General features: G+C 63.2%; 102 protein-coding genes and 1 pseudogene (2 of these 103 running past the window's edge). 44 read left to right on the top strand and 59 right to left on the bottom strand.

Annotation, left to right across the window (positions count from 1 at the left end; all coding sequences use genetic code 11):
- The 4 genes in view from ACOKS3_RS05740 to ACOKS3_RS05725 are tightly spaced (at most 18 nt apart) and all read left to right on the top strand, a layout consistent with a single transcriptional unit that may run on beyond the window.
- Positions 1-751, top strand: partial view of an ABC transporter ATP-binding protein gene (locus ACOKS3_RS05740; protein WP_103445445.1) — the 3' portion only. The gene continues 290 nt to the left of window position 1, outside the view; only the last 751 of its 1041 coding nucleotides appear in the window; its start codon lies off the left edge, out of view; it ends in the stop codon at positions 749-751.
- A gap of 1 nt (position 752) precedes the next feature.
- Positions 753-1655 (top strand): ABC transporter permease, encoded by a 903-nt coding sequence (locus ACOKS3_RS05735; RefSeq protein ID WP_103445446.1) that lies wholly within the window; start codon positions 753-755, stop codon positions 1653-1655.
- Entirely contained in the window at positions 1645-2451 is an 807-nt protein-coding gene (locus tag ACOKS3_RS05730) for an ABC transporter permease (protein ID WP_103445447.1), read from the top strand. The genes ACOKS3_RS05735 and ACOKS3_RS05730 overlap by 11 nt, the downstream gene beginning before the upstream one ends.
- 18 nt (positions 2452-2469) lie before the next feature.
- Positions 2470-3894 carry a gamma-aminobutyraldehyde dehydrogenase gene (locus ACOKS3_RS05725; protein ID WP_103445448.1) on the top strand — a complete coding sequence of 475 codons (1425 nt, stop codon included), beginning with the start codon at positions 2470-2472 and terminating at the stop codon, positions 3892-3894.
- Between the two features lie 113 nt (positions 3895-4007).
- Here the strand turns inward: ACOKS3_RS05725 and ACOKS3_RS05720 are convergent, their stop codons facing one another.
- Positions 4008-5114 (bottom strand): NADH:flavin oxidoreductase/NADH oxidase, encoded by a 1107-nt coding sequence (locus ACOKS3_RS05720; RefSeq protein ID WP_103445449.1) that lies wholly within the window; start codon positions 5112-5114, stop codon positions 4008-4010.
- Positions 5115-5833: 719 nt separating this feature from the next.
- Here ACOKS3_RS05720 and ACOKS3_RS05715 point away from each other — a divergent pair.
- Complete coding sequence (locus tag ACOKS3_RS05715; RefSeq protein WP_422763484.1) at positions 5834-6376, top strand: hypothetical protein; 543 nt, start codon at positions 5834-5836, stop codon at positions 6374-6376.
- A gap of 92 nt (positions 6377-6468) precedes the next feature.
- Here ACOKS3_RS05715 and recJ read toward each other — a convergent pair whose 3' ends face one another.
- Complete coding sequence (recJ, locus tag ACOKS3_RS05710; protein WP_103445450.1) at positions 6469-8178, bottom strand: single-stranded-DNA-specific exonuclease RecJ; 1710 nt, start codon at positions 8176-8178, stop codon at positions 6469-6471.
- A gap of 8 nt (positions 8179-8186) precedes the next feature.
- Positions 8187-8729, bottom strand: coding sequence for a YaeQ family protein (locus ACOKS3_RS05705; RefSeq protein ID WP_103445451.1), 543 nt, complete (start codon positions 8727-8729; stop codon positions 8187-8189).
- Positions 8730-8862: 133 nt separating this feature from the next.
- On the opposite strand from ACOKS3_RS05705, the gene ACOKS3_RS05700 reads away from it, so the two are divergent.
- Both ACOKS3_RS05700 and ACOKS3_RS05695 read left to right on the top strand, forming a co-directional pair.
- Positions 8863-10062 carry a CaiB/BaiF CoA transferase family protein gene (locus ACOKS3_RS05700; RefSeq protein ID WP_422763485.1) on the top strand — a complete coding sequence of 400 codons (1200 nt, stop codon included), beginning with the start codon at positions 8863-8865 and terminating at the stop codon, positions 10060-10062.
- A gap of 11 nt (positions 10063-10073) precedes the next feature.
- On the top strand, positions 10074-10931 hold the full coding sequence (locus ACOKS3_RS05695; RefSeq protein WP_422763486.1) for a TIGR02285 family protein: 858 nt from the start codon (positions 10074-10076) through the stop codon (positions 10929-10931).
- A gap of 137 nt (positions 10932-11068) precedes the next feature.
- On the opposite strand, the gene ACOKS3_RS05690 is transcribed toward ACOKS3_RS05695, so the two are convergent.
- From ACOKS3_RS05690 to xerD, 6 genes are all read right to left on the bottom strand, one after another.
- On the bottom strand, positions 11069-11350 hold the full coding sequence (locus tag ACOKS3_RS05690) for a DUF3509 domain-containing protein (protein WP_103445454.1): 282 nt from the start codon (positions 11348-11350) through the stop codon (positions 11069-11071).
- A gap of 78 nt (positions 11351-11428) precedes the next feature.
- Positions 11429-11818, bottom strand: a complete 390-nt coding sequence (locus tag ACOKS3_RS05685; protein ID WP_422763487.1) for a histidine kinase — start codon at positions 11816-11818, stop codon at positions 11429-11431.
- A 130-nt stretch (positions 11819-11948) separates the two neighbouring features.
- The gene (gene thrC / locus ACOKS3_RS05680) at positions 11949-13358 is read right to left on the bottom strand and encodes a threonine synthase (protein ID WP_103445456.1); all 1410 of its coding nucleotides are present in this window, start codon (positions 13356-13358) and stop codon (positions 11949-11951) included.
- A 61-nt stretch (positions 13359-13419) separates the two neighbouring features.
- Positions 13420-14724: a homoserine dehydrogenase gene (locus ACOKS3_RS05675; protein ID WP_099815331.1), complete on the bottom strand. Its 1305-nt coding sequence runs from the start codon at positions 14722-14724 to the stop codon at positions 13420-13422.
- An 82-nt stretch (positions 14725-14806) separates the two neighbouring features.
- The gene (locus ACOKS3_RS05670) at positions 14807-15565 is read right to left on the bottom strand and encodes a thioredoxin fold domain-containing protein (RefSeq protein WP_103445457.1); all 759 of its coding nucleotides are present in this window, start codon (positions 15563-15565) and stop codon (positions 14807-14809) included.
- Between the two features lie 154 nt (positions 15566-15719).
- Complete coding sequence (xerD, locus tag ACOKS3_RS05665; protein WP_103445458.1) at positions 15720-16616, bottom strand: site-specific tyrosine recombinase XerD; 897 nt, start codon at positions 16614-16616, stop codon at positions 15720-15722.
- Between the two features lie 68 nt (positions 16617-16684).
- Here xerD and ACOKS3_RS05660 point away from each other — a divergent pair, with 68 nt between their 5' ends.
- Positions 16685-18520, top strand: a complete 1836-nt coding sequence (locus tag ACOKS3_RS05660; RefSeq protein WP_422763488.1) for a cation:proton antiporter — start codon at positions 16685-16687, stop codon at positions 18518-18520.
- A 3-nt stretch (positions 18521-18523) separates the two neighbouring features.
- On the opposite strand, the gene ACOKS3_RS05655 is transcribed toward ACOKS3_RS05660, so the two are convergent.
- The 6 genes from ACOKS3_RS05655 to ffh all read right to left on the bottom strand — a co-directional run bounded on the left by ACOKS3_RS05655 (position 18524) and on the right by ffh (position 22581).
- Entirely contained in the window at positions 18524-18931 is a 408-nt protein-coding gene (locus tag ACOKS3_RS05655) for an acyl-CoA thioesterase (RefSeq protein WP_103445460.1), read from the bottom strand.
- Between the two features lie 94 nt (positions 18932-19025).
- Positions 19026-19376: a 50S ribosomal protein L19 gene (gene rplS / locus ACOKS3_RS05650; protein WP_023629812.1), complete on the bottom strand. Its 351-nt coding sequence runs from the start codon at positions 19374-19376 to the stop codon at positions 19026-19028.
- A gap of 42 nt (positions 19377-19418) precedes the next feature.
- On the bottom strand, positions 19419-20171 hold the full coding sequence (trmD, locus tag ACOKS3_RS05645) for a tRNA (guanosine(37)-N1)-methyltransferase TrmD (protein WP_003252146.1): 753 nt from the start codon (positions 20169-20171) through the stop codon (positions 19419-19421).
- A gap of 3 nt (positions 20172-20174) precedes the next feature.
- The gene (rimM, locus tag ACOKS3_RS05640; RefSeq protein WP_294337780.1) at positions 20175-20711 is read right to left on the bottom strand and encodes a ribosome maturation factor RimM; all 537 of its coding nucleotides are present in this window, start codon (positions 20709-20711) and stop codon (positions 20175-20177) included.
- A 5-nt stretch (positions 20712-20716) separates the two neighbouring features.
- Entirely contained in the window at positions 20717-20968 is a 252-nt protein-coding gene (rpsP, locus tag ACOKS3_RS05635) for a 30S ribosomal protein S16 (RefSeq protein WP_027920106.1), read from the bottom strand.
- 236 nt (positions 20969-21204) lie between these two features.
- A complete protein-coding gene (ffh, locus tag ACOKS3_RS05630) occupies positions 21205-22581 on the bottom strand; it encodes a signal recognition particle protein (RefSeq protein ID WP_103445462.1) in 1377 nt (458 codons plus the stop codon).
- Positions 22582-22776: 195 nt separating this feature from the next.
- Between ffh and ACOKS3_RS05625 the strand changes: the two genes are divergently transcribed.
- The 3 genes from ACOKS3_RS05625 to ACOKS3_RS05615 all read left to right on the top strand — a co-directional run bounded on the left by ACOKS3_RS05625 (position 22777) and on the right by ACOKS3_RS05615 (position 26372).
- Entirely contained in the window at positions 22777-23586 is an 810-nt protein-coding gene (locus tag ACOKS3_RS05625) for a cytochrome C assembly family protein (protein ID WP_103445463.1), read from the top strand.
- A 9-nt stretch (positions 23587-23595) separates the two neighbouring features.
- The gene (locus ACOKS3_RS05620) at positions 23596-24801 is read left to right on the top strand and encodes a transporter associated domain-containing protein (RefSeq protein ID WP_422763489.1); all 1206 of its coding nucleotides are present in this window, start codon (positions 23596-23598) and stop codon (positions 24799-24801) included.
- 272 nt (positions 24802-25073) lie between these two features.
- Entirely contained in the window at positions 25074-26372 is a 1299-nt protein-coding gene (locus ACOKS3_RS05615) for an MFS transporter (RefSeq protein ID WP_103445465.1), read from the top strand.
- A 140-nt stretch (positions 26373-26512) separates the two neighbouring features.
- On the opposite strand, the gene purT is transcribed toward ACOKS3_RS05615, so the two are convergent.
- The 5 genes from purT to ACOKS3_RS05590 form a co-directional block, all read right to left on the bottom strand.
- Entirely contained in the window at positions 26513-27694 is a 1182-nt protein-coding gene (gene purT / locus ACOKS3_RS05610; RefSeq protein ID WP_103445466.1) for a formate-dependent phosphoribosylglycinamide formyltransferase, read from the bottom strand.
- A 76-nt stretch (positions 27695-27770) separates the two neighbouring features.
- Complete coding sequence (locus ACOKS3_RS05605) at positions 27771-28238, bottom strand: 7-cyano-7-deazaguanine/7-aminomethyl-7-deazaguanine transporter (RefSeq protein WP_103445467.1); 468 nt, start codon at positions 28236-28238, stop codon at positions 27771-27773.
- Positions 28239-28284: 46 nt separating this feature from the next.
- Positions 28285-28488: a DUF1289 domain-containing protein gene (locus ACOKS3_RS05600; RefSeq protein WP_103445468.1), complete on the bottom strand. Its 204-nt coding sequence runs from the start codon at positions 28486-28488 to the stop codon at positions 28285-28287.
- On the bottom strand, positions 28481-29005 hold the full coding sequence (locus tag ACOKS3_RS05595; protein ID WP_103445469.1) for a gamma carbonic anhydrase family protein: 525 nt from the start codon (positions 29003-29005) through the stop codon (positions 28481-28483). Before ACOKS3_RS05595 ends, ACOKS3_RS05600 begins: the two co-directional genes overlap by 8 nt.
- Positions 29006-29049: 44 nt before the next feature.
- Entirely contained in the window at positions 29050-29649 is a 600-nt protein-coding gene (locus tag ACOKS3_RS05590) for a CoA pyrophosphatase (protein ID WP_103445470.1), read from the bottom strand.
- 126 nt (positions 29650-29775) lie between these two features.
- Between ACOKS3_RS05590 and ACOKS3_RS05585 the strand changes: the two genes are divergently transcribed.
- From ACOKS3_RS05585 to ACOKS3_RS05570, 4 genes and pseudogenes are all read left to right on the top strand, one after another.
- Positions 29776-30327, top strand: coding sequence for an NUDIX hydrolase (locus ACOKS3_RS05585; protein WP_103445471.1), 552 nt, complete (start codon positions 29776-29778; stop codon positions 30325-30327).
- A gap of 153 nt (positions 30328-30480) precedes the next feature.
- Positions 30481-30900: pseudogene (locus ACOKS3_RS05580) on the top strand (L,D-transpeptidase family protein); the annotation flags it as partial.
- A 161-nt stretch (positions 30901-31061) separates the two neighbouring features.
- Complete coding sequence (locus ACOKS3_RS05575; protein WP_422763490.1) at positions 31062-32741, top strand: ShlB/FhaC/HecB family hemolysin secretion/activation protein; 1680 nt, start codon at positions 31062-31064, stop codon at positions 32739-32741.
- Between the two features lie 27 nt (positions 32742-32768).
- A complete protein-coding gene (locus ACOKS3_RS05570; protein ID WP_422763491.1) occupies positions 32769-37292 on the top strand; it encodes a hemagglutinin repeat-containing protein in 4524 nt (1507 codons plus the stop codon).
- Between the two features lie 133 nt (positions 37293-37425).
- On the opposite strand, the gene gspN is transcribed toward ACOKS3_RS05570, so the two are convergent.
- The 12 genes from gspN to ACOKS3_RS05510 are packed head-to-tail and all read right to left on the bottom strand — an operon-like array spanning position 37426 to position 48055.
- Positions 37426-38085, bottom strand: coding sequence for a type II secretion system protein N (gspN, locus tag ACOKS3_RS05565; protein ID WP_103445475.1), 660 nt, complete (start codon positions 38083-38085; stop codon positions 37426-37428).
- Positions 38082-38468, bottom strand: coding sequence for a type II secretion system protein GspM (gspM, locus tag ACOKS3_RS05560; protein ID WP_103445476.1), 387 nt, complete (start codon positions 38466-38468; stop codon positions 38082-38084). Before gspM ends, gspN begins: the two co-directional genes overlap by 4 nt.
- The gene (locus tag ACOKS3_RS05555; RefSeq protein WP_103445477.1) at positions 38465-39541 is read right to left on the bottom strand and encodes a GspL/Epsl periplasmic domain-containing protein; all 1077 of its coding nucleotides are present in this window, start codon (positions 39539-39541) and stop codon (positions 38465-38467) included. The genes gspM and ACOKS3_RS05555 overlap by 4 nt, the downstream gene beginning before the upstream one ends.
- Entirely contained in the window at positions 39538-40128 is a 591-nt protein-coding gene (locus ACOKS3_RS05550) for a PulJ/GspJ family protein (protein WP_103445478.1), read from the bottom strand. Before ACOKS3_RS05550 ends, ACOKS3_RS05555 begins: the two co-directional genes overlap by 4 nt.
- On the bottom strand, positions 40125-40493 hold the full coding sequence (locus ACOKS3_RS05545; protein WP_103445479.1) for a type II secretion system protein GspI: 369 nt from the start codon (positions 40491-40493) through the stop codon (positions 40125-40127). The genes ACOKS3_RS05550 and ACOKS3_RS05545 overlap by 4 nt, the downstream gene beginning before the upstream one ends.
- On the bottom strand, positions 40490-40927 hold the full coding sequence (gene gspH / locus ACOKS3_RS05540; protein WP_103445480.1) for a type II secretion system minor pseudopilin GspH: 438 nt from the start codon (positions 40925-40927) through the stop codon (positions 40490-40492). Before gspH ends, ACOKS3_RS05545 begins: the two co-directional genes overlap by 4 nt.
- 3 nt (positions 40928-40930) lie before the next feature.
- Entirely contained in the window at positions 40931-41365 is a 435-nt protein-coding gene (gspG, locus tag ACOKS3_RS05535) for a type II secretion system major pseudopilin GspG (protein ID WP_103445481.1), read from the bottom strand.
- Positions 41366-41382: 17 nt separating this feature from the next.
- Positions 41383-42585, bottom strand: coding sequence for a type II secretion system inner membrane protein GspF (gene gspF, locus ACOKS3_RS05530; RefSeq protein WP_422763492.1), 1203 nt, complete (start codon positions 42583-42585; stop codon positions 41383-41385).
- Positions 42586-42588: 3 nt separating this feature from the next.
- Positions 42589-44037 carry a GspE/PulE family protein gene (locus ACOKS3_RS05525; protein ID WP_103445483.1) on the bottom strand — a complete coding sequence of 483 codons (1449 nt, stop codon included), beginning with the start codon at positions 44035-44037 and terminating at the stop codon, positions 42589-42591.
- Complete coding sequence (gspD, locus tag ACOKS3_RS05520) at positions 44037-45971, bottom strand: type II secretion system secretin GspD (protein ID WP_374755343.1); 1935 nt, start codon at positions 45969-45971, stop codon at positions 44037-44039. Before gspD ends, ACOKS3_RS05525 begins: the two co-directional genes overlap by 1 nt.
- Before the next feature lie 21 nt (positions 45972-45992).
- Positions 45993-46418, bottom strand: a complete 426-nt coding sequence (locus ACOKS3_RS05515; protein ID WP_422763493.1) for a pilus assembly protein PilZ — start codon at positions 46416-46418, stop codon at positions 45993-45995.
- The gene (locus ACOKS3_RS05510; protein ID WP_422763494.1) at positions 46415-48055 is read right to left on the bottom strand and encodes a bifunctional UDP-sugar hydrolase/5'-nucleotidase; all 1641 of its coding nucleotides are present in this window, start codon (positions 48053-48055) and stop codon (positions 46415-46417) included. Before ACOKS3_RS05510 ends, ACOKS3_RS05515 begins: the two co-directional genes overlap by 4 nt.
- Before the next feature lie 224 nt (positions 48056-48279).
- Here ACOKS3_RS05510 and ACOKS3_RS05505 point away from each other — a divergent pair, with 224 nt between their 5' ends.
- Entirely contained in the window at positions 48280-50355 is a 2076-nt protein-coding gene (locus tag ACOKS3_RS05505; RefSeq protein ID WP_422763495.1) for a PhoX family protein, read from the top strand.
- Between the two features lie 58 nt (positions 50356-50413).
- Here ACOKS3_RS05505 and gspK read toward each other — a convergent pair whose 3' ends face one another.
- Positions 50414-51379 (bottom strand): type II secretion system minor pseudopilin GspK, encoded by a 966-nt coding sequence (gene gspK / locus ACOKS3_RS05500; protein ID WP_103445487.1) that lies wholly within the window; start codon positions 51377-51379, stop codon positions 50414-50416.
- A gap of 145 nt (positions 51380-51524) precedes the next feature.
- On the opposite strand from gspK, the gene tatA reads away from it, so the two are divergent.
- From tatA to ACOKS3_RS05480, 4 genes are all read left to right on the top strand, one after another.
- On the top strand, positions 51525-51758 hold the full coding sequence (gene tatA, locus ACOKS3_RS05495; protein ID WP_103445488.1) for a twin-arginine translocase TatA/TatE family subunit: 234 nt from the start codon (positions 51525-51527) through the stop codon (positions 51756-51758).
- The gene (gene tatB, locus ACOKS3_RS05490; RefSeq protein WP_422763496.1) at positions 51758-52048 is read left to right on the top strand and encodes a Sec-independent protein translocase protein TatB; all 291 of its coding nucleotides are present in this window, start codon (positions 51758-51760) and stop codon (positions 52046-52048) included. The genes tatA and tatB overlap by 1 nt, the downstream gene beginning before the upstream one ends.
- Complete coding sequence (tatC, locus tag ACOKS3_RS05485) at positions 52045-52782, top strand: twin-arginine translocase subunit TatC (RefSeq protein ID WP_422763497.1); 738 nt, start codon at positions 52045-52047, stop codon at positions 52780-52782. The genes tatB and tatC overlap by 4 nt, the downstream gene beginning before the upstream one ends.
- Positions 52783-52923: 141 nt before the next feature.
- Complete coding sequence (locus tag ACOKS3_RS05480) at positions 52924-54960, top strand: HET-C-related protein (protein ID WP_422763498.1); 2037 nt, start codon at positions 52924-52926, stop codon at positions 54958-54960.
- A gap of 41 nt (positions 54961-55001) precedes the next feature.
- On the opposite strand, the gene ACOKS3_RS05475 is transcribed toward ACOKS3_RS05480, so the two are convergent.
- Both ACOKS3_RS05475 and purL read right to left on the bottom strand, forming a co-directional pair.
- Positions 55002-55313, bottom strand: coding sequence for a YqfO family protein (locus ACOKS3_RS05475; RefSeq protein WP_103445492.1), 312 nt, complete (start codon positions 55311-55313; stop codon positions 55002-55004).
- Between the two features lie 3 nt (positions 55314-55316).
- Positions 55317-59213 carry a phosphoribosylformylglycinamidine synthase gene (gene purL, locus ACOKS3_RS05470; protein ID WP_103445493.1) on the bottom strand — a complete coding sequence of 1299 codons (3897 nt, stop codon included), beginning with the start codon at positions 59211-59213 and terminating at the stop codon, positions 55317-55319.
- Between the two features lie 324 nt (positions 59214-59537).
- Here purL and mltF point away from each other — a divergent pair, with 324 nt between their 5' ends.
- Positions 59538-60995, top strand: a complete 1458-nt coding sequence (mltF, locus tag ACOKS3_RS05465; protein WP_103445494.1) for a membrane-bound lytic murein transglycosylase MltF — start codon at positions 59538-59540, stop codon at positions 60993-60995.
- Between the two features lie 6 nt (positions 60996-61001).
- Here mltF and tadA read toward each other — a convergent pair whose 3' ends face one another.
- Both tadA and ACOKS3_RS05455 read right to left on the bottom strand, forming a co-directional pair.
- The gene (gene tadA, locus ACOKS3_RS05460; RefSeq protein ID WP_103445495.1) at positions 61002-61481 is read right to left on the bottom strand and encodes a tRNA adenosine(34) deaminase TadA; all 480 of its coding nucleotides are present in this window, start codon (positions 61479-61481) and stop codon (positions 61002-61004) included.
- Positions 61481-62863: a multicopper oxidase family protein gene (locus ACOKS3_RS05455; protein ID WP_103445496.1), complete on the bottom strand. Its 1383-nt coding sequence runs from the start codon at positions 62861-62863 to the stop codon at positions 61481-61483. Before ACOKS3_RS05455 ends, tadA begins: the two co-directional genes overlap by 1 nt.
- Positions 62864-63067: 204 nt before the next feature.
- Between ACOKS3_RS05455 and ACOKS3_RS05450 the strand changes: the two genes are divergently transcribed.
- Together ACOKS3_RS05450 and ACOKS3_RS05445 are read left to right on the top strand one after the other, a co-directional pair.
- On the top strand, positions 63068-64366 hold the full coding sequence (locus ACOKS3_RS05450; RefSeq protein ID WP_422763499.1) for a dermonecrotic toxin domain-containing protein: 1299 nt from the start codon (positions 63068-63070) through the stop codon (positions 64364-64366).
- Positions 64341-65726, top strand: coding sequence for a membrane-targeted effector domain-containing toxin (locus ACOKS3_RS05445; protein ID WP_463581469.1), 1386 nt, complete (start codon positions 64341-64343; stop codon positions 65724-65726). The genes ACOKS3_RS05450 and ACOKS3_RS05445 overlap by 26 nt, the downstream gene beginning before the upstream one ends.
- Positions 65727-65765: 39 nt before the next feature.
- On the opposite strand, the gene guaA is transcribed toward ACOKS3_RS05445, so the two are convergent.
- From guaA to ACOKS3_RS05425, 4 genes are all read right to left on the bottom strand, one after another.
- Positions 65766-67343, bottom strand: a complete 1578-nt coding sequence (gene guaA, locus ACOKS3_RS05440) for a glutamine-hydrolyzing GMP synthase (protein WP_079229545.1) — start codon at positions 67341-67343, stop codon at positions 65766-65768.
- A 78-nt stretch (positions 67344-67421) separates the two neighbouring features.
- Complete coding sequence (guaB, locus tag ACOKS3_RS05435) at positions 67422-68891, bottom strand: IMP dehydrogenase (protein WP_012270723.1); 1470 nt, start codon at positions 68889-68891, stop codon at positions 67422-67424.
- Between the two features lie 86 nt (positions 68892-68977).
- Positions 68978-69535, bottom strand: a complete 558-nt coding sequence (locus ACOKS3_RS05430; protein WP_103445500.1) for a sugar ABC transporter ATPase — start codon at positions 69533-69535, stop codon at positions 68978-68980.
- Between the two features lie 46 nt (positions 69536-69581).
- Positions 69582-70337, bottom strand: a complete 756-nt coding sequence (locus ACOKS3_RS05425) for a sulfite exporter TauE/SafE family protein (protein ID WP_103445501.1) — start codon at positions 70335-70337, stop codon at positions 69582-69584.
- A 97-nt stretch (positions 70338-70434) separates the two neighbouring features.
- Here ACOKS3_RS05425 and ACOKS3_RS05420 point away from each other — a divergent pair, with 97 nt between their 5' ends.
- From ACOKS3_RS05420 to leuA, 4 genes are all read left to right on the top strand, one after another.
- On the top strand, positions 70435-71313 hold the full coding sequence (locus ACOKS3_RS05420) for a LysR family transcriptional regulator (protein WP_103445502.1): 879 nt from the start codon (positions 70435-70437) through the stop codon (positions 71311-71313).
- Between the two features lie 114 nt (positions 71314-71427).
- Positions 71428-72807 (top strand): exodeoxyribonuclease VII large subunit, encoded by a 1380-nt coding sequence (gene xseA, locus ACOKS3_RS05415; protein ID WP_103445503.1) that lies wholly within the window; start codon positions 71428-71430, stop codon positions 72805-72807.
- Positions 72808-72810: 3 nt separating this feature from the next.
- The gene (locus ACOKS3_RS05410) at positions 72811-73638 is read left to right on the top strand and encodes a M23 family metallopeptidase (protein WP_103445504.1); all 828 of its coding nucleotides are present in this window, start codon (positions 72811-72813) and stop codon (positions 73636-73638) included.
- Positions 73639-74028: 390 nt separating this feature from the next.
- Entirely contained in the window at positions 74029-75702 is a 1674-nt protein-coding gene (leuA, locus tag ACOKS3_RS05405) for a 2-isopropylmalate synthase (RefSeq protein WP_103445505.1), read from the top strand.
- Between the two features lie 212 nt (positions 75703-75914).
- Here leuA and ACOKS3_RS05400 read toward each other — a convergent pair whose 3' ends face one another.
- Genes ACOKS3_RS05400 through zwf form a run of 3 tightly spaced genes read right to left on the bottom strand, consistent with a single transcriptional unit; the run spans position 75915 to position 78782 of the window.
- Positions 75915-76595, bottom strand: a complete 681-nt coding sequence (locus ACOKS3_RS05400) for a bifunctional 4-hydroxy-2-oxoglutarate aldolase/2-dehydro-3-deoxy-phosphogluconate aldolase (RefSeq protein WP_103445506.1) — start codon at positions 76593-76595, stop codon at positions 75915-75917.
- Positions 76596-76612: 17 nt separating this feature from the next.
- Positions 76613-77326 (bottom strand): 6-phosphogluconolactonase, encoded by a 714-nt coding sequence (pgl, locus tag ACOKS3_RS05395; RefSeq protein WP_103445507.1) that lies wholly within the window; start codon positions 77324-77326, stop codon positions 76613-76615.
- Entirely contained in the window at positions 77313-78782 is a 1470-nt protein-coding gene (zwf, locus tag ACOKS3_RS05390) for a glucose-6-phosphate dehydrogenase (protein WP_103445508.1), read from the bottom strand. Before zwf ends, pgl begins: the two co-directional genes overlap by 14 nt.
- Positions 78783-78993: 211 nt before the next feature.
- On the opposite strand from zwf, the gene hexR reads away from it, so the two are divergent.
- A complete protein-coding gene (gene hexR, locus ACOKS3_RS05385) occupies positions 78994-79857 on the top strand; it encodes a DNA-binding transcriptional regulator HexR (RefSeq protein ID WP_177326722.1) in 864 nt (287 codons plus the stop codon).
- Here hexR and ACOKS3_RS05380 read toward each other — a convergent pair.
- From ACOKS3_RS05380 to edd, 11 genes are all read right to left on the bottom strand, one after another.
- The gene (locus ACOKS3_RS05380; protein ID WP_103445509.1) at positions 79850-80704 is read right to left on the bottom strand and encodes a D-hexose-6-phosphate mutarotase; all 855 of its coding nucleotides are present in this window, start codon (positions 80702-80704) and stop codon (positions 79850-79852) included. The two genes, hexR and ACOKS3_RS05380, sit on opposite strands and share 8 nt — an antisense overlap.
- Before the next feature lie 117 nt (positions 80705-80821).
- A complete protein-coding gene (locus tag ACOKS3_RS05375) occupies positions 80822-82165 on the bottom strand; it encodes a carbohydrate porin (protein WP_103445510.1) in 1344 nt (447 codons plus the stop codon).
- A 41-nt stretch (positions 82166-82206) separates the two neighbouring features.
- Positions 82207-83361, bottom strand: a complete 1155-nt coding sequence (locus ACOKS3_RS05370) for an ABC transporter ATP-binding protein (protein ID WP_103445511.1) — start codon at positions 83359-83361, stop codon at positions 82207-82209.
- 3 nt (positions 83362-83364) lie between these two features.
- Entirely contained in the window at positions 83365-84210 is an 846-nt protein-coding gene (locus ACOKS3_RS05365; protein WP_103445512.1) for a carbohydrate ABC transporter permease, read from the bottom strand.
- Entirely contained in the window at positions 84203-85111 is a 909-nt protein-coding gene (locus ACOKS3_RS05360; RefSeq protein WP_103445513.1) for a carbohydrate ABC transporter permease, read from the bottom strand. Before ACOKS3_RS05360 ends, ACOKS3_RS05365 begins: the two co-directional genes overlap by 8 nt.
- A gap of 131 nt (positions 85112-85242) precedes the next feature.
- Entirely contained in the window at positions 85243-86529 is a 1287-nt protein-coding gene (locus ACOKS3_RS05355) for an ABC transporter substrate-binding protein (RefSeq protein WP_103445514.1), read from the bottom strand.
- A gap of 104 nt (positions 86530-86633) precedes the next feature.
- Positions 86634-87884: a D-mannose isomerase gene (locus ACOKS3_RS05350; protein ID WP_103445515.1), complete on the bottom strand. Its 1251-nt coding sequence runs from the start codon at positions 87882-87884 to the stop codon at positions 86634-86636.
- Positions 87885-87985: 101 nt separating this feature from the next.
- Positions 87986-89440, bottom strand: coding sequence for an ATP-binding protein (locus tag ACOKS3_RS05345; RefSeq protein WP_103445516.1), 1455 nt, complete (start codon positions 89438-89440; stop codon positions 87986-87988).
- Entirely contained in the window at positions 89421-90146 is a 726-nt protein-coding gene (gltR, locus tag ACOKS3_RS05340; protein WP_103445517.1) for a two-component system response regulator GltR, read from the bottom strand. The genes ACOKS3_RS05345 and gltR overlap by 20 nt, the downstream gene beginning before the upstream one ends.
- Before the next feature lie 67 nt (positions 90147-90213).
- The gene (locus ACOKS3_RS05335) at positions 90214-91173 is read right to left on the bottom strand and encodes a glucokinase (RefSeq protein ID WP_103445518.1); all 960 of its coding nucleotides are present in this window, start codon (positions 91171-91173) and stop codon (positions 90214-90216) included.
- Complete coding sequence (edd, locus tag ACOKS3_RS05330) at positions 91170-92996, bottom strand: phosphogluconate dehydratase (protein WP_103445519.1); 1827 nt, start codon at positions 92994-92996, stop codon at positions 91170-91172. Before edd ends, ACOKS3_RS05335 begins: the two co-directional genes overlap by 4 nt.
- A gap of 265 nt (positions 92997-93261) precedes the next feature.
- Here edd and gap point away from each other — a divergent pair, with 265 nt between their 5' ends.
- The 6 genes from gap (at position 93262) to ACOKS3_RS05300 (ending at position 99950) form a co-directional block, all read left to right on the top strand.
- Positions 93262-94263: a type I glyceraldehyde-3-phosphate dehydrogenase gene (gap, locus tag ACOKS3_RS05325; protein WP_103445520.1), complete on the top strand. Its 1002-nt coding sequence runs from the start codon at positions 93262-93264 to the stop codon at positions 94261-94263.
- Between the two features lie 197 nt (positions 94264-94460).
- The gene (locus tag ACOKS3_RS05320) at positions 94461-94973 is read left to right on the top strand and encodes an RNA polymerase sigma factor (protein ID WP_103445521.1); all 513 of its coding nucleotides are present in this window, start codon (positions 94461-94463) and stop codon (positions 94971-94973) included.
- Between the two features lie 90 nt (positions 94974-95063).
- Entirely contained in the window at positions 95064-96026 is a 963-nt protein-coding gene (locus ACOKS3_RS05315) for a FecR family protein (RefSeq protein ID WP_103446227.1), read from the top strand.
- 125 nt (positions 96027-96151) lie between these two features.
- Positions 96152-98737, top strand: a complete 2586-nt coding sequence (locus tag ACOKS3_RS05310) for a TonB-dependent receptor (RefSeq protein WP_103445522.1) — start codon at positions 96152-96154, stop codon at positions 98735-98737.
- Between the two features lie 152 nt (positions 98738-98889).
- Positions 98890-99483 carry a biliverdin-producing heme oxygenase gene (locus ACOKS3_RS05305; RefSeq protein ID WP_103445523.1) on the top strand — a complete coding sequence of 198 codons (594 nt, stop codon included), beginning with the start codon at positions 98890-98892 and terminating at the stop codon, positions 99481-99483.
- A 53-nt stretch (positions 99484-99536) separates the two neighbouring features.
- Positions 99537-99950 (top strand): YbaN family protein, encoded by a 414-nt coding sequence (locus ACOKS3_RS05300; RefSeq protein WP_103445524.1) that lies wholly within the window; start codon positions 99537-99539, stop codon positions 99948-99950.
- On the opposite strand, the gene arcD (ACOKS3_RS05295) is transcribed toward ACOKS3_RS05300, so the two are convergent.
- Entirely contained in the window at positions 99930-101357 is a 1428-nt protein-coding gene (gene arcD, locus ACOKS3_RS05295; RefSeq protein WP_103445525.1) for an arginine-ornithine antiporter, read from the bottom strand. The two genes, ACOKS3_RS05300 and arcD (ACOKS3_RS05295), sit on opposite strands and share 21 nt — an antisense overlap.
- A gap of 432 nt (positions 101358-101789) precedes the next feature.
- On the opposite strand from arcD (ACOKS3_RS05295), the gene arcD (ACOKS3_RS05290) reads away from it, so the two are divergent.
- From arcD (ACOKS3_RS05290) to gltS, 7 genes are all read left to right on the top strand, one after another.
- Positions 101790-103217: an arginine-ornithine antiporter gene (arcD, locus tag ACOKS3_RS05290; RefSeq protein WP_103445527.1), complete on the top strand. Its 1428-nt coding sequence runs from the start codon at positions 101790-101792 to the stop codon at positions 103215-103217.
- A gap of 33 nt (positions 103218-103250) precedes the next feature.
- Complete coding sequence (gene arcA / locus ACOKS3_RS05285; RefSeq protein WP_103445528.1) at positions 103251-104510, top strand: arginine deiminase; 1260 nt, start codon at positions 103251-103253, stop codon at positions 104508-104510.
- 68 nt (positions 104511-104578) lie between these two features.
- Positions 104579-105589 carry an ornithine carbamoyltransferase gene (locus tag ACOKS3_RS05280; RefSeq protein WP_079229571.1) on the top strand — a complete coding sequence of 337 codons (1011 nt, stop codon included), beginning with the start codon at positions 104579-104581 and terminating at the stop codon, positions 105587-105589.
- Between the two features lie 63 nt (positions 105590-105652).
- Positions 105653-106582, top strand: a complete 930-nt coding sequence (gene arcC, locus ACOKS3_RS05275; protein ID WP_103445529.1) for a carbamate kinase — start codon at positions 105653-105655, stop codon at positions 106580-106582.
- A gap of 55 nt (positions 106583-106637) precedes the next feature.
- Positions 106638-107006, top strand: coding sequence for a DUF5064 family protein (locus tag ACOKS3_RS05270; protein WP_103445530.1), 369 nt, complete (start codon positions 106638-106640; stop codon positions 107004-107006).
- An 82-nt stretch (positions 107007-107088) separates the two neighbouring features.
- Complete coding sequence (locus tag ACOKS3_RS05265) at positions 107089-108597, top strand: sigma-54-dependent transcriptional regulator (protein ID WP_103445531.1); 1509 nt, start codon at positions 107089-107091, stop codon at positions 108595-108597.
- A gap of 109 nt (positions 108598-108706) precedes the next feature.
- Positions 108707-109912, top strand: coding sequence for a sodium/glutamate symporter (gene gltS / locus ACOKS3_RS05260; protein WP_103445532.1), 1206 nt, complete (start codon positions 108707-108709; stop codon positions 109910-109912).
- 105 nt (positions 109913-110017) lie between these two features.
- Here the strand turns inward: gltS and ACOKS3_RS05255 are convergent, their stop codons facing one another.
- Both ACOKS3_RS05255 and ACOKS3_RS05250 read right to left on the bottom strand, forming a co-directional pair.
- On the bottom strand, positions 110018-110293 hold the full coding sequence (locus ACOKS3_RS05255; protein WP_103445533.1) for a bacteriocin immunity protein: 276 nt from the start codon (positions 110291-110293) through the stop codon (positions 110018-110020).
- Positions 110283-111677, bottom strand: a complete 1395-nt coding sequence (locus tag ACOKS3_RS05250; RefSeq protein WP_463581468.1) for an S-type pyocin domain-containing protein — start codon at positions 111675-111677, stop codon at positions 110283-110285. Before ACOKS3_RS05250 ends, ACOKS3_RS05255 begins: the two co-directional genes overlap by 11 nt.
- Before the next feature lie 131 nt (positions 111678-111808).
- On the opposite strand from ACOKS3_RS05250, the gene ACOKS3_RS05245 reads away from it, so the two are divergent.
- A protein-coding gene (locus ACOKS3_RS05245; protein ID WP_087535084.1) for an IS3 family transposase occupies positions 111809-112959 on the top strand; the annotation gives its coding sequence in 2 pieces (ribosomal slippage) (positions 111809-112043 and positions 112043-112959; 1152 coding nt in all).
- Here the strand turns inward: ACOKS3_RS05245 and ACOKS3_RS05240 are convergent.
- Complete coding sequence (locus ACOKS3_RS05240; protein WP_463581467.1) at positions 112898-113494, bottom strand: hypothetical protein; 597 nt, start codon at positions 113492-113494, stop codon at positions 112898-112900. The genes ACOKS3_RS05245 and ACOKS3_RS05240 overlap by 62 nt on opposite strands.
- Positions 113495-113983: 489 nt before the next feature.
- Here ACOKS3_RS05240 and gcvH point away from each other — a divergent pair, with 489 nt between their 5' ends.
- Together gcvH and gcvP are read left to right on the top strand one after the other, a co-directional pair.
- On the top strand, positions 113984-114367 hold the full coding sequence (gcvH, locus tag ACOKS3_RS05235; RefSeq protein WP_103445535.1) for a glycine cleavage system protein GcvH: 384 nt from the start codon (positions 113984-113986) through the stop codon (positions 114365-114367).
- A gap of 11 nt (positions 114368-114378) precedes the next feature.
- Positions 114379-114733, top strand: partial view of an aminomethyl-transferring glycine dehydrogenase gene (gcvP, locus tag ACOKS3_RS05230; RefSeq protein WP_103445536.1) — the 5' end (the start) only. It continues 2501 nt past the right edge of the window; only the first 355 of its 2856 coding nucleotides appear in the window; it begins with the start codon at positions 114379-114381; its stop codon lies beyond the right edge, outside the window.

The raw sequence follows: 114733 nt of genomic DNA, 5'->3' as shown, positions 1-114733 counted from the left end.
CGCCTACGGCCTCAAGGTCAAGGGCGTGGCCAAGGCCGAACGCCAGGCCCGCGCCGAAGAAGCGCTGGCCATGGTCGCCCTGGCCGGCTACGGCGAACGCAAACCGGCGCAACTCTCCGGCGGCCAGCGCCAGCGCGTGGCCCTGGCCCGCGCCCTGGTCAACCGGCCACGGGTGCTGCTGCTCGACGAGCCACTGGGTGCACTCGACCTGAAGCTGCGCGAACAGATGCAGGGCGAATTGAAAAAGCTGCAACGCCAGCTGGGCATCACCTTCATCTTCGTCACCCATGACCAGACCGAAGCACTGTCGATGTCGGACCGGGTGGCGGTGTTCAACCGTGGGCGCATCGAACAGGTGGACACGCCACGCAACTTGTACATGAAGCCCGCGACCACGTTCGTCGCCGAATTCGTGGGCACCTCCAACGTCATCCGCGGTGACCTCGCAGAACAGCTCAGCGGCAATCGCTCGCCTTTTTCCATCCGCCCCGAGCATATCCGCCTGGTGGATCAAGCCGGCCAGGCGCAAGACGTCCAGCTCAGCGGCCTGCTGCGTGACATCCAGTACCAGGGCAGCGCCACCCGCTATGAAGTCCAGTTGGCCAGCGGCCAGCTACTGGCTGTGAGCCACGCCAATGACCGCTGGCAGGAGCAGCCTCAACCCTGGCAAGCCGGCCAGCAGGTGCAGGTGCGCTGGCCACGCGAAGCGATGACCGCGCTGCAGGAAACCGTCCTGGCCGAGGCCCGCTGACATGCGCCGCGTATCCGACCTGCTGTACCGGCGCCCCAACCTCTACCTGGCACTGCTGCTGATCCCGCCGCTGACCTGGTTCGGCGCCATCTACCTGGGCTCGTTGCTCAGCTTGCTGTGGCAAGGTTTCTACACCTTCGACGACTTCACCATGGCGGTCACCCCGGATCTGACCCTGGGCAACTTTGCCGCGCTGTTCAACCCGTCCAACTTCGACATCATTCTGCGCACCCTGGCCATGGCCGTGGCGGTATCGCTGGCCAGCGCGGTGCTGGCCTTCCCGATCGCCTACTACATGGCGCGCTACACCAGCGGCAAGACCAAGGCGTTCTTCTACATCGCGGTGATGATGCCGATGTGGGCCAGCTACATCGTCAAGACCTACGCCTGGACCCTGCTGCTGGCCAAGGGCGGCGTGGCCCAGTGGTTCGTCCAGCAGCTGCACCTGGATGCCCTGCTGCAGGCCGTGCTGGCAGTGCCAGGGGTTGGCGGCAGCACGTTGTCGACCTCGCACCTGGGGCGCTTCATGGTGTTCGTGTACATCTGGCTGCCGTTCATGATCCTGCCGATCCAGGCCTCGCTGGAGCGCCTGCCGCCATCGTTGCTGCAGGCTTCGGCAGACCTGGGGGCCCGGCCTGGGCAAACGTTCCTGCAGGTGATCCTGCCGCTGTCGATCCCCGGCATTGCCGCCGGCTCGATCTTCACCTTCTCGCTGACTCTGGGCGACTTCATCGTGCCGCAACTGGTCGGCCCGCCGGGCTATTTCATCGGCAGCATGGTCTATGCCCAGCAAGGGGCGATCGGCAACATGCCGATGGCGGCGGCGTTCACGCTGGTACCGATCGTGCTGATCGCGGTGTACCTGTCCATCGTCAAGCGCCTGGGGGCTTTCGATGCACTCTGAAAAAGCGTCTGTCGGCCTGCGCCTGGCGGCCTGGGGCGGGTTGCTGTTCCTGCACTTCCCGATCCTGATCATCTTCCTGTACGCCTTCAATACCGAAGACGCAGCATTCAGCTTCCCGCCCAAGGGCTTCACCCTCAACTGGTTCGCCGTGGCCTTCGCCCGCCCCGACGTGCTCGAAGCCATCAAGCTGTCGCTGCAGGTGGCCTGCCTGGCCACGCTGATCGCACTGGTGCTCGGCACCCTGGCCTCGGCGGCGCTGTACCGGCGCAGTTTCTTCGGCAAGGAGAGCATCTCGCTGATGCTGATCCTGCCAATCGCCCTGCCCGGCATCATCACCGGCATCGCCCTGCTCTCGGCATTCAAGCGACTGGGGATAGAGCCCGGCGTGTTTACCATCGTGATAGGCCACGCCACGTTCTGCGTGGTGATCGTCTACAACAACGTGATCGCCCGCCTGCGGCGCACCTCGCAGAGCCTGATCGAGGCGTCCATGGACCTCGGTGCCGACGGCTGGCAGACCTTTCGCTTCATCATCCTGCCCAACCTCGGCTCGGCCCTGCTGGCGGGCGGCATGCTGGCGTTCGCCCTGTCGTTCGACGAGATCATCGTCACCACCTTCACCGCCGGCCACGAGCGCACCCTGCCGATCTGGCTGCTCAACCAACTCAGCCGCCCGCGCGACGTGCCGGTGACCAACGTGGTCGCCATGCTGGTGATGCTGGTGACCATGTTGCCGATTCTCGGCGCCTATTACCTGACCCGTGGCGGCGAAAGCGTTGCGGGCAGCGGCAAATGACCCTCAAGGAGTCCCTCCATGCAAACCCGAATGCTGATCAACGGTAAGTTGGTCGCGGGCGATGGCCCGACCTGGACTGTGCTCAACCCGGCCGAAGGCAGCGCCCTGGCGCAGATCAACGAAGCCACAGAGGCCCAGGTCGATACCGCCGTGCGTGCCGCCGACCAGGCCTTCGACAGTTGGTCCCAGACCAGCCCCAAGGAGCGCTCGCTGGCGCTGCTGGCCTTGGCCGATGTCATCGAAGCCCATGGCGATGAACTCGCCCGGCTGGAATCGCAGAACTGCGGCAAGCCGTTCGCCGCTGCCCTGAACGACGAAATCCCGGCCATCGCCGACGTGTTCCGTTACTTCGCCGGGGCCGCCCGCTGCCTCGGTGGTTCGGCGGCAGGTGAATACCTGCCGGGCCATACCTCGATGATCCGCCGCGACCCACTGGGCGTGGTGGCCTCGATCGCGCCGTGGAACTACCCGCTGATGATGCTGGCGTGGAAGGTCGCCCCCGCCTTGGCGGCCGGCAACACCGTGGTCATCAAGCCGTCCGAACTGACACCGCTGACCGCCCTGCGCCTGGGCGAGCTGGCCAAGGGCCTGTTGCCGCCCGGCGTGCTCAACATCCTGTTCGGCCGCGGGCAGACGGTGGGCAACCCACTGGTCACCCATCCCAAGGTACGCATGGTCTCGCTGACCGGCTCAATTCCCACCGGCGCGCACATCATCGGCGCCACCGCCAGCAGCGTGAAACGCATGCACATGGAACTGGGCGGCAAGGCGCCGGTACTGGTGTTCGATGACGCCGATATCGACGCGGCCATCGACGGCATCCGCACGTTCGGCTTCTACAACGCGGGCCAGGACTGCACTGCAGCCTGTCGCCTGTATGTGCAAGCGGGTATCTACGACCGCTTCGTCGAGCGCCTGGGCAAGGCCGTTTCCAGCCTCAAGGCCGGCCTGCAGGATGCCGAAGACACTGAGCTCGGCCCGCTGATCAGCGCCCAACACCGCGACAAGGTGGCCGGCCTGGTCCAGCGCGCCATCGCCCAGCCGCACATCCGCCTGGTAACGGGCGGCAAGGTGATTGCAGGGGATGGCTTCTTCTTCGAACCGACCGTGCTGGCCGATGCGTTGCAGGATGACGAGATCGTGCGCAACGAGGTGTTCGGCCCGGTGGTGTCCGTAACCCGCTTCAACACCGAAGAGCAGGCGCTGGAATGGGCCAACGATTCCGAATATGGCCTGGCATCATCGGTCTGGACCCGCGACACCGGCCGCGCCCACCGCCTCGCGGCGCGGTTGCAGTATGGCTGCACCTGGGTCAATACCCACTTCATGCTGGTCAGCGAAATGCCCCATGGCGGACAGAAGCATTCGGGGTATGGGAAAGATATGTCGATGTATGGGCTGGAGGACTACACCTGTGTGCGGCATGTGATGATCAAGCATTGAGGTGGGGCTGGTGGGTATGCCGATAGTTGTTCAGCGCCTGTGATATCGAGCGCCGCCCGCGCGGCGCTCGATCTCCGCCATACCGCACGGCTGTCGCCATGCCCTAAACTTTTCTAATCTCGCAGATCCGACTCATGAATCGGGTTGGCCCGGCTGGTCGCCCGTTGATACTGCGCAGGCCAAGTGGCTTTGTTACCACCCAGATCATCATCAGCATGCAACGGCCAGTAAGGATCGCGCAGCAGCTCCCGGGCCAGGAAGATCACATCAGCCTGCCCGGTGCGCAGAATATGCTCGGCCTGGGCAGGTTCGGTGATCATGCCGACGGTGCCAGTGGCGATCTCTGCTTCCTTGCGCACGCGCTCTGCAAAGCGAGTCTGGTAACCGGGGCCGGTGGGGATTTCGGCGTTGACCGAAGTGCCGCCGGAGGACACGTCGATAAGGTCAACACCCAACACCCGCAGCCGACGAGCCAGTTCGACGGTTTCATCAGGGTTCCAGCCGTCCTCGACCCAGTCGGTCGCCGATACCCGCACGAACAGCGGCAATTCGGCCGGCCAGACCTTGCGCACGGCCTCCACCACCTGCAGGGTCAGGCGAATACGGTTTTCGAAGCAACTGCCGTATTCGTCACGGCGCTGGTTGCTCAGCGGTGAAAGAAACTGGTGCAGCAGATAACCATGGGCGGCGTGGATCTCGACCACCTTGAAGCCGGCCTTGAGCGCCCGCTCGGTCGAAGCGACGAAGGCATTGATCACGTCCTGGATCTCCTCCTTGCTCAACTCGCGTGGCGGTGTATGCTGCGGGTCGAAGGCGATCTTCGACGGGCCCACTGGCTCCCAGCCGCCGTCTTCGAGCTTCACACTACCCTGCTTGCCCAGCCATGGCCGATAGGTACTGGCCTTGCGCCCGGCGTGGGCCAGCTGGATACCCGGCATGGCACCTTGCGCGGTAATGAAACGGGTGATGCGCTGTAACGGGACGATCTGGTCGTCGTTCCACAAGCCGAGGTCTTCGGCTGTGATGCGGCCATCGGCAGTCACCGCGACGGCTTCGCTGATGACCAGGCCAGCGCCACCCACGGCGCGGCTGCCCAAGTGAACAAGGTGCCAATCGTTGGCCAGGCCATCGATGGCGGAATACTGGCACATCGGCGAGACCGCGATGCGGTTGGGCAGCGTCAGCTGACGCAGGGTGTAAGGCTCGAGCAGCAGGCTCATGAGGGCACCTCCCAAGGACTCCAATGGTGATCCGGCCCGGACACTCAAGTGCACATCCCTGGCCCGGTGCCGGTCATTAATCAGACTAGACCAGATTGGTGGGGGGGAAGGTTCAGTGGGATGGCGAGGTGTTCGCCGAAAGGTTTGCAGCGCCTGTGAGATCGAGCGCCGCGCGGGCGGCGCTCGATTTCCGCAATCCTGCAAGATCCAAGGCAGGCACTTTATGGCCTCAGCGCGCTTCCAAATGCCCTCTTAGCGCCGTTCACTGGAATTTCTGACTGGTCCGACGCACGCGTCAGATGTTTCCTACACATATGAACTGGCGGTGCATAAATAAGGAAAATATCCTACAAGCCCTGTCGACACGCGTCTGATTGTTCCTGAATACGCTGCCACTTAGCCCCTCTGGGTCGCTGGCAGTTCAGCGATCGGGTGTGGAAACCCGCATAAAGCATTTCGGGTTTGTCGTTAATGGCGGCTGTACCCGGAAGGCCGCGTGCCTACCGAGTTTTCCTGAATGCACTCGGGTTTCCACTCCGTGTACAGCTGCCACCTTTCCTATAAGTATAGAAAGCATAGGCAGTGTAACCCCCGACTCAGCCAACAATCGCTGTACCTATACAAGGTAATCAAGACAACTATATATGTTGCAGCGACGCACAACAGGACCAGTATCACTAACCGATCTGAAAACCACCCCACAACGCAACGACCTCAACATGGATATTTGGCAATACTCGCTAAAGCTCATGCGAGAGCTTCCGCCTCGCAAACAAGCAAAAGCCTTGCTGCTTGGTGGGATTCTTAATCTCATCTTAAGTGCTAGCTTTTCACTTATGTGGCGCGAACACGAAAAAACCAGCGAAGAGTCATGGTTGCGAGTTCCGGCATCTCTCACTTCTAAACCTGAAACATTGGACAGTGACAGATCTCTCTATACGTTCAGCATCAAGTTTAAAACTTCAAATGGAAAGCACCACAACGCTCATCTTTATGCAAACAAAATATACTATGATGCAGCGAGTCTGGACCTAAATACGCCACTCTTGGTTGACATAGCAACCTCTAAAAGCGCTGCAACGGCTCAGCGTTTAATCGCTCCTAGCGGAATGTTTCTTTATGATTCTGCAATGGCGGCACATGTCACCAATGTAAGAAACCGGGAGACCACACTAGCAGTTATCATTTTCTCATTTAGCGGCATCAGCATCTTGATTGCGGCAGCGGTGATCTACTACCGCCCCAGAAAGGAGTGCAACTGAACCTGAGCAGCACCTGGGAGATCGAGCGCCGCGCGGCCGGCGCTCGAGTTGTGCCCCAGCGCAAAAACCAAGGCAGGCACCTGACGCTAAAGTCAGCGCGGCTCCATATGCGCAATCATCAACTGCACACTCTCATTCCCACGAAACTCATTCACATCCAGCTTGTACGCCAGCTCGACCCAACGCACCGTCGGGTTCGGCCACACCTCGCGGTCAATGCCAAAGGCAATGCCATCCAGCCGCACCGACCCGCACTCGCTCTTGAGCACAACCTTCAAGTGCCGCTCGCCGACCACACGCTGCTCCACCAGTTGGAACACCCCATGGAACAGCGGCTCGGGGAAGTGCTGCCCCCAAGGCCCGGCATTGCGCAGGGCCTTGGCCAGGTCGAGGTGGAATTCCTCCACGGCCAGGCTGCCGTCCGACAGCAGGCGACCGGTCAGGTCCTCTTCGCGCAGCTGGCGCCGGACTTCTTCATCGAAGGCTTCGGCAAAGGCCGGGAAATTGCTTTCGGGCAGAGACAGCCCCGCCGCCATGGCATGCCCGCCGAACTTGCTGATCAGCTGCGGATGGCGCGCCGCCACCGCATCCAGTGCATCGCGAATATGGAAGCCCGGCACCGAACGCGCCGAGCCCTTGAGCATGCCGTCGCCAGCATCGGCGAAGGCGATGGTCGGCCGGTGGTAACGCTCCTTCAGGCGCGAAGCAAGAATCCCGATCACGCCCTGGTGCCAATCGGCATCGAACAGGCACAGGCCATAAGGCATGGACTCGACCGGCAGGTCCTTGAGCTGGGCCAGGGCTTCGCGCTGCATGCCCTGCTCGATCGACTTGCGGTCCTGGTTCAGGTCATCCAGTTGCTGGGCCATGTCCTGGGCCAGTGCTTGGTCTTCGCACAGCAGGCATTCGATGCCCAGGCTCATGTCGTCCAGGCGCCCGGCAGCATTGAGCCGTGGGCCGAGGATGAAACCGAGGTCGGTGGAGGTGATGCGCCGATGGTCGCGCCGCGCCACTTCCAGAATGGCCTTAAGGCCTGGCCGCGCGCGGCCGGCGCGGATACGCTCCAGGCCTTGGTGTACGAGGATGCGGTTGTTGGCATCCAGTGGCACCACGTCGGCGACGCTGCCCAGGGCGACCAGGTCGAGCAGCTCGCCGATATTCGGCTGCGGCTGGGTTTCGTAGCGCCCCAGGCTGCGCAGGCGTGCACGCAGGGCCATGAGCACGTAGAAGATCACCCCGACGCCGGCCAGCGACTTGCTCGGGAAGTCGCAGCCAGGCTGGTTCGGGTTGACGATGGCGTCGGCATCCGGCAACTGCTGGCCCGGCAGGTGATGGTCGGTGACCAGCACCTTGAGCCCGGCCGACTTGGCCGCTGCCACACCTTCGACGCTGGAGATGCCGTTATCGACGGTCACCAGCAGGTCTGGCTGGCGCTCGAGCGCCACCTGGACGATCTCCGGGGTCAGGCCGTAGCCGTATTCGAAGCGGTTGGGCACCAGGTAATCGACATGGGCCGCACCCAGCAGGCGCAGGCCGAGCATGCCGACGGTGCTGGCGGTGGCGCCGTCGGCATCGAAATCGCCGACGATAAGGATGCGCTGGCGCTGGTCGAGGGCTTCGACCAGCAGGTCCACTGCCGCCTCGATGCCCTTGAGCTGCTGGTACGGCAGCAGGCGCGCCAGGCTCTTGTCCAGCTCGGCCTCGGATTGCACGCCGCGGGCGGCGTACAGGCGGGTCAGCAAGGGTGGCAGGTTACCCAGAAATGGCAGGGTCGGCGGCAGCGGGCGAGGTTCGATACGCATGGAGTGCTTCAGCCACGCTCACCGAGCAGCCACTGCAGCTGCACTTCGTGCTGGCCACGGTCATCGGTGACGAACACGGTGCCTTCGCTGATCATCACATCCCACTTGATGGTACGCGGCATGTCGGTGGCCAGGACTTCCAGCACCTCCTGCGGCACGGCGGCGATGCTCAAGTTCTTCAGGCCCTTGACCGCGCTCACCACCTTGCCTTCCCACACGCGCAGGCTGCCGTAGGCGAGCAGGCTGGTGCGCTCGGTGCGGCGCGAGCACCAGGTCAGGCGATCGGCATCCGGCTGGCCGACTTCGATCCAGTGCAGGATGCGGTCGTCCAGGCTCTTTTCCCACAGCGCCGCTTCATCCACATCGGACAGGCCACGGCCGAACGAAAGGTTCTCGTTGTACCACAGGGCATAGGCCAGCAGGCGCACGGCCATGCGCTCTTCGGTTTCCGAAGGGTGACGGGCAATGGTCTGGCGGACGTTTTCGTACACGCCACGATCAAGATCGGTCAGGTTCAGTTCGAATTTGTAGGTGGTGGACGGCTGGGCCATGGTCGAGTGGGCTTCGTGCGTAGAGAAAAGTCACCTAGTCTAACCGATCCCGCCTTTGCTTGCGCCGGAGCAGTATCGGCCGCCCCGCACGTATGCTAAAACCACGGCTCTGATCAGTTGCCACGGATGCCTCATGTCTACGCCCAGCAAACCCCTCGCCGGCCTGAAAGTCATCGAGCTCGGCACCCTGATCGCCGGGCCTTTCGCCTCGCGGATCTGCGCCGAATTCGGCGCCGAAGTGATCAAGGTCGAGTCGCCGGACGGCGGTGACCCGCTGCGCAAATGGCGCAAGTTGTACGAGGGCACGTCACTGTGGTGGTTCGTGCAGGCGCGCAACAAGCAGTCGCTGACGCTCAACCTCAAGCACCCCGAAGGCCGCGACGTGCTCAAGCGCCTGCTCGGCGAGGCCGACATCCTGATCGAGAACTTCCGCCCCGGCGTGCTGGAAAAACTCGGCCTGGGCTGGGACGTGCTGCATGCCCTCAACCCTCGCCTGGTCATGGTGCGCCTGTCCGGCTTCGGCCAGACCGGGCCGATGAAGGACCAGCCAGGCTTCGGTGCGGTCGGTGAATCGATGGGCGGGCTGCGCTACATCACCGGCTTCGACGACCGCCCGCCGGTACGCACCGGGATTTCCATCGGTGATTCGATCGCTGCGCTGTGGGGCGTGATTGGCGCGCTGATGGCACTGCGTCATCGCGAAGTCAATGGTGGCCAGGGCCAGGTGGTGGACGTGGCGCTGTACGAGGCGATCTTCGCCATGATGGAAAGCATGGTCCCGGAATTCGACGTGTTCGGCTTCATCCGCGAGCGTACCGGCAACATCATGCCGGGCATCACGCCCTCCTCCATCCACACCAGCGCCGACGGCAAGCATGTGCAGATCGGCGCCAACGGTGACGCCATCTTCAAGCGCTTCATGCAGGCCATCGGCCGCACCGACCTGGCCGACGACCCGAGCCTGGCCAGCAATGACGGCCGCGATGCCAGGCGCGACGAGTTGTACGGGGTGATCGACCGCTGGGCCAAAAGCCTGCCGCTGGACCAGTTGATGCAGGTGCTCACAGACGCCGAGGTGCCGGCCAGCCGTATCTACTCGGCCGAGGACATGTTCAGCGACCCGCAGTACCTGGCCCGTGAAATGTTCCTGCAGGCGCGCCTGCCGGACGGCAAGCCGTTCAAGATGCCGGGTATCGTGCCCAAGCTCTCGGAAACCCCTGGTTCTGCCGAATGGGTCGGCCCGGCGCTGGGTGAGCATACCGATACCGTGCTGGCTTCCCTGGGCTACGACCAGGCGGCGATTGCCAGCCTGCGCCAGGCAGGCACGGTCTGAGGCTGCTGCCGATGCGTTGGCTGGCCCTGTGCTGCGCGCTGCTGCTTGCCCTGCTGGTAGCGCCGGCGCAGGCCAAGGAACGCCTGCTGTGGCTGGTGCGCGACCTGCCGCCGTTCACCGTGTTCGAAGGCACGGATAAAGGCCAGGGGGTTATCGACCAGATGCTGCCGCTGCTGATCGAGCAGATGCCCGAGTACGACCACAGCATCGTCCGGGTCAACCGTGCACGCGGGATCCAGATGCTCCAGGACCCATCCAGCTTCACCTGCGACCCGACATTGCTGTGGACTGCGGAGCGGGCGAAGTTCGTGCACTTCTCACAACCGACGCTCGGCGTGCTGAGCAGCGGTGTGGTGGTGCGCAAGACCGAGCAGGCGCTACTGGCCTCCTATCTGGACGATCAGCAGGTCGACCTCAAAGGCTTGCTCGGTAATACCCGGCTGAAGCTGGGCATCGTCGCCCAACGCAGCTACAGCAGCCAGGTCGACGAGATCCTGCGCCAGCTGCCCGACTCGGCGTTCAGCCGCCATTACGGCAACGATGCCACCGCCAACCTGCTGCAGATGCAACAGCTCGGGCGACTGCAACTGGTATTGGGCTACTGGCCGGAAGTGCGCTACCTGATTCAGCAACATGGTGGCTCACCGGCGGACTATCAGTTCCATCCGATCCAGGGCGTGGACCGCTACCAGTTCCTGCACGTAGGCTGCTCGAACACGCCACTGGGGCGCGCCGCCATCAGCCACATCGACCAGTTGCTACCGGCCCTGCGCCTGAATACCCTGCCCGCCCTTTATGCACACTGGCTTGACCCCGAGCTGCGCATTACCTATCTGGAAGAGAGCAAGCACTTCTTCGAAGAGCGCTAGGCACCACGCAAAAGAAACCCCGGACGCTGGGGAAGACGCCCGGGGCCAATCGAAAGTCCTCATGGACTTCCCGTGACAACCTGCCAGCACCGGAGCTGTGCACTGGCCGGCTGCCCTTGAAGATTATGATAGCCCTCTCAGGCAAAGGTTCCCTGCGGCTGTTGGCGCTGTTGCAATGCCGCGATCACACAGGGCTGCAAGCGCCCTTCGACAATCTGCAGGTCACGGTGCAAGCCGTCTACCAGGTCGATCAACAGGCTTTGCTCCTGCAGCTGGCGTGGGCTGACCGTACGGCGCAAGGCTGTACCGCCGAGGCTGTCATATACGGTCAATTGACGGTTGCCGCTGGCATCCGTGGCACCTAGCTTGGCCTGGTAGGGGGTAAGGGCGTCGTTGAGCAGTCTGCAGATTCTTTCCATCCGGATCACTCGTTTGTAGTGGGACATGAAGGAACTGACCAGCAAACGCAGCGGAAAGTTCGCTGCGCCACGGCTGTGCTAGTGAGCATGCGTGGGCGACGTGACAGTTTGAATACGTTTCAGGGCTTGTTGCCAGCGCCCGACAGGCAGGGGCCAAGGAAGGTCTGCAAGGACCCACAGGCCTTGGCGCCGGGCTTCATGGGCAAGGTTCGGGCTGCCTGTGCTGGCATGGCCGACGAACAGCACGGCACGGGTGCAACAGGCCCGCTCGAGCAGGGCCAGGCCATCGCTCACGGCGTGGTCGAGAATCAGCAGGTCCGCCCGCGGTTGACGGGCCAGGCAGGTGTCGAGATCGGCCAGGTCATGGGCGACGCGCACGCTGAACAGGCCCTGTGCGTTGCAGGCCTGGTGCAGGAGGATCTGGTGGGATGGGCGTGCTTGGTAAATCACCACGTAAGGCTGTCGCATGTACCGCTCCTTGGGGGAAGGACCGGTCACTCTAGGCAAGGCTTCCTGAGCCTTACATAGGACAATTCCGCAAAAGCTTGAGGAAAGCCCTGAAATCTGGGGCTGCTTCGCAGCCCCGATGCCAATGCGATTACAAAGGCTTGCCGCGATTACCATGCTGGCTGACAAAGGCTTGAACAGCCTTCAGGTCGTTGGCCAGCACGGTGCAACGCTCTTCACGGCTGAACAGGTCGCTCAGGTGCGCTGGCAGCTCCAGCGCCTTGCCCACACCGGCCTTCTCCACCGCTTCCGGGAACTTGACCGGGTGCGCCGTACCCAGCACCACCATCGGCGTGTCCAGGCTGCGGCGGCACTCGCGGGCGGCCTTGACGCCGATCGCGGTGTGCGGGTCGAGCACTTCACCGGTGGCGGCAAACACCTCGGCGATGGTCTCGCAGGTCTGCTCGTCGCTGACTGCCAGCGAATCGAACAACTTGCGCGCTTCGTTCCAGCGGTCCTGCTCGACGCTGAAGCCACCGCCCTGCTTGAAGGTGGCCATCAGCTCGGCCAGCGCCGCGCCGTTGCGGCCGTGCAGGTCGAACAACAAGCGCTCGAAGTTGGACGAAACCATGATGTCCATGGACGGCGACAGGGTCGCGTGCAGGGTTTCCTTGACGTACTGGTTGCCGCTCATGAAGCGGTGCAGGATGTCGTTGCGGTTGGTGGCGACGATCAGCTGGCTGACCGGCAGGCCCATGTTGCGCGCCAGGTAACCGGCAAAGATGTCGCCGAAGTTGCCGGTCGGTACCGAGAACGCCACCGAACGGGCCGGGCCGCCCAGCTGCAGGGCCGCGTGGAAGTAGTAGACAATCTGGGCCATGATCCGCGCCCAGTTGATCGAGTTGACCGCAACCAGGCGGGTGCCCTTGAGGAACGACTGGTCGGCGAAGCTGGCCTTGACCATTTCCTGGCAGTCGTCGAAGTTGCCTTCGATGGCGATGTTGTGGACGTTGTCGCCAAACAGGGTGGTCATCTGGCGGCGCTGTACTTCCGACACACGCTGGTGCGGGTGGAGGATGAAGATGTCGACGTTCTCGCAGCTGCGGCAGCCTTCGATGGCGGCGGAGCCGGTGTCACCGCTGGTGGCGCCAATGATCACCACGCGCTCGTTGCGCTTGGCCAGCACGTGGTCGAGCAGGCGGCCGAGCAGTTGCAGGGCGAAGTCCTTGAACGCCAGGGTCGGGCCGTGGAACAGCTCCAGCACCCACTCGTTGCTGTTCAGTTGACGCAGCGGGGCGACCGCGGCGTGGGCGAACTCGCCGTAGGTTTCTTCGAGGATCTTCTTGAAGTCGGCGTCGGCGATGCTGCCTTCGACAAACGGGCGCATTACCCGGAAGGCCAGCTCGTGGTACGGCAGGCCGGCCCAGGAGGCGATTTCTTCCTGGGTGAAGCGAGGCAGGTTTTCAGGAACGTACAGGCCGCCGTCGCTGGCCAGGCCAGCCAGCAGCACGTCTTCGAAATTCAGGGCAGGAGCCTGGCCGCGGGTACTGATATAGCGCATGGGTGCAAACCTTCGATGCTGAGGCCCGGGCCGCGCTCGCGGCCCGACGGCACTAATTTTGTTAGTTGAGCTGTTCGACGCGGATGCGCACAACCTTGCCGACCACGTCCTGCAGGGCTTCCAGGGCGACGATGGCATCGTTGATGCGCTGCTCGACCACACCGTGGGTCAGCAGGATCATCGGCACCAGGCCGTCCTGCTCCTCGGCTTCCTTCTGCATGATCGACTCGATGTTGATGCCGCGCTCCGACAGGATGCTCGCCACCTGGGCCAGTACGCCAGGGTGGTCCTTGGCCTGGATGCGCAGGTAGTAGGCGCTTTCGCAGGCTTCGATCGGCAGGATCGGGTGGGCCGACAGCGAGTCTGGCTGGAAGGCCAGGTGCGGCACACGGTTTTCCGGGTCGGAAGTCATGGCACGGACCACGTCGACCAGGTCACCCACCACCGACGAAGCGGTCGGTTCCATGCCGGCGCCTGCGCCGTAGTACAGGGTGGAACCTGCGGCGTCGCCGTTGACCATGACCGCGTTCATCACGCCATTGACGTTGGCGATCAGGCGGTCGGCTGGGATCAGCGTCGGGTGCACGCGCAGCTCGATGCCTTCGGCGGTGCGGCGGGCCACACCCAGGTGCTTGATGCGGTAGCCCAGCGCTTCGGCGTAGTTCACGTCAGCGGTGGTCAGCTGGGTGATGCCTTCGGTGTAGGCCTTGTCGAACTGCAGCGGGATACCAAAGGCGATGGACGCCAGGATGGTCAGCTTGTGCGCGGCATCGATGCCTTCTACGTCGAAGGTCGGGTCGGCTTCGGCATAGCCCAGCGCCTGGGCTTCGGCCAGCACGTCAGGGAAGGCGCGGCCTTTCTCGCGCATTTCGGTGAGGATGAAGTTGCCGGTGCCGTTGATGATGCCGGCCAGCCAGTTGATGCGGTTGGCCGACAGGCCTTCGCGGATCGCCTTGATCACCGGGATGCCGCCAGCCACGGCGGCTTCGAAGGCAACGATGACGCCCTTCTCGCGCGCCTTGGCGAAGATCTCGTTACCGTGCACGGCGATCAGCGCCTTGTTGGCGGTCACCACGTGCTTGCCGTTTTCGATCGCCTTGAGCACCAGGTCACGCGCCACGGTGTAGCCACCGATCAACTCGATGACAATGTCGATTTCCGGGTTGCTCGCAACGTCGAACACATCAGCGGTAATGGGGGTACCGGTAATCTGGCAGTTCGGGTTCTGCGAGCGCATGGCAATCTGTGCCACTTCAATACCGCGCCCGGCACGGCGGGCAATCTCCTCGGCGTTGCGCTGAAGTACATTGAAGGTTCCGCCACCGACGGTCCCCAACCCACAGATGCCTACTTTGACCGGTTTCACTGTGAACTCCCCATTGAACGGCCGGCGCCTTCACCGACCGTGAAACATGCCGTCACCCCATGACGACGGCGTATTGAATTGATTACTTGGCAGCTTGCTGCTGGCCATCCAGGGCCAGCTTGGCCACTTGCGGTGCCGGCTGGTAGCCAGGGATCACATGGCCGTTCTCGAGCACGATGGCCGGCGTGCCGTTGACGCCGATCTGCTGGCCCAGCTGGAACTGCTTGCTGACCGGGTTGGTGCACTTGGCAGCCTTGATTTCCTTGCCTTCGACCATCTTGTCCATTGCCGCACGGCGGTCGCTGGAGCACCAGACGGCCTGCAGCTGCTCGTCACCTGGCGAACCGAGGCCCTGGCGCGGGAAGGCGACATAGCGCACTTCGATACCGCGGCGGTTGAGCTCGGGCACTTCGGCGTGCAGCTTGTGGCAGTACGGGCAGGTGGTGTCGGTGAAGACGGTGATGTGCGACTTGGTCTCGCCCTTGGCAGGGTAAACAACGGTCTCGGCGGCCGGAATGCCGTTGATGAGCTTGGCGACGCCCTGACGCTCGGTCTTTTCGGTCAGGTTGACCGGCTTGCCGTCCTGCAGCTGGTACAGGTAGCCCTGCATGACGTACTGGCCGTCGGCGCTGGCATACAGCACACGGCCGCCCTGCAGCTTGACTTCATAGAGGCCATTGAGCGGGCTGCTGCCGACGCTTTCAACCGGTACTTCGAGTTCGAGGTTCTGCAACGACTTGCGGATCGCCTGCTCGGCGCTGGCATTGCTGTCGGCCGCGGCAACGGCAAAGGTACTGGCCAGCGCCAACACGGCGGCGGCGAAAATCTGGGTCACGCGCATGGGGAACTCCTGGAGGCGGACAGGGGCCGGAGGGCGTCACCTGCAAAAAAATCGCGGCGACCGTACGGCCCTTGATGCAAACCGCCCAAGCCTACCACATCACGCTGCTGATGAAGGGGCCTGCAAGGACCAGTCGGCGGAACATGAAAAACATTCATCCACGTGGATGGTGCTGGGCGTGCAGTTGCTGCAGGCGCGCCTTGGCCACGTGGGTGTAGATCTGCGTGGTGGACAGGTCGCTATGGCCTAGCAGCATCTGCACCACGCGCAGGTCGGCGCCGTGGTTGAGCAGGTGCGTGGCGAAGGCGTGGCGCAGGGTATGCGGCGACAGGGGCTTGTCGATGCAGGCCACCCGCGCCTGGTGCTTGATGCGGTGCCAAAAGGTCTGCCGGGTCATCTGCTCGCCGCGCTGGCTGGGGAACAGTACATCGCTGGGGCGGCCGTTGAGCAGTTCGGCGCGGCCATCACGCAGGTAGCGCTCCAGCCACACCACCGCCTCCTCGCCCATCGGCACCAGGCGCTCCTTGCTGCCCTTGCCCATCACCCGCAGCACGCCCTGGCGCAGGTTGACCTGGTCGAGGGTCAGGCTGACCAGCTCGGTCACCCGCAAGCCACAGGCATAAAGCACTTCGAGCATGGCGCGGTCGCGCTGGCCGATGGCCTCGCCCAGGTCCGGCGCCTGCAGCAGGGCTTCGACGTCGGCTTCCGACAGCGATTTAGGCAATGGCCGACCCAGTTGCGGCATATCGACCTGCAGGGTCGGGTCGACGGTGACCAGCTTTTCCCGCAGCAGGTAGCGGAAAAAGCCGCGCAGGCCGGAAAGAAAGCGCGCCGTAGAGCGTGGCTTGTAGCCCTGGTCGAGACGCCAGGCCAGGTGATCCAGGATCAGTTCGCGACCAGCGTCCGGCAAACTCACCGAATGCTCCTGCAACCAGCCATTGAACAGCGCCAGGTCACTACGATAGGAGACACGGGTATTGTCGGACAGGCCTTTTTCAAGCCACAGGGCGTCGAGGAACTGGTCGATCAGGGGGTGGTCGAGGGCAGGCATGAAAACTCGGTGGCAAACGACGAAATGGCGCTTAGTCTTTCATAACAGCGCTGGCATAGGGAGCCCATATGAACGAACAGCAGATTCTTCTGAGTGTGGGCGGCATAGGCGCGGCTGCGCTTGCCTGCCAGTGGCTGGCGTGGCGCCTGAAACTGCCCGCCATCCTGTTCCTGTTGCTGTGCGGGATCGTCGCTGGCCCCGTGCTGGGCTGGCTGTCGCCTGAAGCGCTGTTCGGCCCGCTGCTGATGCCCCTGGTGTCGCTGGCCGTGGCACTGATCCTGTTCGAAGGTAGCCTGACCCTGCATGTCTCGCAGTGGCGGGAGATCGGCAGCGTGGTGCATCGCCTGGTCACGATCGGGGCGCTGACCACCTGGCTGGTGATCGCCCTGGCCACCCACTGGCTGCTGGCGTTCGAATGGCCTCTGGCAATCCTGTTCGGCGCCCTGACCCTGGTGACCGGGCCCACGGTGATCGTGCCCATGCTGCGCGTGGTACGGCCGAACGCGACGATCGCCAACATCCTGCGCTGGGAAGGCATCGTCATCGACCCGATCGGCGCACTGCTGGCCGTGGTGGTCTACAGCTTCATCATCGCCAGCGGCGACGGCCTGAGCCAGAGCCTGATCACCTTCGCCGCGGTGATCCTGTGCGGCTGCGCACTGGGTGCAGCCGGTGGCTGGCTGTTGGGGCAGGTGATGCGCGAGCAGTGGCTCCCGGAATACCTGCACAACCTGGCGTCCCTGGCTGCGGTGCTGGGCATCTTCATAGCTGCCAACCTGATCGTCCACGAGTCCGGGCTGCTGGCGGTGACTGTGATGGGCATGTGGCTGGCGAACATGCGCGGGGTCGATGTGCGGCAGATCCTGCACTTCAAGGAAAACCTCAGCGTCCTGCTGATTTCCGGGCTGTTCATCCTGCTCGCCGCCCGCCTCGACCTGCAGGCCCTGTTGTCCCTGGGCCCGGCGGTGCTCGCCTTGCTATTGGTGATTCAGTTGCTGGCTAGGCCGCTGAACGTGCTGGTGTCCACTGCCGGGTCGGCGCTGAACTGGCGCGAACGCGCCCTGCTGGCCTGGATAGCACCGCGCGGCATCGTCGCCGCTGCGGTTTCGGCCGTGTTTGCCATCCGCCTGGACCAGCAAGGCCACGCCTCGGCCTTGTTGCTGGTGCCGCTGACCTTCGCCGTGATCATCGGTACGGTCGTCTTGCAGAGCGCTACTGCCCGCCCATTGGCGCGGCTGCTCAAGGTTGCAGAGCCCGCGCCCAGCGGCTTTCTGCTGGTGGGCGCCAACCCGCCAGCGCGCACGCTGGCCAAAGCCTTGCAACAGCTCGGCTGCCGCGTCCTGCTGACCGATTCAAGCTGGGAAAACATACGGGCCGCGCGCATGGATGGCCTGCCAACCTACTTTGGCAACCCCGCCTCGCAGCACGCCGACGCGCATCTGGACCTGGTGGGCCTCGGCCATCTGCTGGGGCTGTCGCCGGCTGGCGAACTCAACGCACTGGCGTGCGCACGGTTTCGCCATGATTTCGGCCACAAGCGGCTGTTCGCGCTGGCCAGCGGGCTGGAGAACCGGCGCAGTGACAAGCATCGGGCCAGCGAAGAACACCGGGGGCAGTTGCTCGGTTCAAGCCCCATGACCTATCTGCAACTGGCCAACCGCCTGCTCGCGGGGGGCGAACTGTTCAGCACCACGCTCACCGAAGCCTTCGGCTGGCAGCAGTATTTGGCGCTGCATGGCGACCGTGCGACCTTGCTGTTCGCCCGCGCCCCCCACGGCTGGGTGCATGTCGCCTGCCCGGACGCCCCGCTCACCCCTCAGGCAGGCTGGACGCTGGTGTCGCTGATCGACCCGGAACCGCAAACGCCCCAGTCAGCAACCGACAAGGCGCTGGCTGACCCATGAGGCTCAGTTGCCGGGCAGTACCGGCACCGGGCGCTTGTCCTCGTCGATGGCGACAAAGCTGAATACCCCGTGGATTGCCCGCTCGCGGCCATCCAGGTACATGTTTTCGACGAACACATCCACCTGCACCTGTAGGCTGGTGTTACCGACTTTGACCACCGTACCCACCAGTTCGACGATCGAGCCCGCCGGGATCGGGTGCTTGAAGTCGATACGATCGGTGGACACGGTCACCAGCGGCAGCCGGCAAAAGCGCGTGGCGGCAATGAACGACACTTCGTCCATCCAGGCCAGCGCGGTGCCGCCGAACAGGGTGTTGTGGTGGTTGGTGGTGTTGGGGAACACCGCTTTGGTCACGCGGGTCACCGACAGCTCGGTGCGGCGCTGGATTTCCTGGTCTCGGCTGGTCATATCCGTCACTTTTCACAGGTTTCAGAAAGCAAAAAAGCAGCCCGAAGGCTGCTTTTTTCTCGCTAGGCGGCCTTGGCCACCGGGCAAACTGCACTCAGGACAGTTTTTCCTTGATGCGAGCGGCTTTGCCGGACAGGTCGCGCAGGTAGTACAGCTTGGCTTTACGCACGTCACCACGACGTTTCACGGCCAGGCTGTCGATCTGCGGGCTGTAGGTCTGGAAGGTACGCTCAACGCCTACGCCGCTGGAGATCTTGCGCACGGTGAAGGCGCTGTTCAGACCGCGGTTACGCTTGGCGATGACAACGCCTTCGAACGCCTGCAGACGGGAACGATCACCTTCCTTCACTTTAACCTGGACGACGATGGTGTCGCCTGGTGCGAAGGTCGGGATTTCCTTGCTCATCTGCTCGGCTTCGAGCTGCTGGATGATCTTGTTGGTCATGCTGTGCTCCTAAGATGGATACTTGATCCACCATCGATACGTTTAACTATCGTCCCGCTCGCGGAGATATTCCTCGAGCAGCTTCTTCTCTTCTCCAGAAAGCGAGCGACTTTCCAGAAGATCGGCGCGTCGTTCGAAGGTCCTACCAAGGGACTGCTTCATCCGCCATCGCCGGATATGTGCATGGTTGCCACTTAGCAACACGTCGGGAACACGCTGATCCGCATACACCTCAGGTCGGGTGTAGTGCGGGCAATCCAGCAGACCGTCGGTGAAAGAGTCTTCCTCCGCCGAGTCCACATGCCCTAAAGCTCCGGGCAGCAGCCGCGTAACCGCATCGATCAGTACCATGGCCGGCAGCTCGCCACCGGAAAGCACATAGTCACCAATCGACCACTCCTCATCGACATGAGCCTCGATAAAGCGCTCGTCGATGCCTTCATAACGACCGGCGATCAGGATCAACGATTCCTGTTCGGCCAGGCCTTTGACCGCCTGCTGAGTCAGCTTGCGGCCTTGTGGCGAAAGATAGATCACCTTCGCCGCTGCTCCGGTCGCTTGCCTGGCGCTAACCAGGGCGTCTTCCAGAGGCTTGATTTTCATCACCATGCCCGGACCACCGCCAAACGGCCGATCATCTACCGTGTGGTGACGATCTGTGGTGTAGTCCCGCGGGTTCCAGCAAGTCACCTGAAGCAACCCCTGTTTCACCGCGCGGCTGGTAATGCCGTACTCTGTGATGGCCGAGAACATCTCGGGGAACAGCGTGATGACGTCTACGCGAAGGTTACCCATCGTTTAGAAGTCCGCGTCCCATTCAACCCGCATCACGCCTGCTTCCAGGTCGATATCGAGCACGCATTGCGCCGTATAGGGCAACAGACGCTCGCGATCATCCAGGCTGCCTGCGCAGGGCTTGACCACCATTACATCGTTCGCACCGGTCTCCAACAGGTGATCGACCTTGCCGAACAGTTGTTCGTCCTGGTTGATGACCTTCAGACCCACCAACTGGTACCAGTAGTACTCGTCGGCAGCCAGGTTGGGCAAAAGGCTCCGCGGGATGCAGATTTCGTAACCACTCAGAAGACGGGCTTCATCGCGATCATCGAGGCCTTTCAGTTTCACGACCAGGCCCTTTTGGGAGCCACGACCGCTGACCAGCTCGACCTGCTTTACCTTGCCTTCGTGCCGAAGCGTCCAGCGTGGATAATCCAACAGGTTTTCAATCGGATCGGTAAAGGAATACACCTTCACCTCGCCGCGAACGCCGTGAACCGAAAAAATCTTGCCAACGACGATGAGGTCGTCAGCCTTTTCTGGCGTCGCGTTCATACTGTTTAGGCGGCAGCCTTGGCAGCGTCCTTCAGCAGCTGAGCAACGCGCTCAGACGGCTGTGCGCCCTGGCTCAGCCAGTAGGAAACGCGCTCTTGGTTGACCGACAGCTTGACTTCGGCGCCCGATGCGATCGGGTTGAAGAAGCCTACGCGCTCAACGAAACGGCCGTCACGGGCGTTACGCGAGTTGGTCACGGTCAGGTGGTAGAATGGGCGCTTTTTCGAGCCGCCACGGGCAAGACGAATGGTTACCATGTGAACATTGTTCCTATAGTCGGTGCTGCAAATCTGAATGCCAAATAGGCACACGGGTGCCCAAAAGGCCGCATATTCTCGGGGAATACACGGACATTTGCAAATGCCTTTTTCGGCAGAGCCCTGCCCTACCGTCCAGATTTGCCGGTTAAGCCACGCAATCCGTGGCCGTTACCCCGCCAAAGCGGGGGTTCCGGGCGCCCACCTCTGTAAAGGCAGGCGCCCAAAATAGGGGGTTACAGCTTCGGCATGCCGCCGCCCGGCAGCATCCCGCCAAGGCCGCGCATCATCTTGGCCATGCCGCCCTTGGCGGAGAATTTCTTCATCATCTTCTGCATCTGCTTGTGCTGCTTGATCAGCCGGCCGATGTCCTGCACCTGGGTGCCGGAGCCGAGGGCGATGCGGCGCTTGCGCGAACCGCTGATCAGGTCAGGGTCGCGACGCTCGGCCGGGGTCATCGAGTTGATGATCGCTTCCATCTGCTTGAACTGCTTCTCGGCCGCGCCCTGGGCGTTACCCATCTGCGACAGGTTGACCCCGCCGATGCTTGGCAGCTTGTCCATCAGGCCGCCGAGGCCGCCCATGTTCTTCATCTGCTGCAGCTGGTCGCGGAAGTCTTCGAGGTCGAAGCCCTTGCCCTTCTTCAGCTTCTTGGCCAGCTTGTCGGCCTTGGCCTTGTCGATGTTCTGCTCGGCCTGCTCGATCAGGCTGAGCACGTCGCCCATGCCGAGGATGCGCGAAGCGACACGGTCCGGGTGGAAGGGTTCGAGGGCTTCGGTCTTCTCGCCCATACCGATGAACTTGATCGGCTTGCCAGTGATGGCGCGCACCGACAGCGCGGCACCGCCACGGGCGTCACCGTCGACCTTGGTCAGTACCACGCCGGTCAGCGGCAGCGCTTCGCCGAACGCCTTGGCGGTGTTGGCGGCATCCTGGCCGGTCATGGCGTCGACCACGAACAGGGTCTCGATCGGCTTGACTGCGGCATGCAGGGCCTTGATCTCGTCCATCATGTCGGCGTCGATGTGCAGGCGACCGGCGGTGTCGACGATGACCACGTCGATGAACTTGAGCTTGGCTTCGCGGATCGCCGCTTCGGCGATGGCCACCGGCTTCTGGCTGATGTCGGACGGGAAGAAGGTCACGCCGATGTCGTTGGCCAGGGTTTCCAGCTGCTTGATCGCCGCCGGGCGATAGACGTCGGCGGACACCACCATCACGCTTTTCTTCTTGCGCTCCTTGAGGAAGCGCGCCAGCTTGCCGGCGGTGGTGGTCTTACCGGCGCCCTGCAGGCCGGCCATCAGCACCACGGCCGGCGGCGCGGCGTTCAGGGCGAGGTCTTCGTTGGCCGCACCCATCAGGCTTTCCAGCTCGGCCTGGACGATCTTCACGAACGCCTGGCCCGGGGTCAGGCTGCGCGATACCTCGGTGCCGACCGCACGTTCCTTGACGCTGTTGACGAAATCCTTGACCACCGGCAGGGCAACGTCGGCCTCGAGCAGGGCCATGCGCACTTCGCGCAACGTGTCCTTGATGTTGTCTTCAGTCAGCTTGGCCTTGCCGGTGACATGGCGCAGCGTCTGTGACAGGCGGTCGGTCAGGTTTTCGAACATGGTGATCCTTTCAGGCCCAGTAAAAGCCGAGGTTTGTCAGGCGCCTGTGGGGGAAATGCACACCCGCCAGGCACAGCAAGGCGGCGATTATAACGAAGTGCGACGGCGGCGCACACCTCGCTGCCGATCGGTCTGGATGGCCGGTGGCGTTCTATGCCAAACTCCGTCTCTTTCAGGGCTCTGCAACCAGGACTTATGGTTTCCTCACCCAGCCTCATCCCCAACCTGATCGCCGCCGGCTTATATATAGCTGCGGCCATCTATCAGGGCGCCCACCTGGCCCAGGGCCGCAAGGCCGACAAACGCCTGCTTGGCCTGCTCGGCGCACTCGCCGTGGTCGCCCAGGGTGGCGCACTGTTCTTCCAGCTGATCACGCCGCTGGGGCTGAGCCTGGACTTCTTCAGCGCCGCCAGCCTGATCGCCGTGGCGGTCATCGCCCTGACGCTGGTGGCCTGCCTGCGCATCCCGGTGGAAAACCTGCTGGTGCTGCTGTTCCCGCTCGGCGCCGTCACCGCACTGCTGGCGCAGTTCGCGCCACCCGGCACGGTGCCGCTGATCGACGAAGAGCCGGGCATCCTCGCGCACATCCTGTTGTCGATCCTGGCCTATGGCCTGTTCACCATCGCGGTGTTCCAGTCGCTGCTGTTGCTGCTGCAGGACCGCCAGCTGAAGAACAAGCACCCGTCCGGCCTGATCCGCAACTTCCCGCCGCTGCAAACCATGGAGAGCCTGCTGTTCGGCTTCCTCTGGGCCGGCTGGTGCCTGCTCTCGCTGTCGCTGATTTCCGGCTGGCTGTTCCTCGAGAACCTGTTCGCCCAGCACCTGGTGCACAAGACCTCGCTGGCCTGCATCGCCTGGATCGTATTCAGCGTGCTGCTGTGGGGACGCACCCGCCTCGGCTGGCGCGGGCACAAGGCGATCCGCTGGACCCTGGCCGGTTTCTGCCTGCTGATGCTGGCCTATTTCGGCAGCAAGCTGGTTCGCGAATTCATCCTGCATATCTGACGGCCGCCCATGGACACCCTGCCGTACGCACCGCTACTCGGCATTCTGGCACTGGCGCTACTGTGGTCGGCGTTGTTCACCGCCGTCGACGCCGCCCGCCTGCAACTCAATGGTTCGCTGCGCAATGGCGATGATGGCAAGCCGCCGCTGCCAGCCCAGGCCCTGGTGCTGTGCGCCAGCCTGGGCAAACTGTTGGTGCTGGGCCTGGCCTGCCTGATCGGCCAACGCCAGAGCGGCGAACACGGCTTCTGGCTGGCTGGCCTGGCCGCCGTAGCGGCCCTGCTGGTGTTCGCCGAATTCCTGCCGCGGCGCCTGGCCCGGCGCAACCCGCAGGCCTTCGTCAGCCTTGGCCTGAGCCTGCGCCCGTTTCCCCTCGCCCTGCTGCAACCCTTGGCGTGCCTGTTCGACGGCATCGCCAAGCTGATCCTGCGGCCGTTCCGCGTGCAGCCCACGGCGGTGGCCCTGCATACGCAGGAAGATGATGACTTCGACGTGGACGACGAACATGAAGTGCCACGCCACGGCCTGCTGGACGGCCTGCAGTCGCTGGACAAGATCACCGTCAACGACATCCTGGTGCCACGCAACGAGGTCGACGGCATCAACCTCGACGACCCCATCGAGCACATCATCGAGCAACTGATCGTCAGCCGGCACACGCGTCTGCCGGTGTACCACAACGACATCAATCAGGTTGAAGCGATCCTCAATACCAAGCTCATCAGCCACCTGCTGTCCAAGGCCGAGCTGACCCTGGAGCAATTGCAGGGTGCCTGCTACGAGCCCTACTTCGTGCCGGAAAGCACGCCCCTGCAGATGCAGCTGCTGAATTTCCACAAGCAACAGCGGCGCCTGGGCGTGGTGGTGGACGAGTATGGCGAGGTGCTGGGCATCGTCACCCTGGAAGACATCCTCGAAGAGATCGTCGGCGAATTCGAGGACGAACAGAGCCTGGACAACCCGCATGTACACCCACAGCCCGACGGTACCTTCGTCATCGAAGGCACCGCCTCGCTGCGCGAAATCAACCGCACCCTGGGCTGGCACCTGCCCTGCGACGGCGGCCCGAAAACCCTCAACGGGCTGGTCACCGAAGCCCTCGAAAGCATTCCAGAAAGCGCCGTTTGCCTGAAGATCGGCCGCTATCGCCTGGAAATCCTCGAAACAGAGGACAATTGCGCCAGCAAGGTACTGGTGTGGACCGTGACCCGATAGCTATACTCGGGTCACGCTTACCCAGCCCCGCCGTTCCGCCCGCTACCCGCACCCGGCGCCACACGGCCAGTCCGCTCCACTGACACGCCCCGCGGTCCTGGTTCAACACCCCGAACAGAGCCCGCTCCCACCCCTACCCTCCTGGGCTGGTGTCAGTCGCGCGAACACAACAACAATACGCTCCGGCGTCCGCCAAGCCGTGCCTGCCTTCAACGCCTGCACAGGCCGTGGACAATGCCATGGAGCGGACCAGACTGTTAGGGACCTACTAAATGACAACCAGCACCTATGCCGAGGCGCCTGCCGCGCCGGTCAACTCGCCAGCGCGGGTCGCCACTGCCAGCTTCATCGGCACCGCCATCGAGTTCTACGATTTCTACGTCTATGCCACCGCCGCCGCGCTGGTGATCGGCCCGGTGTTCTTCCCATCCGGGTCGGGCACCGCGCAGATGCTCGCGGCCTTCATCACCTTCGGCATCGCCTTCCTTGCCCGCCCCCTGGGCTCGGCACTGTTCGGCCACTTCGGCGACCGCATCGGGCGCAAGTCGACTCTGGTCGCCTCGCTGCTGCTGATGGGCGTTTCGACCACGCTGATTGGTGTGCTGCCAGGCTATGACAGCATCGGCGTGTGGGCACCGATCCTGCTCTGCCTGCTGCGCTTCGGCCAAGGCCTGGGCCTGGGTGGCGAATGGGGTGGCGCCGCGCTGCTGGCCACCGAGAACGCGCCGGAGGGCAAACGCGCCTGGTTCGGCATGTTCCCGCAACTTGGCCCGTCGATCGGTTTCCTCGCGGCCAACGGCCTGTTCCTGACCCTGGCCATGCTGCTCAGTGACGAGCAGTTCCGTGACTGGGGCTGGCGCATTCCGTTCCTGCTCAGTGCCGCGCTGGTAATGGTGGGGCTGTATGTGCGCCTGAAGCTTGAAGAAAGCCCGGTATTTGCCAAGGCAGTCGCCCGCCACGAACGCGTGAAGATGCCGGTGGTGGACCTGTTCGGCAAATACTGGATGCCAACCCTGCTGGGCGCAGCCGCCATGGTGGTGTGCTATGCGCTGTTCTATATCTCGACGGTGTTCTCGCTCAGCTACGGCGTGACCACGCTGGGGTACAGCCGTGAAACCTTCCTCGGCCTGCTGTGCTTCGCCGTGGTGTTCATGGCACTGGCCACGCCGCTGTCGGCCTGGCTCAGCGACCGTTACGGGCGCAAGCCGGTGCTGATCGTCGGCGGCCTGCTGGCCGTGGCGTCGGGCTTTACCATGGAGCCGCTGCTGACTTCAGGCTCGACTACGGGCGTGGCGCTGTTCCTGGCCATCGAGCTGTTCCTGATGGGCGTGACCTTCGCACCGATGGGGGCCCTGCTGCCTGAGCTGTTCCCGACTCACGTGCGCTACACCGGCGCTTCGGCGGCATACAACCTGGGCGGCATCGTCGGGGCCTCGGCGGCACCGTTCTTTGCCCAGAAGCTGGTGAGCATGGGTGGGTTGAGCTGGGTGGGGGGCTATGTGTCGGCGGCGGCGGTGATCAGCCTGATTGCCGTGCTGTGCCTGAAAGAAACCCGTAATACCGCGCTGTAAGCAACTGGGGCCGCTTTGCGGCCCATTCGCTGGACAAGCCCGCTCCTACAGGGATCGCATCTGCGTTGGCTTGCGCGGTCTCCTGCAGGAGCGGGCTTGCCCCGCGAATGGGCTGCGCAGCAGCCCCGTACGGTCTCGGATCAGAACTCGACCTTGACCGCCTGCGAAGCACGGGTCGCCTTCGCCCGCGCCGCTTCAACCGACTCATCACGCGCCAGGCACACGCCCATGCGGCGAGTACCGTTGATTTCCGGCTTGCCGAACAGGCGAATGGCGGTGTCCGGCTCGCTCAGGGCGGCGCCCAGGTTGGCGAAGCTGGTCTGCTGCGACTGGCCTTCCGGCAGGATCACCGCCGATGCCGATGGCCCGAACTGGCGTACCACCGGGATCGGCAGGCCGAGAATGGCGCGGGCGTGCAGGGCGAACTGCGACAGATCCTGGGAAATCAGGGTCACCAGGCCAGTGTCATGCGGGCGCGGCGAGACTTCGCTGAACCACACCTGGTCGCCCTTGACGAACAGTTCCACGCCAAACAAGCCACGACCACCCAATGCATCGGTGACAGCCTTGGCCACGCGCTGCGACTCGGCCAGAGCTTTCGCGCTCATCGCCTGTGGCTGCCAGGATTCCTGGTAGTCGCCCTTTTCCTGACGATGACCAACCGGTTCGAGGAAAGTGGTGCCGCCCACATGGCGAACGGTCAGCAGGGTGATTTCGTATTCGAAGTCGATGAAGCCCTCGATGATCACCCGCCCTTTGCCGGCACGGCCACCTTCCTGGGCGTAGTCCCACGACTTCTGCAGGTCGGCATCGCTGCGCAGCAGGCTCTGGCCCTTGCCCGAGGAGCTCATCACCGGCTTGACCACGCATGGGTAGCCGACATCGGCCACGGCCTTGGCGTAGTCCTCGAAGGTGTCGGCGAAGTGGTACGGCGAGGTTGGCAGATCCAGCTCCTCGGCGGCCAGGCGGCGGATACCTTCACGGTTCATGGTCAGCTGGGTGGCGCGGGCAGTCGGCACCACGTTGAAGCCTTCGTTCTCCAGCTCGACCAGAGTGGCGGTGGCGATGGCTTCGATTTCCGGCACGATGTAGTGCGGCTTTTCCGCTTCGATGATCGCCCGCAGGGCAACGCCATCGAGCATGTTGACCACGTGGCTGCGGTGCGCCACCTGCATCGCCGGGGCATTGGCGTAGCGGTCGACGGCGATCACCTCGACGCCCAGGCGCTGCAACTCGATCACCACTTCCTTGCCCAGTTCGCCACAGCCGCAGAGCAGTACACGGGTCGCGGTTGGCGACAATGGGGTTCCGATACGGGTCATTTCAGGTCCTCGAAGGCGTCCGGGGCCGCACCAGGCTTGGCACGGCCCGCTGAAAAAGGACCAGTATTCTACACCATCAACCCGCTACGGCGGCCCGCCGCGCACGAAATGCCATGGCCAGCCAGACGGCCGTGACACCGGCGAATTTCGAGGCCATGGCGCTGCCGATCACCGCCGGGGTGAGTGCGCCGATCATGCCGAAGAAGATGAAGGTATCCACCGGAATGCTCAGCGCCGAGCTCAGCCACAGGCGGTCGCGCAGCGGCCGACGGGTGATGCTGAACACCAGCCAGTCGATCAGCTCGGAGACGAAGAACGCGGTGGCGCTGGCCAGGGCGATGGCCGGCTCCGAGGTGGCGTACGACAGCACCAGGGCCAGCAGCATGGCGATCAGCGCGCCATGGCCGTAGCGGGTCTGCACCATGTCGCGCAGGATGAACACCAGGCCACCCCAGCAGGACCAGATGATGTCCAGCTGCGGGGCGCTGGAGAAGGCGTAGTTGATCAGCACTACGCTACTGATATAGGCAATGAGATAGAACATGGCGAGTGATCTGTGGGCAAGCCGCACAGATTACTTGATTTTGCGGTCAGTGCCCAATAATCAGCCCGGCTGCCACCGCCCGTTCATGGCAAAGCTTGAGCACCGCCCGGCGCTCGGTATTGTCCATCCGCCCCCAACGGCCGATCTCGGCCACGGTGCGCTGGCAGCCGGTACAGATATCCTGCTCGTCCAGCGCGCAGATGCTCACGCACGGCGAAGCCACCGGCCGCTCTACAGCAACTTCACTCATCGTCGACCACCAGCTCCCGCGCATACCGCTCGGCATTGTGTACATAGTGCGCAGCGCTGGCTTCGAGCATGCGCTTCTGCTGTTCGGTCAGCTCGCGCACCACCTTGCCCGGCGAACCCATCACCAGCGAGCCATCAGGAATTTCCTTGCCCTCCGGGATCAGCGCGTTGGCGCCGATGATGCAATGCTTGCCGATGCGCGCGCCGTTGAGAATGACGGCGTTGATGCCGATCAGGCTGTAATCGCCAACCGAGCAACCATGCAGCATGGCGTTGTGGCCGATGGTTACGCCCTTGCCCACGGACAGCGGCGAGCCCATGTCGGTGTGCATCACGGTACCGTCCTGGACGTTGCTGTCCTCGCCGATGTCGATCAGTTCGTTGTCGCCCCGCAGCACCGCACCGAACCACACGCTGGCACGGGCCTGCAGGCGCACTTTGCCAATCAGGGAGGCGTTGGGTGCGGCCCAGCTGGTGGGGTGGCATTCGACCCGATGGTCGCCCAGGCGGTATTTCATGTTCGCTCCTCAGAGGTTCACGCAGACGGCGGGGTGTGCCCCGCTCAGATTTCGATGTAGCGCTCGGGGGGGTGATGCAAGCTGATACCGGCGTCATACAACAGGTTGACCAGCTCGACGATCATGATCGCCGATAGCCCCCAGATCTTGTACTCGCCATAGCGATAGCTGGGCACGTACCAACTGCGGCCCTGATAATCGATACGGTGGGTGTGGTCACGCGGGTCCTGGCGGAAGAATTCCAGCGGCACGCTGAAGACTGCCGCGATTTCGGCATCGTTGGCGCGGTATTCGACGAAATCCGGGATCAAGCCGACGAACGGGGTCACTTTCAGGCCATGCAGGGAAATCAGCGGGCTGAGCGGGCCGATTACCTCGACCAGGCCGGGCGGCAGGCCGATTTCTTCCTCCGCCTCGCGCAGTGCAGTGAACACCAGGTCCGGGTCTTCCGGGTCGCGGCGACCGCCCGGAAAGGCGACTTCGCCACCGTGGGTCGACAGCCCCTTGGCACGCAGGGTCAATACCAGCTCGGGCGCTTCGCTGCGGGTAATGGGCAAAAGTACCGCCGCCTCGGGGAACCGTCGGTCGGTTTCCAGTGAAGCGGGTTGGTGGTTGCTCATACGGCGAAGTAGCTCGTCCAGCATTGCGCACTCTCGTTTCCAAGGCCTGCCTTGCATGATGCACCAAAGCCGCGAAGCACCCAAGCCCCGTGCGCTTGCGGCAACCCCGCGTGGCGCGCCAAGATAACCCGGTCAATAGGGAAGAACAGCATGAAATTTTGCAGCGCGTGCGGCCAGCCGGTCATTCAACGGATCCCCGAGGGCGACAGCCGCCTGCGGTTCATCTGCGAGCATTGCCAGACCATTCACTACCAGAACCCCAATATCGTCGCCGGGGTGCTGCCTATCTGGGGCAGCCAGGTGCTCCTGTGCCGACGTGCCATAGAGCCGCGCCGCAGCTTCTGGACGCTACCGGCAGGCTTCATGGAAAACGGCGAGACCCTCGACCAGGCCGCCCGTCGCGAAACGGTCGAGGAAGCCTGCGCCCGGGTCGGGGACATGGCCCTGTACCAGCTGTTCGACCTCCCGCACATCAACCAGGTGCATGTGTTCTTCCGTGCCGAGCTGGCGGACCTTGATTTCGCCGTCGGTGTCGAAAGCCTGGAGGTGCGATTGTTCGAGGAACACGAAATCCCGTGGGGCGAGCTGGCTTTCCGCACCGTCACTCGCACACTAGAATGCTATTATCGCGACCGCATCAGGCAGCACTACCCGATTGGCCATGAATACCTGCCGCCGATGAATGTTTCGCCCACCACTTAAGTTTGCAGGTACCGCTTCATGCGTTGGTTGTTCGCCCTTTTCTGCCTTTGCGTTACCACGGTGGCCCAGGCGGCCTTCACCGAAGTCATCATTCGCAAGCCGCAACCGCCCGCGCCGGTACAGTCGCAGTCCCAGGCCGCCATGCAGCCACTGATCGACAAGGTGCTGGTGATCAAGTCCGAGCGGCGCCTGCAACTGATCAGCCGCGGCGAGCCGCTGAAGACCTACCGCATCTCCCTGGGCAAGCAGCCTAAGGGCGCCAAGGAACGCGAAGGCGACAAGAAGACTCCAGAAGGCCTGTACTGGCTGGACTGGCGCAAGGAAAGCGACCGCTTCAACCTGGCCATGCACATCACCTACCCGAACATCAGCGACGCCGCCCGTGCCACCCGCGAAGGCTGGAGCGCCGGCAGCATGATCATGATCCACGGCACGCCGGTCGACGATAACTACCCCGAGTGGTACTTCCACACCCTCGACTGGACCGATGGCTGCATCGCCATGCGCAACCGCGACATGCAGGAAGTGTGGGACCTGGTCCGCGATGGCACCCTGATCGAGATTCGCCCTTGATAGTCCTACATTCAGATTGAGCTTGTAGGACCTTTCATACTTCAAATACACACCTGACCTACGCCCAGCTAGGGCCAGAGACTGCATCCAACCGAAGGCATGAATTTTTAGCATCCACGCAAACGAGTACGTAATCCGTACGCCAATTGCGAGGGTGCTTCATGCCATGCCAACTCTGTCACTCCGCCAACAGGCTGCTCGCCGGTTGCCTGGCTGGCCTGCTGATCTCCCACACCGTCCTGGCTGACGACCCCGCCAGCCTGCAACTGCGCGACCAGCAGCAATCCCTGCGGCATTTCGAACAGCAACAGCGGCTCAAGCGCTGGCAGCAGCAGCCTTTGCCCGAGCGTAATGAGCAAGCCCCCGCCCAGCCGGCCGACAGTCAGTGCTGGGCCGTGTCCGGCCTGCGCATCGTCGGTAACCGCCAACTTCCGGATCAGGCGCTCGAGCTCGCGCTGCGCGAGTGGCTATTGCCCTGCATGGGCATCGACGACATCAATAACCTGCTCCGGGGCATCACCCAGCGGTATGTCAGCGCGGGGTTTCCGACCAGCCGCCCCTACCTGCGCCAACAACCTCGGGACGGTGCGCCACTGGACATCGTCATCGTCGAAGGCTTTGTCGAATCCATCGAACTCACCAGCCCGGCATTGCCACTGTCGCTGAACGGCGCCTTCCCTGACGTACTGGGCCAACCGCTGTACCTGCCCGACCTCGAACAAGGGCTCGACCAACTCAATCGCCTGCGCGCCTATGAGCTGGGCATGGATCTGCTGCCCGGCGAACTGCAGGGCGGTACCCGGGTTGTGCTGCAACCACGCAAGATCGGCTCGCGCTGGCACCTGGACAGTCGCCTGGACAACCGCGGCAGTGAGCTGACCGGCCGCCACCGCCTGAACCTGGGCCTCGGCCTGGACAGCCCGCTGGGGCTCAATGACGACCTGCGCATGTCAGTGCTCTCCAGCGTGTTCCACGCACCCGGCCAGGTGCAAGGCATCACGTTGTACTACAGCGTCCCTTACGGCCCCTGGACCTTTGCCCTCAACGCCAGCCAACTGACCTACGACGCGCCGCTGCCGCACAGCCGGCAGACCAGCGACGGCAGCAGCAGCTACCAGGGCCTGAGCCTCGAGCGGGTGCTGTGGCGCAACCAGCAAGGCATGCTCAGCGCCAGCGCACGGCTGGACCGCAAGCAGCTGGTCAACCGCAGCGCCGGCGCCGTCGTCACTCAACAGAGCCCGACGCTCACCAGCGTCGAGGCCGGTATCAACCTGCTGTGGCTCCAGGGCGGGCTATGGAACGGCTATGTGGGCATTGCACAGGGTGTGGACTGGCTTGCCGCAGACCAGTTGCCATTGGGCAACGAACGCCTGCGCCCGGATTTTCGCAAGTACCGCGCCAGCCTGCTGCACCTGCGTCAGGGGCCGACGGGCACACCTTGGCGCTGGCAAAGCGAACTGGCCCTGCAGTACAGCGAACACGCTTTGCCCGCCGTCGAGCAATTACTGGTCAGCGACGACTCGACCGTACGTGGCTTTCGCCTGCGCACCTACTCCGGCGCCAGCGGCGCCGCCTGGCGCAACACCTTCAGCCAACCGCTAACGGCGAACTGGGCCCACCCCCTGCAGGTACGCCCTTACTTCGGCCTGGATGCAGGCTGGACCCGCTCAGCCGCTGGCAAACCCTCGCAACGCCTGGCAGGCGCAGCCGCCGGCATCGAACTGAGCCTGCCGAGTACCCGGCTACGCCTCGACTACCAACGCGCCCTCTACGCCAGCGACCTGCCCCGCTCATACCTTGAGCCTGGCTTCTGGGTACTGGAGTGCGCCCTGAGCATTTGATTCACCCACAACAAAGAGAACGAGAACATGCAGATACTCTCGCCGTTACCCTCTACCCGCCCGGATACCTTGCGCTGGGCCATCTTCCTCGCCCTGCTCGGCCCCTCCAGCGCCCTGGCGCAGGGCGGGCTGGAGGCGGCCAGCGGCCCGGCAGGCACACCTATCATCAACAACGACCATGGCGTACCGGTGATCGACATCGTCCCGCCCAACGCCAGTGGCCTGTCACATAACCAGTTCCTCGACTATAACGTCGCCCGCTCGGGGGTGGTGCTGAACAACGCCCTTCAGGAGGGCCAGTCGCAACTGGCGGGAGCATTGGCCGCCAACCCGCAGTTCCAGGGCCAGGCAGCATCGACCATTCTCAACGAGGTGATCAGCCGCAACGCCTCGCTGATCGAAGGCCCGCAGGAAATCTTCGGCCGGCCCGCCGACTACATCCTGGCCAACCCCAACGGCATCACCCTCAATGGTGGCAGCTTCATCAACACCACCCGCGCCGGGTTCGTGGTCGGCACACCTGAGTTGCAGGATGAACAGCTGCGCCAGTTCAACACGCTGAACGCCAGAGGCAGCTTGCAGGTGCTGCAGGGCGGCCAGGCCAATGCCGAGGGCGCGCTTGATCTGATTGCGCCCAAGGTGGATCAGCAAGGCTTGCTCATGGCCAAGGGTGACCTCAACTTGACCGTTGGCCGCAATCGCATCGCGCATGCCGATGGCCAGGTCCTCGAACACCTGCCGGGTACCCCGTCGAGCATCGACGCCAACCTGTTCGGCGCCATGCGCGCCGGGCGCATTCGCGTGGTGAGCACCGCCGAAGGCACGGGCGTACGCATGGGGTCGGTGGTGAAGGCCGACAACGGCATCGCCATTCACTCGGCCGGCTCATTGGAAGTCAGTGGCGAAGCCGACAACCCTGCCGAGCTGCACAGTGAACAGGGCACCCTGCTGCTAACCGCTGCCGATGACCTGACATTGAGCGCCACCGACGGCAAGGCCAAGCGCATCGAAGCCACGGCCGGCAAGAAACTCACCCTCGACGCCAAGACCCGCGAAAACATCAGCCACGACCGCGACAGCTGGAACAAGAAGTTCCTGTTCATCACCCGCGAAACGTACAGCCGTGAAAACACCACCACCGAGCGCCAGCAACGGGGTGTGAAGTTGCAGGGCAGCGACAGCATCACATTGCAGTCCGGCGCCGACATGCGCCTGGTCGCCGCCGAGGTGAAGGCAGGCGGTGACATGACCCTCGACAGCGGTGCCAACCTGGACATCGCGGCCGGCATCGACAGCAAGCAACTCAAAGAGCAGGTACGCCATCGCAAAGACCTCTGGCGCGGCGACAGCGATACCGACCAGTACACGGAAACCGCACGGCCCAGCACGCTGAGCGCCCAACGCATGACAGTCAACGCCAAAGACACACTCAAGGTCCAGGGCAGCACCCTGCATAGCCGCGGCGACATGGACATCAACGCCATGCAGGTCGAGGTCGGCACCACCGCCCTGCAGCAACGCAGCAACGACGGCAACTACCGAGGCGACCTGGTCTCCGGCACTTTCTTCGGCAATCGCAAGGGCAGCGACACCGAGGGCCAAAGCGTTGCCGGCAGCAGCGTCACTGCGGATGGCAAGCTGAATGTCCATGCCGACCAGGTCAGCATCAAGGGCAGCACCGTGCATGGTAAAGAGGATGCCGTGCTGTACAGCGAAAAAGGCGCGCTGGCGATTGAAGCGGACCATGGCAGTAGCCGTTCCACCGAGCGCACAAGCGACAGCAAACTGTTCGGCCTATTCGGCAGTGATCACGAGAGCACCACACGCCAGCAGCAGGTGCTGGTCAGCGATGTCAGCTCGTCCAGCAACCTGCGCCTGGCCAGTGCCGAAGAGCTGCGTATCCAGGGCGCCAAGGTCGAGGCCGGCGCGCACTTGCAGATCGAGGCCAAGGGCGACCTGCTGATCGGCAGCGCGCAAGCGGTCAACGAAAGCGAAAGCCGCGATCAGCAACGCCGATTGACTGCCAGTGCCCGGCAAACCCAGGTAGCCGAAGACGGTAAGCCGGAGTCACGCCAATATGCGGCTGGCGTGGCCTATGAAGTGGTTACCGGTAGCGAAAAGTTGCGCGACACCACGCAAGTCGCCAGCGAACTGAAGGGGGCTACGGTTGGCCTGAGCAGCGAGCGGCATCTGCAAGTCAACGGCTCCAAGGTCCAGGCGGGTGCGGGCGATCTCGATGTGAAGGCTAGGCAAGTGACGCTGGGCGCCACCCGCAATGAGCGCGAATCGACCACCAGCACAAGCCAGAATGGCGGCGGCTTGACCGTCACGGGTGGCATCGATCGCCTCGGCAGCCTGTTCGAAGGCCATCACAACAGCACCGTGGTGACCGAACGCGAGAGCAAGGCCCAACGCAGCCAACTGCAGGCCAGCGGCAACGTTAACCTCGATGCTGACGAACTGCTTACCGAGGCGGCACGTGTCACGGCCGGGGATACCCTCAAGGTCACCGCCAAGCGCATCGACAACCGTGCGGTTCTGGATACCCATGAGCGGGAAAAACTGCGCAACGAATGGTCCGGTAGCCTCGGCGCCAGCGTCGAGTACCGCGACCTGACCCGGCCGATCGAGCGGTTGGTGCTGGGTGAGGAAGCCGCGCGCTTCCAGCAGGCATCCCCCGAAGACGCCATGGTGGCCCCCAGCGTCGGTGCCGACATGACCGTCGAGCACCTCAAACGCCTGGAAAACCAGCGCCGTGGCATTGCCCAGGTGAGTGAGCTGTCGGGTGCGAAGGTCGAGGTCAAGGCCGACACGATCGACGATCAGGGTACCGGCTGGCGTGCCAATGCCGGCCAATTGCAGATCGAGGCCCAGCAGCACACGATGCGTGCCGCCGAACACACCGAGGAGGACAGCGTGCAACGTCTGGCCTTTGGTGGAGACCTGCGCATCGACACCAGCTCCGGCAGTGACCTGAATGCCCGCGGCGCGGGCAAGGGTGGCTCACTGGACAAGCAGACAATGGCCAGCACCGCAGTGCCCGGCAGCCTTTATGGGCAACAGGGCATTCAGGTCCAGCTGGGTAGCGATGGCCAATATGAAGGAACACGCATGGATGGCGGCGAAGGCGAAGTAGTCATCCACAGCGCTGGCAACCTGTCGCTGCCCCAGGCCAACGACCGCACCGAACAATTGACCCGTCAACTTGACGGCAACGCTTGGGCCAAGGTCGGCAACCGTCCCGGCAGCACCGGTTTCGATGGCCGTGGCTACCTTGACCAGGTGCAGCAGCAAACGGTGCAGACCAAGGCCCACGTGGCACAGATCGATGCCAAGGGTGAAGTGCGCCTGAGCAGCGCGGGCGATCTGTTGCTGGAAGGCACCCGTATCGGCAGCCGCGAAGCCAAGGTGGGCGATATTCGCCTGCACAGCGACGGCCGCCTGCAGGTCAAGGCAGGCAATGACACCCAGCAAGCCAGCGGCGGCAAACTTGGCGCAGGCCTGGAACTGGCAGCCAAGATGGGTGAGACAAAAGGCGGCGGCATTGGTGGCCACTTCAGCAATGGCACGCAGGATGAAAGCGCTCGCCAGGCCGTCGATGCCCAGTTCACCAGCGCCGGCAAGCTGACCCTCAGCAGCGCTGCTCGCGAGGACATTGCCTTGCACCTGGAGGGCCTGCAGGCCTCCACCGAGCAGATCGGGCTCAACGCGTCCAGCGGCGGCATGCTGATCGAGGCCTCCTCCAATCAGGAGCAGCGCAACAATCTGGACATCACCGCCGGTGCCGGTTTCAACATGACCGCAGGCACCACCGACACCCGTGGCCTGCATGGCCGGGCGAAGGTCGAGCTGGACAAGCGCGACAACCAGACCTGGAACGCCAGCAACCTGCGCGCCGAAACCATCGACCTGCAAAGCCGTGGTGATACCCGCATCGAAGGCGCCAGTCTCGAAGCCCGGCGCATCACCGGCGACGTAGATGGCGACCTGCGCATCGCCAGCCGCAAGGACAGCGTCGATACGCTGACGGTGAAAGGCGACGCACGCCTGAGCCAGGAGAAGAACCCGCAGGGTTACCTCAACGCCGCCACCTCGCTGGCTGGACCACTGGGTGGCAAGGTCAAGGACAAGGCCGGGTCGGCCTTGAGCAAGGCCGACCCGGGCTTCTCGCCAACCTTGAGCCTTGATGTGTCCCACGTGCAGCGCGACAGCGTGGGCCAACAGGCGGTGCTCAAGGGCAGTGACGGTGTCCAGCTGAAGGTAGGCGGTGATGCCCAGCTGGTCGGCGCCCGCCTGCAGTCGGCCAAGGGCGCGGTCGCGCTCGATGCCAGCTCGGTGAGCCGGGAAACCCTGAGTGGCAACGACTACCGTCGGGATGTGTCGGTCGATGCCTCCAACTCGCCGGTGGACCTGGGTACGGCGATTGCCGAGATGGCCAAGGGCAAAGGCGCGGCGGATGGCGAGAATGCGCTGGACCTGGGGTTGCTGAGGACCAGTGGGCATAACCGGAGTGAGCAGTGGGTTTCGAGTGTGCAAGGTAAAATGGAATAACGGGTGAAGCGCAAAAGTGCCTGGTTTGAGATGTTCAGCGCCTGTGAGATCGAGCGCCGCGCGGGCGGCGCTCGATCTCACAGGCGCTGGGAGTGGCATGGCACATATGGTAGCTCTGACCCAATCCTCCACCCTACCAGCGCACCTCCCGCTGCCCCGCCAGCACCTGCGGACCCAGCCATTGTGCGCTCCGCAGCAACGGAGTCAGCGCAGCCTCATTCTGCAGATTGAAAGCCACCCGCGCCTTGCGCGCCAGAAGGTCCGCTTCAAGCCTCAACTCATGTTGCCCCGGCTGCGCCAGCTGGCCGCGCAAGCGCCAGCCATTCCGGCAATCCATTTCCACCCACCCCTGCCCCAACCCCAGCGACCACGGTTCACTCAACGCCAGGTCGTTCACACTCACCCGCCCCTCGCTGCTTCGACACTGGCGCCCCGAACCCTGCATGCGCAGCGCCCCATGCCACTGCCCGGCCAGGCGGTATTCCGTCAGTGCCGTCGCCTGGGCAGCCAACGCCGTCGCTTCCAGCTGCCAGCGCCATGGCCAACCTTCGGTGCGCAATTGCCAGGACTGCCCCTGGAAACCGAGCCGCGCATCAGCCTGCATGCGCCATGGCTGCAAAGCCCAACGCACCGGCCCGACCGGCCCCAGTTGCTGTGCCTTGCCCTGCCACAGGCTACCGCTGACACCGCGTGCCGACAGACCAACGCCACGTGCCACCCAGGTAGCCGGCAACTCCATCAGCAGGGTGAACGTGAACACCAACCCGCACCACAGCAGCCCGCGACGGCTCATGGCTGCATCACCAGTTCGAATCTTAGACCCTTGGCATCCTGCTCAAGCCCCCACTGCAATAGCTGGGCCTCTTCCGCACGCAAGCTCTGCAACCAGCCCTGCAGCACGCGCTCATCCGCAACCAGCCCCCGCAGCTGCCAGCTTTTGCCTTGCACCTCGACATCAGCCAATTCGATCCGCCGCGCCTGAGCAGACTGGCGCAGGCGCTCCAGGCTTACGCCGGGGCCACCCTGCAAGCTTGCGGCCTGCGCTGCCAGCTCACGCCATTGGCTGAGCTCACGCCATTGCGCCAGCCCTTCGCGCACGGCCAGGAAGGCCAGCAGCACACCGATCAGCCCCCCTGCAAACCACAGCCGATGACGCTGCATCCACTCCCGATTCATGAGGCCACTCCCAGGTCGAACACCACCTGCCCGTTCTGTACCTGCACGGCAGCACCGACAGCACTGGCCATCTCGGTCCAAGGCGGTGCGGCGCCCTCACCGTCCAGGCGCAGGTGCCAGCGCTGGCCATCGAAACGCACGGCTTGAAGGCGCCAGGCGGGATGCTCACTCAGCCAGGCTTGCAGGCGTGCCTGCAGGTCTTCGAGCTGACGCTCGCGCAATTGCTGTTGCAGTCCGCTTTCCCGCAGACGTTTCAGGGCATGCGCCGCGTGCCGGGGGCTGGCCTGTTCGCCGGTGACCGTCAACACCTGCGCGCGCCAGGTCTGTACCTGGCGCCATTGCTGGCTCAGCCACAGGCCGCCCCAGACGGTGGCCAACGCCAGGCAAGCCGCAAGCAGGCGCTGCTGCTGCCGCGACACGCCCGGCAGCGAGCGCACCTGACGGGGGCACTCGAGCAAGCTGGGCAGGTTGTCGAGTGGAGCCAACGAGACTGGCCAGGTACCGATCATCAATTGCTCATGCAGGCCAGACCACGGTTGCTGCGGCAACTCGCCCAACGCAGTGGGCCAGGCCAACCAGTGTTCAAGCCCGCCCTCGCCCAGCCCTTTGCACAGCAATACCTCCGGCGTGCGCTGCCAGTGCCAGGCACTGCCCGGCTCGGGTGTCGGCAGCAACTGGAACTCGGCCCAGCAGCACTCCACCTGCAGCCCCCATTCAGCACATTGCTCACGCCACGGCACCAGCAACTGCCGCTCTACCGTCATCAGGCGCAATTGCCCCGCCTCACGTGACAGGCAGGCACACAGGATCTCATCCGGGTTCTGCAGCAACCGGTCCTCCAGCAATAGCGGCCACTCGTCGCGCTTCAAGCCCGGCGGCGCTGCCAGTTGAAACTGGCTGCAGCATTCCCCGGGGACGATCAGCGCCACCCGTGCCTGCAGGTTCGCCGGAGGCTCCCCCTGCCCTTGGCGTTGCGCGCCACCCGCCTCGACCAGCAACCAGTCCCAGACCTCACCCGGGCGCAACAACAACCAGGGTCGAACTGGCGCAGTTCGGCGCCATTCAAACTTCATGAACGCCCCCAGGGGAGAACAAAAGTGCAGACATACGGTGCTCCATCACGCTGCAATTCCAGGCGCACGCCTCGACCGGGATGCGCAGGTTGGTCGGAGGGCCAGGGCAACCAGCGGCCACCCTGGTGGTAAAGAATGTTGATTGCGCTGACCCGCGGCAGCTGTTCGCGCAGCACCCAGCGCGGCTCGCTGACGGCGTACAGGTCCGCCGAAGTTTCCAGCAGCAGGCACTGGTCACGCGCATCGAAGCGCAGGCGCTGGCGTTGCAGGCGCGAACCGCCCTCGGCCTCGGGCAAGGCGGCGGCGGCCACCCACAGCAACTGCTGGCGGTCGGCCTGCCAGTCGAGCCAGCGGCTGGCCAGAGGCAAGCGCTGTTCGTACAAGCGACGCAGCACCGGGCTGTCGAAGCGCCGCTCCAGGGCCAGGCAGAACTCCAGCACGCTGGTTTCCTGGGTGTTCACCTGCAGCCGCTCACGCACTTTGAGCCAGCCATTTACCAGCGCTGACAACATCACCCCGAGCAGCGCGGTCAGGGCCAAAGCCACCATCAGTTCGATCAGGGTCAAACCTGCCTGGCGCCGCTTCATGGCTGCTCCAGAAAAACGGTGTATTGCCCAAGTGGCAGGCGCTGGTCGCGGTCGGCGTACAACTGCAATTCGCCACGACGCAGGTCGCGTAAACCGGTACGGCGCAACTGCATCTGCCAGTGGCAGGCCTGGCCACCCTGGCTGAGCACACCCTCCACCTGGTTGCTGGCCGGCCAATATTGCTCGACGGTGAAGCGCGCCTGCAGCTCGCGAGCGCAAAGCACGCCCAAACGATGCTGCTGCACGTTGTCCTGCACCGCCAGGCGCTGGCGCAGCACCTGGCTGGTGATGACCGCCAGCACGGCGGCTATCGCCAGGGCCACGGTCACTTCCAGCAAGGTGAACCCGCGCTGTCTGCGCTTCATGGCGCCATCGCCACGCGCAACTGGCCGTCACGGCCCCACTCCCAGCGCTGGCTGCCGTCTGCCCAGCGCCAGTGCACCGAGCCTGGTTGCGCCCAGCCCTGCGGCGTGAACAGCACACGCGGCTGGGCGCTGGACGGCCAGTCCGGGCGCAGGCCCTTTGGCCAGTCAGCCGGGGCGCCGGCCTCGATCACCCAGCGGTCACCTTCACGGCGCACGAACTCAGGCCGCTGGCCAGTCCAGCGCAATCCGCGCAGCTGCCCGGCGTGCCGAGCCAGCGCGGCCTGGGTGCGGGTTTCCGTGGCCAGGCGCTGCAGTGCCTGATCGACACTGGACTTGCCGCTGTCGAGCCAGGCCACCGCCAAGCCAGTCATGAGCCCGGCGATGGCCAGTACCACGAGCAATTCGAGCAGGCTGAAGCCGCGCTGGCCACGCATGCTCTAGAGGGCCCAGTTGCCCAGGTCGGCATCCTGGCCTTCGCCTCCTGGCACGCCATCGGCCCCCAGCGAATAGACATCGACCCGCCCATGCTCACCGGGCATGCGGTACTGGTACGGGGTGCCCCACGGATCTTCCGGCAGGCGGCGTACGTAGCCGTCGCTGCGCCAGCTGCGTGGCAGCGGTTCCTGGGCCGGCTTTTTCACTAACGCGGCCAGGCCCTGTTCGTTGCTGGGGAAGCGCAGGTTGTCCAGGCGGTACATGTCCAGCGCCTGCTCCAGGGTCGCCAGGTCGGCCATGACCTTCTGCTTCATGGCCTTGTCCTGGTTGCCCAGCACGCTGGGCGCGACCACGGCAATCAGCAGGCCGATGATGAAGATCACCACCATGATTTCCATCAGGGTGAAACCGCGCTGGTGGTTGCGTCGATGCTGCATGGAAGTGCTCCTTGGGTTCACAGTTGCAGGCCCTGGTTGAGTTGCATGATCGGTAACAGCACCGCCAGCACGATGAACAGCACCACGGCGCCCATCACCAGGATCATCAGGGGTTCGAAAAGCGCCATGGCGGTGTCCACCTGGCGGGCGAAGCCGCGCTCCTGGTCGTCGGCCACGCGTTCGAGCATGTCGGCCAGGGTGCCGCTGGCCTCGCCACTGCCGACCATGTTCACCAGCAACGGCGGGAACTGTAGGCTGGCGTCCAGGGCGCGGTGCAGGCTGGTGCCGCCCTGTACCTGCTGGCGCACCTGCTCCATGGCCAGGCGGATGCGCCGGTTGCCGACCGTTTCGGTGGCCACCTGCAGGGCTTCGAGCAGGGCCACGCCACTGCTGGTGAGAATTGCCAGGCTGCGCGCCAGGCGGGCGCTTTCCAGTACCTGCAGCAGCACGCCGATACGCGGCAGGCGCAGCAGCAGTTCATCGCGGCGCAGGCACCAGTGCGGCTTGCGCAGCAGCCAACTGCCCAACAGGCCGGCGATCAGCGCCAAGCCCAGCAGCGAGGGGCCGGCCTGCACCAGGCCCTGGCTCAGGCCAATCAACAGCGAGGTGATCAGCGGCAGGCTCTGCCCGGCGTGGGCGAATTGTTCGGTGAGCTTGGGCACGACGAAGGTCATCAGGCCAACCACCACTGCCAGCGACACGCCCATCAGCACGCAGGGGTAGATCAGTGCGGTGCGCGCCTTGTGCTGCTGGCGCTGCACCTGTTCGAGGTGATCGGCCAGGCGGGTCAGCACCTGGGCCAGGCGCCCGGAACGCTCGCCAGCCTCGACCAGTGCGCAGTACAAACCAGTGAAGGGCGCCCCTTGGCGGGCGAGGCTGCGGGCCAGCCCCAGGCCTTCGGCAAGCGAGCCGCGCAGGGCTACCAGCACGCCATGCAGGGCCGGCTCGCGCAGTTGCCGTTCGAGCGTGGCCAAGGCATCTACCAGGGGGATGCCTGCACCGGTCAGAGTCGCCAACTGACGAGTCAGCTCGCACAGCTGCGCACGGCTCAGGCGCTGACGGCGCGGTTGCCGGCTGCCGGTTTCATGGCGCTGCAGCTGGCGCGGGAACAGGCCCTGCTCGCGCAGCAACTGGCGCGCATGGCGTTCGCTGTCGGCCTGCAGGCTGGCCTTGTGGGTCTTGCCGGCGAGATCGACGGCCTGATAGCGGAAAGTCGGCATCGGTCAGCCCTGCACCACGCGCAGCACTTCGGCGAGGCTGGTTTCACCGCGGGCCAGGCAGTCGCTGGCCATCGCCACCAGGCTTTGCCTGCGCTCGGCCAGGTAGCCCTGCATGGCCAGTTCACTGACGCCGTCGTACAGCAGGCCAACCAGGCCAGCGTCCAGCTCGATGAATTCGTAGAGCCCCAGGCGCCCGACATAACCACTGCCCTGGCACTGCTCGCAACCGACCGCGTGATAGCTGCTGTGCAGCGCCGCCAGCTCTGGCCACAAGGCACGCTCTGCCGGCTGCAACGGCTGTGCGACCGCGCAAGGGCACAGCCGCCTGACCAGGCGCTGGGCCAGTACCCCGCGCAGGCAAGAGGCGATCAGGAACGGTTCGATGCCCATGTCGCGCAAGCGCGTGACGGCGCCCACTGCGCTGTTGGTGTGCAGCGTCGACAGCACCAGGTGGCCGGTGAGGCTGGCTTGCACGGCAATCTGCGCGGTCTCTTGATCGCGGATTTCACCGAGCATGATCACGTCCGGGTCCTGGCGCAGGATCGCCCGCAGGCCGCTGGCAAAGGTCAGCCCGGCACGCGGGTTGATGGCGGTCTGGCCGATGCCGGCGATGGCGTATTCGACCGGGTCTTCGACGGTGAGGATGTTGCGGCTGCCATCGTTCAGGCTGTTGAGGCTGGCGTACAGCGTGGTGGTCTTGCCCGAGCCGGTCGGGCCGGTGGACAGGACGATGCCGTTGGGCCGCGCCAGGCAGCTGCGCAGGCCCTGCAGCACCGCAGCGGGCATGCCCAGGTTGGCCAGTGCCAGCAGGCTGGCCTGTTTGTCCAGCACCCGCATCACCACGCGCTCTCCATGAATGCCAGGCAAAGTCGACACCCGTACATCCACTTCCCTGCCAGCCGCTCGCAAGGTAATGCGGCCATCCTGGGGCTGGCGCTTCTCGGCGATATCCAGCCGCGCCATGACCTTGATCCGCGACACCAGCATTGCCGACAGCGCCCGTGGCGGGCGCAGCACCTCGCGCAGGTGGCCATCGACGCGCAGGCGCACCACCAGGCTCTGCTCGAAGGTTTCGATATGGATATCCGACGCACGCAGGCGCAGCGCCTGGCCGAACAGGCCGTTGATCAGGCGGATCACCGGGGCTTCATCGTCGCTTTCGAGCAGGTCCTCGATGCGCGGCATCTCGCTCATCAGGCTGTCCAGGTCGACCTGTTCGCCAATGCCTTCGATCAGTGCTTCAGTCACGCCTGCACCCGCTTCATAGAGCTGGCCAAGGCGCTCATCGAACGCCGCAGGCTCCAGGTACTCCAGCGCCATGGGCCGGCCATGCACGCGCAGCAGTTCCTGCAACTGGGCGCTGTCGGCGTCGCGACGCAACCACAGGCGCCAGCCTTCTTCGGCCGGGGCCATGGCCAGCCCGGCCTGGCGTGCCAGGCGATAGGGCAGCATCACCAGTTGCCGCCTTCGAGGCGTGCGCGGCTGGCGGGGAACACCTGCAGCAACGGGGTGCCTTCGGCCAGGTCGGGCAACTGCAGCGGCGTGGTCTGCTGCAGGGTGCGGTACTTGCCCTCGCTGAGGCGCGCGAGGCTCGGGCCGTCGCGCAGGATGCGCGGGCGAATAAATACCATCAGGTTCTGCTTGGTGTTCTTGCTGGCATCGGAACGGAACAGCCGGCCCAGGTAGGGAATGTCACCGAGCAACGGCACGCGCTGGTCGCTGGTGCTGAGCTCGTCGCTGATCAGGCCGCCGAGGATGACCAGGCCATTGTCCTCGACCATGACCTTGGTCTTGATCTCGCGCTTGTTGGTGATCACGTCACTGGCGGCGCGGGAGTCGGCGATCGACGAAACCTCCTGGACGATGTCCAGGCGTACGCTGTTGTCGACGTTGATCTGCGGCTTGATACGCAGCTTCACGCCGACTTCCTTGCGCTCGATGGTCTGGTAAGGGTTGGCATTGTTCTGGGTCACCGAGCCGGTCACGAACGGCACCTCCTGGCCAACCAGGATCGACGCCTCGGCGTTGTCCAGAGTCAGCAGGGTCGGCGTCGATAGCAGGTTGAAGCCGCTCTTGCCCTTGAGGGCGTTGATCAGCATGGCGAAGTTGAAACCGCCGCCGATATGGCCAAAGCCGGCCGTTGCACCGGTGGTGGTCGACAGCAGGTCGCCCAGTGCCTCGCTGTCGCCACTGGCTGCAGCGCCGGCGATGTTGGCAATGTTCACCCCGTTGCTGCCGAAGTTGACGATACCGGCGCCGAACTTCTCGTCGGCAAACAGCCACTGCACGCCCAGTTCCTGGGCCTGGATATCGGACACTTCGGCGATAATCGCCTCCACCACCACCTGGGCTCGGCGGATGTCCAGCTGTTCGACGATCGAGCGGTAGGCCGCCAGTTCGCTGTCGGGGCCGACCATGACCACGGCGTTGGTGCCCTCTTCATATTCCAGGCGGATGCCGGAGTCGCTGGCAGCCGCCATCACCGGCCGGTCTTTGCCCTCCCCTTCGCCAGCCGCTTCGCCGGGCACCGCGCCTTCCTGGCTGAGGCCGCGCAGCACCTTGACCACTTCGGCGGCATTGGCGTGGCGCAGGTACATGACTTGGGTGTTGCTGCTGTGCTGGTTGTCGCTGGGGCGGTCAAGCTGGCCGAGCAACGCCCGCACCCGCTCGGTGCTGCCACGTACCAGCAAGGCATTGCTGCGCGGGTCGGCGACCACCTGGGTGCTGTCGGCGCCCTGCTCGCGGGCCAGCAGGCGGGTGAGCAGTTGCGCGGTGTCGGCAGCGCTGGCATGGCGCAACGGCATGACCTGCAGCGGCTCGTCGCTCACCTGGTCAAGCTGGCGCAGCAGGCTGTCGATGCGCTCGAGGTTGCTGCGCCAGTCGGTGACCACCAGCAGGTTGGCTGCCGGATAGGGCGTGATCACACCGACGCGGGGGTCGATCAGCGGCTTGAGGATGCCGAGCATCTGCTCGCTGGCGGCATTGCGCACATTGAATACCCGGGTGGCCACGCCATCGCTACCCTGGCTCTGTTTACCCGCAGGCTCGACCGGCACCGGTTCCAGGCGCGCGGCCTGATCGGGGACGATCTTCACGCTGCCGTTGGGCAGGTCTACGGCGGCATAACCTTGAGCACGCAGTTGGGCGAGAAAGATGTCGTAGATGGCATCGGCGTCGTGGCGGTCGACGGTGCGCACGGTGACCTTGCCCTTGACCCGGGGGTCGACGATGAAGGTGGTGCCGGTGATGCGCGACACGCTGTCGATGAACTCGCCCAGCTCGGTGTCGACGAAGTTCACCTCGTAAACGGGCGTGCCGTTGTCATCGAAATTTTCCGGCTCTTCTGCCCAAGCGATTGACAGGCCCAGGCTCAAGGCTGCAGCAATGCAGTATCTGGCAAACATCATTCATCCTTGCCGCTTGAAGCCGGTCACGGCGGGGCGTGGCGGCCAGGGCAGGCGCTCGCGCCGCCCCTGGTTGTCGAAAATCAGGCCATCGGCGTCGATGTCCTGCAATACGATGCCCGGCGCCAGGCGTTGACCTCGGCCGAGGGTGCGGACCTGCTGGCCGTAGCGCAGCACCACCACGCTGGCCGACAAGGGCTGGGCCTTGAGGCCGCCGAGGTACTGCAACGGCAGGCGAGTGATGGCGATCGCGCCGTCATCGACCGCGGGCTGCCAGTGACCGATCAGCAGGCCTGGCAGTGGCAGAGCGGCGACCTGCGCCGGGCTGGCCGGTTGCGGCTGGCGCCCCAGTTGCAGCACGCACTGGGCGGCCAGCCAGCCGGCCAGCGTCAGCAGGCCGCCGGTCATCACGCGTGAAGCCAGGCTCACGAAACGGCCTGCCGCGGGTGCCAGCCTGGGTGGCCCTGCACGTAGCGCACCTCGGGCAGTTGCAGCGATGCCAATTGCCAATCGGCCTTCTGCCGCACAAGCCAGGCCTCGACCCGCTGCCACAGCGGTTCGCCCGCCTGGGTTTCGAACTGCAGGCCAAAGGTACGACACAGGCCCTGCACCGTTTCGATACCGCTGACGCGCTTGCCTTGCGGGCTGTAACTGACCCGCCAGGCCTGGCCCTGCCAGCGCGGCAGGTCCTGGCTGTTGTCGAGCAGCAGTGGGTCACCGAATAGTTGCTCGGCGGCGTTCTCCAGCACTTGTTCGACTTGCCGGGCCGGGGCCTCGACGACGGGCGCCGGGTAGCCACCGGTCAGGCTGATCAGGTGCTCGCGGGTAATCGCTTCGCCTGCCGCCAGGGGGTAGTCGTAACGCAGACCCGGGAGCAGCACCGGCATGCTGTTGTCATCGGCCAAGGCCTGGTGCAGCAGGCGGTCCCAGCTGCCGCCACGGGTGTCCCGGCGCCACAGGGCTTGCGGCGCGCGCGCCAGTGGCTGGTCGAGCCACGCCGCGTGGCCGGCACGTTGCTGGCGCAGTTCACCCTGCAACTGGCTGGCGCGCATCTGTGCAGCAGGCGACAGGTAGCGTTCAAAGGCCGGGAAGAACTGCCCGTCGAACTGCCATTGTCCGGCGACCTGCTGGCAACGCAGGCGGAATGCGCCGCTGCCGCGGCAGCCGGCAAACAGCACCGGCACCCGACGGCCACTGGCCTGGGTGGCTTGAACCGGTGCCGGCCACAGGTCCTGGCCACGGGCACAGAGCAGTACATCGGCTTGAGCCAGTCGCTCGGCCAGCCAAAGGCCCGGCCCGGTGCCGACATCGGCCATCGCCACGACCAGGTCGGCCTCGCGCCGCGCCTGCTCGAAGGTCGGCAGCAAGGATTGGTACCACTGTTTAAGGGAGGCCTTCTGGTCTTGGGCGTAGGGGTCGGTGACACCGACCACGGCGATGCGCGCCCCACCGCGCTCGAAGAGATGCAGCGGCTCAAGGTTCAGCGACTTGCGTTGAGCGTCCGCAAGCCCGGCACCGAGGGTGATCGCGCGAGACTGGCGGTAGAGCGCCGCGCTGCGCTGGGGCCAGAGCACGCGCTCATCGCTGCTGACCCGCGCTTCGCTGCCCAGCAACTGGCTGCCCTGCACGCCGCTTTCGCCCTGGGTGAGGTAGGCCAGGCCACTGCCGTTCCAGCCCTGGCCGTTTTCCAGAGTGAGGCTGTTGCCCGCACCGGCTTCGGTGCGCAGTTGCTCCAACAGTGCCCCCAGCACGGCGTAGCCGCCCAGCTTGATCCCGGCCGCCTGGTTGGCATCGAGCAGCGGTGCCAGCTGCGGATGTGCCAGGCTGGCACTGGCTCCGGTCATCCACGGTGCCCGGCCCAGGTGGCTGACTGGGCCCAGGCGCGTAGCCGGCACCACCGGCAGGCCGGGCTGGCGTGCATCCAGCGTGTCGGCGACATACAGCAGGTCCACACGGGCGCTGCCGCCACGTTGGCCTGGCAATGCAGAGCAGGCGCCGAGCAGCGGTGCCAATGCACCGACACCCATCCAGCTGATCAATTCGCGCCTGTTCACACTGCTTGCCATCGGGCCCGCCATCCTTATCCGAGTTCTCGTTGGGCCCCGGATGTTGCGGCGTAGGCATGACAGTTTGATGGCAAAAATCCGACAACCATTCCAAATTGGTCTGTCGGTATTTGTAATAAGAACTTACAGTTTTAAAAACCCGTTAATATTTCTGCCAATGAATCATCACAGTAGCGCCCTAAAGTCGCGGTTTCCTCCAACTCAGCCACTATAAGGACACCCTGATGAGTCGAGATACCGGCGATAACCTGGACCGCAACCAGAGCGGCAACCTGCCGATGGCCAGCGTCATGGACGCTTACCTGAGCCGTCGCAGCGTGATGCGCGGCAGCCTGGGCGCCGCCATCGCCATGATTGCCGGTACCGGCCTGACGGGTTGCTTCGACAGCAGCGGCGGCTCCGATGACGATCCGGTCACCCAGCCCCCCGTGACCGAGCCACCGGTGACCGAGCCTGAAGAGCCGAAACTGGCCTTGGGCTTCCAGTCCATCCCTGGCTCGCGTACCGATGCCTGTGTCGTCGCCGCAGGCTACAGCGCCTATGTCCTGGCCCCTTGGGGCACACCGCTGAACAGCAACGGCAACCCGTGGAAATCGGACGGCAGCAACACCTCGACCGACCAGGCCAATGCCATGGGCATGCACCACGACGGCATGCACTTCTTCCCGATCAACGGCAGCTCCGACGACGGCCTGCTGGCGATCAACTTCGAGTACATCGACACCGCAGCCCTGCACCCCAACGGCCCGACCACCGATACCAGCGGCAAGCGCCCGGCCGAAGAAGTGCGCAAGGAAATCAACGCCCACGGCGCTGGCGTGGTGCGCCTGCAGAAGGTCAACGGCCGCTGGCAGGTGGTCGACAACGACCCGCTCAACCGCCGCTTCACCACCGCTTCGCGCATGGAAATCACCGGGCCGCTGCGTGGCACTGACCACGTCAAGACCAAGTATTCGGTCGATGGCACCCACTGCCGCGGCACCAACAACAACTGCGGCAATGGCTACACCCCGTGGGGTACCTACCTGACCTGCGAAGAGAACTGGCCAGGCATCTTCGTCAACAAGGGCACCCGCCCGGAAGATCAGCGCCGCATCGGCGTGGGCACCTCCAGTGGCCAGTACAAGTGGGAAAGCGCTGCCGGTGACAGCAGCGAAGTGGACGATGAATTCGCCCGCTTCGACGTGACCGTCAAAGGTGCCACCGCCACCGACGACTACCGCAACGAAGCCAGCACCTATGGCTACATCGTCGAGATCGACCCGTACAACAGCAGCACCCTGGCCACCAAGCGCACGGCCCTCGGCCGCTTCCGCCATGAAGGTTGCTGCCCAGGCCTGCCAGTGGTCGGCAAGCCGCTGGTCTGGTACATGGGCGACGACTCCAACAACGAGTACCTGTACAAGTGGGTGTCCACGGCCGTATGGGATGCCGCCGACGCCAACCCGGCCGACCGCCTGGCCACCGGGGCCAAGTACCTCGATCACGGCAAGCTGTACGTCGCCCGCTTCAATGCCGACGGCACGGGCGTATGGCTGCTGCTCGACCTGAACACCGCCACCTCCGCCGGCAGCACACTCGGCGCGCTTTATGGTGACCTGGCCGGCATCATCCTCAACACCCGGGGTGCCGGCGATGCCGTGGGCGCCACGCCGATGGACCGCCCGGAGTGGACCGCAGTCAACCCGCTCAACGGCGACGCCTACCTGACCCTGACCAACAACAGCGCGCGTACCCCGGAAAAGGTCGATGCAGCCAACCCGCGCGGCCCGAACCGTCATGGCCACATCATCCGTTGGCACGACAGCGACGACCAGCTGAGCTTCACCTGGGACATCTTCGTGTTCGGCGCCAACGCTGCCGGTACCGCCGACATCAACCGCTCGGGCCTGACCGAACTCAACCAGTTTGCCAGCCCTGACGGCATGAGCTTCGATAGCCGTGGCGTGCTGTGGTTCGAGACCGACAATGGCGAAACCACGCTCACCGACTACACCAACGACCAGCTGCTGGCGGTGATCCCCACCGACCTGGTCGATGCCAGTGGCAAGCAGGTGCCGATCAATGCCCAGAACCAGACGGCCCTGCGCCGCTTCTTCGTCGGGCCGAACGGTTGCGAAGTGACGGGCATCAGCTTCACGCCGGACAACAAGACTTTGTTCATCAATATCCAGCACCCGGATAACTGGCCTTATACCGACAAGGCGACCGATGCGACTCCGGCCGGGGCCAAGGTACGGCCGCGGGCTACGACGGTGGTGATCCAGCGCGATGATGGCGGGGAAATCGGTACTGCCTGATTCTGCGCTGGCTGTACCGGCCTCTTGGCGGGCTTGCCCGCGAAGAGGCCGGTACAGGTTACCAAGCCATCGGCTCCCGGCTGCGCACCCGCACTTGTTGCGCCGGCACCCGCGCATGCCACTGCACCACGCCTAATGCCTCCACCTGAAACTCACTGCGCATCACCCTGCCCTGTTCCTCAAACGACAGCTGCAAGAGGTAATGCCCACTGTTGAGCAACAAGCCCTCGCTCAGCCGTTCGAACGTCTCGTCATCCACCGCCCCCAGCGCCTGGCGCAACGCCGATGCATCCTCGTACCCCGACGCCGGCCGCCCGCTGACAATGCGGCTGAGCAACGAACGTGGATAACGCCCCTCATACAATGCATCGAGCAACGGCAGGTGCTCCAACCCCAGGGCATTGGCATTCAGGCGCCAGCCAGTGGTCTGCGGCAAGGTACACAGCATCGGGTAGCGGCGATGACGGGTAGCGTCAGGTTCCAGCAGCAGGTTCAGCTCGCTGCTATCGAGCATCGGCTGGTTGGCTGCCAGACGTGGCGGTTGCTGGCGCAGGTACTGGGCGCTTTCGGCGCCTTGCAGACGGGCATCGCTGTCACTGTCGAGCCAGTCGGCCAGCGTATCTACCAGACGCTCGGCGGCCATGTCGTCACCCAGCAGGTGCTTCAGCTGGCGCTCAGCACGCTCGCCATCGGCTCCCAGTAGCGCATTCACATTGAAGCAGGTGTGCTGGTCACGCACCCGCAACTGCGCCTGTCCGGCGCCAAAGTCGTACTTTAGCGGTTGTCCGCGCATGGCTTGCCAGAACAACGGGCTAAGCCGCCAGGCGGGGTCACGCAGGGCCTGTTCGGCATAGGCCAGACCGGCCTGCTCCATGGCTCGCACCTGCACCCGCTGGCGCAACAGCTGCACCTCATCCACCTGACGGCGCCCATCCTCCACCAGCCAGGCCATACCTGCGGCGAGCATGGCCAGCACCACCATCACCATCAGCAGCGCTGCGCCCTGCTGCCGCCTGCCTCCCATCCCACGCCCCTTTTCAATCGGTGAAAAGCGCCAGTCAACACGCGGGTTGTTGCAGCCAGGTTGCAATAGCCTTGCAGTCATGTGGGCGTCATCTGCAATCGGCAGGATTGACCTTCATTTTCATGACCTTACAGGAGTGGTCGAAATGGGTGGCATCGGAATCTGGCAACTGGTGATCGTACTGCTGATCGTGTTTCTGCTGTTTGGCACCAAGCGCCTCAAGGGCCTGGGCAGCGATGTCGGTGAAGCGATACAGGGCTTTCGCAAATCCATGGGCGGCGACAATGACGTCAACGCGCCAGGTGCCGCTCAAGTACAACAACAACCACCGGTAACCGCCCAGGCCGCACAGCAGCCGCAAACGGATCGCCAAGCCTGATGTTCGAGATTGGCTTCAGCGAACTCTTGCTGGTAGGCATCGTTGCGCTGCTGGTGCTTGGCCCGGAGCGCCTGCCGGTCGCGGCGCGCACCCTGGGCCGTGGCCTGGGGCAGGCACGCCGGGCGATGAACGGGTTACGCGCGCAGATGGAGCGGGAGATCGATATGCCCAACCTGGACAGCGCACCCTTGCAGCGCCTGGAGCAGCAAATCCGCCAGGGGATCAGCCTCAAGGCGGAACCGGACAATGACAGCATCTCCGCCGCCGTTGCCCGGGAGAGCACCCCATGAGCATCACCCTGGACCCGGCAATGCCCTTGACCGACCACTTGCGCGACCTGCGCAAGCGCCTGGTACGCTGCCTCTTGTTACTGGCGTTGGTGTTCGGCGGCCTGTTCCCCTTCGCCCAGCATCTGTACACCTTCATCTCTGAGCCGCTGCGCCGCTTCCTGCCGGAAGGCGCCAGCATGATCGCCACCAGCGTGACCTCACCGTTCCTCGCGCCGTTCAAGCTGACGGCGATGTGCGCGCTGTTTGTCGCCATGCCGCTGTTGCTGCACCAGGCCTGGGGGTTTCTCGCTCCGGGCTTGTACCGCCGCGAGCGGCGCATCGCCCTGCCGTTGCTGATGTCGAGCATCGTGCTGTTCTATGCCGGCATGGCCTTCGCGTTCTTTTTGGTATTCCCGATGATGTTCGGCTTCTTTGCCAGCGTGACGCCGGATGGCGTGGCAATGATGACCGACATCAGCCAATACCTGGATTTCATCCTTGCACTGTTCCTGGCGTTCGGCCTGGCCTTCGAGATCCCGGTGGCAACCTTCATCGTGGTATGGGTCGGGCTTGCCGATGTGCCGACGCTGCGGCGCAGCCGGCCATTCGTGATCGTTGGCTGCTTCGTAGTAGGGATGATCCTCACCCCGCCGGATGTGTTCTCGCAGACCATGCTGGCGGTGCCGATGTGGATACTGTTCGAGGCTGGTTTGCTGGCGTGCAGCCTCCTCGGAAAACAGGAAAGTCAGGAGTAGAGTTCACCCTGTTTCTGCCAGTGCGAACATTCCAGTCGCGTATTCGACCAGCGCCGATTACCACTGGAAGGTATCCCGTATGCCTGTAGGTTCGCATACTAATCATGCTGTGCGCCCCGAAACTCCTTACGGTGCAACAGCATGTCTGTCCTTATCGATGCTCTGACTCAAGCGTCAGTTGAATGTGTTCATCCTCTCGACCAACTGACTGGCCTGGCAAAGAGCGCTGGCCAGCAAAAGTTCGCAAGGATCTTGAAGTCGATTTTCGGCCGGGAAGGGCCAGCTGAAGCCTATGCCAAACTGCACACTGATTTGTGTGACGGGGCGGTGGAACACCCCGTGTACAAAATCGTTAGCGATCCTACCGTTGCTGCCAGATATGACCGCGGTAGTCAGGTAATGGAGATTGACGCCTCAGCAGTCGAGCAAGCCTTAAGCCAACCACAGGCCACCGTTTCACTCCTGCTGGCTATATTCGGAGCGTTTGCTCATCACGTTGGGCAGTTGGTAGGTGCTGAGTTGTCCGAGGGCGAGCTGGAAAGCGTCAGCCAGAACTATACCAGCACACTGGCTCTTTTCGACCGCATGACAAAAAACGGCACAGTCATCGCAATCATCAACGGCGAAGGTGTTTCGGAAACACTTCTGCTGCAGTTGCAAAATCCCGACCAGGCCGGCGAAATCGATGGGCAGCCGATAAAGGAAAAGTTAGTGCCGACGCTGCGATTTGGGGCGGGGGAAGGGAGTGGCGCTGAGGGGTCATTCGGCCATGAATCCATCGAAAGAGCCTTGGCAACTGCAGGCTTCACACCGGAACAGCGCAAGGCGATCTATTTTGGTAATTGGCTACGTGATTACTCGCAACTGTTAGATCCGAAGCTTGTTCGAGCCCCCCATGAAACCAAGGACTTCCCGCGAAAATTATCCAGAGCCTCGCTGACTGAACTTGTGGATCTGCTCGCCTTAAAGGAATTCCATCAACTCCAAGAAACCGATGAAGGTCGCAAAGCCTACACCGTCAACGCGAGCATGTTGGGGGTCTATCGGCCTTCCGAGCATATCGACAACCCGCTGACACTCGATGAAGGTAATGACCCACAATCGGTCGACCCAGACTTCGAACCTGTGGTCGGGGCGGATCACCCACTGATGGAGTTGGACGGCGAAGGGTCCAAGTATCGTTATTTCGAAAGCGCCCAAGCCTACATGTACCAGAAGCTCATGGACGCTTCGGTCGCGGGCCCGACGCCAGAAGGAATGCGATACTTCGGAGAAGGATTGCACGTATTGGAAGATCTTTTCGCCCATTCCAATTTTGCCGAACTCAGCCTGCGCAAGACAGGACACTCCGATGTGCTGGTCTGGACGCTGGAGAAAGAATGCAAACACAAATGGCCTTTGGTTACCGGCCTGTTCTCTGGCACCGACATCCTTGGCAGCGTACTCGAACCGATTGGCAAGTTTCTTTTCCCATCCGATAGCCTTGCATACGAGCCTACCCACCCGGGTGATCGCAGTGATACTGAGCGCATGCTTTTGATCCTGCTCAAGGAGCACGAGGATCCTGAATGGCTAGCAGCGTTGGAAGGCTACTTGGCGCTTCGCGATCAAGCCGCTGAACAGCCATGGTTCAATGCCTTGGAGAAGACCAATCATTTCGCCAAGCTTCCAATCAAGGCTGTCAGCCATGTGATCGACCTTGTCTTCCAGAAATTGCTGACATGGGCTGGCGACAGCGTCGATGATCTGCAATTGCTGTTAGGCAAAGATCCGAACATTGACGACAACACCCACCCAACCCATTCACAACTGGCAAAGGACCACGATACCCATCCGTTTCACGGATTGTCGGTACTGTTGGCACAGTATGCAGTCGAGGATGTTGGACGTTCGATGTTCCAGTATTGGCAAGGAGACACAGCGAGGGACCCAGCGACGTTGGCGAAGAGCTACTTTACGCATCCCGCTATCGCTGATTGGCAAGACGATATTGTCCAGGCCTGGGCGCACATGAATGGGGACAAAATCAGGGAAGGATGTTCGAACGCAAGCCTGAGTGAACGGCGCAGAAGCTACGAGCAAGCCGCCAAGGAAAGGCTCAAAAGGCTTGAAGAATCCAACCCTTTATCCTTGATCGAAGATCAGGAAACGCTCACAAACCTGTTTCCGTTCGGCTGAAGCACAGGCTTAGCCTTATCGACAGCAGCTGCGCACTGCGCTTAGAAACTCAGCAAACGCCAGACCTCATAGGCTGGCGTCTGGTACGGGTGGCTCTGCTTGAGGGCAGCGACGACCTGAGCGATCAGGTCGTCGGCCACCACCAGCTCCACCTTCCATTCCTCAACCACCTCGACCTGGCCAGTCTGCCCGAGGAACGGCTGGCTGCCGTCCAACGGGCGGAACTGGCCTTGGCCCAGGGTCTGCCAGGCGCAGTGGTCGTAGTCGCCGATACGCCCGCCACCGGCGGCGAACACGGCGGCCTTGACCACGTCAACATGGCTGGCCGGGACGAAGAAGGCGAGCTTGTACACGCCTTAGTTCACCCAAACGCGGGCGTTGCGGAACATACGCATCAGCGCGGCGTCTTCCTGCCACTCATCCGGGTGCCAGGAGTTCTGCACGGCGCGGAACATACGCTCCGGGTGCGGCATCATGATGGTCACGCGGCCGTCGCGGCTGGTCAGGCCGGTGATACCACGCGGCGAGCCGTTCGGGTTGGCCGGGTAGGCTTCGGTGACCTTGCCGTGGTTGTCGACGTAGCGCAGGGCCACGCAACCGGACAGGTCGGCTGCCAGCAGTGCTTCTTCGCTGGCGAACTCGGCATGGCCTTCGCCGTGGGCGATGGCGATCGGCATGCGCGAACCGGCCATGCCCTGCAGGAAGATGGAGTTGGACTTCTGCACCTCGACCATGGCCACGCGCGCCTCGAACTGTTCCGAGCGGTTGCGCACGAAGTGCGGCCAGTGCTCGGTGCCCGGGATCAGCTCGTGCAGGTTGGACATCATCTGGCAACCGTTGCACACGCCCAGGGCGAAGCTGTCGCTACGTTCGAAGAAGGCCTGGAAGGCATCGCGAGCGCGGCTGTTGAACAGCGCCGACTTGGCCCAGCCTTCACCGGCACCGAGCACGTCACCGTAGGAGAAACCACCGCAGGCGACCAGGCCCTTGAAGGCTTCGAAGTCGACACGGCCAGCGAGGATATCGCTCATGTGCACGTCGATGGCGGCAAAACCTGCGCGGTCGAAGGCGGCAGCCATCTCGACCTGGCCGTTGACGCCCTGCTCACGCAGGATCGCCACTTGCGGGCGCACGCCCTTCTTGATGTACGGCGCGGCAATGTCGTCGTTGACGTCGTAGCCCAGCTTGACCGACAGGCCTGGGTTTTCCTCCTCGAGCAGCAGGTCGAATTCCTGGTCGGCGCAGTCGGCGTTGTCGCGCAGGCGCTGGATCTGGTAGCTGGTCTCGGCCCACTGGCGCTGCAGCATGCGACGGTCGTCGTCGAACAGCACTTCGCCATTGAGGCTGATGGACACTTCAGCGTTGTTGACCGGCTTGCCGATTACCGCAACGCACTCACCCAGGCCAGCAACGCTGAACTGCGTCAACACGTCCGGGGTGGCGTCCTGGCGGACCTGGATGACCGCGCCCAGCTCTTCGTTGAAGAGGATGGCGGCCACGTCGGCCTTGCTGTCGGTCAGCGGGTCTAGCTGCAGGTCGAGGCCGCAGTGGCCGGCGAAGGCCATTTCCAGCACGGTGGTCAGCAGGCCACCGTCAGAACGGTCGTGGTAGGCCAGCAGGTGGCCATCGGCGTTCAGGCCCTGGATCACGGCGAAGAACGCCTTGAGGTCTTCGGCGTCGTCGACGTCCGGTGCCTGGGCTGCGATCTTGCCGTAGGTCTGGGCCAGGATCGAGGCGCCCATGCGGTTCTTGCCGCGGCCCAGGTCGATCAGGATCAGGTCGGTCTCGCCCTTGTCCATGCGCAGTTGCGGGGTCAGGGTCTGGCGAATGTCGGTGACCGGGGCGAAGCCGGTGATGATCAGCGACATCGGCGAGGTGACGCTCTTCTCGACGCCCTCTTCGCTCCACTTGGTCTTCATCGACATCGAGTCTTTGCCGACCGGAATAGTGATGCCCAGCTCCGGGCACAGCTCCATGCCGACAGCCTTGACGGTGTCGTACAGGCGCGCGTCTTCACCCGGGTGGCCAGCGGCAGACATCCAGTTGGCCGACAGCTTGATGTCGGACAGTTTCTCGATGCGCGAGGCCGCCAGGTTGGTGATGGTCTCGCCGATCGCCATGCGCCCGGACGCCGGGGCGTCCAGCAGAGCCAGCGGGGTACGCTCGCCCATGGCCATGGCTTCGCCGGTGTAGACGTCGAAGCTGGTGGCGGTGACAGCGCAGTCGGCTACCGGGACCTGCCACGGGCCGACCATCTGGTCGCGGGCAACCAGGCCGGTGATGGTACGGTCGCCGATGGTGATCAGGAAGCTCTTGCTGGCTACGGCCGGGTGGTTCAGCACGCGCTGGACGGCGTTGTCCAGATCCAGCTCGCTCGGGTCGAAATCATCGCCCAGCTCGGCTTCGCGGGTGACCGAACGGTGCATGCGTGGCGGCTTGCCCAGCAGTACGTCGAGCGGCATGTCCACCGGGGTGTTGCCGAAGTGGCTGTCGCTGACGGTCAGGTGCGGCTCTTCAGTGGCCTCACCGACCACGGCAAACGGGCATCGCTCGCGCTCGCAGATGGCCTGGAAGCGCTCGAAATCGACGGCGCTGACGGCCAGTACGTAACGCTCCTGCGATTCGTTGCTCCAGATTTCGTGCGGGGCCATGCCCGGCTCGTCGTTGGGCACGTTGCGCAGTTCGAAGCGGCCACCACGGCCACCGTCGTTGACCAACTCCGGGAAGGCGTTGGAGATACCACCGGCACCGACGTCGTGGATGAAGGCGATCGGGTTCTTGTCACCCAGCTGCCAGCAGCGGTCGATGACCTCCTGGCAACGGCGCTCCATTTCAGGGTTTTCGCGCTGTACCGAGGCGAAGTCCAGGTCAGCCGAGCTGGCACCGGTGGCCACCGAAGAAGCGGCACCGCCGCCCAGGCCGATCAGCATGGCCGGGCCGCCGAGCACGATCAGCTTGGCGCCGACGGTGATCTCGCCCTTCTGCACGTGATCTTCACGGATGTTGCCCATGCCGCCAGCAAGCATGATCGGCTTGTGGTAGCCGCGCACTTCTTCACCGTGCGGGGTGTCGATGGCCTGCTCGAAGGTACGGAAGTAGCCGGTCAGGGCCGGGCGACCGAATTCGTTGTTGAACGCGGCGCCGCCCAGCGGGCCTTCGATCATGATGTCGAGGGCGTCGACGATGCGCTCAGGCTTGCCGTAGGCCTGCTCCCATGGCTGCTCGAAGCCCGGGATACGCAGGTTGGACACGGTGAAGCCGGTCAGGCCGGCTTTTGGCTTGGCGCCACGGCCGGTCGCGCCTTCGTCGCGGATTTCGCCGCCGGAGCCGGTGGAGGCGCCGGAGAACGGGGCGATGGCAGTCGGATGGTTGTGCGTCTCGACCTTCATCAGGATATGCACCGGCTCCTTCACCGCACCGTACTGGCGGGTTTCAGGGTTCGGGAAGAAGCGCCCGGCAACACTGCCGACGATCACCGAGGCGTTGTCCTTGTAAGCCGACAACACGCCTTCGTTGTGCATCTGGTAGGTGTTCTTGATCATGCCGAACAGGCTCTTTTCCTGAGCCTGGCCGTCGATGTCCCAACTGGCGTTGAAGATCTTGTGGCGGCAGTGCTCGGAGTTGGCCTGGGCGAACATCATCAGTTCGATGTCGTTCGGATTGCGCTTGAGGCCCTGGAAGGCGTTGACCAGGTAGTCGATCTCGTCTTCGGCCAGGGCCAGGCCCAGGTCGATGTTGGCCTGGGCCAGTGCCTCGCGGCCACCTTCAAGGATGTCGACCGAGGTCATCGGCTTGGGCTGGGCGTGGCTGAACAGGTCGGCTGCCTGCTCCAGCTTGGCCAGCACGCGCTGGGTCATGCGGTCATGCAGTTCGGCAGCGATCAGCTCGGCGTCGGCGTCACTCAGGTTGCCGGCCACGTAGTAGGCGATGCCGCGCTCCAGGCGCTGGATCGACTGCAGGCCGCAGTTATGGGCGATGTCGCTGGCCTTGCTGGCCCATGGCGAGATGGTGCCCAGGCGCGGCACGACCAGGAACAGGCGGCCGGTCGGCTCCTGTACCGGCACGCTCGGGCCGTATTTGAGCAGACGGCCCAGCACCTGCTGCTGGTCGGCGGTCAGCTCACCGTCAACGTCGGCGAAGTGGGCAAATTCGGCATACAAACCAGTAACAGCGGGGACTTTCTGGCTCAGTTGCTCAAGTAATTTACCGTGGCGAAAGGCAGAAAGGGCAGGAGCGCCGCGCAGGATCAACATCGTCGGGACAGCCTCAGGAAGGGGTGTGCTTAGAGGCCGTGCATTCTAGCCTAATTCAACGGCTTTCGGCACCCGCTCTACACCATGGCTGCCGGGCGGCGGAACCGGACTTCGGGGTCAAATTTGAGAGGGGTTCGCCTTGAGTGATTCAACGCCCGTGAGATCGAGCGCCGCGCGGGCGGCGCTCGATCTCACAGACGCCAAACATCTCAAGGCGGGCCCTGGTGGCCTTGATGCAATCCCCCCAACCACACAACTCGCTACCAGACAAGCTAACAGTTGTCGAGATATGGCTGGGCCAGTCCTTTGCGTATACTGCAACCTATGTTCGCCCACACTGCTTTGCGCCAACGTTGCGCCAGATGGCTAATCGCAACCGGACTCTTTCTGCTGCTCGGTGCCTGCGTTGAAAAACCCAGCACCCTCGAGCGAGTGAAGGAGGACGGTGTGCTGCGCGTGATCACCCGCAACAGCCCGGCCACCTACTTCCAGGACCGCAACGGCGAAACCGGCTTCGAGTACGAGCTGGTTCAGCATTTCGCCGACGATCTCGGCGTCAAGCTGCAGATCGAGACCGCTGACAACCTCGACGAACTGTACGACTCGCTCGGCAAACCTTCCGGCCCTGTGCTGGCGGCGGCCGGCCTGGTCAGCAGTGACCGGCGCAAGGCGCAGGTCAAGTACTCGCACCCTTACCTGGAAGTGACCCCGCAGGTCATCTACCGCAACGGCCGTCCGCGCCCTACCGATGCCAAGGGCCTGGTCGGCAAGAAGATCATGGTGCTCAAGGGCAGCAGCCACGCCGATCAGCTGGCCGAACTGAAAAAACAGTATCCGGGCCTGGAATACGAGGAATCCGACGCGGTCGAAGTAGTCGACCTGCTGCGCATGGTCGATGAAGGGCAGATCGACCTGACCCTGGTCGACTCCAATGAACTGGCAATGAACCAGGTGTACTTTCCCAACGTGCGGGTCGCCTTCGACCTAGGCGACACCCGCGACCAGCGCTGGGCGGTGGCAGCCGGTGATGACAACAGCCTGCTCAACGAGATCAACGAATTCCTCGACAAGGCACAGAAGAACGGCACCCTGCAGCGCCTGAAGGACCGTTACTACGGCCATGTCGACGTCCTTGGCTACGTCGGTGCATACACCTTCGCCCAGCACCTGCAGCAGCGCCTGCCCAAGTACGAGAAGCACTTCAAGAGTTACGCCAAGGTCGAACAGGTCGACTGGCGCCTGCTGGCAGCCATCGGCTACCAGGAATCGATGTGGCAGCCTGAAGTCACCTCCAAGACCGGCGTGCGCGGCCTGATGATGCTGACCCAGCGCACGGCCCAGGCCATGGGCGTCTCCAACCGCCTGGACCCGAAGCAAAGCATCCAGGGCGGTGCCAAGTACTTCATGAAGATCAAGGAAGAGCTCGACGACAGCATCAAGGAGCCAGACCGCACCTGGTTCGCCCTGGCCGCCTACAACGTCGGCACCGGCCACCTGGAAGATGCCCGCACCCTGGCCAAGCGCGAAAAGCTCAACCCGAACAAGTGGCTGGACGTGAAGAAGATGCTGCCGCGCCTGGCCCAGAAGCAGTGGTACCGGCAGACCAAGTACGGCTATGCCCGCGGCGGCGAGCCCGTGCACTTCGTGGCCAACATCCGCCGTTACTACGACATCCTCACCTGGGTGACCCAGCCGCAGCTCGAAGGCCAGGTGGCCGAGGGCAACCTGCATGTGCCCGGGGTGAACAAGGACAAGCCGGCGGATCAGTCGCCGCCGATGTAAGCCAAGTCAGGCCTTGGCCCGTCGGGCCTTGAAGAAGTCACTTAGGATCTGCCCGCACTCCTCCGCCAGCACCCCGCCCTCCACCATCACTCGATGGTTGAGAAAGCCCTGCCCAAAGAACTGCCCTTGGCTCTGCACGATGCCCGCCTTGGGCTCCAGTGCGCCATACACCACCCGCATCACCCGCGAATGCACGATCAGCCCTGCACACATGCTGCACGGTTCCAGGGTCACGTACAGGGTGCTGCCGGGCAGGCGGTAGTTGCTGGCAGCCTTGGCTGCCGCGCGAATGGCGACCATCTCGGCGTGGGCGCTGGGGTCGCTGTCGACAATTGGCCGGTTGAAGCCCTGGCCGATCACCTGCCCATGCTGCACCAGCACCGCGCCCACCGGCACTTCGCCCATGGCCGCGCCCTCGGCGGCCAGTGCCAGGGCCAGGCGCATGAATTCCTGATCGCGGCTGCGATCGATGATCTGCGGGCGCATCAGACCACCGCGATCGCGGCCATCAGGCCGGTTTCCATGTGGTCGATGACGTGGCAGTGGAACATCCAGGTGCCTGGGTTATCCGCCACCAGTGCGACCTGGGCACGCTCGTTCTTGCCCAGCAGGTAGGTATCGGTGAAGTAAGGTTCGGGGATTTGTCGGCGATTGGAGCCGATCACCTTGAAACTCATACCGTGCAGGTGGACCGGGTGCTGATACTGGGTCATGTTCTTCAGCTCAAAGATGTAGCTCTTGCCCTTCTTCAGCGTGGCGATCGGCCGGTCGGCGCAGGTCTTGTCGGTGATGTCCCAGGCCTGGCCGTTGATCTGCCACATGCTCGACGGTTTGTCCGGATCGTCGTTGACCGAGACAGTCGCCGCCCATTCGAAATTGAAGTTCAGCTTCTCGGCATTCTCCAGGTCCGGCTCGGCGATCGGGTTAGCCGGCAGGGCCTTGGGCCACTCGCCCGGTGCTTCGGTGCTGGTCACCGAGCGCAAGGTGCCCAGGCGCACGAAACCGTCGCGCAGGGAAATTTCCTCGCCCGCCTCGGGAATGCGGATGGCCAGGCAGATGCGCATGCCCGGGCCGAGCCAGTATTCATCATCCAGTGGCCGAGGGGTCACCGGGTTACCGTCGAGGGCATAGATTTTCGCCTCGCAGTTACCCTTGAGATTGAGGCGATAGGTCCAGGTGTTGTCCAGATTGAGCAGGCGCACGCGCACCACCTGCCCGGCCGGCAGCTCGGTGACCGAGTCGGCCTGGCCATTGATGGTGATCAGCCGCCCGGCAGTACCGTTGCGTGCGGCCTCGCGGGGGATGCTGAAAGGCAGCCAGGCGCCCTGCTCGTCCACGTGCCAGTTTTTCAGGCTGAGCGTGCGCTCATGCTGGAAGCCGGTCGGTTCGCGCTCCTCGACGATCAGCGGGCCCACCAGGCCGCGCCCAAGCTCCTCGGAGCTGCTGACATGGGGGTGATACCAGTAACTGCCAGCATCCGGCACACGGAACTTGTAGTCAAAGTACTCACCCGGCTTGACCGGCAACTGCGAAACGTAGGGCACGCCGTCCATTTCCAGCGGGAGGCGGATGCCATGCCAGTGGATAGTGGTTTCCACCGGCAGGTGGTTGATGAAGCGCACCCGCAGCCAGGTGCCCTGGCGCACTCGCAACTCGGTACCTGGCGCCGAGGGGCCGAAGGCCCACGCCTCGGTCTTGAAGCCCGGCACCAGTTCGACGTCCAGCGGTGCCGCGATCAGTTCGTAGTCATGCCCGGCGTTGTCGTCCTCGACCTTGCCCAGCCAGTAACGTGCCGCGCCACCGGCGCCCAGGCCAACCACAACCAGGCCGGTCAGGCCTTTGAGCATTTGTCGACGGGTGAAGGACATCGGTGCGGGTACCTCGTGTTCTGCGCAATCAAGCTGCCAGCACGGCTGACGGTGAAGGGCGAATACGATACACCTGCATTTGCGAAAGATTAAGTGAAGGATTGTCAGAAATTCTTCAAGGTCGGCCTCCAAGTGATATGTAACTCACGCAAGATGCCCTCCCGTTTCACATTGCCCCCTTTGGTCACGATGTGAGATTCGCAAATGCCCCTGAACGAACAACAACAGCACGACCTCAATGCGCTGAGCGACATTGCCGAGCAAGTTGGCCGCACTTGTCCTGACCTGCGCCAGCGGGCACGTGATGTAGCCCTGCAGTTACTTGAGCAGCAAGGGCTTGGCGCGCTTGAGCCCGACTCCGTCTACTTCCATCGTTTTCACGCCACTTCGAGCAGCCCGCTCACATTCAACGGTTGGCAGCACCATGAACGGCCTTACCAGACGCTGACGCTGCCGCAACTGGTGATGGCGCGTTTCAACCCAGCCGAGCAGGAAGCCAGCGACCTGCTCGACCAGTTCACCGGTTTCTACTCCAGCGGGCCAGCCTGCGAGCGCTTTGACGAATCGAACGAGATACGACTCGCCCCCAGGAGTGTGATGACGAGGTTTTGGGAAATCGACTTCAGCAGTGACTTCCATGCTCGTATATCGCGCTTCTGGCAACAGCATGCCGACGATTACCGGACACTGGCCAAGGCATCGTTCCTGAGTAAAGTTGTGGAAGTGTGCGCCCATGCCCCCGGTAGCGCTCTGGCCAAGCGAGCCTTGAGTGCCGCGCACGCTCTGACCGGCATTCAGCGTTGGCCTGTCTCGTTGTCCCTCCTTCGCGAACAGTTCACACGCGCTGCCGCGCCGCGCCTGCACAGCTTCGACATTGGCGGCCACATCGCCAGCGACATACTCCGGCTGGTCCTGGAAGACGGCAGCCAGCTGCTCTATATTCCCGGTGAGGATCAGGCTCTGCACCTGTTCGCCAATGACCGCGAACTGTATGGCTGGGTGCTGGCGCAGACACGAGACAGGCTTGATCGCGCTCGTTTCCTCAGCCATTTCCCATTGGCCAGCCACGCTGAAAACGATCCTGACATCGGTCTCCACCACTTGCTGGATGTCATGCGCAAGCAGTGGGACGCTATTGACCCACCTGGGCTCAATACGCTCGCCACCCCGCTCCAGCAGGATGCCTTCACCTGGCTAAGCGACAGCGCACGACAGCGCACGACAGCGCATGCTCGCAGATGCCCACTTCGCCCTGCGCTCGAATGCCGACTTGCGCAAGCAACGCTGGATCAGTTATTTGCAGAGCTTCGGCAGAGTCTTCGGGCCGCTGGCAGTGCTGGGCTGGCCTGTAGCACTGGCAGCTACCGGCGCCGGGCTGGCCGAGACCGGGCTGGATATCGATCAGGCAATCAACGGCCATACCACGGCAGAGCGGCAATCCGGCTTCGTTGCGGCAATCCTCTGCGCCATCAACACCTTGTTCAACGCCAGCCTGCTACGTGAAGCAGGGCTGAACGTCGACGGCGAGATGCGCCTGCCTGAAACAGACGAGGCAACAGCGCTGCCCGAACCGGAGCCCGGAAATGCCACGGCGGGCGAACTGCTGGCGTGGGTACCCGAGGCATACGCCCCATCGGAGCCCGGGAAGCTGCTGGAAGCCCTCGAGAACAACGACATACTTTCCTCGGTACCCGGTGATATTCGTTTCCAGGGCGTCATCATGGAAAGAGGCAAACATTACGCAATGGTTGGCGACCTGACCTACCAAGTGCGCTTTATCGGTGAGCTCGACACCTGGGCCATCATCGATCCGGAAAACCCATTCTCATTCACCCAGACCATGCCTCTGCGGCTCGACGCAGACGGTAACTGGAAGATCGCCGAACGTTTGCGTCTCAACGGTGGAACACCTCGCTTCCTGCTCAAGGCCTGGGGCAGGCTCCACCCAAGGCCGAAGCTGCCGGCGCTGGAGCCGACGCCCTACGAAGTGCCGCACGCTCAAGCAACGGCCCTGAGGGAAGCGGCCAATGGCGATCAGGACATTGCCCTGACCTACAACGCCGAACCGCCCTACAGGCTCTACAGGAAATTGCGCGATGACCTGGCTGCCGATGCCCGGCAATTTTTCCTCAACTTCGAACCACGTCCGCGTCCGCAACTGGCAGAGCTGCCCCTGGCCGCGCCGACAAGCCCCTTTTTCCGTGAACTTTACCGCCACAGCGAAGGCCTGGTGGTTGGCGAATCACATGTCGAGCGCGGTGCCCGGCAGTTCCTTGTCAGCAACATGGGCCAATTGCACAAGGCAGGCGTGAAGGTCATCTACCTGGAACACTTCCTGACCGACTTCCACCAGGCAGAACTCGACCTGTTCAACCAGACCGGCACATTGCCGGAAGCACTCAGGCAATATGTGGCAGACCTGGACGCCCTGGCCAGCCAGTTCGAGGTCACACCCTACACCCTGAAAAAAGTGCTGTATGCAGCCCATGCGCAGGGCGTACGGGCTCAGGCCATCGACTGTCTGGCGTCCTATCGTCAAGCCTGGCACGAAAAGCCCTCCTCCACGATTCGTCAGGAAATGATGAACTTCTTCGCCCATCGGGTCATTGCCATCGACCAGGCAAGCCGCGGCCCTTCGAAGTGGGTTGCTCTGGTCGGCAACTCACATGCCAATAACTTCATGGGCATTGCAGGACTGGCTGAAATGGAGGGCGCCATCGGGCTGCGCGTGGAGGACATCGAGGTGGGCCAGAGCGGCGGAATAGGTGTCGATCCCGGACATACCTTCGAAGAGGATGGTATGGCGGCATGGATCAAGAGCGATTTGCGCTTGCAAGTGCCCATCAGCCGACCCTGGATGTAGAGACGACAAGGGCGCCTTGCGGCGCCCTTGTGGCTCAACTCATTCCCACTCGATGGTGGCCGGTGGCTTGCTCGACACGTCGTAGGTGACGCGGGAGATACCGTCGATTTCGTTGATGATACGGCCGCTGACGGTTTCCAGCAGCTCGTACGGCAGGTGTGCCCAACGCGCGGTCATGAAGTCCACGGTCTCGACGGCACGCAGCGCGACGACCCAGGCGTAGCGACGGCCGTCGCCGACGACGCCGACCGACTTGACCGGCTGGAACACCACGAATGCCTGGCTGGTCTTGTGGTACCAGTCGGCCTTGCGCAGTTCTTCGATGAAGATGTGGTCGGCGCGACGCAGGATGTCGGCGTATTCCTTCTTAACTTCACCGAGGATGCGCACGCCCAGGCCCGGGCCCGGGAACGGGTGGCGGTAGACCATGTCGTACGGCAGGCCCAGCTCCAGGCCGATCTTGCGCACTTCGTCCTTGAACAGTTCACGCAGCGGCTCGACCAGCTTGAGGTTCATTTCCTCCGGCAGGCCGCCCACGTTGTGGTGCGACTTGATCACATGGGCCTTGCCGCTCTTGGCGCCGGCCGACTCGATCACGTCCGGGTAGATGGTGCCCTGGGCGAGGAACTGGATGTTGTCCAGCTTGCTGGCTTCGGCATCGAAGATGTCGATGAAGGTACGGCCGATGATCTTGCGCTTCTTCTCCGGGTCGGCTTCGCCTTCCAGGTTGTCGAGGAACTGCTTTTCAGCGTCGGCGCGGATCACCTTGACGCCCATGTTCTCCTTGAACATGGCCATCACCTGGTCGCCTTCGTGCAGGCGCAGCAGGCCGTTGTCGACGAAGACGCAGGTCAGCTGGTCACCGATGGCGCGGTGCAGCAGCGCGGCAACAACCGAGCTGTCAACGCCGCCGGACAGGCCCAGCAGGACGTTGGCCGAGCCGACTTGCTCACGTACCTGAGCGATGGCGTCTTCGACGATGTTGGACGGGGTCCACAGGGCTTCACAGCCGCAGATGTCCTGCACGAAACGGGACAGGATGCGACCGCCCTGCTTGGTGTGGGTCACTTCCGGGTGGAACTGCACGCCGTAGTAGCCGCGCGAATCGTCGAACATGCCGGCGATCGGGCAGCTCGGGGTGCTGGCCAACACGTGGAAGTTGCCTGGCATCTGGGTGACCTTGTCACCGTGGCTCATCCACACGTCCAGGCCCAGTACGCCGTCGTCGTCGACGTGGTCTTCGATACCGTCGAGCAGGCGGCTCTTGCCGACCACATCGACGCGGGCATAACCGAACTCACGCAGGTCGGAACCTTCGACCTTGCCGCCCATCTGCTCGGCCATGGTCTGCATGCCGTAGCAGATACCCAGCACTGGCACGTTCAGGTCGAACACCGCCTGCGGGGCACGTGGGCTGTTGGCTTCGTGGACCGACTCGGGGCCGCCGGCGAGGATGATGCCGCGCGGGTTGAATTCGCGAATCGCTTCATCGTCCATGTCGAACGGGTGCAGCTCGCAGTACACGCCGATTTCGCGCACGCGGCGGGCGATCAGCTGGGTGTACTGGGAACCGAAATCGAGGATCAGGATGCGGTGAGCGTGAATGTCGAGGGCCATGACTCAATCTCGTCAGTGGAAATCGGAAACGACGCGGGGCTGTAATGACAGCCCCGCTTGCAAGTTTTGCTGGAAGCCTCAGCCTACGCGGTAGTTAGGGGCTTCTTTGGTGATCTGCACGTCATGCACGTGGGACTCGGCCATGCCAGCACCAGTGATGCGCACGAATTCCGGCTTGGTGCGCATCTCTTCGATGGTCGCGCTGCCGGTGTAGCCCATGGACGAACGCAGGCCGCCCATCAGCTGGTGGATGATCGCGGCCAGGGCCCCCTTGTAAGGAACGCGGCCTTCGATGCCTTCAGGTACCAGCTTCTCGGCGCCGGCCGAGGAGTCCTGGAAGTAACGGTCGGACGAGCCTTGCGCCTGTGCCATGGCACCCAGCGAGCCCATGCCGCGGTAGGCCTTGTAGGAACGGCCCTGGAACAGCTCGACTTCGCCCGGTGCTTCTTCGGTACCGGCGAACATCGAACCCATCATCACGCAGGAAGCACCGGCAACGATGGCCTTGGACAGGTCACCGGAGAAGCGGATGCCGCCGTCGGCGATCAGTGGCACGCCAGTGCCTTCCAGTGCAGCGGCGACGTTGGCAATGGCGCTGATCTGCGGCACGCCGACACCGGCAACGATACGGGTGGTGCAGATCGAGCCTGGGCCGATACCGACCTTGACGGCGTCGGCGCCGGCTTCAGCCAGGGCCTTGGCCGCAGCGCCGGTGGCGATGTTGCCGCCGATCACCTGCACTTGCGGGTAGGTTTCCTTGACCCAGCGAACGCGGTCGATCACGCCTTTGGAGTGACCGTGGGCGGTGTCGACCACCACCACGTCAACGCCGGCGGCAACCAGGGCGGCAACGCGCTCGCCGGTGTCCTTGCCGGTGCCGACCGCAGCGCCAACGCGCAGGCGACCCTGGTCGTCCTTGCTGGCCAGCGGGTAGGCCTTGGCCTTTTCGATGTCCTTGACGGTCATCATGCCCTTGAGGTTGAACTTGTCGTCAACGATCAGGACCTTTTCCAGGCGGTGCTTGTGCAGCAGCTCGCGGACTTCGTTCTTGTCGGCGCCTTCGCGGACGGTGACCAGACGCTCTTTCGGCGTCATCACGTCGCGGACCTTGGCGTCCAGACGGGTTTCGAAGCGCACGTCACGGGAGGTGACGATGCCGACCAGGTCGCCGTTCGCCAGTACCGGAACGCCGGAGATGTTGTTCAGGCGGGTCAGGTCGAACAGATCGCGCACGGTGGCGTCGGCTTCGATGGTGATCGGGTCCTTGACCACGCCAGCCTCGAACTTCTTGACCTTGCGCACTTCGCCGGCCTGCTGTTCGATGGTCATGTTCTTGTGGATGATGCCGATGCCGCCTTCCTGGGCCATGGCAATGGCCAGGCGCGCTTCGGTCACGGTATCCATGGCAGCGGAAACCAGCGGAATGTTCAGCTCGATGCCACGAGTCAAACGGGTCTTGAGACTGACTTCATTGGGCAGTACCTCGGAGTAGCCAGGTACAAGGAGGATATCGTCGAAGGTCAGGGCTTCTTGGCTGATACGCAGCATCGCGGGGGCTCCCGGGCGGGAAAAATGGAAGCGCGCCATTATACTCATCCACGGCGCGCCGCTCAATGCAAAATAAGGGCCTTCGGTCAGCCTTGTGGCACTTTTACCTGCACCACCGCCACCGGCTGGTCGAGCCAGTCGGCAAAGCTGTCGAGAAAGGCCTGGGTGAACCCGGCCTCGCCCCAGTTGTTGAAGATGAACCCAAGGTTGGAAAAGGCACATGGCTGCAGGTAAATGAAGCCGTTGATGTCGTCTTCATGGCCGCACAGCGGGCAGGTGAAGTTGTCGCTCACCGCCGGCATCCACTCCTCAAGGCTCTCGAACAGCGGCTCGCCGACCTCGCGCCGGCACTCCGGGCAACCAGCCTCCTCGAGGAACCCCTCGGTCGGGGTATAGATGCAACGCTTGAGCATCACTTCCAGGCCATTGACCTGCTCGCCGAACGGCAGCTTTTCCGGATGCAGGGCGACCTTGCGCGCGCCCGCCGCCAAGGCATGGCCCATGCGGTTGCCGGTGCGCCCGCAGGTGGTCAGTTGTTCTTCGACGATCTTCTCGCGCACCAGCCAGCGCAGGATGGCGCGGGCACGGGCTTCGTGCACCTCGACGGTGGACAGCTTGGGGACAATGATGCTCTGGGTGTTCATGAACGAAGCGGGCCTGCGGACTGCGGTAATCCTGCAATTCTACAGCTCAGCCGCTCAGGTAGCGACCGATCAGCGCCAGGCCGCTGGCCAGCACCAGCCAGGTGACCAGGCGCACGAAAGCTTCGCGGGACAGCTTAAAGGTCAGCCGGCGGCCCACCCAGAGACCGATGAACATCACGGGCAGCAGGCAGGCGGCGAGCAGCAACAGCCTGGTGTCGGCGTACACGCCGGCCAGCAGGAACAGCGTCAGGCGCACAATGGTGCTGCAGCTGATCAGGGCGCTCTGGGTCGCGCGCACCTGTTCCTTTATTTCCAGCCGTGCGCTCAGGTAGATCGCATAAAGGAAACCGCCACTACCAAACAAGGCGCCGAACAGCCCGCCAACCGTGCCCATGGGCACCGCCCAGAGGCCCGACAACCTGACCGGTCGCACCTTCACCGCCAGGCCATAGATCGCATAGGCGGTGACGAACAGCCCCATCAGCAGCAGCAACAGCTCGGACTTCAGGTGCAGCAGGAATACCACGCCCAAGGTGCAGCCCACGGCCATGCACGGTAACAGGCGCAGCAGCTCACCGCGCACCACGTCGCGACGCGATGGCAGCAGGTTGCCGAAGGCGGCGACGAAGTCCAGCAGCACCAGCAGCGGTATGATCCGCGACAGTGGCATGAAATGGATCAGTACCGGGCCGGCCACCAGCGCGGTGCCGAAGCCGGCGATACCGAAGACGATATAGGCAGCGCCGACGCCGAGCAGGATGGGCAGCCATTCAAGGCCGGAAATCGACAGTTGGTCCAGCATGGCAGCAATTCCTGGGAAGACAGGCAAAGGTTAGCCAGCCATGAGCCATCCCGACTAATATGCCTTTAACACCGTACCCATCTCGAAAAGGCATGACATGACGTCGATCCGCCAATTGCGTTACTTCGTGGAAATCGCCGAATGCGGCAGCTTCAGCGGTGCCGCCGAGCGGCTGTACATCGCCCAGTCGGCGCTGAGCCGGCAGATCAAGGAGCTGGAGCAGCAACTGGGCACGCCACTGTTCGAACGTACCGCACGCCTGCCGCGCCTGACGTTGGCCGGCCAGGCCTTCCTCGAACGCGCGCGGCGCTTGCTGGCCGACCTGGCGCAGGCCGAGCAGGTGACCCGCGACATTGGCGAAGGGCTGCAAGGCAGCCTGCGCCTGAACCACTCCAGCACGGTACCGCTGACCGGCCCGATACTGGCTCGCCTGGGCGGCTACCTGCGAGGCAACCCGGGAATTGCGCTGGAGATCGCCCAGCAGTCGTCGGAAGCGCAACTGGAGGATATCGCCGCCGGGCGGCTGGATATCGGCCTGTTGCGCCTGCCGGTGCTGCGCCAGCATGAAGGCGTGGTGCTGAACGAGCTGTTCAGTGAACCATTGTTGCTGGCGGTTGCCGCCGGGCATCCGCTGGCCGGTGCAGCGCAAGTGAGGCTGGAGCAGCTGTGTGAGGAGCGCTTTGTTTCCATCCCGCATCGGGATCGCGGCGGGCTGAGTTACCTGTCGGCCTCACTGTGCATGGATGCTGGCTTTTTCCCGCGAGCGGCGCAGGTGCTGTCGCGCAAGACCACACAGTTGCAGCTGATCCAGGCGGGGTTCGGGGTGGCGTTGTTGCCGAATTGCATGCGGGAGATTGCACCGGCCTCGGTCAGTTTCGTGGCGCTGGAGGGGGGATGCGAGAGTACTGTGGCGCTGGCCTGCCGACGCGATGCCGGACAGATGGTGCGCCAGTTCGTGGCAGCGATGCAGGGTTGATGTCACCGGCTATGCCGGTGTTCGCGGATAAACCCGCTCCCACAGCGACCGCGATATGCGCGAGGACAGGGGCGAGACAGACAACCGGGGCCGATGTCCTTTATGATGCCCGCCATGATCAGAGACCCTTTCGAACGACTCGGCCTGGACCGCGAGGTCCTCACCGTCAGCCAACTCAACGGCCGCGCGCGCGTGCTGTTGGAAGACGTGTTCCGCAGCGTCTGGGTGGAGGGCGAGATATCCAACCTCGCCCGCCCGGCCTCCGGCCACATGTACTTCACCCTCAAGGACAGCGGCGCCCAGGTGCGCTGTGCACTGTTCCGGCAGAACGCCACCCGTGTACGCCAGGCCCTGCGTGACGGCCTGGCGGTGCGCGTGCGCGGCAAGGTCTCACTGTTCGAAGGGCGTGGCGACTACCAGCTGATCCTCGACACGGTCGAACCGGCCGGTGATGGCGCCCTGCGCCTGGCCTTCGAGGCGCTGAAGGAAAAGCTCGGCGCCGAAGGACTGTTCAGTGCCGAGCGCAAGAAGCCGTTGCCGGCCCATCCGCAACGCATTGGCATCATCACCTCGCCCACTGGCGCGGTGATCCGCGACATCATCAGCGTGTTCGGCCGCCGGGCACCACAGGTCGAGCTGAACCTGATCCCCACTGCCGTGCAGGGCCGCGAAGCGATCAACCAGATCGTCCGCGCCTTGCAACAAGCTGACCGGCTGGGCTTCGACGCGCTGATCCTGGCCCGCGGTGGTGGCTCGCTGGAAGACCTCTGGTGCTTCAACGAAGAAGCAGTAGCGCGTGCCGTGGCCGCCTGCGTAACGCCAATTGTCAGCGCCGTCGGCCACGAGACCGATGTGTCGATCAGCGACTTCGTCGCCGACGTGCGCGCGCCTACGCCTTCGGCTGCCGCCGAACTGCTGGCCCCCGACAACAGCGGCCTGCAGCAACGCCTCGATGGCCTGCAGCGGCGCCTGCTGCTGCGCATGCAGAACCGCCTGACCCATGACCGCCTGCGCCTGGAGTCGCTGACCCGGCGCCTGCGCCATCCCGGTGAACGCCTGCGCCAGCAAGCGCAACGCCTGGATGACCTGGACATGCGCCTGCGCCGGGCCTTCATGCTCAACCTCAATCAGCGCCGCGAGCGCCTGGCACGTCTCGATACACGCCTGGCCGCGCAGCATCCGGGGCGCACGCTGAAACTGCTGGCGCAGCGCCTGGACAGCCTCGCCGAGCGCCTGCCACGGGCCATGCGCGAAGTGCTCAAGGACCGCCGCCAGCGCTTCCAGGCACAACTGCAGACCCTTCAGGTAGTCAGCCCGCTGGCGACACTGGCACGTGGCTACAGCATCCTTCTCGACGAGCAGGGCCAGGCCATCCGCAGCGCCGAGCAGACCCGCAACGGCCAGCGCCTGACCGCACGCCTGAACGAAGGCGAGCTGCTGGTGCGCGTCGAAGACAATCACCTGACCCCAGTCACCCTCTCTTTACTGGACTGACACATGCCTCGCCTGTTCGCACCCCTGCTCGCCCTCTCCCTCCTGCTGCTGGCCGCAGGCGCCCAGGCCAGCTACATCACCCGCACCCTGAACAAGCCCGTGCCCGGTGGCGTGGCGGTGGTCGACCTCGGCCCGGCAGCAACGGCGCCGAGCGCGCGCTTCGATGGCAAGCCGGTGCTGGTAGTCAAGGAGCAGGACAACTGGCTGGCCATCGTCGGCATCCCGCTGACCCAGAAGCCCGGCACCGCCGTGCTGACCCAGGGCGGCCGCAGCCTGCCCTTCAGCGTTGGCAGCAAGAAGTACCCCGAGCAGCACATCACCTTGAAGAACACCCGCCAGGTCAACCCGAATCCGGACGACCTCAAGCGCATCGACCGTGAACTGGCCGAGCAGATCAAGGCGTATCGCAGCTTCAGCCCGGTGCTGCCGAGCAACCTGATCCTCGACAAACCCGTCAGCGGGCCGCTGTCGAGCAAGTTCGGCGTGCGCCGCTTCTTCAATGGCGAGGAGCGCAACCCGCATGCCGGGCTGGACTTCGCCGTACCGGCCGGCACGCCGATCAAAACGCCGGCCAACGGCAAGGTGATCCTGGTGGGTGACTACTTCTTCAATGGCCGTACGGTGTTCGTCGACCATGGGCAAGGGTTCATCAGCATGTTTTGCCACATGTCGAAGATCGATGTGCAGGTTGGCCAGCAGCTGCGCCGCGGCGATGTGGTCGGGCGCGTGGGCTCGACCGGGCGGGCCACCGGGCCGCACATGCACTGGAATGTCAGCCTGAACGATGCGCGGGTGGATCCGGCGATCTTCATTGGTGCGTTCCAGCCTTGAGATCGGCGGCGCCTCTTCGCGGGGCAAGCCCGCTCCGAGCGGGCTTGCCCCGCGAAGAGGCCGGACATTCGACATCACTTCCGCTCTGTTGCGCCATCGAAAAATACCGCGCAATAATCTAAACCCCTTAACCACTTATCAGCGATAAAATCTCGCTATATATCTTTTTTTAAGCATTCCTCTCAATTTTTTCCGAATGCTTGCCATCCCCCAGCCCACTGGTTAGGGTTGAGGGCATGAAAACCTTCAGCACCCTCATCCTGCTCCGACAACATCGCAGCCTCTGCCTGGTCAGCGCCCGACTACCAGGCTGATTCGCGTCGCCTCGCCTCATCATCTCGTTACAGCTCGGCAGGCCCGATCTCGGCCGCACACAAAAGGATTGCTTCCATGACCATGCTCAAAGACCCATCGAAGAAATACCGCGCTTTCCCGACCATCGACCTGCCTGACCGTACCTGGCCGTCGAAGACCATCACCGAGGCGCCGATCTGGTGCAGCTCCGACCTGCGTGATGGCAACCAGTCGCTGATCGAGCCGATGGATTCGGAGAAGAAGCTGCGTTTCTGGAAGACCTTGGTGCAGGTTGGCGTGAAGGAAATCGAAGCCTCGTTCCCATCGGCCTCGCAAACCGACTTCGACTTCGTGCGCATGCTGATCGAAGACGGCCACATCCCGGACGACACCACCATCCAGGTGCTCACCCAGGCCCGTGAAGACTTGATCGCCCGTACGTTCGAGTCGCTGCGCGGCGCGAAGAAGGCCATCGTCCACCTGTACAACGCCACCAGCCCATCGTTCCGCCGCATCGTCTTCAACCAGGACAAGCAAGGCGTGAAGGACATCGCGGTGAACGCGGCCAAGCTGTTCGTCAAATATGCCGCCCAGCAGCCAGAAACCCAGTGGACCTTCCAGTACTCGCCAGAAACCTTCAGCGCCACCGAGATGGAGTTCGCCAAGGAAGTCTGTGACGCGGTCATCGAGGTGTGGAACCCGACCCCCGAGCACAAGATCATCCTCAACCTGCCGGCCACCGTGGAAGTTTCCACGCCGAACATCTACGCCGACCAGATCGAGTGGTTCTGCCGTAATGTCAGCCGTCGCGACAGCGTGATCATCAGCCTGCACTGCCACAACGACCGTGGCACCGGCATCGCCGCCACCGAGCTGGGCCTGATGGCCGGCGCCGACCGTGCCGAAGGCTGCCTGTTCGGCAACGGCGAGCGTACCGGCAACGTCGACCTGGTGACCCTGGCGCTGAACCTCTACACCCAGGGCATCGACCCGCTGCTGGACTTCTCCGACATCGACGGCGTGCGCAAAGTGGTCGAAGAGTGCAACCAGCTGCCGGTGCACCCACGTCACCCATACGTCGGCGACCTGGTCCACACCGCGTTCTCCGGTTCGCACCAGGACGCCATCCGCAAAGGCTTCGCCAAGCAGCAGGAAGGCGAGCTGTGGGAAGTGCCGTACCTGCCGATCGACCCGGCCGACATCGGCCGCAGCTACGAGGCGGTGATCCGCGTCAACAGCCAGTCGGGCAAAGGCGGCATCACCTACCTGCTCGAGCAGGAATACGGCATCAGCCTGCCACGCCGCATGCAGATCGAATTCAGCCAGGTCGTGCAGGGTGAAACCGACCGCCTGGGCCTGGAAATGACCGCCCAGCAGATCTACAGCCTGCTGCACAAGGAATACCTCCAGGCCAACGCCCCGTATGCGCTGGTCAGCCACCGCCTGCAGGAAGAAAACGGCAACAGTGCCGTGGAAGTGGAAGTCGCCGGTGAAGGCGAGACCACCCTGCACTGGCGCGGCAAGGGCAACGGCGCCCTGGAAGCCCTGGTGGCCGGTCTGCCAGTATCCGTGGAAATCATGGACTACAACGAGCACGCCATCGGTGCCGGTACCAATGCCAAGGCGGCAGCCTACATCGAACTGCGCGTGGCCGGCGGCCGCCCGGTGCATGGCGTGGGTATCGATGAGAACATCACCACCGCCAGCTTCAAGGCGCTGTTCAGCGCACTGAACCGCTCGCTCAGCCAGCAGGAAGCCAAGGCGGCCTGAGCCGTAGCGCAATGAACAGGAAAGCCCGCATCCTTTGATGCGGGCTTTTTTTTGCCTGTACCGGCCCTTTCGCGGGGCAAGCCCGCTCCTACAGATATTGCGCAGGCCCTGCGGCAAACATGGGAGAGGGGCGGCACAGGCAATGTACAAATCCCAGGCAAAAAAAGGGGCGCCGACCAAGCGCCCCATAAGCCGTAAAGCACACAACAGTTTCAGTTGGCGTCCAGCAGTGCCATCGCCTCGGCGCTGCACGCCTCGATCCGCGCCCAGTCGCCGTTCTTGATCCAGCTGCTGTCGAGCATCCAGGTACCACCCACGCACATGACGTTCGACAGCGCCATGTAATTGCGCACGTTGGCCGGGTTCACGCCGCCAGTCGGGCAGAAGCGAATATCGCCGAACGGGCCGGCAAAGGCCTTGATCGCCGCCACACCACCACTGATTTCCGCCGGAAACAATTTGAAGCGGCGGTAGCCCAAGGCATAACCCATCATGATTTCGGACGGCGTGCTGATGCCTGGCAGCAGCGGGATCTCGCTGTCGACACCGGCTTCGAGGATGTCCTGGGTGATGCCCGGCGTGACGACGAACTGCGCGCCAGCGGCTTCCACCGCTGCGAACATGCTGCGGTCGAGCACAGTGCCGGCGCCGACACATAGCGCCGGACGCTGCTCACGCAGTACCTGGATAGCCTTCAGGCCATGCTGCGAACGCAAGGTCACTTCAAGGGTGCGGATACCGCCAGCAGCCAGGGCGTCAGCCAGTGGCAGGATGTCTTCCTCACGGGCGATGGTGATTACCGGCAGGATGCGCGCCTGTTCGCAGATTGCATCGATCCGGGCGGCTTTATCCGCCATCGAAAGCTTGGGCTGTGGGCGTTCAAGGGTGGTCATGACAGTGGATCCTTGGCTCATGGGCACCAGTAGATGTCCAGGGGGTCGTGAAGAAAGGCGCGAATCGGCATTTCGGAAAGGTCGTTGCCCGCCAGCGCGGCGCGCAGGGTAGCGAGTTTGCCCGGGCCTTGCACGGACAGCGCGATGAATGCCGCGCTGGCCAGCAGTGAGCGGGTCATCGACAGGCGCTGGTGCGGCACGCTCGGGGCCAGCATCGGCAGGCAACGGCGCGTGCTGTTCGGGGCCAGGCCTGCGGCGAGGTTGGGGCTGCCCGGGAACAGCGAGGCGGTATGGCCATCGTCGCCCATGCCCAGCACCAGTGCATCGATCGGTGGCAGCTCGGCCAAGGCCTGGTCGGCACTGTCTGCGGCCGCGTCGAGGGTTCCGGCCTGCTGATAGAGCCCGACGAAGCGGGCCTTGCCGGCAGCGCCCTTGAGCAAGTGGCGGGCCAGCAGGCCGGCATTGCTGTCGGCGTGCTCCACCGGCACCCAGCGCTCGTCGGCCAGGCTGACGGTGACCTTGGCCCAGTCCAGCTGTTTGCCGGCCAGCTTCTCGAGGAACGACACCGGGCTGCGACCGCCAGACAACACCACACAGGCCTGGCCCTTGGCGGCAATGGCTGCACGCAGGCGTTCGGCCACGTCATGGGCCAGGCTTGCGGCCAGTGCATTGGCATCCGCCAGGTCGTGCACCTGCACGACCGCTGGCAGCTTCAATTCAGATATCGCCATACCACGACCTCCCATCGCGCGTGATCAATGCAATCGAGCTCATCGGCCCCCAGGACCCCGCCGCGTAAGGTTTGGGCGCATCGCCCGCGTTGCGCCAGCCGGCGATCAACTGGTCACACCACTTCCAGGCATACTCGATCTCGTCCTTGCGCACGAACAGGTTCTGGTTGCCGCGCATCACTTCGAGCAGCAAGCGCTCGTAGGCATCCGGAATCCGCGCACTGCGCCAGGTGTCGGAAAAATTCAGCTGCAGCGGGCCACTGCGCAGTTGCATGCCCTTGTCCAGGCCCTGCTCCTTGGTCATCACCCGCAAGGATATGCCTTCGTCCGGTTGCAGGCGGATGATCAGTTTGTTGCCGATCTGCAAACGCTGTTCCGGGGCGAAGATGTAGTGCGGCGTTTCCTTGAAGTGGATGACGATCTGCGACAGCTTCTGCGGCATACGCTTGCCAGTACGCAAGTAGAACGGCACGCCCGACCAGCGCCAGTTGCGAATGTCGGCGCGCAGGGCGACGAAGGTTTCGGTGTCGCTCTGGGCATTGGAATTGTCTTCTTCCAGGTAGCCCGGCACCGGCTTGCCGTCGCTATAGCCGGCGATGTACTGACCGCGCACCACCCGGGTGCTCAAGCCTTCGCCGGTGATCGGTGCCAGCGCCTTGAGCACCTTGACCTTCTCGTCACGGATGCTGTCGGCCGACAGCTCGCTGGGCGGGTCCATGGCAATCAGGCAGAGCAATTGCAGCAAGTGGTTCTGGATCATGTCGCGCAACTGGCCGGCCTTGTCGAAGTAGCCCCAGCGGCCCTCGATGCCGACCTTCTCCGCCACGGTGATCTCTACGTGGGAGATGGAATTCTGGTTCCACTGGGTTTCGAACAGGCTGTTGGCAAAACGCAGGGCGATCAGGTTCTGCACCGTCTCCTTGCCCAGGTAATGGTCGATGCGATAGACCCGGGTTTCAGGGAAGAAGCGCGCCACGGCATCGTTGACCCGCCGTGATGACTCCAGATCATGGCCGATGGGTTTTTCCAGCACCACCCGGGTGCGAGCGGCAAGGCCAGCCTTGTCGAGGTTCTCGCAGATGGCGCCGTAGACGGCCGCCGCCGTGGCAAAGTAGGCGATCAGCGGCTGCTCGGCAGCCAGTTGTTCGGCCAGGGCCTGGTAGCCCTCGGGCTGCAGGAAGTCCAGGTGCTGGTAGCGCAGGCGGCCGAGGAAGCGCCCCAACGCGGCGGGCTCGATTTCAGCTTCGGCCACATGCCGGCGCAGGTGCGTTTCAATGGTGTTCAGGTGAGCCTCGGCGCTGCCGGCCTCGCGGGCCAGCGCCAGCAGGCGGGTGTCCGCGTGCAGGAGGTTGGCACGGTCGAGCTGGTAGAGCGCAGGAAACAGCTTGCGCAATGCCAGGTCGCCAAGGGCGCCAAACAGGGCAAAGGTGCAAGGTTCGACACTGATCGCAGCCATGATGTTGGTTCTTTCCTAAAGTTGGTCTAGGAATACCGCTTTCACACACGGTTTTCAAGGGATAATGTAGTAAAAACCACAACATTACACGCAAGCGTTACAGACAAGTGGTACGCCAATCGCACCGACAGTACGATAGACGACCGTGCAAAAAGCCTGCTGCTCCCACAGCCGGCTGTCTTCTCGACCCAAGGACACACCCATGGACCGCGTGCGAAACCTCCTGGAACAGATCCAGGGACGCCTCGACGAGCTGAACAAGGCCGAACGCAAAGTCGCCGAAGTCATCCTGCTCAACCCGCAACAAGCCACCCGTTTCAGCATCGCCGCGCTGGCCCAGGCGGCCAAGGTCAGCGAACCGACTGTCAACCGCTTCTGCCGCTCGTTCGGCGTCAGCGGCTACCCGGAACTCAAGCTGCAGCTGGCGCAAAGCCTGGCCAGCGGCGCAGCGTATGTCAGCCGTGCGGTGGAAGCCGACGACGACCCGGCAGCCTACACCCAGAAAATTTTCGGCAGTGCCATCGCCTCGCTCGACAGCGCCTGCCAGCAACTGGACCCGCAACAGGTCAGCCGCGCCGTGGACATGATGATCCAGGCCCGGCAGATCCACTTCTTCGGCCTCGGCGCCTCGGCGCCGGTGGCCCTCGATGCCCAGCACAAGTTCTTCCGCTTCAACCTCGCGGTATCGGCCCATGCCGACGTGCTGATGCAGCGCATGCTGGCCTCGGTGGCACACACCGGCGACCTGTTCGTGATCATCTCCTACACCGGGCGCACCCGCGAGCTGGTCGAAGTAGCACGCCTGGCCCGGGAAAACGGCGCCTCGGTGCTCGGCCTGACCGCTGCCGGCTCGCCGTTGGCCCAGGCCTGCAGCCTGAGCTTGCACATCCCGCTGCCGGAAGACACCGATATCTACATGCCGATGACCTCGCGAATCATCCAGCTGACCGTGCTCGACGTGCTGGCCACCGGCATGACCCTGCGCCGCGGCGTGGACTTCCAGCCGCACCTGCGCAAGATCAAGGAAAGCCTCAACGCCAGCCGCTACCCGATCGAGGACGACGAACTCAACTGAGCCGGTGCGCCTGCAGCCGCAGGTGCGCTCGCTGCCCCGGCGCAAGGCTCAGGCCCTCGCCACTGCCACTGGCCGCCTCGACGCAGACAAAACCCTGGCACTCACGGCCGCTGACGCCCATCAGCGGCCGATTGCCCGGGTGCCAGACCACGGTATCGTCGCTGTCGCCGGTGTCGATGCACAGCTCCCGCTCCCAGGCCGGGTCCTGCAGCTGCACCCGTGGCGTGCCCGGGTAGACTTTCTGGCAGCCACCCTTGAGCTTGAGCGCGCCGTCTTCACGGCAGGCCTGGCGGCTCAGGCGGTCATAGCCTTCGATATCCTCGAGCCCAGACAGCGCTATCTCGGACACGTCGCTGATACGCCAGTAAGCCAGCAGCGCATGGCTCAGCTGGCAAGGTTCACTGTCCTGGTGCTCGGTGCTCAGGCTTAGTTCCATGCGGTTGCCGAGCCTGGCGTGCAGGTCTACCTGCCAGTCGCACAGGTCCAGCCGCCACTTCAGGCTGACGCCCTCCTCGTCTTCGCGGCTGTCCACCAGCTTCCAGTCCAGCAAGCGCGCCCAGCCATGGGCTGGCCACAGGTCTTCGCTGGGATGGCGGCCATACCAGGGCCAGCACACCGGCACACCACCGCGAATGGCGCCCACCTGCGGCCATTGCTCGGCGCACCACAGCCAGGGCCGCTCACCAGCTGGCTGGAAGTGCAGCAGTTGCGCGCCTTGGCGGCTGAATACCGCCTGGCAACGGGGATGGTCGATGATCAGCACATCGCGCTGCTGGTAACGCTCCCACTCGAATGTCGGCCGCGGCCGCTGCGAGGAAAAGAAGCGATGTAGCGGATGTTCAGGCATGGTTCCAAGCTCTTGTTGTTTGAGATAGCGCTATCTCGGCCCATCCCCGACAACCACTGCAAGCCAGTGGGTGCCGGGAGCCGAATTTGGATTGGCGTAAATTTACAACAAGTTCGCTTAGAAAGACGACTGAATCTTCAAACCTGCGACCAGCGCGTTGTCGACTTCGTCCACACCGCCCGGGCTCTTGATGTACTGCAGGTTGGGCCGCACGGTCAGCCAGTTGGTGACGTGGAAGCCGTAGTACAGCTCGGCGTTGTACTCGGTGCGCTGCAGCGGCACGAAGCCTGGGTTGTCGTAATCGTCGATACCGCTCTGGGCATTGAGCAGCTCGGCGCGTTTCTTCACGTCATCGTTCACATGAATGCGTGCCACGCCGAAGCCGATGTCGTCCTTGGGCCGGGCGTCGAAAGCCCCTTTGTAGACCAGGCCGACCTGCTGGTAGTTGTCGACCACGTTAGTGGCCTTGTCGTGCACAGTGAAGTTGGCGAACAGGCTCAGGCCGCGATTGATGTCGCCACCATGGGCGGTGACCTGCTGCTGCGCCACCACCCACCAGCCGTGCTTGCTCGAATGCGACTTGAAGTCCTGGCCGGTGACCGCCTGCGGGTTGCCGTTGACGTCTTCGAATACGTCATCGGCCTTGGCGGTGCTGTAGTAATAACCCAGGCGGTATTCACCCGGCAGGTCATTGACCTTGGGCGACCAGACCATCTCGACCGGCAGGATTGCCCCCTTGGTACCACTGCCACTGAGCTTGAAGCCGTTGCCGGTCTCCAGGTTCGACGGGTTCTGCTCGTAGGCGCCGACTTGTACGAAGAATTCCGGGGTGATGTTGTACTTGACCCGCAGTGCCCACTGGCTGACCGGCCAGTTGTACCAGATGCTGCCGACCCAGTTGCCCACCTGCGAGCCGCAGAAGGCCAGGTTCTGGAAGTCGCAGGGGAAGCTGTTGAAGTCCTCCCCCTCACCGAAGCGGCCGACTTTCACGTCCAGCGCACCGTCGAAGTACTTCTGCTTGACCCACATCTGCGTCAGCCGCCAGGTCTGGCCACGGCCCCACACTTCCTGCACCGAGCTGAACTGCCCGGCGCGCGGGTCGCTGATGCGGTCGTTGGACAGGTTGCGGCCACTGCGTTCGGTGATCGCCAGCTTGAACTCGGCATCGTGCCAACCGAGGATCTTCTGCAGATCCAGGTGGGCGCCAAGCGCGAACTGGTCACTGTAGCGGGCGGTCTTGTCGTCGTTGTAGCCGCCATGGAGGTTACCGGCCACCTCGCCCACGTAGTCGAGGGTGAAGTCGTAGCCCTTGTCCAGCAGTTCGGTGCGGGTACCGCCCCAATCGCCGGTCATCCATTTCGACTCGCTGGAAAATGCCTCGGCAGCCTGCACGCCGCTGCTGCCAACCACGGCAAGCAGGGCCAGTGAACCCAAGGTCCTGATGCGATTGCGCTGTTCCATCCCTTTGCGTCCTCTTTTTTCTTATTGATGGTGTAGACGAATTAGCGGCCCTTGAAGTGAGCCACGTTGTCCTTTACGGCAGTATTGCTGCTGGCCAGGTGCAAACGTTCGCCGCTGCCTTCGTCGAACAGCAGCACCCGTGCCGGATCGAACTGCAGGTGCAAGCTTTCGCCCACCCGGCAGGTGATGTCCGGCGCCAGGCGGCAGCAGACCTTGGTCTGGTTGAGGGTGACGAACACCAGCAGGTCCGGCCCGGTGGGCTCGGTCACCTGCACTTCGGCGCGGATACCGGGCAGGCCATTGCCCTCACCTGCGCCCAGGGCGATCTGCTCGGGGCGGATGCCGAGGATGATCTCGCGACCGTCGAGGTCATCGTTGGCCGGCCCCAACGGCAGTTCGCAGCGCGCCTGGCCACTGTCGAGCACCGCCAACAGGCGCCCGTCCTGCTTGGCCAGGCGCACTGGAATGAAGTTCATCGGTGGCGAGCCGATGAAGCTGGCGACGAACTGATTGGCCGGGTCGTTGTAGATCTGCTGTGGCGTGCCGAACTGCTGGATGATGCCGTCCTTCATCACCGCCACCTTGTCGCCCAGGGTCATAGCCTCGATCTGGTCGTGGGTGACATACACCGTGGTGGTCTTCAGGCGCTGGTGCATCAGTTTCATTTCAGTGCGCATCTCGACCCGCAGCTTGGCGTCGAGGTTGGACAGCGGCTCGTCGAACAGGTAGATCTTCGGCCGCCGCGCCAGCGCCCGGCCCATGGCCACTCGCTGTTGCTGGCCACCGGACAGCTGCGCCGGCTTGCGTGCGAGCAGGTGCTCGATCTGCAGCAGCTTGGCCACCCGCGCCACTTCTTCATCGATGGCCGACTGCGGCATCTTGCGAATCTTCAGGCCGAATTCAATGTTCTCGCGCACGCTCATGGTCGGGTACAACGCGTAGGACTGGAACACCATGGCGATGTCGCGATCCTTGGGGCTCATTCCGCTGACGTCCTGCTCGTCGATGAGGATCGCGCCGCCGGTAATGTCTTCCAGGCCAGCGATGCAGTTCATCAGGGTCGATTTGCCGCAGCCCGAGGGGCCGACCAAGATCAGGAATTCACCGTCCTTGATCGACAACTGAATGTCCTTGAGGGTGTCTGGCAGGCCGCTGCCGTAGGTCTTGTTCACATTGCGAAGTTCGAGCGTTGCCATGACTTACCCCTTGACCGCGCCGGCCGTGAGCCCGCGGACGAAATATTTGCCTGCCACCACGTAGACCAACAGGGTTGGCAGGCCGGCGATCATCGCCGCCGCCATGTCGACGTTGTATTCCTTGGCCCCAGTGCTGGTGTTGACCAGGTTGTTCAGGGCCACGGTGATCGGCTGTGAGTCGCCGCTGGAGAACACCACGCCGAACAGGAAGTCATTCCAGATCTGGGTGAACTGCCAGATCAGGCAGACCATGATGATTGGTGTCGACATCGGCAGAATGATGCGGCGGAAGATAGTGAAGAAGCCGGCGCCGTCCAGGCGCGCAGCCTTGACCAGTGCATCGGGGATGCTCACGTAGAAGTTGCGGAAGAACAGCGTGGTGAACGCCAGGCCGTAGACCACGTGCACCAGTACCAGGCCGCTGGTGGTGCTGGCCAGGCCCAGCTTGCCAAGGGTGAACGACGCCGGCAGCAACACTGTCTGGAACGGCAGGAAGCAACCGAACAGCAGCAGGCCGAAGAACAGCTGCGAGCCGCGAAAGCGCCACATCGACAACACATAGCCATTCAGTGCACCGATGCTGGTAGAGATCAGCACCGCCGGCACGGTGATCATGATCGAGTTCCAGAAGTAACCACTGACCGTGCCCCAGGCCTTGACCCAGCCGATGCCAGTGATCACGGCGGGCCAGCTCAGCAGGTTGCCGGTGCTGATGTCTTCCGGCGACTTGAAGCTGGTCAGCAGCATCACCACCAGCGGCACCAGGTACAACAGCACGGCGATCAGCAGCACCGCATGGATCGTGATGCGGCTCAGGCTCAGCGCTGGTTTTTCCGAAAGACTATGCATGGCGCTTGCTCCGCAGCTCCGAGTACAGGTACGGCACGAGGATCGCCAGGATCGCCCCGAGCATGAGGATGGCACTGGCCGAGCCCATGCCCATCTGGCCGCGGCTGAAAGTGAAGGAGTACATGAACATTGCCGGCAGGTCGGAGGAGTAGCCCGGGCCACCGGCTGTCATTGCCGCCACCAGGTCGAAGCTCTTGATGGCAATGTGCGAAAGAATCATCAGCGAACTGAAGAACACCGGGCGCAGGCTGGGCAGCACCACGGTCCAGTAGATGCGCGGCAGGCTGGCACCGTCGATCTGTGCAGCGCGGATGATCGACGGGTCAACCCCGCGCAGGCCGGCGAGGAACATCGCCATGATGAAGCCCGAAGCCTGCCACACCGCGGCGATCACCAGGCAGTACACCACCCGGTCAGGGTCGATCAGCCAGTCCAGGCGAAAGCCCTCCCAACCCCAGTCGCGCAGCAACTTGTCCAGGCCCATGCCGGGGTTGAGCAGCCACTTCCAGGCGGTACCGGTGACGATCATCGACAACGCCATGGGGTACAGGTAAATGGTGCGGATGAAGCCTTCGCGGCGGATGCGCTGGTCCAGCAGCACGGCAAGCAGCACGCCGATGGCGAGGCTGATGGTGATGAACAGGCCACCGAACAGCATCAGGTTCTTGCTTGCCACCCACCAGCGGTCGTTGTCGAACAACCGGGCGTACTGCGCCAGGCCTGCCCACTTGTAGGTCGGCAGAAAGGTCGAAGTGGTGAAGGAGAGGATGAAGGTCCACAGGATGTAGCCGTAGAAGCCCACCAGGACGATGAACATGCTCGGCGCCAGCACCAGTTTCGGTAGCCAGCGCTGCAGCGCATCCAGGGGGGAGGCCCGCAGTTGGGCGGTTGTTGTTGTCATGTTGTGAATCTCGAGGTACGGGCGGTGCTTTGCACCGCTTCGCGGGCATGCCCGCTCCCACAGTGGGCCTGCTCACCACAGGTCCTGGGCAGGGCGCCGAACCTGTGGGAGCGGGCATGCCCGCGAATGGCTTACTTGGCCGCCTTGATCGCCGCCGCCAGCTTCTTCGCCGCATCGGCCGGGTCGGCCTTGGGGTCATTGATGTAGTTGGTTACCACATCGAAGAAGGCGCCCTGCACGGCCAGCGTGGTGGCCATGTTGTGCGCCATGCTCGGCTGCAGGCCGCCGCTCTTGGCGTCGGCGAGGAAGTCCTTGGCGGAGGTCTGGGCACAGGCGTCGAAGCCGTACTTGCCCATGTCGGCAAGCATGTCGTTGCGCACCGGGATCGAGCCCTTGTTGATACTGAAGACCTTCTGGAAGTCTTCACCCAACACCTTGCGGGCGATGTCCTGCTGCCCGGCGGCAGTGCCCTTGTCGTTCTGCTTGAACACCACCAGCGAGTCGATGTTGTACAGGAATGCCTTGTCCGTGCCGGGGAACGGCACGCACTGGTAATCCTTGCCGGCGGTCTTCTTCGCCAGGGTCCACTCGCTCTTGGCCCAGTCGCCCATGATCTGCATGCCGGCCTTGCCGTTGATGACTTTGGCCGCTTCGAGGTTCCAGTCCTGGCCCTTGCCGTCAGGATCCATATAGGTGGCGACTTTCTTGAGTTCGGCGAGCGACTTGACCATCTCGGGGCCGGTCAGGGCTTTCTCATCCAACTCGACCAACGCTTTCTTGTAACCCTCCACCCCCATCACCGCCAACACCACGCTCTCGAAGACCGTGCTGTCCTGCCAGGGCTGGCCGCCATGGGCGAGAGGAATGAAACCGGCAGCCTTGAGCTTGTCGGCAGCGGCGTAGAATTCGTCGAGGGTGGTCGGTGCCTTGTCGATGCCGGCCTTCTTGAATACCTCAGGGTTGATCCACAACCAGTTGATGCGGTGGATGTTGACCGGCACCGCGACATAGTCACCGTCGTACTTCACGGTGTCGGCGACCTTCTTGTCGAGCAGCGAATCCCACTTTTCTTCCTTGGCGACGTCCTTGAGCACATCGGCGTCGAGCAGCCCGGTAGCGGCCCAGTCCTGGATGTCCGGCCCCTTGATCTGCGCGACACCAGGCGGATTGCCGGCTACTGCGCGGCTCTTGAGCACGGTCATGGCCGTGGCACCACCGCCACCTGCGACAGCGCCGTCCTTCCAGGTGAAGCCGTCTTTCTCGACCTGGGCCTTGAGCACATCCACAGCGGCTTTTTCGCCACCGGAGGTCCACCAGTGCACCACTTCGACGCTGCCTTTGGATTCGGCGGCGGAGGCACTGAGCGGCAAGAGCGAGGCGAGGGAGATCGCGGCAGCGAGGCGGAGAGTCGAATTCATCGGAGTACCTTTCTTGTTGTTATGCCGGGCAAGTCGATCGCTTGCATTGCATGGAGTCTAATCAGCGCGCCCGCCTCGCCAGGTAACGAAGCGATGCGCGAATGTCATCGTTTGGTTACATAACGCGAAATTGCCGTTGCCAGGCTGGGTGCCAGGGGTAAAACCGGCAGCAGAACCGCCTGATACGCGTGATACAGGTCCGGCTTGCCCGGCCAGATGGTGCCGGCAGGGCGATTGTTCGCATCGAGTTCGTGGTGCCAGCTGCCGCCGGCACGGTCGATGAAATGGTTGTCGATGAACCCCCAGAAACAGTGGTACCACTTCTCATAATTGGCTTCGCCGGTTCTGCGCAACAGCGCGGCGGCGGCAGCGCTCGCCTCGGCATGCACCCAGTGCAGGCGCTGTCTGACCACAGGGCGGTTGTCCCAGTCCAGGGTGTAGACGAAGCCAGGTTCGCCATCGGCATGCCAGGCGTGACGACAGGCGCTGTCGAACAGGCCACGGGCGCAGGCCAGCAGCCAATCGGGTACAGGGAGACCAGCCAAGTGCAGGCTGGCCTCCAGGTGCAGCAGCAGGCGTGCCCATTCCATGGCATGCCCCGGCGTTGTGCCGTAAGGGCGGAAGTGGTCGGCCGGATGCTCCAGGTTATAGTGCGGCACTGGCTGCCAGAACGCGTCGAAATGCTCGATGACCCGATGGCCGTTGGCAGCGGCATGGGTGTGGATGATGCGTTCGGCAATGCGCAACGCCCGTTGCAGCCACAGTGTGTTGCCGGTGGCATCGGCCAGGGCCAGGAACGCCTCGGTAGCGTGCATGTTGCTGTTGGCGCCACGGTAGGCTTCAGGCAGCTGCCAGGCGCGGGAGAAGGTTTCACGCAGGGCGCCCTCCTGCTCGCACCAGAAGTGCGCATCGATTACCCCTACGGCGTCCTCCAGCAACTGCTCAGCACCGGCCATCCCGGCCACCTTGGCGGAACTGGCGGCCAGCGCGACGAATGCATGCAGGTAGGCAGCCTTGCCACTGTCGTAGAGGCCTTCGGGGTGCGCGAACCAGCCATCGTAGCTGGCATCGCGCAACGCCCCGCGCAAGGCCGCGACTCCATGCTCGGCGTAAGCCTGGCAGCCAGGCACACCCTGGATGTGCGCGAGGGCGAAGCAATGGGTCATGCGTGCGGTGTTCATGGTTTCGGCGATGGCACCCGGCGCGAGGTTGCCCGACGCATCGAGGTTGCCGAAGCCGGCTGGCAACTTCGATGCCTTGGCGAAGGCCAGCAGGCACTGCCCTTCTGCCATGAGCCAGGCAGCATGAACCGGTGAATCCAGCCAGCTGCCGAACGGGAGATCGATGTGCTTCATGGGCCTGCGCGTTCCTTGCCAGTCGTCTGCGAAGTCTAGCCAGCCGTCCTGGCCGGGATGTCACGAAGGACTGTGGTTGTGTCACCAGTCGGTGACACGCCTCAATCCATGCCTCTTGGCAGATACAGCGTCACCCGCAAACCGCCTTCGCGCAGGTTGAGCAAGCTCACCTCGCCGCCGTGACTGTGGGCGATATTACGTGCGATGCCCAAGCCCAGGCCGTAGCCCTGCTGCTTGCCGGCCAGGCGAAAATGCGGCTCGAACACCTGCTCCATCTGCTGCTGCGGCACGCCGGGCCCCTGGTCATCCACTTGCAGCACGAAGCCCTCGGCGCTGTCGATGATCCGCAGGTGTGCCCGCTCGCCATACTTGATGGCATTGTCGATCAGATTGCCGATACAACGGCGCAGTGCCAGCGGCTTGCCCGGGTATGGCGACATGGCTTGCCCTTCGACGGTGATACGGCCGTCACCCAGATATGGCTCGGCGAGAATCTCCAGCACCTGATTGAGGTCTATCGGCTCGATGTTCTCGTGGATGTCAGTGTCCTTCACGCACTGCAGAGCCCCTTTGACCAGCAGCTCCAGCTCGTCGAGGTCCTGGCTGAACTTGGCCTGCAACCGCTCGTCCTCGAGCAGCTCTACGCGCAGGCGCAAGCGCGTGATCGGCGTGCGCAGGTCGTGGGAAATGGCGCTGAACAACTGCGAGCGCTCGGTCAGGTAACGGCTGATGCGCTCGCGCATGCTGTTGAACGCACGCCCCACTTCGACCACCTCGCTGCCGCCGCCTTCGGCCACCGGTGCCACATCGGCGCCCAACGACAGTTCGCGCGCGGCGCGTGCCAGGCGCTTGAGCGGCCAGCTCTGCCAGTGCACCAGCAAGCCGATGAACAGCAGCAGCAAGACGGTGGTCAGGACGATGAAGCCGATCTGCTGACGCGGCAGGCGTTCGGTTTCGAGGCTGGTGTAGGGTTCGGGCAGCAAGGAGGCGATGTACAGCCATTCGCCCTGGTCCAGGCGGATCTGGGTCACCAGCACTGGCGGGTTGAGCGGCTCCAGGGTCAGCGAGTAATGCGCCCACGAGCGCGGCAGCTCATCGAGCTTCAGGCCACTGTTGAAGATGCGCAGGTCATCGGGGGCGACGAACTCGACGGAGATCTCCATCTGTTCGCCAAGCCGCTCGTGAAGCACGTCCTGGAACACGTCGATCACCGCCTGCTTGCGTGGCGTGATGGGCAACACCGGCATGTCCAGCGGCTTGTCGTTGAGCGACACGAAGAAGCGCGTGCCGCCCATGCTGCGCAACTGATCGAGCACCATCGGCCGATAGGCCACCGGCAGCGAGCGGAAGTAGCTGACGCTGGCGCTCATGGAATGGGCCAGGCTGCCGGCACTGGCGCGCAGGCCCTGCAGCTGGCTGGCACGCAGCTGGGCGACCCAGATCAGGCTCGACAGGCCCTGAGCCAACAGCACCACGAGCAAGGTCAGCAGCAGCATGCGCCCCAGCAGCGAGCGCGGCAGCAGGCGCCAGCGCCGCTCAGGAAGCGCAGCAGACATGGGCAGCCAGCAGGTAACCACTGCCACGCACGGTGCGGATCAGCCGCGCAGGCTTTTCGGTGTCGCGCAGGCGCTGGCGCAGGCGGCTGACCGCCATGTCGACGATGCGATCCAGCGGCATCGGCTCGCGGCCTCGGGTGGCGTTGCCGATGGTGTCGCGGTCGAGGATCTGTTGAGGGTGATCGAGAAACAGCTTGAGCAAGGCGAAGTCGGCACCGGACAGAATCACCTCTTCACCATCGCGGTGGAACAGCCGATGGCTGACGGTATCCAGACGCCAGTCGTCGAAAGCCAACACGACACTGACAGGGGCGGCTTGGCCGAACTCACTGCGGCGCAACAGGGCCTTGATCCGCGCCTGCAATTCACGTGGGCTGAATGGCTTGCCCAGGTAGTCATCGGCGCCCAGCTCCAGGCCGATGACGCGGTCGGCTTCATCGGAGCTGGCGGTCAGCATGATGATCGGTACCCGTGACTGGCGCGGGTGCTGGCGCACCCAGCGGCACAGGCTGAAGCCATCTTCGTCGGGCAACATGACGTCGAGGATCACCAGGTCGCAGGGAGCGTTTTCCAAGGCGCGACGAAAACCCTGGCCATCGGCTTCGGCGTGGACCTGGAAGCCGGCACGGCTCAGGTAGGTTTGCAGCAATTCACGAATTTCCTGATCGTCATCGACCATCAGGATGGACTTTCCGGCAGTGCTCAAGGTATCCCGCCCTCTTGTTGTTGCAGGTCTTTCTCGCCTGCTGTCGCGGTGCAGCCGATCGAGCGTATCAGTGATCCAGGGTTTGCTGCAGTGCCACCCCGGCTCCGAGCAAGCCAGAGAACTCGGCAGTTACCAGCCAAACCGGCACACCTGCAAAATAACCACTCATGCAGCCCTTGTCGGCAAAGCTGGCGGCAAATCCGCTACGCAGGAACAGCTCGGCAAAGCGCGGGATCACGCCGCCGACAATATAGACCCCGCCGCGCGCGCCCAGGGTCAGGACATTGTTACCGGCCACACGCCCGAGGAAGCGGCAGAACTGCTCGATCACCGCCAGCGCCCGTGGCTCGCCGCCCAGCGCCGCATCGGTGATCTGCGCAGGCGTTGTGTGTCGGGGCGTGTCGCCATCCAGTGCGCACAGGGCCTGATACAAACGCACCAGGCCACCACCGCTCAGCACGGTCTCGGCGCTGACGTGGCCGATCTGGCTGTGCAGCTGCTGATGGATCGCCGCCTCGCGGGCGTTGCCCACCGGCAAGTCGACATGCCCGCCTTCACCCGGCAGCGCCTGCCAGTGCTGCTCGCCCAGGCGCAACAGGCTGCCGACCCCCAGGCCGGTGCCCGGGCCGATCACCAGCGCGGGCCGCGCCGGGTCTGCCTTGCCTGGGCAGACCTCACGGTACTCACCGGGTTGCAGGCGGGTCATGCCCAGGGCCTGGGCAGAAAAGTCGTTGATCAGCAGCAGCCGCTCGACCTGCAAGGTCTGGCAGAACGCCTTGTGGCTGAGCCGCCAGTGGTTGTTGGTAAAGCGGAATTCATCGCCATCCACCGGCCCGGCCACCGCCAGGCACACCCCCGCGAGGCCACCACGGGCAATGCCGTGGCCTTGCAGGTAAGCCTCGATGGCCTGCTCCGGGCTGGTGTAATCCGCCGTGGCGAAGACCTTCACCTGGTACAGCTGGTTGTCACGCCACAACGCAAAGCGGGCATTGGTGCCACCGATGTCGCCAACCAGCAGGTCCTTCATTTGAGGTTCTCCAGAGCCGAGGTAAAGGCGCTCGCGCCCTGCTCTGCCGGGCTGAATGCCATGCGCATGAAGCCGAACAGCTCACGGCCGCAGCCCAGGTCGTTGCCCTGAGGCGCGGGCGGCAGGTCACGACCGGCCAGCTCTTCTGCCGACACCATCACCCGCAGCGTGCCTTCGACACCATCGACCCGCACGATATCACCATCGCGCACGCGTGCCAGCGGGCCACCATCGAACGCCTCGGGGCAAACGTGGATGGCCGCCGGGATCTTGCCCGAGGCGCCCGACATACGCCCGTCGGTCACCAGCGCAACCTTGTAGCCACGGTCCTGCAGCACGCCGAGGAACGGCGTCAGCTTGTGCAGCTCGGGCATGCCGTTGCAGCGCGGGCCCTGGAAGCGCACCACGGCAACGAAATCGCACTCCAGTTCACCGGCCTTGAAGGCATCGGCCAGCGACTGCTGGTCATGGAACACCCGTGCCGGCGCTTCGACCACCTGATGCTCAGGCGCTACTGCCGAAACCTTCATCACGCCTCGGCCCAGGTTGCCTTCCATCACCCGCAGGCCACCTTCGGCCGAGAACGGCCGTGCCACCGGGCGCAGGATGCTCTCGTCCAGGCTCTGCTGCGGCCCTTCGCGCCACACCAGCTTGCCGTTGTCGAGGAACGGCTCCTGGGTGTAGCGGCGCAGGCCGTGGCCAGCCACGGTGTTGACGTCTTCGTGCAACAGGCCGGCATCGAGCAGTTCACGGATCAGGAAGGCCATGCCGCCAGCGGCCTGGAAGTGGTTGATGTCGGCCTTGCCGTTGGGGTAGACGTGGGACAGGGTCGGCACCACCTCGGACAGGTCGGCCATGTCTTGCCAGGTCAGCTGGATGCCGGCCGCCTGGGCGATCGCCGGGATGTGCAGGGTGTGGTTGGTCGAGCCGCCGGTGGCGTGCAAGGCGACGATGGAGTTGACCAGCGCTTTCTCGTCGACGATCTCGCCCAGCGGCATGAAGCTGCCGCTGGCCTTGGTCATGCGCGTGACCTGTTGCGCTGCCTCGGCGGTCAGGGCATCGCGCAGCGGGGTGTACGGGTTGACGAACGAGGCGCCTGGCAGGTGCAGGCCCATGACTTCCATCACCAGCTGGTTGGTGTTGGCGGTGCCGTAGAAGGTACAGGTGCCGGGGCTGTGGTAGGACTTCATTTCCGATTCCAGCAGCTCCTCGCGGCTGGCCTTGCCTTCGGCATAGCGCTGGCGCACGTCAGCCTTCTGCTTGTTGGAAATACCGGAAACCATCGGCCCGCCCGGCACGAAGATGGTCGGCAAGTGGCCGAAGCGCAGCGCGCCCATCATCAGCCCGGGGACGATCTTGTCGCAGATGCCGAGCATCAGCGCAGCGTCGAACATGTTGTGCGACAGCGCTACCGCAGTGGACATAGCGATCACTTCGCGGCTGGCAATGGCCAGCTCCATGCCTGGCTCGCCTTGGGTCACGCCGTCGCACATTGCCGGCACGCCACCGGCGAACTGGCCGACCGAGCCGACCTCGCGCAGGGCCTGCTTGATCTGGTCAGGGAAATGCAGGTACGGCTGGTGCGCCGAGAGCATGTCGTTGTAGGACGAGACGATGGCGACGTTGGCCGCGTTCATCAACCGCAGGGTCTGCTTGTCCTCGGCACCGCAACCGGCCACGCCATGGGCGAAGTTGGCGCACTGCAGGCTGGCACGCATGGGCCCGTCACTGGCCGCGCCACGAATCAGCTGCAGGTAGCGTTCGCGGGTGGCTCGGCTGCGTTCGATCAGCCGCTGGGTGACCTCAAGGATGCGCGGATGCATGTACTGGACTCCAGGCTAATTGTAAGGGCGGTTTACCGGGCATTTCCCCTCCAAACGATTGCGGCCTAGGCTCAAGGTAGAGGGGCTCGCGATATCGGGGGAGGCACTGTGCCCAACCACTCGTTGTATGTTTAAACAAAATACTGCCATCAAAAAGGCTTGTTTTCTATCTTCGAGTGAATAATCTTGTAATTCCAACAACAAAACCGTTTCAGTGAACCGCCTTTTTGCCACAGGTTTCACTCGGACCGCCAGAGGTACTGCCATGACCCTACGTATCGCCATCAATGGATTCGGCCGCATCGGGCGCAATGTCCTGCGCGCACTGTATACCCAAGGCTACCGCCAGGACCTGCAGGTCGTCGCCATCAACGACCTGGGTGACAGCGCGATGAACGCCCACCTGCTCAAATATGACAGCGTCCACGGCACATTCGATGCGCTGGTCGAGGCCGACCATGAAAGCCTGACGGTCAATGGTGACCGTATCGCGGTCAGTGCCATCCGCAACCCGGCCGAACTGCCCTGGAAGGCCGAAGCGATCGACGTGGTGTTCGAATGCACCGGGCTGTTCACCGACCGTGCCAAGGCCGCCGCGCACCTGGCTGCGGGCGCCGGCAAGGTGATCGTCTCGGCGCCGGGCAAGGGCGTCGATGCCACCGTGGTGTACGGGGTCAACCACGATATCCTGCGGGCTTCGCACCAGGTCATCTCCAACGCCTCGTGCACCACCAACTGCCTGGCGCCGATCGCCCAGGTGCTGCACCGCGAGTTCGGCATCGAACAGGGGCTGATGACCACCATCCACGCCTACACCAACGACCAGGTGCTGACCGACGTCTATCACAGCGACCCATACCGCGCCCGCTCGGCCACCCAGTCGATGATCCCGAGCAAGACCGGCGCCGCCGAAGCCGTGGGCCTGGTGCTGCCGGAACTGGCCGGCAAGCTCACCGGCATGGCGGTGCGGGTGCCGGTGATCAACGTGTCGCTGGTCGACTTGACCGTCAACCTCAAGCGCGAGGCCACCGCCGAGCAGGTCAACCAGCTGTTCCTCGAAGCCAGCCGGCACTCCAAGGTGCTCGGTTACAACGCCCTGCCGCTGGTGTCGTGCGACTTCAACCACAACCCGCTGTCGTCGATCTTCGATGCCAACCATACCCGCGCCAACGGGAGGATGCTCAAGGTGCTGGCTTGGTATGACAACGAGTGGGGGTTCTCCAACCGGATGCTGGATAACTGTCTGGCATTGGCCAGCGCGCGCTGAAGGGCTCCTGACTGGAGATTTTTGCCGCTTATGAGACCGAGCGCTGCGCGGGCGGCGCTCGGTCTCATAAGCGCTGAGAATCCCAAGTCGAACACCCCGCCCCCATACAATCTTTACCTTTTTCTAACAAATCCAGGCTTGACCTGACTACGAGATGATAAGCATTATCATTAACCTTTCGTCGGCCAGGTCACCCCGTGAGTCAGTCCCGGTTCAACTCCGTCTTCCTCGTCCAGCGCCTTTCCCTGCTGCGCACCCTGCAACGCATGGTAGGCAACCCCAACACCGCCGAGGACCTGCTGCAGGAAACCTACCTGCGGGTGTCCCGCGCCTTGGGCGAGCGGCCCATCGAACACCTCGAGCCCTTCGTGTTCCAGACCGCCCGCAACCTCGCCCTGGACCACCTGCGCACGCGGCGGGTGCAGTCGCGCATGCTGGTCGACGATGTGCCCGACGAGGTGCTGCACAATGTCGCCTCCCCGCTGGGTAGCAGTGAGGACGCCGCCCACGCCGAACAACTGCTCAAGCACCTGAGCGTCAGCCTCAACCAGCTGACCGAGCGCCAGCAGCGCATTTTCATCCTCAGCCGCCTGCACGGCGCCAGCTACCTGGAAATTGCCGAGCAACTGCAGGTCTCGGCCAGCACGGTACAGAAGGAACTGAAACTGATCATGGCCATCTGCATGGGCGTGGCCGACCGTCTCAAATGAGCCGACCGCAGGCGTGCCGAATGCTGCATGGCGCTTGCCATGCTTCGCCCAAGCCTTGATCATTCGCAAAAATACCTGCAAGGACCCACCGTGACCGACAGCCCCGTCACTCGCCCGCCAGCCACCGGGCCCGACGCCCGCGCCCGTGCGCTGGACGAGGCGCTGGACTGGCTCGTTCGCCTGCAGTGCGCCAGCGAAGCCGACACCCTCGCCTTCGAGCAATGGCTCAGCGCAGCTCCGGAAAACGCCGAGGCCTATGTCGAGGCTGAAGCCTTGTGGAACGGCACCCCGCTGCGCCAGGCCGCCATGCACATGCACCAGCACCAGCGCCGCTCGCTGCGCGGCCGCCTGCGCGCGCACTGGAAGCCACTGGCGACCGCCGCCGTGCTGTTGGTGGGGCTGTTCACCTTCGGCAACCTGCCGGTGCGCCTGCAGGCCGACCACCTGACCGTGGTCGGTGAACGCCAGCGTCTGGAGCTGGATAACGGCGCCAAGGTCCTGCTCAACACCAATTCCGCCTTCGCCAGCGACCAGCAGGGCGGCCGCCAGGTCGCACGCCTGCTACAAGGCGAGGCGTACTTCCAGGTGCCCGGTGGCGCCCAGCTGCCGCTGGAAGTGCAGGCAGGCCCCGTGCGTGCACAGGTACGCGACACCGATTTTGCCGTGCGCTACCTCGACGGCGAGGCACAGGTTCGCGTGCAGCGCGGCGACGTCGACCTGCAGGGGGCACTCGACCAGCGCATCCGCCTCAGTGCCGGCGACAGCATCAGTGTCGGCCCGCAGGGTTTCGGCCAGCGCCAGCGCCCGGACATGCACAGGGACCTGGCCTGGGTCGACGGCCGCCTGGTGTTCGAGAACTGCCCGTTGAGCCAGGTGCTGGCCGAAGTGCGCCGCTATTACCCTGGCTGGATCATCAACCGCAACGACCACCTCGGCGACATGGCGGTGACTGGCAACTACCGCCTCGATCAGCCGTTGGAAACCCTGCGCGCCCTGGCCCACATCACCTCGGCGCAACTGCACGAATTACCCGCCGTGGTGATCATCAACTGAGCGACAAGTTTTTTTACGCGATCGCGTCTCCCCGCTCGTCTCGTTATAGCCAATGCAACTGATTCTTGTTTAAAAACAAGAACGGTAATCACCTATAACAGTTCGCGCGTCAGGGAGCGCTTTCGATGTCCACAGGTCCATCTCGCCCGTCCACCCTTCCCCGCCGTACCGGTCAGCTGTCGCTGCTGACACTGGCTCTGCTCGCCAGCGGTGCCTGCAGCCTGCCGGCGCTGGCCGCCGAACCGGCCCAGGCCAGCAGCCCGCGCATGGGCGACTACCGCTTCAGCATCGCCCAGCAGCCGCTGGTCGAAGCGATCAATGCCTTCAGCAAGGTCACTGGCTGGCAGGTCGGCTTCAGCGCCGAACTGGCCGACGGCGTGGCATCGCCGGGTGTACAGGGTTCGCTGGCGCCGGAAGCTGCACTCAAGCGCCTGCTCCAGGGCACCGGCCTGGGCTTGCGCAAGATCAGCAACGGCAACGTGGTGCTCGAACGACAGTCGGCGGGCAACGTCATCGCCCTGCAGCAGATGACCGTCAGCGCCACCCGTAGCGCCCAGGACGTGAGCCAGGTGCCAAGCACCGTGAGCGTGCAGACCCGTGAGCAACTGGACCGGCAGAACGTCAACAACATCCAGGAGCTGGTGCGATACGAACCGGGTGTCTCGGTGGGGGGCACCGGCCAGCGCAGCGGCCTGAACGGCTACAACATCCGCGGCATCGACGGTGAGCGCGTGCTCACCCAGGTTGACGGCGTATCGATCCCCGACAGCTTCTTCTACGGCCCTTACGCCCAGACCCAGCGCAACTACGTCGACCCCGAGATCGTCAAGCGCGTGGAGATACTCCGCGGCCCGGCTTCGGTGCTGTACGGCAGCAACGCCATCGGCGGCGCGGTAAGCTACTTCACCCTCGACCCGGACGATATCATCAAGCCAGGCAAGGACGTCGGCGCGCGCCTGAAGACCGGCTACAGCTCAGCCGATGAGAGCTGGCTGACCTCGGCTACCGTGGCTGGCCGCACCGGCGATTTCGACGGCCTGCTGCACCTGAGCCAGCGCAATGGTCACGAAACCGAATCCTACGGTAGCCATGGTGGCACCGGCCTGTCGCGCACCGAGGCCAATCCGCAAGACGTGCGCACTACCAACGTCCTGGCCAAGCTCGGCTGGAACTACGCCGACGATGCCCGCCTGGGGTTGACCTACGAACGTTACAAGGATGACCGCGACCAGAACATCCTCAGCGCCGTCGGTGGCCCGTTCACCAACGGCACCGGCCTGGGCATGTACCGCAGCCGCACCGGCAACGACACCGTGACCCGTGAGCGCTTCGGCATCAACCATGAGTTCGGCCTGGATTCGCTGGTCGCCGACCACGTGAAATGGAGCCTGAACTACCAGATCGCCAAGACCGACCAGAGCACCGAGGAAGTCTACTTCCCGTTCAGCCGCACCGTGCTGCGCACCCGCGACACCACCTACAAGGACCGCCAGTGGGTGTTCGACGCCCAGCTGGACAAGGCCTTCAGCGTCGGCGCCACCGACCACCTGCTGACCTACGGCACCACCCTCAAGCACGAGAAGGTCACCGGTTCGCGCAGTGGCACCGGCACCTGCCTGGCAGTCGGTGGCACCTGCCGCGTCATCGGCCAGGTCAGCACCAGCGATGCCCAGGCACTGGTTAGTGACTTCCCGGACCCGACCGTGAACACCTACAGCCTGTTCGTGCAGGATGAAATCCGCTGGAACAACTGGACCTTCATGCCCGGCGCGCGCTACGACTACACACGCATGGAGCCGAAGTTCACCGAGGAGTTCCTGCGTGGTATCCAGGGCTCAGGCACCGCTCCAAACAGCCTCGACGACTCGGACAAGAAGTGGCACCGCGTCTCGCCCAAGTTCGGCCTGACCTATGCCTTCAACGACCACTACACCTGGTACGGCCAGTACGCCGAAGGTTTCCGTACCCCGACGGCAAAGTCGATGTACGGGCGTTTTGAAAACCCGACCCTGGGCTACAGCGTGCAGGGCAACCCCGGCCTCGAACCGGAAAAGAGCAAGAGCTACGAAACCGGCCTGCGCGGCAACTTCGACGCCGGCAACTTCGACGTGGCGGTGTTCTACAACAAGTACCGCGACTTCATCGACGAAGACGCCGTACAGTCGGCCAACCTGGAAACCACGTTCCAGGCCAACAACATCAAGCACGCCACCATCAAGGGCGCCGAGATCAAGGGCCGCCTGAACCTCGACCACTTCGGTGCGCCGCAGGGCCTGTACACCCAGGGTTCGATCGCCTACGCCTATGGCCGCAACGATGACAACGGCCAGCCGCTGAACAGCGTCAACCCGCTGACCGGCGTGTTCGGCCTGGGTTACGAGCAGCCGAACTATGGTGGCCTGCTGAGCTGGACCTTGGTCAAGCGCAAGACCCGTGTCGACGACACCACGTTCTTCGCGCCGGACGGCCAGAGCTCGCAGTTCCGCACTCCGGGTTACGGCGTGCTGGACCTGAGCGGCTTCTACAAGGTGACCGACGACGTCACTGTCAACGCTGGGCTGTACAACCTGACCGACAAGAACTACTGGCAGTGGGATTCGGTGCGTGGCTACGACGGCCAGGGTGAAGCTGGCGTGACCCAGCCGGCCAACCTCGACCGCCTGACCATGCCGGGGCGCAACTTCGCCGTCAATGTGGTGTGGGATATCTGATGTAGGGCTATAGCGTTGCGGCGCCTGTGGGATCGCGCGGCGCGCGATCCCACAGGCGCTGCAGCACTCAAGACAGACCCAAGTTTTTTTACTCTCCCCGCCCCGCTGTTTCGTCTTGTCACTAGACGCCCTCATTTACCAAGGACACGCCCATGACCGACCGCCCAGCCCTGCGCTCGCAACGCCTGAACCAGGCCACCCACGCTCCGCACAGCGAGCTCGACGCCCTGGTCAAATCCCATGCGCCATTCGACAGCCGCGAAAGCTTCGCCCGCTTCGTCGTCGCCCAATACCTGTTCCAGGCCGAACTGCAGGCCCTGTACAACGACCCGCAACTGATCGCCATCGTCCCTGACCTGGCCGAGCGCTGCCGCGCCGAACAGGCCCGCCTGGATCTCGCCGACCTGAACACCGAAGTCCCGGCCGCCGTTCCCGGTGCCCTGCACAATCCGACCCTGGGTGAAGCCATGGGCTGGATCTTCGTCTCGGAAGGCTCCAAACTTGGCGCTGCGTTTCTGATCAAGCGTGCCGTGGCCCTGGAGTTGTCCGACAGCTTCGGTGCCCGCCACCTCGGCGAGCCGGCCGGTGGCCGTGCCGAAGGCTGGAAGCAGTTCACCCGTATCCTCGATGGCCTGGAGCTGTCGCCCGAGGAAGATGCCGCCGCCGAGCGTGCAGCAGTTGCCGCCTTCGAGCGCTTCACCGAACTGCTCAAGCATGCCTATGCCGCGGATGCCGCGCTGGCCTGAGACGCATCAACCGGCCGCCTCTCCGGTGGCCGGACGTTTTTTGCAGTGAGACCATGACCCGACCCGCCCGCTCGAAACTGTCCCGCCTGCTATATGGCATCCTGGCTTACGTAAGCTTGGGGATAGGCCTGGTCGCCATCGTCATCCCCGGCCTGCCGACCACCGAGTTCATCCTGCTGGCCGCCTGGGCCGCGACGCGCAGTTCGCCGCGCCTGTCTGCCTGGCTGGAAAACCATCGCCTGTTCGGGCCGATCCTGTACAACTGGCGCAACGGCAAGGTGATCCAGCGTCGTGCCAAGGTCAGTGCCACCGTCAGCATGCTGCTGTGCGCAGGCTTGATGCTGGTCTTCCTCGAGCACCACTGGCCGGTGTTTCTGGCGATTGCCGGCATGACCCTGGGCAACCTGTGGATCTGGTCTCGCCCTGAACAGCCCTGCCCCTCTACCTCACAAGCTCAACAGCCCTGAATACAGCAGGTAGGCAGCCAGCGCCGCGCCCGCCAGCACTGCCGCGAAAATCAGCTTCTCCCAGGTGGTGAACAGCGTCTGCCCTTGCTCGTGCTTGGCCCGGGCAAAGAGGATTACCCCTGGGGCATAGAGCAGTGCCGACAGCAGCAGGTACTTGAGGCCGCCCGCATACAGCAGCCACACCGCATACAGCAGCGCCAGCGCGGCCACCAGCAGGTCCTTGCGCCGCAGCCCTGCCTGCCCTTCGTAGCTTTCCCCGCGCCAGGCCAGCAGCACGGCATAGGCCGCCGACCACAGATAGGGCACCAGAATCATCGACGATGCCAGGTAGATCAGGCTGGTATAGGTACCTTCTGAAATCAGCGTGATCAGCAGGAAGCCCTGGATCATGCAGTTGGTCAGCCACAGGGCATTGGCCGGCACATGGTTGGCGTTCTCCTTGGCCAGGAAGCGCGGCATGGTCTTGTCACGCGCCGTGGCGTAAAGAATTTCTGCACACAGCAGGGCCCACGACAGCAAGGCACCGAGCAGCGATACCGCCAGGCCAATACTGATCAGCAAGGCACCCCAAGGGCCGACGATATGCTCCAGCACCGAGGCCAGCGACGGGTTCTGCAACCCGGCCAGCTCCGGCTGGGTCATCACCCCCAGCGACAACACGTTGACCAGCACCAGCAGCGCCAGCACCCCGAGAAACCCGATCACCGTGGCCTTGCCGACGTCCGAGCGGCGCTGCGCCCGCCCGGAATACACACTGGCGCCCTCGATACCGATGAACACGAACACCGTGACCAGCATCATGTTGCGCACCTGGTCCAGCACATTGCCGAACTGTGGATTGCTCAAGCCCCAGATATCACGGGTGAAGATGTCGGCACGGAAGGCAAAGGCGGCGATGACCACGAAGATCAGCAATGGCACCACCTTGGCCACGGTGGTCACCTGGTTGATGAACGCCGCTTCCTTGATGCCACGCAGCACCAGGAAGTGCACCGCCCACAACAGCAGCGAGGCACAGCCGATGGCAATGGGCGTGTTGCCTTCGCCAAACACTGGGAAGTAGAAGCCCAGGGTGCTGAACAGCAGCACGAAGTAACCAACGTTGCCCAGCCAGGCGCTGATCCAGTAACCCCAGGCGGAAGAGAACCCCATGTACTCGCCGAAGCCGGCCTTGGCATAGGCATATACCCCCGAGTCCAGCTCGGGCTTGCGGTTGGCCAGGGTCTGGAACACGAAGGCCAGTGCCAGCATGCCCACTGCCGTGATCGCCCAGCCGATCAGCACAGCGCCGACATCGGCACGGGCGGCCATGTTTTGCGGCAGCGAGAAGATGCCGCCACCAATCATCGAGCCCACCACCAGTGCAATCAGTGCACCCAGTCGCAGCTTTTGTCCGGGTTCGCTCATGGGGCTTCCTTTTTTACGTGCTGTCATGCGTTTGCAACAGTCATGGGCACCATATAAATGCTGTTACTTATATGGCCAAAACCATTAAACCTATAGCATTAATAACCATAATGTCTATCGCCACATTCCCTGTAAAACTAGCAGCTGCCAGGCAACCGGAAAAGAATCTGATAAAACTCGAAATTCTTGTGAAAAATTTGCGAACGCGGCAAAAACGGCTAGCGTCAGAAGTCGCAGGCCAAACGGAGCGTTTGCTCTAGAAGGACATGGAGATGCCAGCGCAAAGGGCCTGCAGCTGAGCAGTCGGCACTCTCCAGGAGTTGCGCGTAGGAAATTTCCTACCTCGCATCGCCAAGCACTGACCTGAGTCAGGTCTTGGCCCAGGCGTCGGATTTATTCTGTCGTCAACTTTCTCCTGGCAGGAGTTGTTAAATGTCTGATTCATCCGGAAAACTAAAACTCGGCGCGTTAGTTGCTCTCGTAGTCGGTTCGATGATTGGTGGCGGGATCTTCTCGCTGCCGCAAAACATGGCCGCCAGTGCGGGGGTTGGGGCGGTATTGATTGGCTGGGCGATCACTGCGGTCGGCATGCTGACCCTGGCGTTCGTGTTCCAGACCCTGGCCAACCGCAAGCCTGACCTGGACGGCGGCGTATACGCCTACGCCAAGGCCGGCTTCGGCGACTACATGGGCTTTTCTTCAGCCTGGGGCTACTGGATCAGTGCCTGGCTGGGCAACGTTGGTTACTTCGTGCTGCTGTTCAGCACCCTCGGTTATTTCTTCCCGGTCTTCGGAGAAGGCAACACCCCGGCGGCGATCATCGGTGCCTCGGTGCTGCTCTGGGCCGTTCACTTCCTGGTACTGCGCGGCATCAAGGAAGCGGCGTTCATCAACCTGGTCACCACCGTGGCCAAGGTCGTGCCGCTGGTGCTGTTCGCCTTGATCTGCCTGTTCGCCTTCAAGCTCGACATCTTCACCGCCGACATCTGGGCGGTGGGCACGCCAGACCTGGGCAGCGTGATGAACCAGGTGCGCAACATGATGCTGGTCACCGTGTGGGTGTTCATCGGCATTGAGGGCGCAAGCATCTTCTCGTCCCGTGCGGAAAAACGCTCAGACGTGGGCAAGGCCACGGTCATCGGCTTCGTCACCGTGCTGCTGTTCCTGGTACTGGTCAACGTGCTGTCGCTGGGCATCATGACCCAACCGGAGCTGGCCAAGCTGCAGAACCCGTCGATGGCCGCCGTGCTTGAACACGTGGTCGGTCACTGGGGCGCGGTGCTGATCAGCGTCGGCCTGATCATCTCGCTGCTCGGGGCCCTGCTGTCGTGGGTGCTGCTGTGCGCCGAGATCATGTTCGCCGCCGCCAAGGACCACACCATGCCGGAGTTCCTGCGCCGCGAGAACGCCAACCATGTGCCGGCCAACGCCCTGTGGCTGACCAACGCCATGGTGCAGATCTTCCTGGTCATCACCCTGTTCTCCAGCAGTACCTACCTGTCGCTGATCTACCTCGCCACCTCGATGATCCTGGTGCCCTACTTGTGGTCGGCGGCTTATGCCTTCCTGCTGGCGCTGCGCAGCGAAACCTACGAACAAGCCCTGGCAGAACGCAAGAAAGACCTGTTCATCGGCGCCATCGCCCTGCTGTACGCCATCTGGCTGCTGTATGCCGGCGGCGTGAAATACCTGCTGCTCTCGGCCCTGCTCTACGCCCCTGGCGCGATCCTGTTCGCCAAGGCCAAGCGTGAAGTAGGCCAACCGATCTTCACCAACGTGGAAAAACTGATCTTCGCAGCCGTGGTCATCGGCGCCCTGGTGGCAGCCTTCGGCCTGTATGACGGCTTCCTGACCCTTTGACCCACGTCTTCGTTCAATTGGAGGAATGAAACCATGTCCGCTGAAAAACAGAAGTACGGTGTCCACTCCGAAGCCGGCAAACTGCGCAAGGTAATGGTTTGCGCACCGGGCCTGGCACACAAGCGGCTGACGCCAAGCAACTGTGATGAATTGCTGTTTGACGATGTGATCTGGGTCGATCAGGCCAAGCGTGACCATTTCGACTTCGTGACCAAGATGCGCGAGCGCGGCGTCGACGTGCTGGAAATGCACAACCTGCTGACCGACATCGTCCAGCAACCCGAAGCCCTGAAGTGGATCCTCGACCGCAAGATCACCGATGACACCGTCGGCGTGGGCCTGAAAAACGAAGTGCGCAGCTGGCTCGAAGGCCTCGATCCGCGCCACCTGGCCGAGTTCCTGATCGGCGGTGTGGCAGGTCAGGACCTGCCGCAGAGTGAAGGCGCCGATGTGGTCAAGATGTACAACGACTACCTGGGCCACTCCAGCTTCATCCTGCCGCCGCTGCCCAACACCCAGTTCACCCGCGACACCACCTGCTGGATCTACGGAGGCGTGACGCTGAACCCGATGTATTGGCCAGCACGTCGCCAGGAAACCCTGCTGACCACCGCCATTTACAAGTTCCACAAAGAGTTCACCAACGCCGACTTCGAAGTCTGGTACGGCGACCCGGACAAGGAGCATGGCTCGTCCACCCTCGAAGGTGGCGACGTGATGCCAATCGGCAACGGCATCGTGCTGATCGGCATGGGCGAGCGTACCTCTCGCCAGGCCATCGGCCAGCTCGCTCGCAACTTGTTCGCCAAGGGCGCGGTCAGGGAAGTCATCGTCGCCGGCCTGCCGAAGTCCCGCGCCGCCATGCACCTGGACACCGTGTTCAGCTTCTGCGACCGCGACCTGATCACGGTCTTCCCGGAAGTGGTGAAAGAGATCGTGCCATTCATCATTCGGCCAGACGAAAGCAAGCCCTACGGCATGGACGTGCGCCGCATCAACAAGTCGTTCATCGAAGTGGTCGGCGAACAGCTTGGTCTCAAGGATGGCCTGCGCGTGGTCGAGACCGGCGGCAACAGCTTCGCCGCCGAACGCGAACAGTGGGATGACGGCAACAACGTGGTGGCCATCGAGCCAGGCGTGGTCATCGGCTACGACCGCAACACCTACACCAACACCCTGCTGCGCAAGGCCGGCATCGAGGTCATCACCATCAGCGCCGGCGAGCTGGGCCGGGGCCGGGGCGGTGGCCACTGCATGACCTGCCCGATCGTGCGCGACCCAATCGACTACTAACGCCCATCACGCCCGGCCGCACTCACGAAGTGGCGGCCGGGACATCACCGAATTCAAGGAGAAAAGTCATGGCGTTCAACATTCACAACCGCAACCTGCTCAGCCTCGAACACCACACCACCCGCGAGCTGCGCTACCTGCTGGACCTGTCGCGCGACCTCAAGCGCGCCAAGTACACCGGCACCGAGCAGCAGCACCTGAAGGGCAACAACATCGCCCTGATCTTCGAGAAGACCTCGACCCGCACCCGCTGCGCCTTCGAAGTCGCCGCCTATGACCAGGGCGCCAACGTCACCTACATCGACCCCAACTCCTCGCAGATCGGCCACAAGGAAAGCATGAAGGACACCGCCCGCGTGCTCGGGCGCATGTACGATGCCATCGAGTACCGCGGCTTCAAGCAGGAAATCGTCGAAGAGCTGGCCAAGTTTGCCGGCGTACCGGTGTTCAACGGCCTGACCGACGAATACCACCCGACCCAGATGATCGCCGACGTGCTGACCATGCGAGAGCACAGCGACAAGCCTCTGCACGACATCAGCTACGCCTACTTGGGCGACGCCCGCAACAACATGGGCAACTCGCTGCTGCTGATCGGCGCCAAGCTCGGCATGGACGTACGCATCGCCGCGCCCAAGGCGCTGTGGCCACATGACGACCTGGTCGAGCGTTGCCACAAGTACGCCGAAGAAAGTGGCGCACGCATCACCCTGACCGAAGACCCCAAGGCCGCGGTCAAGGGCGTCGACTTCATCCACACCGACGTCTGGGTCTCGATGGGCGAGCCGATCGAAGCCTGGGGCGAGCGCATCAAGCAGCTCAAGCCCTATCAGGTGAACAAGGAGCTGATGAAAGCCAGCGGCAACCCACGGACCAAGTTCATGCACTGCCTGCCAGCCTTCCACAACTCCGAGACCAAGGTCGGCAAGCAGATTGCCGAACAGTACCCGGACCTGGCCAACGGTATCGAAGTGACCGATGACGTGTTCGAGTCGCCGGCGTGCATCGCCTTCGAGCAGGCGGAAAACCGCATGCACACCATCAAGGCGATCCTGGTTTCGACCCTGGCTGACCTGTAAGCCGCCCGCGCCGCCCCTGCCCATGGGGCGGCGCCCTTCCCTCTTCGTTAAAGGACATTCCCCATGCGTATCGTTGTTGCACTGGGCGGCAACGCCCTGCTGCGCCGTGGCGAGCCCATGACCGCTGACAACCAGCGCGCCAATATCCGCACCGCCACCGAGCAGATCGCCAAGATTCACCCCGGCAACGAACTGGTCATCGCCCACGGCAACGGCCCCCAGGTCGGCCTGCTGTCGCTCCAGGGCATGGCCTACAAGCCCGACGAAGCCTACCCGCTCGACGTGCTCGGTGCTGAAACCGAAGGCATGATCGGCTACATGATCGAACAGGAGCTGGGCAATCTGCTGGCCTTCGAAGTGCCGTTCGCCACCCTGCTGACCCAGGTGGAAGTGGACGCCAACGACCCGGCCTTCAAGGACCCGAGCAAGTTCATCGGCCCGGTCTACAGCAAGGAAGAGGCCGAGCGCCTGGCCAAGGAAAAAGGCTGGGTGGTCAAGGCCGACGGCGACAAGTACCGCCGCGTGGTCGCCAGCCCGAAACCGAAGCGCATCTTCGAAATCCGCCCGATCAAGTGGCTGCTGGAAAAGAAAAGCATCGTGATCTGCGCAGGCGGTGGTGGCATCCCCACCATGTACGATGAAAACCGCAAGCTCAAAGGCATCGAGGCGGTGATCGACAAGGACCTGTGCTCGGCGCTGCTGGCCGAACAGCTGGAAGCCGACCTTCTGGTAATCGCCACCGACGTCGATGGCGCCTACATTGACTGGGGCAAGCCGACGCAGAAAGCCATCGCCCAGGCCCACCCCGACGAACTCGAACGCCTCGGCTTTGCCGCCGGCTCCATGGGGCCGAAGGTGCAGGCAGCCTGCGATTTTGCCCGGCACACCGGCAAGGTGGCGGTGATCAGCTCGCTGGAGAATATCGAGGGCATCGTCAAAGGCGTCGCCGGCACCCGCGTGAGCACCGAAAAGCCAGGTATCAGCTACCGTTGATTGCAGTGGGCGGGCCTGCCGGGTCCGCCATTTTTACCGTCCAGAGGAGTCTGCCATGGCCACCTACGAGCCAGGTCATGTACATATCGAGCGCACTGCGCTGAACCCGGCTGATCACAGTTACGACCTCAAGGTCGATTACGAAGCGGTCTCCGACGCCAGGGAAGGCAGAGGCATCCAGTTCCACATGCATGGCAGCATCGAAGGCAAGCCGGTGGAAGAAAAGTTCTTCCTGGCCAAGGATCAAGTGCTCCCCAGTTTCCTCATGCAGTTGTCTCGCAGAGCCCAGTCATACCTGCCGCCACCGAAGAAGTTCGAGAATCTGAGTTCGCCGCACAAGATCTATGACTGGATGTTCAAGGATATCCGCGAAAAACTCGATGTGAAGTCGGGCGACCCGATCAAGCCTGAACATCTGGAGTGATTCGAACCTGGGGCCGCTAAGCGGCCCCAGCGATGTTGAGGCATACTACCGACCTCCCAGGCCACCACTTGCACCGTCCCCCATGCGCATCCACGTCAGCTTCATCGACCGCGTCGGCATCACCCAGGAAGTCCTCGCCCTGCTCGGTGCCCGCAACCTCAACCTGGACGCCGTGGAAATGGTCCCGCCGAACGTCTACATCGACGCCCCGACCCTCAGCCCCGCAGTACTCGAAGAGCTCCACGACGCCCTGTTCGAAGTCCGCGGCGTACAATCTGTGGACGTGGTCGACATCCTCCCCGGCCAGCGCCGCCATCTGCAGCTCGACGCCCTGCTGGCGGCCATGAGCGACCCGGTGCTGGCGGTCGACAGCGCCGGCAAGGTGCTGCTGGCCAACCCGGCGCTGATCGCCCTGTGCGGCCGCGAGTCCGCCGGGCGCTCGGTGGGTGAGCTGTTCAACGACCCCGGCCTGCTGCAGGCCTTGCTGGACAACAACTTCCACCTGCCGATGCGCGAGATGCAGCTCAACGGCCAGAGCCTGCTGCTGGACGCCTCGCCGATCACCAACGCAGGCGGCCTGCTGACCTTGTATCCGCCCAACCGCATGGGCGAGCGCCTGTCAGCCCTGCACCACGACCATGCCGAGGGTTTCGATGCGCTGCTCGGCGAGTCGCCAGCGATTCGCACGCTCAAGGCCCGCGCCCTGCGCGTGGCTGCACTCGACGCACCGTTGCTGGTTCATGGCGAAACCGGTACCGGCAAGGAACTGGTGGCCCGCGCCTGCCATGCCATCAGCAGCCGCCATACCGCGCCGTTCCTCGCCCTGAACTGCGCCGCACTGCCCGAGAGCCTGGCCGAGAGCGAGCTGTTCGGCTACGCACCCGGCGCCTTCACCGGCGCCCAACGCGGCGGCAAGCCGGGGCTGATGGAGCTGGCCAACCAGGGCACGGTGTTTCTCGACGAGATCGGCGAAATGTCGCCGTACCTGCAGGCCAAGCTGTTGCGTTTTCTCAGCGATGGCAGCTTCCGCCGCGTCGGTGGCGACCGCGAGGTGAAGGTGGATGTGCGCATCATCAGCGCCACCCACCGCGACCTGGAACGCATGGTCGCCGAAGGCACGTTCCGTGAAGACCTGTTCTACCGGCTGAACGTGCTCAACCTGCAGGTACCGCCGCTGCGTGATCGTGGCCAGGACATCCTGATGCTGGCGCACTACTTCATGCAGCAGGCTTGCACGCAGATCCAGCGCCCGTCTTGTCGTCTGACCCCGGCCACGCATTCGGCTTTACTGGCCAACCCGTGGCCGGGCAACGTGCGCCAGCTGCAGAACGTGATCTTCCGCGCGGCGGCGATCTGCGAGGGCAACCAGGTGGATATCGATGACCTGGACATCGCCGGGACTTCGGTGGCGCGTGGGCAGGATGGCGACGTAGCGAGCCTGGAGCAGGCGGTGGGGGACTTCGAGCGTGAGCTTCTGCAACGGTTGTATGCCAGCTACCCCTCGACCCGGCAACTGGCCGGGCGCTTGCAGACATCGCATACGGCCATTGCTCAACGTTTGCGCAAGTACGGAATTCCCGGCAAAAACTAGGACTTAACGCCCCATTTTTTAAGAAGATCCTTACGGGTTCGACCGATACTTGCTCGCACGCTGCTGCGAAAATTGGCGTTCATCCCTGTTGCTGGAAAGAACGCCTCTCATGCTGGAACTCGACTTCTACGGCACTCTGGTCGCCGCTTCTCTCGTCCTGTTGCTGGGGCACGGGCTGCTCACACGTGTCACCATCCTGCGAACCTACAACATTCCCGAACCGGTTGCCGGTGGGCTGCTCGTCGCGCTTGTTTTACTGGCGCTGCGCAGTTTCGACCTGAAAGTGCAGTTCGATACTTCACTGCAGACACCATTGATGCTGGCATTTTTCGCCACCATCGGGCTGAACGCGGACTTCGCCAGTTTGAAAAAGGGCGGACGCGTGGTCGGGGTTTTCCTGCTCGCGGTCACCGGGCTGCTGCTGGTGCAGAACGCCATGGGCATTGGCCTGGCATCGGCATTGGGGCTGGACCCGCTGATGGGCCTGCTGACCGGCTCCATCACCCTGTCCGGCGGCCACGGCACCGGCGCAGCCTGGAGCAGCACCTTCAGCGAGAAGTACGGCCTGGCGTCGGCCTCGGAGCTGGCCCTGGCATCCGCCACCTTCGGCCTGGTGCTGGGCGGCCTGATCGGCGGCCCGGTTGCCCGCCTGCTGATCAAGCGTGTGCAGGTCCCCGGCGCGGCGCAAACAGCGCCTCACTTGCCCAAGGGTTTTGAAGAACCCAAAAAAGAACGCCTGATCACGCCCTTTTCGTTTATCGAAACCCTGGCGCTGATTTCCGTCAGCCTGCTAGGCGGCACACTCTTGAATGGCCAACTGCTCGGCACGGCCTTCGAGCTGCCTACCTTCGTCTGCGTCCTGTTTGTGGGCGTACTGTTACGCAACGGGCTTTCAGCATTGGGCTTGTATCAGGTGTTCGAGCGTGAAGTGTCGGTGTTGGGCAATGTCAGCCTGTCGCTGTTCCTGGCCATTGCGCTGATGTCCCTCAAGTTGTGGGACCTGGCAGCACTGGCCCTGCCCTTCCTGATCATACTGGCGGCGCAAACTTTGCTCATGGCACTGTTCGCGATCTTCGTCACCTTCCGGGTCATGGGCCGCACCTACGACGCTGCGGTACTGGCGGCAGGCCACTGCGGGTTCGGCCTGGGCGCCACACCGACCGCCATTGCCAACATGCAGGCCGTGACCCACCGCTTCGGGCCTTCGCAACTGGCGTTTCTGGTGGTGCCGATGGTGGGCGCGTTCTTTATCGACATCATTAACGTCATCGTAATCAAGCTGTATCTGGCGCTGCCGTTTTTTGCCGGGAGTTGACTAAAAGGTTTTTTACCAAGATCAAGCGCCGCCCGGGCAGCGCTTGATATGACAGTATAAGTAAATATTCTTTAGCTTACCAAGACAAGAAGTTCCTATAAAGAATCACGACTCCTTGAAGCCTGGCAACCCTTGCTCAATCCGCCACTGCCTCACTGCATCAACAACAGACTGCGGAGTATCCTTGATACCTACCTTGTTTGGACGATAAATCAAGTCGGACCCAAGAGGATGCTCAGACAGCCGCTCGAACTTAATAATACCTTGGGTGTGAGCTCGATCAGTGGGGTAAAGTACGGGATCAGCATGATAAATACCATACACCAGTTTGAAAAAGTCACGCTCTGTATAATCAGAGATTTTATCTTCTTTAGAGTTCATTTTTCTGATGAGCCTCAATGTGAAATTTTGGAGCCAAAATAAGCATATTCTCAACATCATAAACTGCACCACCATTGTGAATACTCGTCATATGATGAATCTCAAATTTCCTCCTACTCCCAACCTGTTCACTTTTTTGTGCTACGGGTGCCAGACCTCTACGCATCGCCAAAAGATCAGCTAGTGTAAATTGCTTTTCAAACAGAGGGCTACGGCCAATCAACTGCCATAACCGCCGGCGAAATGCACCAAAGCTGCTGAATTTCTTGCCTCGCAGCTTGCTGGCGATCTGCGCAGGTATCGGAGCCCCCTCTCTGTTTCCATCATACAAGAATTCCCCTTGTATCAGTTGACCTTTACCTGATACCACCCCAGGCAGGTTCCTGGGGCTTTTGAACATCACATAAAGCGGCGGCAACCCCGAGTCCGCCGGGAAAATGATGACGTAATCATCAAGCCCAACATCCGGCAAATCAGGGTACGCGTCGATTCGGCCTTCGAGCGGTTCGAGCGTAGGCCCAACCATCGCAGTTGCGTGTGGAGGGGTCGCTGGCAAGGTAGTCGAGCTGTCAGATGGCTCGACGGCGGGCGTCCAGATCAATGTTCTGGGCGGTAAATCGTCTGTGGTAACGATGTACTGACCGTTCTGCGCGTTGAATTCCGCCGCCAGTACCGGCACCACAGAAGAGATGACAGCGCCATCAGTGCGAACGGCGAACAATTCGGTCGGCCCGATCTGTTCGCGCTTGTCACCCATCCGCACCGGCAGGTCGATCGCGCCTCGCTCGACAGCAGCAGCCTGGGCAGCAGCATCGAGTTCGACGTTGAGGTCGGTCAGCGGTGTGCTCAGGATGTAGTTGTCTTGCAGCTCACCATTACCGAGTTTGGGGGAATACAGCAACGCAAAGGTTCCTGCCAGGAAAGACCCCGACACCGCTTTGATCGAAGCGACACCCAGTGATAAGACGGCAGTGCGAATGGCCGTGGCCAGCTCTACGCCACCCTGCAGCGCCGGAGCTGCTGCCGTGGCCATGACAATGGCTGGCTTTGCCACTAGCTCAGATAGCGGAGCTTTGTAAGTGTTGGCTTGGCGTATGACCTGCTCTGCCAACGCCCTCTGGGCCGCGGCCTTCTCGGCTGCCTCGCGGGCTTTGGCCTGTGCGGTAGCTAAAGCCTGGGCCCTGGCATGCGCCTCGGCTCGCGCCGCAGCTTCCAGTTCAGCCTGGGCTCGAGCCGCAGCTTCTGCCTGGGCCTGGGCTTGGGCTTCAGCGCTTGCAATAGCCTGGTGCAGGGCCGCGATCTGCGCCTGAAGTATCTGTATCTCAGCTTCATCCAACTGAGCAGAATAGGCGGCGTGATAGGCACTCTTCAGTGCTTGCTCCAAAGCCGGGGGCCGCAGACGCATCTGTACCGTCAAACGATACGTAGCAACTGCATATTCAACTGGGCTTTTGAATCGCCCCTGGTTTCGTAGACACCTCCAAGCCTCATAATGAGGCCCAAATAGGAGGTGCCATGAGTCGTCAGCGTTACCCCGAAGAATTCAAGATCGAAGCGGTCAAGCAAGTGACCGAGAAAGGCAAACCTGTCGCCGATGTCGCCCAGCGCCTGGGCATGTCCGTGCACAGTCTTTACGCCTGGATCAAGGTCTACAGCAAGCCCCAAGAGCAGCGTCAGCAAGACGACGATCAGCAGGCCGAACTGCGCAAGCTACGCGCTGAACTCAAGCGCGTGACGGAAGAGCGAGACATCTTAAAAAAGGCCGCCGCGTACTTTGCCAAGGAGTGCGGCTGAAGTACGCCTTCATCAAGAAGCACTCGACTGATTACCCGGTGCGGCGCCTTTGCCAAACCCTCAAGGTGCACCCCAGCGGCTATTACGCCTGGCTGGCCGAGCCTCAATCTGCCCGAGCAAAAGAAGATCAACGTCTGCTTGGCTTGATCAAACACGCTTGGCTGGAAAGCGGAGGTGTATACGGCTACCGCAAAATTCACGATGACCTGCGTGAGCTGGGAGAGGAATGCGGCCGAAATCGAGTCAGGCGCTTGATGCAGGCGGAGGGACTGCGTTCTCAAACGGGCTATCGGCGGCGTCCAGGGTTCTATGGTGGAAAACCAACAGTGGCCTCGCCCAACCACCTCGCGCGGCAGTTCAAGGTAAGTGAGCCGAACAAGGTCTGGGTGACAGATATCACTTACATCCGCACCTATGAAGGGTGGCTCTACCTCGCGGTAGTGCTGGATCTGTTCTCACGCCAAGTAATTGGTTGGTCAATGAAGCCAAGGATGTGCAGCGACCTGGCTATCGACGCGATGTTGATGGCTGTTTGGCGACGCAAGCCTCAGCAGCAAGTTATGATTCACTCAGATCAAGGCAGTCAGTTCAGTAGCTCGGATTGGAAAAGCTTTTTGAAGGCCAACAATGTAATCAGCAGCATGAGCCGGCGGGGAAACTGCCACGACAATGCCGTAGCCGAGAGCTTTTTCCAGCTTTTGAAGCGAGAGCGAATCCGACGAAAGATCTACACAACCCGTGAAGAAGCCCGAAGTGATATTTTCGATTACATCGAGATGTTCTATAACCCTAAACGCCGACACAGCAGTGCTATGCAGCTGTCTCCAGTAGAGTATGAGAAACGCTATTTCCTGAGCTTGGAGAGTGTCTAGAAAACCAGGGGCGATTCATTTTGCCAAACGGGGTCGAACCAAAATAACTATTTGCAGCCGCTCGATGCCTGTTCAAATCCTGAGTTTTTCGCTCAACAAGCTTATTCCGTACATTGACGTCCTGCCTGAGCACTTCAATATGAGCTTGTGGCTGCCCACCCAAACTCTGGCGAAGTGCTTGCGCATCCAATTCAATGCGCTGTGCCACCAACGCCAACTGTGTAACATACTCACTTTTCGCTTCATCATCAGCGGCTTTCATGGCATAAGGCGCTTTATTGAAAAGTGCCTGCTGTTCTTTTGCTTCTTTACTGCCAGATTTCATATCCCTGAACCAGTCGCCATGCGGGTTGTTACCCAGGGGTGGCAGCGGCCCAGAATAGCCGGGAGGAATTGAAGGTTCACCCTCGGGTGGCCTTCCCTCTACATAACTATTGGGCAACTCGATTTGCCTGCGCTTTCTAGACATCCGTTTTTCCTCAGAAACGTGTGTTCGAATGTGCAGCTGCTTGAAATATCCGGCACGTTTGGCCACTTGCCCAACACTTCAACCACGTACCCGTCCCTCAGCAGCCAGCATAGAATCTGCATGAAGAACAACAGAGTGTCGCAGCAGGCAACGCTACCAATTCAAAGAGAGATAAATATAACCAGTAGAACCTGTCAGTAAATCAGACATAGCGAGAAGAGAAGACTCCTACAACTAATCAATGCACCTAAAAGTTATTCATCCTTTCAAAATGGAACTGACGCCACACGAACGTATCGATTTGATTACAGCGTAATGAATTCGTTACATACGAACTGAGCCCAGCAATGGCAAGGCCATGATTCCAATCTATGTTTCAGCTTAAGCAGCCACCGGAACGATTTCATTACGAACCATCGAATGTCAGCGCACGAATAGACCGTATGTCATTGATTTTAATGTGCTTTCAAAGAGTGGCCGCATTATTGCTTAGAGAACCTCAACTCAAGAGCGCGGACCCACCGCGCCCAACGCCCTGCTTCCCGAGGATTCCCCATGAGCGAGTTGCGTTTCACCGAAGATCACGAATGGCTGCGCGTCGAAGCTGACGGTAGCGTCACCGTGGGCATCACCGCCTACGCCCAGAATGCCCTTGGCGATGTGGTCTATGTGCAACTGCCTGAGCTGCAGGCGTACGACAAAGGTGCCGAAGCCTCCACCGTCGAATCGGTAAAAGCCGCCAGCGGCGTGTACATGCCCCTGACCGGTGAAGTGGTCGCGGTCAACGAAGGCCTCAACGACAGCCCCGAATTGGTCAACGAAGACCCGCTGGGCGAAGGCTGGTTCTTCCGCTTCAAGCCTGCCGACATGGCCGAAGTCGAAGCCTTGCTCGACCAGGACGCCTACGACCGCCTGATCAAAGCCAACGACGACGCCTGAGGAATCCGACCATGACCATCAACCTCGGCACCGCCAACGAATTCATCGCCCGTCACATCGGCCCGCGCGCCGCTGACGAGCAAGCCATGCTCGCCACCCTGGGCTTCGACTCGCTGGAGGCCATGAGCGCCGCCGTCATCCCCGACAGCATCAAGGGCACCAGCGTGCTCGGCTCGCAAGACGGCCAGAGCGAGGCCGATGCCCTCGCTGCGCTGAAAGCCATCGCCGGCAAGAACGTACTGTTCAAGAACTACATCGGCCAGGGCTACTACAACACCCACACCCCGGCACCGATCCTGCGCAACCTGCTGGAAAACCCGGCCTGGTACACCGCCTACACCCCGTACCAGCCAGAAATTTCCCAGG

Origin of the sequence: Pseudomonas sp. HS6-2, from assembly GCF_049325675.2 — a bacterium.
Taxonomy (GTDB): Bacteria; Pseudomonadota; Gammaproteobacteria; order Pseudomonadales; family Pseudomonadaceae; genus Aquipseudomonas; species Aquipseudomonas putida_N.
The sequence above is the reverse complement of the archived record's forward strand: the minus strand, read 5'-3'. Positions and strand labels throughout refer to the sequence as shown.

Bases quoted from the DNA above. Each gene is read 5' to 3' on its own strand.
- ACOKS3_RS05735 (WP_103445446.1), top strand. From the start codon at position 753: ATGCGCCGCGTATCCGACCTGCTGTACCGGCGCCCCAACCTCTACCTG.
- ACOKS3_RS05730 (WP_103445447.1), top strand. From the start codon at position 1,645: ATGCACTCTGAAAAAGCGTCTGTCGGCCTGCGCCTGGCGGCCTGGGGC.
- ACOKS3_RS05725 (WP_103445448.1), top strand. From the start codon at position 2,470: ATGCAAACCCGAATGCTGATCAACGGTAAGTTGGTCGCGGGCGATGGC.
- ACOKS3_RS05720 (WP_103445449.1), bottom strand. From the start codon at position 5,114: ATGAGCCTGCTGCTCGAGCCTTACACCCTGCGTCAGCTGACGCTGCCC.
- ACOKS3_RS05715 (WP_422763484.1), top strand. From the start codon at position 5,834: ATGGATATTTGGCAATACTCGCTAAAGCTCATGCGAGAGCTTCCGCCT.
- recJ (WP_103445450.1), bottom strand. From the start codon at position 8,178: ATGCGTATCGAACCTCGCCCGCTGCCGCCGACCCTGCCATTTCTGGGT.
- ACOKS3_RS05705 (WP_103445451.1), bottom strand. From the start codon at position 8,729: ATGGCCCAGCCGTCCACCACCTACAAATTCGAACTGAACCTGACCGAT.
- ACOKS3_RS05700 (WP_422763485.1), top strand. From the start codon at position 8,863: ATGTCTACGCCCAGCAAACCCCTCGCCGGCCTGAAAGTCATCGAGCTC.
- ACOKS3_RS05695 (WP_422763486.1), top strand. From the start codon at position 10,074: ATGCGTTGGCTGGCCCTGTGCTGCGCGCTGCTGCTTGCCCTGCTGGTA.
- ACOKS3_RS05690 (WP_103445454.1), bottom strand. From the start codon at position 11,350: ATGGAAAGAATCTGCAGACTGCTCAACGACGCCCTTACCCCCTACCAG.
- ACOKS3_RS05685 (WP_422763487.1), bottom strand. From the start codon at position 11,818: ATGCGACAGCCTTACGTGGTGATTTACCAAGCACGCCCATCCCACCAG.
- thrC (WP_103445456.1), bottom strand. From the start codon at position 13,358: ATGCGCTATATCAGTACCCGCGGCCAGGCTCCTGCCCTGAATTTCGAA.
- ACOKS3_RS05670 (WP_103445457.1), bottom strand. From the start codon at position 15,565: ATGCGCGTGACCCAGATTTTCGCCGCCGCCGTGTTGGCGCTGGCCAGT.
- xerD (WP_103445458.1), bottom strand. From the start codon at position 16,616: ATGCCTGCCCTCGACCACCCCCTGATCGACCAGTTCCTCGACGCCCTG.
- ACOKS3_RS05660 (WP_422763488.1), top strand. From the start codon at position 16,685: ATGAACGAACAGCAGATTCTTCTGAGTGTGGGCGGCATAGGCGCGGCT.
- ACOKS3_RS05655 (WP_103445460.1), bottom strand. From the start codon at position 18,931: ATGACCAGCCGAGACCAGGAAATCCAGCGCCGCACCGAGCTGTCGGTG.
- rplS (WP_023629812.1), bottom strand. From the start codon at position 19,376: ATGACCAACAAGATCATCCAGCAGCTCGAAGCCGAGCAGATGAGCAAG.
- trmD (WP_003252146.1), bottom strand. From the start codon at position 20,171: ATGGGTAACCTTCGCGTAGACGTCATCACGCTGTTCCCCGAGATGTTC.
- rimM (WP_294337780.1), bottom strand. From the start codon at position 20,711: ATGAACGCGACGCCAGAAAAGGCTGACGACCTCATCGTCGTTGGCAAG.
- rpsP (WP_027920106.1), bottom strand. From the start codon at position 20,968: ATGGTAACCATTCGTCTTGCCCGTGGCGGCTCGAAAAAGCGCCCATTC.
- ffh (WP_103445462.1), bottom strand. From the start codon at position 22,581: ATGTTCGAAAACCTGACCGACCGCCTGTCACAGACGCTGCGCCATGTC.
- ACOKS3_RS05625 (WP_103445463.1), top strand. From the start codon at position 22,777: ATGGTTTCCTCACCCAGCCTCATCCCCAACCTGATCGCCGCCGGCTTA.
- ACOKS3_RS05620 (WP_422763489.1), top strand. From the start codon at position 23,596: ATGGACACCCTGCCGTACGCACCGCTACTCGGCATTCTGGCACTGGCG.
- ACOKS3_RS05615 (WP_103445465.1), top strand. From the start codon at position 25,074: ATGACAACCAGCACCTATGCCGAGGCGCCTGCCGCGCCGGTCAACTCG.
- purT (WP_103445466.1), bottom strand. From the start codon at position 27,694: ATGACCCGTATCGGAACCCCATTGTCGCCAACCGCGACCCGTGTACTG.
- ACOKS3_RS05605 (WP_103445467.1), bottom strand. From the start codon at position 28,238: ATGTTCTATCTCATTGCCTATATCAGTAGCGTAGTGCTGATCAACTAC.
- ACOKS3_RS05600 (WP_103445468.1), bottom strand. From the start codon at position 28,488: ATGAGTGAAGTTGCTGTAGAGCGGCCGGTGGCTTCGCCGTGCGTGAGC.
- ACOKS3_RS05595 (WP_103445469.1), bottom strand. From the start codon at position 29,005: ATGAAATACCGCCTGGGCGACCATCGGGTCGAATGCCACCCCACCAGC.
- ACOKS3_RS05590 (WP_103445470.1), bottom strand. From the start codon at position 29,649: ATGCTGGACGAGCTACTTCGCCGTATGAGCAACCACCAACCCGCTTCA.
- ACOKS3_RS05585 (WP_103445471.1), top strand. From the start codon at position 29,776: ATGAAATTTTGCAGCGCGTGCGGCCAGCCGGTCATTCAACGGATCCCC.
- ACOKS3_RS05575 (WP_422763490.1), top strand. From the start codon at position 31,062: ATGCCATGCCAACTCTGTCACTCCGCCAACAGGCTGCTCGCCGGTTGC.
- ACOKS3_RS05570 (WP_422763491.1), top strand. From the start codon at position 32,769: ATGCAGATACTCTCGCCGTTACCCTCTACCCGCCCGGATACCTTGCGC.
- gspN (WP_103445475.1), bottom strand. From the start codon at position 38,085: ATGAGCCGTCGCGGGCTGCTGTGGTGCGGGTTGGTGTTCACGTTCACC.
- gspM (WP_103445476.1), bottom strand. From the start codon at position 38,468: ATGAATCGGGAGTGGATGCAGCGTCATCGGCTGTGGTTTGCAGGGGGG.
- ACOKS3_RS05555 (WP_103445477.1), bottom strand. From the start codon at position 39,541: ATGAAGTTTGAATGGCGCCGAACTGCGCCAGTTCGACCCTGGTTGTTG.
- ACOKS3_RS05550 (WP_103445478.1), bottom strand. From the start codon at position 40,128: ATGAAGCGGCGCCAGGCAGGTTTGACCCTGATCGAACTGATGGTGGCT.
- ACOKS3_RS05545 (WP_103445479.1), bottom strand. From the start codon at position 40,493: ATGAAGCGCAGACAGCGCGGGTTCACCTTGCTGGAAGTGACCGTGGCC.
- gspH (WP_103445480.1), bottom strand. From the start codon at position 40,927: ATGCGTGGCCAGCGCGGCTTCAGCCTGCTCGAATTGCTCGTGGTACTG.
- gspG (WP_103445481.1), bottom strand. From the start codon at position 41,365: ATGCAGCATCGACGCAACCACCAGCGCGGTTTCACCCTGATGGAAATC.
- gspF (WP_422763492.1), bottom strand. From the start codon at position 42,585: ATGCCGACTTTCCGCTATCAGGCCGTCGATCTCGCCGGCAAGACCCAC.
- ACOKS3_RS05525 (WP_103445483.1), bottom strand. From the start codon at position 44,037: ATGCTGCCCTATCGCCTGGCACGCCAGGCCGGGCTGGCCATGGCCCCG.
- ACOKS3_RS05510 (WP_422763494.1), bottom strand. From the start codon at position 48,055: ATGGCAAGCAGTGTGAACAGGCGCGAATTGATCAGCTGGATGGGTGTC.
- ACOKS3_RS05505 (WP_422763495.1), top strand. From the start codon at position 48,280: ATGAGTCGAGATACCGGCGATAACCTGGACCGCAACCAGAGCGGCAAC.
- gspK (WP_103445487.1), bottom strand. From the start codon at position 51,379: ATGGGAGGCAGGCGGCAGCAGGGCGCAGCGCTGCTGATGGTGATGGTG.
- tatA (WP_103445488.1), top strand. From the start codon at position 51,525: ATGGGTGGCATCGGAATCTGGCAACTGGTGATCGTACTGCTGATCGTG.
- tatB (WP_422763496.1), top strand. From the start codon at position 51,758: ATGTTCGAGATTGGCTTCAGCGAACTCTTGCTGGTAGGCATCGTTGCG.
- tatC (WP_422763497.1), top strand. From the start codon at position 52,045: ATGAGCATCACCCTGGACCCGGCAATGCCCTTGACCGACCACTTGCGC.
- ACOKS3_RS05480 (WP_422763498.1), top strand. From the start codon at position 52,924: ATGTCTGTCCTTATCGATGCTCTGACTCAAGCGTCAGTTGAATGTGTT.
- purL (WP_103445493.1), bottom strand. From the start codon at position 59,213: ATGTTGATCCTGCGCGGCGCTCCTGCCCTTTCTGCCTTTCGCCACGGT.
- mltF (WP_103445494.1), top strand. From the start codon at position 59,538: ATGTTCGCCCACACTGCTTTGCGCCAACGTTGCGCCAGATGGCTAATC.
- tadA (WP_103445495.1), bottom strand. From the start codon at position 61,481: ATGCGCCCGCAGATCATCGATCGCAGCCGCGATCAGGAATTCATGCGC.
- ACOKS3_RS05455 (WP_103445496.1), bottom strand. From the start codon at position 62,863: ATGTCCTTCACCCGTCGACAAATGCTCAAAGGCCTGACCGGCCTGGTT.
- ACOKS3_RS05450 (WP_422763499.1), top strand. From the start codon at position 63,068: ATGCCCCTGAACGAACAACAACAGCACGACCTCAATGCGCTGAGCGAC.
- guaA (WP_079229545.1), bottom strand. From the start codon at position 67,343: ATGGCCCTCGACATTCACGCTCACCGCATCCTGATCCTCGATTTCGGT.
- guaB (WP_012270723.1), bottom strand. From the start codon at position 68,891: ATGCTGCGTATCAGCCAAGAAGCCCTGACCTTCGACGATATCCTCCTT.
- ACOKS3_RS05430 (WP_103445500.1), bottom strand. From the start codon at position 69,535: ATGAACACCCAGAGCATCATTGTCCCCAAGCTGTCCACCGTCGAGGTG.
- ACOKS3_RS05425 (WP_103445501.1), bottom strand. From the start codon at position 70,337: ATGCTGGACCAACTGTCGATTTCCGGCCTTGAATGGCTGCCCATCCTG.
- ACOKS3_RS05420 (WP_103445502.1), top strand. From the start codon at position 70,435: ATGACGTCGATCCGCCAATTGCGTTACTTCGTGGAAATCGCCGAATGC.
- xseA (WP_103445503.1), top strand. From the start codon at position 71,428: ATGATCAGAGACCCTTTCGAACGACTCGGCCTGGACCGCGAGGTCCTC.
- ACOKS3_RS05410 (WP_103445504.1), top strand. From the start codon at position 72,811: ATGCCTCGCCTGTTCGCACCCCTGCTCGCCCTCTCCCTCCTGCTGCTG.
- leuA (WP_103445505.1), top strand. From the start codon at position 74,029: ATGACCATGCTCAAAGACCCATCGAAGAAATACCGCGCTTTCCCGACC.
- ACOKS3_RS05400 (WP_103445506.1), bottom strand. From the start codon at position 76,595: ATGACCACCCTTGAACGCCCACAGCCCAAGCTTTCGATGGCGGATAAA.
- pgl (WP_103445507.1), bottom strand. From the start codon at position 77,326: ATGGCGATATCTGAATTGAAGCTGCCAGCGGTCGTGCAGGTGCACGAC.
- zwf (WP_103445508.1), bottom strand. From the start codon at position 78,782: ATGGCTGCGATCAGTGTCGAACCTTGCACCTTTGCCCTGTTTGGCGCC.
- ACOKS3_RS05380 (WP_103445509.1), bottom strand. From the start codon at position 80,704: ATGCCTGAACATCCGCTACATCGCTTCTTTTCCTCGCAGCGGCCGCGG.
- ACOKS3_RS05375 (WP_103445510.1), bottom strand. From the start codon at position 82,165: ATGGAACAGCGCAATCGCATCAGGACCTTGGGTTCACTGGCCCTGCTT.
- ACOKS3_RS05370 (WP_103445511.1), bottom strand. From the start codon at position 83,361: ATGGCAACGCTCGAACTTCGCAATGTGAACAAGACCTACGGCAGCGGC.
- ACOKS3_RS05365 (WP_103445512.1), bottom strand. From the start codon at position 84,210: ATGCATAGTCTTTCGGAAAAACCAGCGCTGAGCCTGAGCCGCATCACG.
- ACOKS3_RS05360 (WP_103445513.1), bottom strand. From the start codon at position 85,111: ATGACAACAACAACCGCCCAACTGCGGGCCTCCCCCCTGGATGCGCTG.
- ACOKS3_RS05355 (WP_103445514.1), bottom strand. From the start codon at position 86,529: ATGAATTCGACTCTCCGCCTCGCTGCCGCGATCTCCCTCGCCTCGCTC.
- ACOKS3_RS05350 (WP_103445515.1), bottom strand. From the start codon at position 87,884: ATGAAGCACATCGATCTCCCGTTCGGCAGCTGGCTGGATTCACCGGTT.
- ACOKS3_RS05345 (WP_103445516.1), bottom strand. From the start codon at position 89,440: ATGTCTGCTGCGCTTCCTGAGCGGCGCTGGCGCCTGCTGCCGCGCTCG.
- ACOKS3_RS05335 (WP_103445518.1), bottom strand. From the start codon at position 91,173: ATGAAGGACCTGCTGGTTGGCGACATCGGTGGCACCAATGCCCGCTTT.
- edd (WP_103445519.1), bottom strand. From the start codon at position 92,996: ATGCATCCGCGCATCCTTGAGGTCACCCAGCGGCTGATCGAACGCAGC.
- gap (WP_103445520.1), top strand. From the start codon at position 93,262: ATGACCCTACGTATCGCCATCAATGGATTCGGCCGCATCGGGCGCAAT.
- ACOKS3_RS05310 (WP_103445522.1), top strand. From the start codon at position 96,152: ATGTCCACAGGTCCATCTCGCCCGTCCACCCTTCCCCGCCGTACCGGT.
- ACOKS3_RS05305 (WP_103445523.1), top strand. From the start codon at position 98,890: ATGACCGACCGCCCAGCCCTGCGCTCGCAACGCCTGAACCAGGCCACC.
- ACOKS3_RS05300 (WP_103445524.1), top strand. From the start codon at position 99,537: ATGACCCGACCCGCCCGCTCGAAACTGTCCCGCCTGCTATATGGCATC.
- arcD (WP_103445525.1), bottom strand. From the start codon at position 101,357: ATGAGCGAACCCGGACAAAAGCTGCGACTGGGTGCACTGATTGCACTG.
- arcD (WP_103445527.1), top strand. From the start codon at position 101,790: ATGTCTGATTCATCCGGAAAACTAAAACTCGGCGCGTTAGTTGCTCTC.
- arcA (WP_103445528.1), top strand. From the start codon at position 103,251: ATGTCCGCTGAAAAACAGAAGTACGGTGTCCACTCCGAAGCCGGCAAA.
- ACOKS3_RS05280 (WP_079229571.1), top strand. From the start codon at position 104,579: ATGGCGTTCAACATTCACAACCGCAACCTGCTCAGCCTCGAACACCAC.
- arcC (WP_103445529.1), top strand. From the start codon at position 105,653: ATGCGTATCGTTGTTGCACTGGGCGGCAACGCCCTGCTGCGCCGTGGC.
- ACOKS3_RS05270 (WP_103445530.1), top strand. From the start codon at position 106,638: ATGGCCACCTACGAGCCAGGTCATGTACATATCGAGCGCACTGCGCTG.
- ACOKS3_RS05265 (WP_103445531.1), top strand. From the start codon at position 107,089: ATGCGCATCCACGTCAGCTTCATCGACCGCGTCGGCATCACCCAGGAA.
- gltS (WP_103445532.1), top strand. From the start codon at position 108,707: ATGCTGGAACTCGACTTCTACGGCACTCTGGTCGCCGCTTCTCTCGTC.
- ACOKS3_RS05255 (WP_103445533.1), bottom strand. From the start codon at position 110,293: ATGAACTCTAAAGAAGATAAAATCTCTGATTATACAGAGCGTGACTTT.
- gcvH (WP_103445535.1), top strand. From the start codon at position 113,984: ATGAGCGAGTTGCGTTTCACCGAAGATCACGAATGGCTGCGCGTCGAA.